Source organism: Pseudidiomarina marina (assembly GCF_044807045.1).
GTDB lineage: Bacteria > Pseudomonadota > Gammaproteobacteria > Enterobacterales > Alteromonadaceae > Pseudidiomarina > Pseudidiomarina marina.
Genome location: NZ_CP085233.1, coordinates 1670784 through 1786126, shown reverse-complemented (window position 1 = coordinate 1786126; position 115343 = coordinate 1670784). Strand labels below are relative to the sequence as shown.

102 protein-coding genes and 1 tRNA gene (2 of these 103 cut by a window edge) are annotated in these 115343 nt (G+C 46.2%); 52 read left to right on the top strand and 51 right to left on the bottom strand.

The window, feature by feature from the left end:
• The 4 genes in view from LG272_RS08420 to pspF are tightly spaced (each overlapping or abutting the next) and all read right to left on the bottom strand, a layout consistent with a single transcriptional unit that may run on beyond the window.
• A protein-coding gene (locus LG272_RS08420) for an ABC transporter permease subunit (protein WP_126758898.1) crosses the window boundary here: on the bottom strand, positions 1-475 show its 5' portion. The gene continues 425 nt to the left of window position 1, outside the view; the window shows 475 of its 900 coding nt (coding positions 1-475); the start codon lies at positions 473-475; the stop codon falls past the left edge of the window.
• Positions 465-1493 carry an ABC transporter permease gene (locus LG272_RS08415; RefSeq protein ID WP_126758897.1) on the bottom strand — a complete coding sequence of 343 codons (1029 nt, stop codon included), beginning with the start codon at positions 1491-1493 and terminating at the stop codon, positions 465-467. The genes LG272_RS08420 and LG272_RS08415 overlap by 11 nt, the downstream gene beginning before the upstream one ends.
• Complete coding sequence (locus LG272_RS08410; protein ID WP_126758896.1) at positions 1480-3102, bottom strand: ABC transporter substrate-binding protein; 1623 nt, start codon at positions 3100-3102, stop codon at positions 1480-1482. Before LG272_RS08410 ends, LG272_RS08415 begins: the two co-directional genes overlap by 14 nt.
• Positions 3102-4202, bottom strand: coding sequence for a phage shock protein operon transcriptional activator (gene pspF / locus LG272_RS08405; RefSeq protein ID WP_126758895.1), 1101 nt, complete (start codon positions 4200-4202; stop codon positions 3102-3104). Before pspF ends, LG272_RS08410 begins: the two co-directional genes overlap by 1 nt.
• Positions 4203-4416: 214 nt before the next feature.
• Here pspF and pspA point away from each other — a divergent pair, with 214 nt between their 5' ends.
• The 12 genes from pspA to LG272_RS08345 all read left to right on the top strand — a co-directional run bounded on the left by pspA (position 4417) and on the right by LG272_RS08345 (position 16965).
• Positions 4417-5094, top strand: coding sequence for a phage shock protein PspA (pspA, locus tag LG272_RS08400; RefSeq protein WP_126758894.1), 678 nt, complete (start codon positions 4417-4419; stop codon positions 5092-5094).
• Between the two features lie 82 nt (positions 5095-5176).
• Positions 5177-5413 carry an envelope stress response membrane protein PspB gene (pspB, locus tag LG272_RS08395; RefSeq protein WP_092855145.1) on the top strand — a complete coding sequence of 79 codons (237 nt, stop codon included), beginning with the start codon at positions 5177-5179 and terminating at the stop codon, positions 5411-5413.
• Positions 5410-5805, top strand: coding sequence for an envelope stress response membrane protein PspC (gene pspC / locus LG272_RS08390; protein ID WP_126758893.1), 396 nt, complete (start codon positions 5410-5412; stop codon positions 5803-5805). Before pspB ends, pspC begins: the two co-directional genes overlap by 4 nt.
• Before the next feature lie 196 nt (positions 5806-6001).
• Positions 6002-7243, top strand: coding sequence for a PLP-dependent aspartate aminotransferase family protein (locus tag LG272_RS08385; RefSeq protein ID WP_126758892.1), 1242 nt, complete (start codon positions 6002-6004; stop codon positions 7241-7243).
• Positions 7236-8039: a phenylalanine 4-monooxygenase gene (gene phhA, locus LG272_RS08380; RefSeq protein ID WP_404407933.1), complete on the top strand. Its 804-nt coding sequence runs from the start codon at positions 7236-7238 to the stop codon at positions 8037-8039. The genes LG272_RS08385 and phhA overlap by 8 nt, the downstream gene beginning before the upstream one ends.
• A 40-nt stretch (positions 8040-8079) precedes the next feature.
• Positions 8080-8424, top strand: a complete 345-nt coding sequence (locus LG272_RS08375; protein WP_126758890.1) for a 4a-hydroxytetrahydrobiopterin dehydratase — start codon at positions 8080-8082, stop codon at positions 8422-8424.
• 113 nt (positions 8425-8537) lie between these two features.
• Positions 8538-10088 (top strand): transcriptional regulator TyrR, encoded by a 1551-nt coding sequence (gene tyrR, locus LG272_RS08370; protein WP_126758889.1) that lies wholly within the window; start codon positions 8538-8540, stop codon positions 10086-10088.
• A gap of 383 nt (positions 10089-10471) precedes the next feature.
• Positions 10472-11536: a 4-hydroxyphenylpyruvate dioxygenase gene (gene hppD / locus LG272_RS08365; RefSeq protein WP_404407930.1), complete on the top strand. Its 1065-nt coding sequence runs from the start codon at positions 10472-10474 to the stop codon at positions 11534-11536.
• Positions 11529-12674, top strand: a complete 1146-nt coding sequence (locus tag LG272_RS08360) for a homogentisate 1,2-dioxygenase (RefSeq protein ID WP_404407928.1) — start codon at positions 11529-11531, stop codon at positions 12672-12674. The genes hppD and LG272_RS08360 overlap by 8 nt, the downstream gene beginning before the upstream one ends.
• A gap of 6 nt (positions 12675-12680) precedes the next feature.
• Positions 12681-13706, top strand: coding sequence for a fumarylacetoacetate hydrolase family protein (locus LG272_RS08355; protein ID WP_404407926.1), 1026 nt, complete (start codon positions 12681-12683; stop codon positions 13704-13706).
• 14 nt (positions 13707-13720) lie between these two features.
• Positions 13721-14362, top strand: coding sequence for a maleylacetoacetate isomerase (gene maiA, locus LG272_RS08350; RefSeq protein WP_404407924.1), 642 nt, complete (start codon positions 13721-13723; stop codon positions 14360-14362).
• Positions 14363-14493: 131 nt separating this feature from the next.
• Positions 14494-16965 carry a prolyl oligopeptidase family serine peptidase gene (locus LG272_RS08345; RefSeq protein WP_404407922.1) on the top strand — a complete coding sequence of 824 codons (2472 nt, stop codon included), beginning with the start codon at positions 14494-14496 and terminating at the stop codon, positions 16963-16965.
• A 92-nt stretch (positions 16966-17057) separates the two neighbouring features.
• Here the strand turns inward: LG272_RS08345 and rne are convergent, their stop codons facing one another.
• Positions 17058-20072 carry a ribonuclease E gene (rne, locus tag LG272_RS08340; protein WP_404407920.1) on the bottom strand — a complete coding sequence of 1005 codons (3015 nt, stop codon included), beginning with the start codon at positions 20070-20072 and terminating at the stop codon, positions 17058-17060.
• Positions 20073-20621: 549 nt separating this feature from the next.
• Between rne and rluC the strand changes: the two genes are divergently transcribed.
• The 16 genes from rluC to LG272_RS08260 all read left to right on the top strand — a co-directional run bounded on the left by rluC (position 20622) and on the right by LG272_RS08260 (position 32301).
• Positions 20622-21587, top strand: coding sequence for a 23S rRNA pseudouridine(955/2504/2580) synthase RluC (rluC, locus tag LG272_RS08335; protein WP_404407918.1), 966 nt, complete (start codon positions 20622-20624; stop codon positions 21585-21587).
• A complete protein-coding gene (locus LG272_RS08330; protein WP_126758881.1) occupies positions 21584-22225 on the top strand; it encodes an HAD family hydrolase in 642 nt (213 codons plus the stop codon). The genes rluC and LG272_RS08330 overlap by 4 nt, the downstream gene beginning before the upstream one ends.
• A 39-nt stretch (positions 22226-22264) precedes the next feature.
• Positions 22265-22873 (top strand): Maf family protein, encoded by a 609-nt coding sequence (locus LG272_RS08325; protein ID WP_404407916.1) that lies wholly within the window; start codon positions 22265-22267, stop codon positions 22871-22873.
• Between the two features lie 44 nt (positions 22874-22917).
• Positions 22918-23442: a 23S rRNA accumulation protein YceD gene (gene yceD / locus LG272_RS08320; RefSeq protein WP_404407914.1), complete on the top strand. Its 525-nt coding sequence runs from the start codon at positions 22918-22920 to the stop codon at positions 23440-23442.
• Between the two features lie 19 nt (positions 23443-23461).
• Entirely contained in the window at positions 23462-23632 is a 171-nt protein-coding gene (gene rpmF, locus LG272_RS08315; protein WP_034729259.1) for a 50S ribosomal protein L32, read from the top strand.
• 21 nt (positions 23633-23653) lie between these two features.
• Entirely contained in the window at positions 23654-24682 is a 1029-nt protein-coding gene (gene plsX, locus LG272_RS08310; protein WP_404407912.1) for a phosphate acyltransferase PlsX, read from the top strand.
• 8 nt (positions 24683-24690) lie between these two features.
• Positions 24691-25650, top strand: coding sequence for a beta-ketoacyl-ACP synthase III (locus LG272_RS08305; RefSeq protein ID WP_404407910.1), 960 nt, complete (start codon positions 24691-24693; stop codon positions 25648-25650).
• 13 nt (positions 25651-25663) lie between these two features.
• Positions 25664-26581, top strand: a complete 918-nt coding sequence (gene fabD, locus LG272_RS08300) for an ACP S-malonyltransferase (RefSeq protein WP_404407908.1) — start codon at positions 25664-25666, stop codon at positions 26579-26581.
• Position 26582: 1 nt separating this feature from the next.
• Positions 26583-27329, top strand: a complete 747-nt coding sequence (gene fabG, locus LG272_RS08295; protein ID WP_404407906.1) for a 3-oxoacyl-ACP reductase FabG — start codon at positions 26583-26585, stop codon at positions 27327-27329.
• Between the two features lie 151 nt (positions 27330-27480).
• Positions 27481-27720 carry an acyl carrier protein gene (gene acpP, locus LG272_RS08290; protein ID WP_126758875.1) on the top strand — a complete coding sequence of 80 codons (240 nt, stop codon included), beginning with the start codon at positions 27481-27483 and terminating at the stop codon, positions 27718-27720.
• Between the two features lie 45 nt (positions 27721-27765).
• Positions 27766-28560 carry an aminodeoxychorismate lyase gene (gene pabC, locus LG272_RS08285; protein WP_404407904.1) on the top strand — a complete coding sequence of 265 codons (795 nt, stop codon included), beginning with the start codon at positions 27766-27768 and terminating at the stop codon, positions 28558-28560.
• The gene (mltG, locus tag LG272_RS08280) at positions 28527-29546 is read left to right on the top strand and encodes an endolytic transglycosylase MltG (RefSeq protein WP_404407902.1); all 1020 of its coding nucleotides are present in this window, start codon (positions 28527-28529) and stop codon (positions 29544-29546) included. The genes pabC and mltG overlap by 34 nt, the downstream gene beginning before the upstream one ends.
• A complete protein-coding gene (tmk, locus tag LG272_RS08275) occupies positions 29546-30178 on the top strand; it encodes a dTMP kinase (RefSeq protein WP_126758872.1) in 633 nt (210 codons plus the stop codon). Before mltG ends, tmk begins: the two co-directional genes overlap by 1 nt.
• A 3-nt stretch (positions 30179-30181) precedes the next feature.
• Positions 30182-31147, top strand: coding sequence for a hypothetical protein (locus tag LG272_RS08270; RefSeq protein WP_404407899.1), 966 nt, complete (start codon positions 30182-30184; stop codon positions 31145-31147).
• The gene (locus tag LG272_RS08265) at positions 31129-31494 is read left to right on the top strand and encodes a PilZ domain-containing protein (RefSeq protein WP_126758870.1); all 366 of its coding nucleotides are present in this window, start codon (positions 31129-31131) and stop codon (positions 31492-31494) included. Before LG272_RS08270 ends, LG272_RS08265 begins: the two co-directional genes overlap by 19 nt.
• A 24-nt stretch (positions 31495-31518) precedes the next feature.
• Positions 31519-32301 (top strand): TatD family hydrolase, encoded by a 783-nt coding sequence (locus LG272_RS08260; RefSeq protein WP_404407897.1) that lies wholly within the window; start codon positions 31519-31521, stop codon positions 32299-32301.
• A gap of 208 nt (positions 32302-32509) precedes the next feature.
• Here LG272_RS08260 and LG272_RS08255 read toward each other — a convergent pair whose 3' ends face one another.
• From LG272_RS08255 to sppA, 3 genes are read right to left on the bottom strand one after another with little or no spacing between them, the layout of a single operon-like run.
• Entirely contained in the window at positions 32510-33853 is a 1344-nt protein-coding gene (locus LG272_RS08255; RefSeq protein ID WP_404407895.1) for a sodium-dependent transporter, read from the bottom strand.
• A 34-nt stretch (positions 33854-33887) separates the two neighbouring features.
• Complete coding sequence (gene ansA, locus LG272_RS08250; RefSeq protein WP_404407893.1) at positions 33888-34898, bottom strand: asparaginase; 1011 nt, start codon at positions 34896-34898, stop codon at positions 33888-33890.
• A gap of 3 nt (positions 34899-34901) precedes the next feature.
• Entirely contained in the window at positions 34902-36755 is a 1854-nt protein-coding gene (gene sppA, locus LG272_RS08245; RefSeq protein ID WP_404407891.1) for a signal peptide peptidase SppA, read from the bottom strand.
• A gap of 148 nt (positions 36756-36903) precedes the next feature.
• Here sppA and LG272_RS08240 point away from each other — a divergent pair, with 148 nt between their 5' ends.
• The gene (locus tag LG272_RS08240) at positions 36904-37455 is read left to right on the top strand and encodes a nitroreductase family protein (protein WP_126758865.1); all 552 of its coding nucleotides are present in this window, start codon (positions 36904-36906) and stop codon (positions 37453-37455) included.
• Positions 37456-37511: 56 nt separating this feature from the next.
• Here the strand turns inward: LG272_RS08240 and asnS are convergent, their stop codons facing one another.
• Entirely contained in the window at positions 37512-38912 is a 1401-nt protein-coding gene (gene asnS, locus LG272_RS08235; RefSeq protein ID WP_404407888.1) for an asparagine--tRNA ligase, read from the bottom strand.
• A gap of 83 nt (positions 38913-38995) precedes the next feature.
• Entirely contained in the window at positions 38996-40279 is a 1284-nt protein-coding gene (bioA, locus tag LG272_RS08230; RefSeq protein ID WP_404407886.1) for an adenosylmethionine--8-amino-7-oxononanoate transaminase, read from the bottom strand.
• Positions 40280-40400: 121 nt separating this feature from the next.
• Between bioA and bioB the strand changes: the two genes are divergently transcribed.
• The 4 genes from bioB to bioD are packed head-to-tail and all read left to right on the top strand — an operon-like array spanning position 40401 to position 44111.
• Positions 40401-41441 carry a biotin synthase BioB gene (bioB, locus tag LG272_RS08225; protein ID WP_126758862.1) on the top strand — a complete coding sequence of 347 codons (1041 nt, stop codon included), beginning with the start codon at positions 40401-40403 and terminating at the stop codon, positions 41439-41441.
• 17 nt (positions 41442-41458) lie between these two features.
• Entirely contained in the window at positions 41459-42592 is a 1134-nt protein-coding gene (locus tag LG272_RS08220) for an aminotransferase class I/II-fold pyridoxal phosphate-dependent enzyme (RefSeq protein ID WP_404407883.1), read from the top strand.
• Complete coding sequence (locus LG272_RS08215; protein WP_404407881.1) at positions 42589-43374, top strand: methyltransferase domain-containing protein; 786 nt, start codon at positions 42589-42591, stop codon at positions 43372-43374. The genes LG272_RS08220 and LG272_RS08215 overlap by 4 nt, the downstream gene beginning before the upstream one ends.
• Positions 43375-43376: 2 nt before the next feature.
• The gene (bioD, locus tag LG272_RS08210; protein WP_404407879.1) at positions 43377-44111 is read left to right on the top strand and encodes a dethiobiotin synthase; all 735 of its coding nucleotides are present in this window, start codon (positions 43377-43379) and stop codon (positions 44109-44111) included.
• Here the strand turns inward: bioD and pepE are convergent.
• Positions 44106-44810 carry a dipeptidase PepE gene (gene pepE, locus LG272_RS08205; protein WP_404407877.1) on the bottom strand — a complete coding sequence of 235 codons (705 nt, stop codon included), beginning with the start codon at positions 44808-44810 and terminating at the stop codon, positions 44106-44108. The genes bioD and pepE overlap by 6 nt on opposite strands.
• Before the next feature lie 150 nt (positions 44811-44960).
• On the opposite strand from pepE, the gene htpX reads away from it, so the two are divergent.
• Genes htpX through LG272_RS08190 form a run of 3 tightly spaced genes read left to right on the top strand, consistent with a single transcriptional unit; the run spans position 44961 to position 48067 of the window.
• Positions 44961-45833 carry a protease HtpX gene (htpX, locus tag LG272_RS08200; protein WP_404407875.1) on the top strand — a complete coding sequence of 291 codons (873 nt, stop codon included), beginning with the start codon at positions 44961-44963 and terminating at the stop codon, positions 45831-45833.
• A 16-nt stretch (positions 45834-45849) separates the two neighbouring features.
• The gene (locus tag LG272_RS08195) at positions 45850-47208 is read left to right on the top strand and encodes a class II 3-deoxy-7-phosphoheptulonate synthase (RefSeq protein ID WP_404407873.1); all 1359 of its coding nucleotides are present in this window, start codon (positions 45850-45852) and stop codon (positions 47206-47208) included.
• A gap of 28 nt (positions 47209-47236) precedes the next feature.
• Positions 47237-48067 (top strand): DUF1338 domain-containing protein, encoded by an 831-nt coding sequence (locus LG272_RS08190; RefSeq protein ID WP_404407871.1) that lies wholly within the window; start codon positions 47237-47239, stop codon positions 48065-48067.
• Here the strand turns inward: LG272_RS08190 and LG272_RS08185 are convergent.
• Positions 48064-48891: a pyruvate, water dikinase regulatory protein gene (locus LG272_RS08185; RefSeq protein WP_404407869.1), complete on the bottom strand. Its 828-nt coding sequence runs from the start codon at positions 48889-48891 to the stop codon at positions 48064-48066. The genes LG272_RS08190 and LG272_RS08185 overlap by 4 nt on opposite strands.
• 131 nt (positions 48892-49022) lie before the next feature.
• Here LG272_RS08185 and ppsA point away from each other — a divergent pair, with 131 nt between their 5' ends.
• Both ppsA and LG272_RS08175 read left to right on the top strand, forming a co-directional pair.
• Positions 49023-51404 (top strand): phosphoenolpyruvate synthase, encoded by a 2382-nt coding sequence (ppsA, locus tag LG272_RS08180; protein WP_404407867.1) that lies wholly within the window; start codon positions 49023-49025, stop codon positions 51402-51404.
• A gap of 29 nt (positions 51405-51433) precedes the next feature.
• A complete protein-coding gene (locus LG272_RS08175; protein WP_404407865.1) occupies positions 51434-54496 on the top strand; it encodes an FAD-binding and (Fe-S)-binding domain-containing protein in 3063 nt (1020 codons plus the stop codon).
• Here LG272_RS08175 and LG272_RS08170 read toward each other — a convergent pair.
• The gene (locus LG272_RS08170; RefSeq protein WP_404407863.1) at positions 54493-55536 is read right to left on the bottom strand and encodes a Glu/Leu/Phe/Val dehydrogenase dimerization domain-containing protein; all 1044 of its coding nucleotides are present in this window, start codon (positions 55534-55536) and stop codon (positions 54493-54495) included. The two genes, LG272_RS08175 and LG272_RS08170, sit on opposite strands and share 4 nt — an antisense overlap.
• Positions 55537-55759: 223 nt before the next feature.
• Here LG272_RS08170 and LG272_RS08165 point away from each other — a divergent pair, with 223 nt between their 5' ends.
• Entirely contained in the window at positions 55760-56182 is a 423-nt protein-coding gene (locus tag LG272_RS08165) for a DUF4826 family protein (RefSeq protein WP_404407861.1), read from the top strand.
• Here LG272_RS08165 and LG272_RS08160 read toward each other — a convergent pair.
• Genes LG272_RS08160 through LG272_RS08140 form a run of 5 tightly spaced genes read right to left on the bottom strand, consistent with a single transcriptional unit; the run spans position 56179 to position 61144 of the window.
• Positions 56179-57327: a cupin domain-containing protein gene (locus LG272_RS08160; RefSeq protein ID WP_404407859.1), complete on the bottom strand. Its 1149-nt coding sequence runs from the start codon at positions 57325-57327 to the stop codon at positions 56179-56181. The two genes, LG272_RS08165 and LG272_RS08160, sit on opposite strands and share 4 nt — an antisense overlap.
• Entirely contained in the window at positions 57324-58697 is a 1374-nt protein-coding gene (gene purB, locus LG272_RS08155; RefSeq protein ID WP_126759363.1) for an adenylosuccinate lyase, read from the bottom strand. Before purB ends, LG272_RS08160 begins: the two co-directional genes overlap by 4 nt.
• The gene (gene hflD, locus LG272_RS08150; protein WP_404407857.1) at positions 58697-59356 is read right to left on the bottom strand and encodes a high frequency lysogenization protein HflD; all 660 of its coding nucleotides are present in this window, start codon (positions 59354-59356) and stop codon (positions 58697-58699) included. Before hflD ends, purB begins: the two co-directional genes overlap by 1 nt.
• On the bottom strand, positions 59356-60477 hold the full coding sequence (gene mnmA / locus LG272_RS08145) for a tRNA 2-thiouridine(34) synthase MnmA (RefSeq protein ID WP_404409979.1): 1122 nt from the start codon (positions 60475-60477) through the stop codon (positions 59356-59358). The genes hflD and mnmA overlap by 1 nt, the downstream gene beginning before the upstream one ends.
• A 49-nt stretch (positions 60478-60526) precedes the next feature.
• Positions 60527-61144 carry a pseudouridine synthase gene (locus tag LG272_RS08140; RefSeq protein ID WP_404407855.1) on the bottom strand — a complete coding sequence of 206 codons (618 nt, stop codon included), beginning with the start codon at positions 61142-61144 and terminating at the stop codon, positions 60527-60529.
• A gap of 124 nt (positions 61145-61268) precedes the next feature.
• Here LG272_RS08140 and LG272_RS08135 point away from each other — a divergent pair, with 124 nt between their 5' ends.
• Together LG272_RS08135 and LG272_RS08130 are read left to right on the top strand one after the other, a co-directional pair.
• Positions 61269-62081, top strand: a complete 813-nt coding sequence (locus LG272_RS08135) for a hypothetical protein (protein ID WP_404407853.1) — start codon at positions 61269-61271, stop codon at positions 62079-62081.
• A 2-nt stretch (positions 62082-62083) separates the two neighbouring features.
• Positions 62084-62914: a glucosaminidase domain-containing protein gene (locus LG272_RS08130; RefSeq protein ID WP_126758845.1), complete on the top strand. Its 831-nt coding sequence runs from the start codon at positions 62084-62086 to the stop codon at positions 62912-62914.
• Here LG272_RS08130 and ttcA read toward each other — a convergent pair.
• The 10 genes from ttcA to ccoN all read right to left on the bottom strand — a co-directional run bounded on the left by ttcA (position 62889) and on the right by ccoN (position 71974).
• A complete protein-coding gene (gene ttcA, locus LG272_RS08125; RefSeq protein ID WP_404407851.1) occupies positions 62889-63839 on the bottom strand; it encodes a tRNA 2-thiocytidine(32) synthetase TtcA in 951 nt (316 codons plus the stop codon). The genes LG272_RS08130 and ttcA overlap by 26 nt on opposite strands.
• Before the next feature lie 46 nt (positions 63840-63885).
• On the bottom strand, positions 63886-64815 hold the full coding sequence (gene uspE, locus LG272_RS08120; protein WP_126758843.1) for a universal stress protein UspE: 930 nt from the start codon (positions 64813-64815) through the stop codon (positions 63886-63888).
• Between the two features lie 69 nt (positions 64816-64884).
• Positions 64885-65556: a sulfite exporter TauE/SafE family protein gene (locus LG272_RS08115; protein WP_404407849.1), complete on the bottom strand. Its 672-nt coding sequence runs from the start codon at positions 65554-65556 to the stop codon at positions 64885-64887.
• The gene (gene ccoS / locus LG272_RS08110) at positions 65534-65746 is read right to left on the bottom strand and encodes a cbb3-type cytochrome oxidase assembly protein CcoS (protein WP_126758842.1); all 213 of its coding nucleotides are present in this window, start codon (positions 65744-65746) and stop codon (positions 65534-65536) included. Before ccoS ends, LG272_RS08115 begins: the two co-directional genes overlap by 23 nt.
• Entirely contained in the window at positions 65746-68175 is a 2430-nt protein-coding gene (locus LG272_RS08105; RefSeq protein WP_404407847.1) for a heavy metal translocating P-type ATPase, read from the bottom strand. Before LG272_RS08105 ends, ccoS begins: the two co-directional genes overlap by 1 nt.
• 3 nt (positions 68176-68178) lie before the next feature.
• Positions 68179-68676 (bottom strand): FixH family protein, encoded by a 498-nt coding sequence (locus tag LG272_RS08100; protein ID WP_404407845.1) that lies wholly within the window; start codon positions 68674-68676, stop codon positions 68179-68181.
• 62 nt (positions 68677-68738) lie between these two features.
• Positions 68739-69686, bottom strand: a complete 948-nt coding sequence (ccoP, locus tag LG272_RS08095) for a cytochrome-c oxidase, cbb3-type subunit III (RefSeq protein ID WP_126758839.1) — start codon at positions 69684-69686, stop codon at positions 68739-68741.
• Positions 69679-69870, bottom strand: coding sequence for a cbb3-type cytochrome c oxidase subunit 3 (locus tag LG272_RS08090; RefSeq protein WP_126758838.1), 192 nt, complete (start codon positions 69868-69870; stop codon positions 69679-69681). The genes ccoP and LG272_RS08090 overlap by 8 nt, the downstream gene beginning before the upstream one ends.
• A 1-nt stretch (position 69871) precedes the next feature.
• Positions 69872-70492: a cytochrome-c oxidase, cbb3-type subunit II gene (gene ccoO, locus LG272_RS08085; RefSeq protein WP_404407842.1), complete on the bottom strand. Its 621-nt coding sequence runs from the start codon at positions 70490-70492 to the stop codon at positions 69872-69874.
• Between the two features lie 12 nt (positions 70493-70504).
• Positions 70505-71974, bottom strand: coding sequence for a cytochrome-c oxidase, cbb3-type subunit I (gene ccoN / locus LG272_RS08080; protein ID WP_404407840.1), 1470 nt, complete (start codon positions 71972-71974; stop codon positions 70505-70507).
• A gap of 223 nt (positions 71975-72197) precedes the next feature.
• Between ccoN and LG272_RS08075 the strand changes: the two genes are divergently transcribed.
• The 9 genes from LG272_RS08075 to fabA all read left to right on the top strand — a co-directional run bounded on the left by LG272_RS08075 (position 72198) and on the right by fabA (position 82647).
• Positions 72198-72590 (top strand): hypothetical protein, encoded by a 393-nt coding sequence (locus LG272_RS08075; protein ID WP_404407838.1) that lies wholly within the window; start codon positions 72198-72200, stop codon positions 72588-72590.
• 72 nt (positions 72591-72662) lie between these two features.
• Positions 72663-73142: an NfeD family protein gene (locus LG272_RS08070; RefSeq protein WP_126758834.1), complete on the top strand. Its 480-nt coding sequence runs from the start codon at positions 72663-72665 to the stop codon at positions 73140-73142.
• Entirely contained in the window at positions 73139-74065 is a 927-nt protein-coding gene (locus LG272_RS08065; protein ID WP_126758833.1) for a stomatin-like protein, read from the top strand. Before LG272_RS08070 ends, LG272_RS08065 begins: the two co-directional genes overlap by 4 nt.
• A gap of 143 nt (positions 74066-74208) precedes the next feature.
• On the top strand, positions 74209-75255 hold the full coding sequence (locus tag LG272_RS08060) for an efflux RND transporter periplasmic adaptor subunit (RefSeq protein ID WP_126758832.1): 1047 nt from the start codon (positions 74209-74211) through the stop codon (positions 75253-75255).
• A complete protein-coding gene (locus LG272_RS08055) occupies positions 75252-78338 on the top strand; it encodes an efflux RND transporter permease subunit (protein ID WP_404407835.1) in 3087 nt (1028 codons plus the stop codon). Before LG272_RS08060 ends, LG272_RS08055 begins: the two co-directional genes overlap by 4 nt.
• Positions 78338-78874, top strand: a complete 537-nt coding sequence (locus LG272_RS08050) for a hypothetical protein (RefSeq protein WP_404407833.1) — start codon at positions 78338-78340, stop codon at positions 78872-78874. Before LG272_RS08055 ends, LG272_RS08050 begins: the two co-directional genes overlap by 1 nt.
• 310 nt (positions 78875-79184) lie before the next feature.
• Positions 79185-80045, top strand: a complete 861-nt coding sequence (locus LG272_RS08045; RefSeq protein ID WP_404407831.1) for a TraB/GumN family protein — start codon at positions 79185-79187, stop codon at positions 80043-80045.
• A 67-nt stretch (positions 80046-80112) separates the two neighbouring features.
• Positions 80113-82026 carry an AAA family ATPase gene (locus tag LG272_RS08040; protein WP_126758828.1) on the top strand — a complete coding sequence of 638 codons (1914 nt, stop codon included), beginning with the start codon at positions 80113-80115 and terminating at the stop codon, positions 82024-82026.
• A 108-nt stretch (positions 82027-82134) separates the two neighbouring features.
• A complete protein-coding gene (gene fabA / locus LG272_RS08035; protein WP_126758827.1) occupies positions 82135-82647 on the top strand; it encodes a 3-hydroxyacyl-[acyl-carrier-protein] dehydratase FabA in 513 nt (170 codons plus the stop codon).
• 65 nt (positions 82648-82712) lie between these two features.
• On the opposite strand, the gene rmf is transcribed toward fabA, so the two are convergent.
• The 5 genes from rmf to rlmKL all read right to left on the bottom strand — a co-directional run bounded on the left by rmf (position 82713) and on the right by rlmKL (position 89144).
• Positions 82713-82886 (bottom strand): ribosome modulation factor, encoded by a 174-nt coding sequence (gene rmf / locus LG272_RS08030; RefSeq protein WP_126758826.1) that lies wholly within the window; start codon positions 82884-82886, stop codon positions 82713-82715.
• 221 nt (positions 82887-83107) lie between these two features.
• Positions 83108-84856 carry a DUF3466 family protein gene (locus tag LG272_RS08025; protein ID WP_404407828.1) on the bottom strand — a complete coding sequence of 583 codons (1749 nt, stop codon included), beginning with the start codon at positions 84854-84856 and terminating at the stop codon, positions 83108-83110.
• 7 nt (positions 84857-84863) lie between these two features.
• Positions 84864-86771, bottom strand: coding sequence for an ABC transporter ATP-binding protein (locus LG272_RS08020; RefSeq protein WP_404407826.1), 1908 nt, complete (start codon positions 86769-86771; stop codon positions 84864-84866).
• On the bottom strand, positions 86768-87004 hold the full coding sequence (locus tag LG272_RS08015) for a glutaredoxin family protein (RefSeq protein WP_126758823.1): 237 nt from the start codon (positions 87002-87004) through the stop codon (positions 86768-86770). The genes LG272_RS08020 and LG272_RS08015 overlap by 4 nt, the downstream gene beginning before the upstream one ends.
• The gene (gene rlmKL / locus LG272_RS08010) at positions 86997-89144 is read right to left on the bottom strand and encodes a bifunctional 23S rRNA (guanine(2069)-N(7))-methyltransferase RlmK/23S rRNA (guanine(2445)-N(2))-methyltransferase RlmL (RefSeq protein WP_404407823.1); all 2148 of its coding nucleotides are present in this window, start codon (positions 89142-89144) and stop codon (positions 86997-86999) included. The genes LG272_RS08015 and rlmKL overlap by 8 nt, the downstream gene beginning before the upstream one ends.
• Before the next feature lie 173 nt (positions 89145-89317).
• On the opposite strand from rlmKL, the gene LG272_RS08005 reads away from it, so the two are divergent.
• A tRNA-Met gene (locus tag LG272_RS08005) sits at positions 89318-89394 on the top strand.
• 112 nt (positions 89395-89506) lie between these two features.
• On the opposite strand, the gene LG272_RS08000 is transcribed toward LG272_RS08005, so the two are convergent.
• The 16 genes from LG272_RS08000 to LG272_RS07925 all read right to left on the bottom strand — a co-directional run bounded on the left by LG272_RS08000 (position 89507) and on the right by LG272_RS07925 (position 112240).
• The gene (locus LG272_RS08000) at positions 89507-91219 is read right to left on the bottom strand and encodes a 5'-nucleotidase C-terminal domain-containing protein (RefSeq protein WP_404407821.1); all 1713 of its coding nucleotides are present in this window, start codon (positions 91217-91219) and stop codon (positions 89507-89509) included.
• A 42-nt stretch (positions 91220-91261) separates the two neighbouring features.
• Positions 91262-91810: a cell division protein ZapC domain-containing protein gene (locus LG272_RS07995; RefSeq protein ID WP_126758820.1), complete on the bottom strand. Its 549-nt coding sequence runs from the start codon at positions 91808-91810 to the stop codon at positions 91262-91264.
• A gap of 60 nt (positions 91811-91870) precedes the next feature.
• Complete coding sequence (locus LG272_RS07990; RefSeq protein WP_404407819.1) at positions 91871-92878, bottom strand: quinone-dependent dihydroorotate dehydrogenase; 1008 nt, start codon at positions 92876-92878, stop codon at positions 91871-91873.
• A gap of 1 nt (position 92879) precedes the next feature.
• Complete coding sequence (locus LG272_RS07985) at positions 92880-97724, bottom strand: NAD-glutamate dehydrogenase (RefSeq protein ID WP_404407817.1); 4845 nt, start codon at positions 97722-97724, stop codon at positions 92880-92882.
• Positions 97725-97942: 218 nt separating this feature from the next.
• Complete coding sequence (pepN, locus tag LG272_RS07980; protein WP_404407815.1) at positions 97943-100564, bottom strand: aminopeptidase N; 2622 nt, start codon at positions 100562-100564, stop codon at positions 97943-97945.
• A 22-nt stretch (positions 100565-100586) separates the two neighbouring features.
• Positions 100587-102050, bottom strand: a complete 1464-nt coding sequence (gene nhaC, locus LG272_RS07975; RefSeq protein WP_126758816.1) for a Na+/H+ antiporter NhaC — start codon at positions 102048-102050, stop codon at positions 100587-100589.
• A gap of 22 nt (positions 102051-102072) precedes the next feature.
• Positions 102073-103458 carry a sodium-dependent transporter gene (locus LG272_RS07970; protein ID WP_404407812.1) on the bottom strand — a complete coding sequence of 462 codons (1386 nt, stop codon included), beginning with the start codon at positions 103456-103458 and terminating at the stop codon, positions 102073-102075.
• A 90-nt stretch (positions 103459-103548) separates the two neighbouring features.
• Positions 103549-105615 carry a carboxy terminal-processing peptidase gene (prc, locus tag LG272_RS07965; protein ID WP_404407810.1) on the bottom strand — a complete coding sequence of 689 codons (2067 nt, stop codon included), beginning with the start codon at positions 105613-105615 and terminating at the stop codon, positions 103549-103551.
• A 12-nt stretch (positions 105616-105627) separates the two neighbouring features.
• The gene (proQ, locus tag LG272_RS07960; RefSeq protein ID WP_126758813.1) at positions 105628-106296 is read right to left on the bottom strand and encodes an RNA chaperone ProQ; all 669 of its coding nucleotides are present in this window, start codon (positions 106294-106296) and stop codon (positions 105628-105630) included.
• Positions 106286-106579 (bottom strand): hypothetical protein, encoded by a 294-nt coding sequence (locus LG272_RS07955; protein WP_126758812.1) that lies wholly within the window; start codon positions 106577-106579, stop codon positions 106286-106288. Before LG272_RS07955 ends, proQ begins: the two co-directional genes overlap by 11 nt.
• 57 nt (positions 106580-106636) lie before the next feature.
• Positions 106637-107098, bottom strand: a complete 462-nt coding sequence (locus LG272_RS07950; protein WP_126758811.1) for a GAF domain-containing protein — start codon at positions 107096-107098, stop codon at positions 106637-106639.
• A gap of 10 nt (positions 107099-107108) precedes the next feature.
• A complete protein-coding gene (locus LG272_RS07945; RefSeq protein WP_404407807.1) occupies positions 107109-107402 on the bottom strand; it encodes a YeaC family protein in 294 nt (97 codons plus the stop codon).
• Entirely contained in the window at positions 107402-107731 is a 330-nt protein-coding gene (locus LG272_RS07940) for a hypothetical protein (RefSeq protein WP_126758809.1), read from the bottom strand. Before LG272_RS07940 ends, LG272_RS07945 begins: the two co-directional genes overlap by 1 nt.
• 128 nt (positions 107732-107859) lie before the next feature.
• Positions 107860-109542: an alanine/glycine:cation symporter family protein gene (locus LG272_RS07935; protein ID WP_404407805.1), complete on the bottom strand. Its 1683-nt coding sequence runs from the start codon at positions 109540-109542 to the stop codon at positions 107860-107862.
• 60 nt (positions 109543-109602) lie between these two features.
• Positions 109603-110733 (bottom strand): M14-type cytosolic carboxypeptidase, encoded by a 1131-nt coding sequence (locus LG272_RS07930; RefSeq protein ID WP_126758807.1) that lies wholly within the window; start codon positions 110731-110733, stop codon positions 109603-109605.
• A 61-nt stretch (positions 110734-110794) separates the two neighbouring features.
• Positions 110795-112240 (bottom strand): glyceraldehyde-3-phosphate dehydrogenase, encoded by a 1446-nt coding sequence (locus tag LG272_RS07925; RefSeq protein ID WP_126758806.1) that lies wholly within the window; start codon positions 112238-112240, stop codon positions 110795-110797.
• Positions 112241-112383: 143 nt separating this feature from the next.
• Between LG272_RS07925 and pyk the strand changes: the two genes are divergently transcribed.
• Positions 112384-113820: a pyruvate kinase gene (gene pyk / locus LG272_RS07920; protein ID WP_404407802.1), complete on the top strand. Its 1437-nt coding sequence runs from the start codon at positions 112384-112386 to the stop codon at positions 113818-113820.
• Between the two features lie 73 nt (positions 113821-113893).
• Here pyk and LG272_RS07915 read toward each other — a convergent pair whose 3' ends face one another.
• The gene (locus LG272_RS07915) at positions 113894-114751 is read right to left on the bottom strand and encodes a DUF6279 family lipoprotein (RefSeq protein WP_404407800.1); all 858 of its coding nucleotides are present in this window, start codon (positions 114749-114751) and stop codon (positions 113894-113896) included.
• Positions 114752-114763: 12 nt separating this feature from the next.
• On the bottom strand, positions 114764-115343 hold the 3' portion of the coding sequence (locus LG272_RS07910) for a LytTR family DNA-binding domain-containing protein (protein ID WP_126758803.1). 248 nt of this gene lie beyond the right edge of the window; the window shows 580 of its 828 coding nt (coding positions 249-828); its start codon lies off the right edge, out of view — the gene reads right to left on this strand; the stop codon is at positions 114764-114766.

Below are 115343 nucleotides of genomic sequence, written 5' to 3'. Positions count from 1 at the left end.
GCGCCGGACCAAGAATAGCGATAATAATAAGCGCCAGCAGCAGCGATGGAATGGATAATACAACGTCAAGCAGATGATTTAATGTGGATGATTGAACGCCGCGACTCATCCCCGCCCAAGCACCAATTGCAATACCGATAAAGGCGGCGGCTGCAGTTGCCATAAGCGGATAGCCGAGACTATATACCGCACCAGATAACACACGCGATAATAAATCACGACCCAAATCATCGGTTCCAAAGAGAAATCGTATTTCACCATCGTCATGCCAAGCGGGGGGTTGCGAAATGGCATCGCTAAACTGAGCGTCAGGGCTATAGGGCGCAATAATCGGCGACAAAATCATCGCTAATAGCATAAAACTAAATATATAAAAGGCTGCTACCGCAAATGGATTAGTATTCATGTGCAGCCACAGCGAGCGCAATGGCGATGGTTCGCGATATTGGTAGTAGATACTGCGATTATTCTGCATCGATTTCTTTCCTTACCTGCGGATATCGCCAAGCGTGTAATAAATCGACGAATAGATTCACCAATAGAATCAGCGAGGCTAGAATAAGCAATCCGGCTTGAATCACTGGAAAATCGCGTTCATAAATACTTTTCACCAGCCAACTACCGAGCCCCGGCCAGTTAAAAATCACTTCGGTGATGACAATGTTGGTCATTAACACGCTAAATTGCAGTCCGAGCTGTCGCACAACGGGCTGCATCGCATTTGGCAGTGTATGCCGAAACATGATGGTTGAATCACTCAATCCACGCGCACGCGCCGCTTTTATATAGTTTTGTTGAAGCACGTCGAGCACTGCATTGCGCATGATTCGAATCAGCATGGTAAGTGGCATCATCGCGAGAACAATGACCGGTACCCACAAATGATTTAGGGCGTCGTAAAATGCCGCTGTTTTAAACTGTGAATCACTTAACCAAATATCGATAAGAATTGAACCGGTTTGGGTTTCAATGGCATAGAGCGGATTAATTTGTCCCGAAATAGGGCTCCAGCCCAGTTTTACTGCGAATAGAAGGATAAACAACTGAGCTAACCAGAACACCGGAATTGAGTAGGCACTCAAACTAACGCCCATTACAATGCGATCCATTGGCCCGCGTTGTTGTACGGCAGCATAAACACCAAGCGGAATGCCTAATACCATTGCGAGAAACATGGCGAGTAAACCAAGCTCAATGGTGGCACCTAATAACGGCTTTATTTCTGCAAATACTGGTTGTTGGGTTACCAATGATAGACCCCAATCACCTTGCAATAAATGACGAATAAATTCGCCATATTGCGTCACGATGCCATCTTCAAAGCCACGCGCGACATAAACCTCTTGATAAGCTAGTGGGTTACTGGCGGAAATTCCCGTCATATTGGTAACGGCATTGCCTGGATACCAATAATTCAAAGAGAATATCAGTAGTGACAATAGCCACAAGGTGACGATGAGTAGGACGATACGGCGTAAGCTATAGCGGAGCATCTTTTATCCTCCGCGCATAACGAAAGTTTATGCCACCATAAGGCGGAAGCTCCACCCCTTCGACATCGTCACGATGCGCTTGAAAACGCAATGAATTTGCTATTGGAACCAGAGGCGCCTGTTGCATAACAAAATCTTCAATCGCTTGATAAAGGTGTTTGCGCTGATCCAGATCACTCTCGGCAATCGCTTCAATGAGCAGCCGATCAAACTCAGGATTACACCATTGTGCACGGTTATTGCCAGAGCGGGCCGCTGCGCAACTGAGGGTGGGTCTAAAAAAATTATCGGGATCGGCGTTATCCGCAACCCATCCAATTAAAACACTATCGTGTTCACCTTCAACCAACCGTTGTCGGAAAGTGTTCCATTCGTAACTTACGATATTCGCCTGCACACCAACTTGAGCTAAATCGGATTGAATCAGCTCTGCCATACGTTGTGCGTTTGGGTTGTAGGCTCGTTGTACGGGCATCGCCCAAATGTCCATACTAAAACCATTCGGGAATCCTGCTTCAGCCAGCAATTCGCGCGCTTTCGCTGGATCATAAGGGTAAGTTTGTTGCACTGGGCTGTATGCCCAAGAGGTTTCCGGTAACATGCCGGTTGCTAAGCGCGCGTTGCCACTATAGATAGTTTGAATAATTGCCGGGCGATTAATGGCATGTGCTAATGCCCGTCGAACAATTACATTATCGAAAGGCGGCTGTTTCGTATTAAAGGCCCAAAACGAAACATTAGGGCTAACTGAACTCCCAACTTCGATTTGTGCATCTTGGTCGAGTTGCGATAATTCGTTCACTAACGGATAGGGAATAACGTCGCATTCACCTGTTAGCAGTTTAAGCATGCGTTTATTGGCATTAGGCGTTATGACATAGACGAGTGTTTTAATCTCGGGCTGTTCGCGCCAATAATCTTTATGAGCACTGTAGCGAATGACGAAATCTTTGCGAAATAATTCAAACGCAAAAGGACCAGTGCCAACCGGTAGGCGATCGATTTGCTCCGGGTTACCCGCTGCAATAAGCTGTTGCCCGTACTCTTCCGATAGAATAACTGCAAAGTCTGTCGCTACATTCGCTAAAAACGAACTGTCAGATTGTGCGAGATGAAAATCAACGGTGTAATCGTCAATTTTTTCGACATGTTCAATCAGACGAATTAAGCCGCTCGAGCGAAAAAATGGATAACGACCGCCGTTGACCGGATAATAAGGGTGTTGTTCATTCAACCAACGCTGAAAGCTAAATAACACATCATCAGCATTAAAGGTTCGCGTTGGTGTAAACCAATCCGTATGGTGAAAGTTAACGTCTTTACGCAAATTGAATCGATAGCGCCGGCCATCGTCAAAAGATTGCCAGCCCCGAGCCAAAGCCGGTACGAACTGTTGTTGTTTCGCATCGTAATCGAGTAGCCGATCATAAAGTTGTGCTGAGGTTGCATCAACGGTGGTACCAGACGTTACTAACTGAGGATTAAATATCTCTGGATTACCTTCTGAGCAGTAGACTAAACCGTCTTGATAAACTTCACTATCAGTTTGTACCGGACCACAGGCGGCCAGCAATAAGGTGCCTGACGCTACCATCAGCTGTTTGAACATTAACCCTGTCCCTCAAGCAAAGCGTATTTTTTTAAGTAACCACGCAATTGATGATAGGTGAGTCCAAGCACTTCTGCTGTTTTCTTTTGGTTAAATTGTGCGTGTTGTAGAGCACGTTGAATGACTTCAATTTCAAATTCAGCGGTGACCTCTTTAAAATCAATACCGCCGTTGTCAAAATCAACACATACACCGACCGCTTCAGTACCACTTGGCGCTGGTGCGGGTGAGGTACGTTCGTTGGTGGCTGCGGTAGCCGCTTCCGTTTCAGCTTTTGGCTGCGAATTGCTTTCACGATGGGGCGCTGCCGCCGGTCGATAGGGACTGTTAAAGGGGTCGATAATAATCTCACTGACAGGAACATGACCATTGCCAATTCGATAAACTGAACGCTCAACAACATTCTTTAACTCACGTACGTTACCTGGCCAGTGATAATCGAGCAACGTTTTACGAGCCTGCTCGGTAAAACCGCTGAATAGCTCGTATTCTAACTCGCGCGCCATTTGAATGGCGAAGTGTTCGGCGAGTACCAAAATATCTTCACGGCGCTCCCTTAGTGGTGGCAAGGTGATGACATCAAATGCGAGACGGTCGAGTAAATCGGCGCGGAACTTGCCCGTTTCAGCTAGGGTAGGAAGATCTTCATTGGTCGCAGCAATTAAGCGAGTGTCGACGCGTACGGTTTTTGTACCACCGACGCGTTCAAACTCGCCATACTCGATGACGCGCAGAATTTTCTCCTGCACCAAAGCCGATGTATTCGCAAGCTCATCAAGAAACAAGCTACCGCCGTCAGCGCGCTCAAAGCGACCTTCGTGGCGTTTTTGAGCGCCGGTAAACGCACCAGCCTCATGACCAAATAGCTCACTTTCCAAAAGGCTTTCACTAAGCGCTGCGCAGTTTAATTTGATGTAGTTTTGTTCCCAGCGTTTCGACAAAAAATGCAAGCGGGCGGCGATTAACTCTTTACCCGTGCCGCGTTCGCCGATAATTAAAACTGGTTTATTAAGAGGGGCAATCTGAGAAACTTGCTCAAGAACGGCAAGAAAGCTGTTAGCTTGTCCGATTAAATTATCAGCTTCGCGGAAGCGACTCATGGCTAGCACCACGCTGTTATTATCGTTATTGGTGAATTTGACTAATTATTAGTGTATTTCATAAGCACAGTGCGTCAAATCATTTTTTGCTAAATCCGAAAAAAACATTGAATTTAAACGGTTTAGAGCAATTTATAAAAGTTGGCACGGTATCTGCATAATATTTCAGCGAACAATAATTAAATTTCTATTGACGCTTTATGAGGACACAAACATGGGTATCTTTACACGTTTTACAGATATCGTAAATTCAAACCTGAACGCTTTATTGGATAAGGCTGAAGATCCTGAAAAAATGGTTCGTCTTATCATCCAAGAAATGGAAGACACATTAGTTGAGGTTCGTTCAACATCAGCTCGCTTGATTGCTGAGAAGAAAGACACTGAACGTCAACTAGCGCGTTTTGAAAAAGAAGTTGCGGAGTGGGATGCGAAAGCTGAACTTGCTCTGAGTAAAGATCGCGAAGACTTAGCACGGCTTGCTCTTGTTGAGAAACAAAAAGCAACAGCTGATGCAGAAAGTTTACAAGCTGACATCACTCGCATTGACGAACACTTGAACCGGTTAGGTGAAGAAGTGGGACAACTGCAAGAGAAATTGGCTGATGCCAAAGCTCGTCAGAAAACTATTATCATGCGTCAACGCGCGGTTAGCAGCCGTTTAGAAGTTAAAAAACGCATTGATAGTGGCAAAATCGACGACGCGATGTTGCGCTTTGAGCGATTTGAATCAAAAATTGATGACTTAGAGTCGCAAGTTGAAGCTTACGATCTTGGCAAGAAGACATTGCGTGATGAATTTGCGCAATTAGAAACTGATGACAAGATTACCGACGAGCTTGAGGCTTTAAAAGCCCGCGTTAAGAAAGATAAGACTGATAAAAAAGCTTAATTAGCGGAACGTTTACCAAACCATGATAGCGGGTGTCGCGCTAGGCACCCGAACTTTTTGAACGACGAGAGATGAGAAGCACATGGATATTATAGCCCCACTCATTGGCGCACCGATTATTTTGTTTATGATTTTTGTGGCGCCAATTTGGATCATCATGCACTACCGTAGTCAGCGTAAAATTGGTCAGGGCTTAAGCCAAGACGAATTGCTGCAACTACAAGAGCTAGCGCATCAAGCGGAACGCATGCGTGATCGAATTAAAACCCTAGAGTCAATTCTTGATGCGGAGTCACCAAAATGGAGAGACCGCGTATGAACCAGGATAATTGTCAACGCAGAACACTAATGCGCGATAAAGCCAAAGGCAAAATTGCCGGGGTATGCGCAGGTATAGCTGAATATTTTAATATTGAAGTGTGGTTGGTACGTATTATTGCCGTTACAGCACTTATTTTCAGTTCAAGCTTTGTAGCCGTCATTTATATTGCGATGTGGTTCATTCTTGACGAAAAAAAGTCGAATCCAGCCGACCAGCCATCACATCATCTTGGCGTTAAAACCAAAGTCTGGCAGGCTGGTGAACCACCACAGCGAGCGTTTCGTGAGATTAACCAAGAATTCAATGAGTTAGAGCAGTCTTTACAACGCATTGAGCGGTACATCACGTCAAACGCTTATAAAATTGATCGCGAACTCGACAGACTGTAACGATACGATTTCGTTAGCAACACAGCGCACGAATACACCGTGAATACCCCGTTGTTCGGTTCTTCCGACAGCGGGGTTTTTTATGCAAGTGGCAAATTTCCGTTACAGCAAAACATGATCAACATCAAAGTTAGCTGTTGCGTTCAGATCGGCCTGAATGCAATCTGATGCGCAACAACGAGGAGATATTCTGCCAATGCGCACCAACAATAAAGATAAATCGCAATGGCAGCCAGCGACAGTGACGATTCATGGCGGTAAACGTCGTGATGAACATGGCGCATTGGTTGCACCACTGTATCAAACTGCGACGTTTTCATTCACGAACACGGCGCAAGGGTCAGCTCGTTTCGCTGGCGAAGAAGAAGGTTATATTTATAGTCGCTTGGGCAACCCAACAGTAACCGAGCTAGAAGAACGTGTTGCGGCGCTTGAAGGGTTTCCTGCTGCCGCCGCTGCCGCCACGGGGATGGGCGCGGTGTCGGCCAGTATGCTGGCATTTGTTGAGCAGGGCGATCACGTTTTAGTATCAGACGCAATTTATGGCTGTAGTTTTGCGTTGTTCTCTCATTTGTTCACGAAGTTTGGTATCGCTGTCGACTTTGTCGACATGGCGGATCTAGCGAAAACTCGTGCTGCGATACGTCCAAATACGAAATTGGTATTCCTTGAATCGCCAGTTAACCCGCATTTGAAAGTGATAGATATTCAAGCGATTGCCGATATTGCTCACGAAGTGAATGCGCGCTTGGTTGTTGATAATACGTTTATGACGCCCTTATTGCAGCAACCACGCAAGCAAGGTGCCGATCTCGTACTTCATAGTGCGACCAAATATTTGAATGGTCACGGCGACGTGGTTGCCGGTATTGTGTGTGGTAGCGAAGAAGATATTGAGCTCATTAAATTAACCACGCTGAAAGATATGGGCGCTACCATGAGCCCACACGATGCTTGGTTAATTCTGCGTGGTCTAAAGACGCTCGACGTACGTATGGAACGTCATTGTGCTAATGCGGTCAAAGTAGCTGAGTATTTGCGCGCGAAAGATCTGGTTAAAACCATGTATTTCCCAGGCTTTGCTGATCATCCGGCGCAAGCATTGATGGGTACCCAGATGCATGGCGCTGGTGCAGTGATTGCCTTTGAATTACATGGTGATATCAACACTGCGCGCCAGTTATTAGATAGCTTACAGTTAATTACAATAGCGGTAAGCTTAGGGGATGCCGAAACGTTAATTCAGCATCCAGCTTCGATGACGCACTCACCCTATACACCAGAGGCACGAGCAGCCGCAGGAATCAGTGATACGCTGATTCGAATTTCAGTTGGGCTTGAGGCCGTCGAAGATATTATTGCTGATTTGGAACAAGCGTTTGCTGCTTGTGCCAACAGCCAAATGACAACAACAGGGGAACAAGTACGCTATGGGTAAACAAAGCAACTATGTTTCACGACAGCCGGACGAAAACGGTATTATTGCGTGGAGTGATGAAGAGAATGCGGTTTGGCACGACCTTGTGGAGCGCCAACTCAAGCATATTCCAGGTAAAGCCTGCGATGAATACATGCATGGCCTAGATTTATTGAATTTGCCACATGATAGAATTCCGCAACTTCATGAAATTAATGAAGTGTTACAAGAGACAACAGGTTGGCAGGTTGCGCAAGTACCAGCATTGATTCCATTTGATGAGTTTTTCCGCTTATTGGCGAATAAACAATTCCCAGTTGCGACGTTTATTCGTACCCGCGAAGAATTTGATTACTTGCAAGAGCCCGATATCTTTCACGAGATTTTCGGACACTGTCCGTTGTTAACGAATCCAGCTTTTGCGCACTTTACCCATCAATACGGTAAATTAGGCTTGAATGCGACGCCGAAAGAACGGGTTTATTTGGCACGTCTTTATTGGTTCACCGTTGAGTTTGGTTTGTTACAAACGAAAGACGGCTTGCGTATTTATGGCGGCGGTATTTTATCGTCACCTGGTGAAACCGAATATGCTATTTCGAGTGACAAGCCAGAGCGTAAGCCGCTAGTCCCATTGGATGCATTACGGACGCCGTATCGTATCGATATCATGCAGCCAATTTACTACACCATTGAAAGTACAGATCGGTTATTTGAAATTGCCGATTTGGATATTATGGCGTTGGTACGTGAAGCGATGGAATTGGGGTTATTTGAACCGAAGTTTCCGCCAAAACCGAAAACCGACGCTGCGTAAACTTATTGTTAGACACTAATAGAAGTAAATCGAGGAACGAATGTCAGAACTAAAACAACAAACCTGCGAAGCTTGTAATGCCAATGCACCTAAAGTAAGTGACGCTGAATTGGCTGAACTGATTCGTGAGATTCCAGATTGGACACCAGTAGTTCGTGACGGAGTGATGCAACTTGAACGCGAATTCAAATTCAAGAACTTTAAACAAGCGCTAGCATTCACGAATAAAGTGGGTGAAATTGCTGAAGCTGAATTCCATCACCCAACACTGGTTACCGAGTGGGGTAAAGTGACTGTCACGTGGTGGACGCACGCTATCAATGGTCTGCATAAGAATGACTTTATCATGGCCGCACGTACAGACGCAGTTTTAAACGACCAATAAATAACGACACTTAGAACTGCTCGGACGACTTAAAAAAGCCCTTGAGGATGGTTATCCCGAGGGCTTTTTTGTGTATACTTTGCTTTACAGATAGACTAACAAAGCTGCTATTTATGCGTTTGGAAATAACCTGCGATGATCGTCTGGGTATTGCTCAGGACGTGCTACAAATATTGCGTGACCACGAAATAGATTTGCGTGGTATTGAAGTCGATCCGAAGGGCAAAATCTTCCTTAACTTTCCCGAATTGGAATTTAAAGACTTTCAGCATCTGATGCCGGAAATTCGACGCATTCCGAACGTGAAGGACGTTAAAACCATCGCGATTATGCCTTCTGAGCGCGAACATTTCGAATTTAAACTGCTACTTAGTAAGCTTCCAGATCCCATCCTATCGGTTGATAGCCGCGGCATGATCGATATTGCTAACGATGCAGCGCAACAAGTGCTGAGTGACAATCGTACTGAGCTTGTCGGGACGCTCATCGGCCAGTGGTTGAGCGGTTTTGCAGTACAGCGTTGGCTTGAGAAACAGCCGACAGAACCAACCGTTCAGCAGATAAGTGCTGGTGGCTCAAAGTACTTTGCCGATCTGCTACCCATTTGGGTTGCCGATGATGCCGGTAAGAACAGTTTTGCTGGCGCGGTGATTACCTGCAAACCACAACCCTTGGTTGAGCAATGGCAACGTGGTGGTAATCATGATGTGTTCAGGCAAATTCTGGGCGAACACACAAGCATGAAGCGCTTAATTAAAGAAGCGGCGCGTATGGCTGAATTGAACGTACCGTTGTTAATTCAAGGTGAAACTGGTGTCGGCAAAGAGTTACTTGCCCGAGCCTGTCATCAAGCGAGTCATCGTGCGGATAAGCCATTTTTAGCCATCAATTGTGCTGCTTTACCCGATAACGTCGCCGAGAGTGAATTATTTGGTCACGGCAAAGGTAGTTTAGGACCGTATACTGAAGCGAAAAAGGGGATTTTTGAACAAGCAAACGGCGGTACCGTGCTACTTGACGCTGTTGGTGAGATGTCGAATGGTTTGCAAGCCAAGTTATTGCGTTTTATCCAAGATGGACGCTTCCGTCGAATCGGTGAAGAGCAAGAGGTGACTGTCGATGTACGGATTATCTGTTCAGCGCAAGACGATCTGATTGAACGCGTTGAAGCGGGCACATTTCGTGAAGACCTATTCTATCGCCTCAATGTATTAACGCTTCAAGTGCCATCGTTGCGTGAGCGCAAATCGGACATCAGCCTGCTAACCGACCATTTTACCGTGCAAGCTTGTCAGCGCTTAGGGCGAAGTTTAGTGATGGTTACCCGCGCCGCGCGTGAGGCGTTGCAACGGTATCAATGGCCGGGTAACGTGCGTCAACTCGAAAACGTGTTGTTCCGTTCTATTTCGATGTCAGAAGGCGATACCCTCGATATCAGTGATATACATCTTCCCGGTGCAGACAGCCTGCAGGAGAATGTGGCAGTCGATCTCGAAGAGGGTAGCTTGGACGAAGCCGTAAAGAAATTTGAGGCGACGATTCTTCGACGGTTATATCCGAGTTATCCGAGTACGAGGCAGTTGGCGAAGAAGTTGGGGTTGTCGCATACGGCCGTAGCGAATAAGCTGCGCGACTACGGTATCGGCAAAACCCGCAAACGCTGAAAACCAAATACGATATTGGATATTAGATATTAGATATTGGATATTAGATATTCGAGGGGATAGACGAAGATTCGAGCCTTGGGTTTTCGGATTTTTGCTAATATCTAATATCCAATAACTAATATCGGAGTTGCTGTTGTAGCTTTTTCTTTACAGTGCTTTTGGCTTCTGTAATGAAATCATGACAGCTTAACCCCTACATGCCAGCCTTTCTTGATCTGTATCAATATGTTTACATCTTGCTGTTTTTCTGCGCAGCCACTTGATCACAGTGCTGGGCTGGCGATTCACCACGTCTGTGCGCATAGTAGTATCGATTCATTCTTTTTTGTGCGTCATTTAAACCAGAAGAGAACGCACTATTTTCGAATAACGAGGACACTATGACTGATATTAACTACAACCCATTACAAACTGACGGTTTTGAATTCGTTGAATACTCTGCGCCAGATGCAAATGGCATTGCGGCATTAAAAGATTTATTCACCAAGCTTGGTTTTACTGAAGTGGCGAAGCATAAAACGAAAGACGTTTGGTTGTACAAGCAGAACGACATTAATTTCATTGTGAACGCTGAAACCGGCGGGCAAGCTGAAGAGTTCGCGAAAGCTCACGGCCCAAGCGTTTGCGGTATGGCGTGGCGTGTTAAAGATGCAAAACATGCATTTGACCATGCTGTTGCCAATGGCGCGAAGCCGTTCCAGCGTCACACCGCCGCAGGTGAAGAAGAGTTTCCTGCAGTGTATGGTATCGGCGAGAGTGTATTGTATTTCGTTGATAAAGATATCTACACCAATGACTTTAACTTCTATGACAACTGGGAAGCGAAGATGAAAGATCACGCTGCTGGATTGTATGAAGTTGATCACTTAACTCATAACGTATTCCGCGGCAATATGGATACTTGGGCTGGTTTTTATGAGCGAATCGGAAACTTCCGCGAAATCCGTTATTTCGATATTGAAGGTAAACTGACCGGCTTGTTGAGCCGTGCGATGACTGCACCATGCGGTAAGATTCGTATTCCAATTAATGAGTCACACGATGATAAATCGCAAATTGAAGAATATTTGCGTGAATACAACGGTGAAGGCATTCAGCACATTGCTTTAACATCCGATAATATTTACAAGACCGTGCGAGATTTGCGAGCGATTGGGATGGACTTCATGCCAACACCGGACACTTACTACGCGAAAATCGATGAGCGTGTTGAAGGCCACGAAGAAAATGTCGATGAATTACGTGAATTGCAGATTTTGATAGATGGTGCGCCGATGAAAGACGGTATTTTGCTCCAAATTTTCACCAAAACCGTGATTGGCCCAGTATTCTTCGAAATTATTCAGCGCAAAGGCAACGAAGGTTTTGGTGAAGGTAACTTCAAAGCGTTGTTTGAATCCATCGAAGAAGATCAAATTCGTCGTGGAGTATTAAGCGATGCGTAAATGGATTAGCTTTCCGAAACAAGTTGGCGTGGCCTCGAAGCAGGCGCACGCTGATTTTCCGGAGCAAGCGATCTTTGAACGCGAAGTAGGGCGTAGTGGTTTTTTTGGTCCCGCAACGCACTTTCATCATCGCCATGCTCCAACGGGTTGGAGTGATTGGGAAGGCGAGTTGCGTCCGCGTAACTTCGACTTTAATAAACTCGATAACGTCGCCACCGAATCACCGTGGCAAGTGCCAATGTTGCTGCATAATGCGCAGTGTAAATTCCGTATTTGGCATTGTCATGAGCGCATGGACTTTTTGGTTCGTAATGCCGATGGCGACGAGCTGCTATTTATTCACGAAGGGCGTGGCGAGCTGTTTTGTGACTATGGTCACATCACGCTCGAGAAAGGGGATTATTTCTCGATTCCTCGCTCGACATCCTGGCGCATTGAACCTTTAGAGCCGATGCAAATTGTGATGATTGAGGCGACCAATAGTGCGTATCAGTTACCGGAAAAGGGTCTGGTTGGTAATCATGCGATTTTTGATCCTGCCTGTCTTGATACGCCAGATATCGATGAGGCGTTTAAAGCGCAATACAGCGAAGAGAGCTGGCAAGTTCAAGTGAAGCGCCATGGCAAGATATCGGTGATTACGTATCCTTTTAATCCGCTTGATGCGATTGGCTGGCACGGTGATTTGGCGCCAGTGCGGATTAACTGGCGCGATATTCGGCCATTAATGAGTCATCGTTATCATTTGCCACCGTCGGCTCATACAACATTTGTAGCTGATGGCTTTGTGGTGTGTACATTTGTACCACGGCCAATTGAATCTGATCCAGGCGCATTGAAAGTACCTTTCTATCATAACAATGATGATTACGATGAAGTGCTGTTCTACCATGAAGGTGACTTCTTCAGTCGTGATAATATCGATAAAGGTATGGTAACCTTCCATCCAGCCGGATTCACGCACGGGCCTCATCCGAAGGCATTTCAGGCAGGTTTAGAGTATCGTAAAAAGTTTACCGATGAAGTTGCGGTCATGCTCGATACTCGCCATTCACTTGAAATGGGCGATGTTTGTGCCAGCGTAGAAAACCCTGATTACGTAAATAGCTGGAAAGCCAAAGACGACAAAAAGGCATAACGATTTATGAAGTTTGCAACGTATCGAAATGGAACCCGTGACGGCCAATTAATGTTGGTCAGTCGCGATTTGAAGAAAGCAGTCGCAGTACCCGCAATTGCTGCCACTTTACAAGAAGTGTTAGATGACTGGGATGCGGTAGCGCCGCAGCTAGAGCAAGCCTATCAAGCATTAAACAACGGCGAGCTAGACGACGCTGAAGCGTTTGATGAGAGCTTGTGTGAATCGCCCTTGCCACGCGCTTATCAATGGGCCGACGGCAGTGCTTATGTGAATCATGTTGAGTTGGTGCGTAAAGCGCGTAACGCAGAAATGCCACCAAGCTTTTGGACCGATCCATTAATGTATCAAGGCGGTTCAGATGACTTTCTGGGGCCAAAAGATGCTATCGAAATGGCGGATACGTCTTGGGGTATCGATTTTGAAGGTGAAATTGCGGTCATTACTGACGATGTACCAATGGGTGTCGATGCTGCTGAAGCAGGTCAATATATCCGTTTACTGATGTTAGTGAACGATGTATCGCTGCGCGGCCTTATTCCAAATGAATTAGGCAAAGGTTTTGGTTTCTTTCAGTCAAAACCATCATCAGCATTCTCACCAGTTGCGGTAACCCCAGATGAGTTGGGTGAAAAATGGCGCGACAATAAGGTGCATTTGCCATTGTTGAGCTACTATAACGGCAAGCCTTTTGGTAAACCAAACGCTGGCGAAGACATGACCTTTGATTTCGCGCAGCTAGTCGCACATGCGGCGAAGACTCGTCATTTGGGTGCCGGTGCGATTATTGGCTCAGGCACTGTTTCGAACAAGCAAGGCACCGATCACGGTAGCGCTATTGCTGAAGGCGGCGTCGGCTATAGCTGCATTGCCGAAGTTCGGATGATTGAAACCATTCGTGACGGGCAGCCGAGCACTGGGTTTATGCAATTTGGTGACACCATCAAAATTGAAATGACAGATGCGCACGGCCACAGTATTTTTGGCAGCATTGACCAAAAAGTGGTGCAGTATTCTCCATCTGACGAATAATTGCGGAGTTGATTATGGAGCTCTACGGCTACTGGCGTTCAAGCGCCAGTTACCGAGCGCGGATTGCGCTCAACTTTAAGCAGTTAGACTATAACTATATTCCGGTACACCTCATTAAAGAGGGTGGCGAGCAACATAAGCAATCGTATCGTCAGCTGAATCCGAATGGATTAGTGCCGACGTTAGTTGATGGCAGCGTGATTTTGCATCAATCGCTGGCCATTATGGAGTATTTGGATGAGAAATATCCAACGCCGTCATTGTTGCCTGGAAATGCGCAAAAGCGCGGTGCAATTCGTGCGCTTTCGTTAGATATCGCGAGTGAATTACAACCGTTAATTAATTTGCGTGTGCAACAGTATTTGGCGCGTGAACTGGGTGCTGATGACAGTGCGAAGCAAGCCTGGTTGCAGCACTGGTTCCGGCAAAGCTTCACTGCATTTGAACGCAACTTAGAAGAGGTTTCTGGTAAGTATTGCGTCGGTGATGACTTTTCAATGGCCGATATCTGCTTAGTTCCGCAAGTGTATAGCGCTGAGCGGTTTGGTATTCCTCTTGATGAGTATCCGTTGCTGCGTGAAGTCTACGCGCGCCTGGTTGAGCTACCGTGGGTTGCCAAGGCGCATCCGAGTCAGCAGCCGGATGCGGAAAGCTAACCGCAATTACCTTGAACTTCATCGCACAAATTGAATGCCCAGCTCGTAAGTTGCTGGGCATTTTGTTTTAATGAAGCGATTATAAAAATATAGAGTTGTTCAATAAGGCTTGATTAACAAGGACCATAACAATGAAAACAAAAGTTGCAATAGCGATTGCCGCGGCTTTGATGAGTGCTTCGTGCGCAATGACCGAGGCGCCGACAGCACCACAGCAAACAACCCCGCCGACAGTATTAGCGACCGCCGAAAATAATCAGGCTATTGCTGGTCAAGAGTTGACGTTAAAGCAAATCATGTCGGATCAGGACTGGGTGGCGCGTTCGCCAACCAATGCTTATTGGATGCTTGATGGTAGCGGTGTGCTGTATCAACAAAAACGCGAAGGTTCACAACTTAGCGATTGGTATCATCAACCCCTCGATAAAGAAGCACATCAAGTTCCGTTGGATAAATTGCATAACTACGCGTACAACGATGGCATTTACAATGCGGATAAATCACTGTTGGCGTATACCTTTGAAGGTAATATTTTCGTTCGTGATTTAACCAAGAACGAAACCCGCCAATTGACTCGTGATGAAGCGCGTCAATCGCAATTGGTATTTCTCACTAACGGGCACTTGGCGTATCGTCAAGAAAATGACTTTTTCAGTGTTGACCCACGTACTGGTCTTACCCAACAAATTGCTTCTTTAGCATTGCGCGATGCACCCAAGGCGAATAGTGAACCGAAAGACTTTATTGCGCGCGAACAACAAGATCTGATTGAATTCGTTCAAGTTGAACGCAAGAACAAAGCAGATCGTTTTGCGCAACAGCAACAACTGCAAGAAAAAAATGCATCATTGGCACCGCAACCGTTTTATCTGGGTGAGGGCAAACAAATTGTAGCAACCAGTTTGTCTCCAGCTGGCGATAAACTCATTGTTGCGATTAGCGCGCCGCAAAAGTGGCGAGAAGATGGCGATATTATGCCTAATTACGTGACAGAGGACGGCCGTATTGCGGCTGAGCCAGTGCGTTCACGTGTCGCTGACGCTAAGCCAGTTGAGCATGAAATTTTAGTACTTGATTTGAGTTCAGGTGAGCAAACGAAACTGACCTACAACACCTTGCCTGGTTGGGATGAAGATGTACTCGCTGAAGTTCGCCGTGAGAATTATGCGGCCGAGGGTAAAACATATCAATCAGAGAAGAAACCACGTCCAATTACGCTGATGCAGGATTGGGGTTGGCAAAGTGGTGCGATTCGTTGGACCGATGACGGAAAGCAAGCGGCGTTGATGTTAGAGGCGTGGGATAATAAAGATCGATGGATTGCTTCGGTCGATTTTGCCGGAAAGCGTTTCGTTAACCAAGATCGCCTGCACGACGAAGCATGGATTAACTACACCCATAATGAATTCGGCTACTTACCTAATAGTGACACCTTATGGTTCCAATCGGAGGCCGATGGCTATTCACACTTGTATGTGAAACCTCTGAACGGCAAAACTAAGCAACTCACACAGGGTAAGTATGTTGTTGAAGATCCGACTGTAAGTAGCAATGGTGAATTCATTTACTTCAGTGCCAATAAGCCGCACCCAGGTAATTACGAAATTTACCGTGTGCGTACTGATAATGCTGAACTGGAACAATTGACCGCATTAGGCGGCATTAATAATTATGAATTGAGTCCACAAGAAGATCGTTTATTGATCAAGCATTCAACCGCATTGCAACCAGAGGAACTGTATGTTCAAGCTGTTGGTAGTGATTCGGCGCAACGCCTTACCAACACGGTCACCGAACAATTCATGAGTTTCGACTGGGTAGCGCCGGAAATTGTGCCTGTGCCGTCAAGCCACGTTGCGGATCCTATTTATACTCGTGTTTACTACCCGAAAGATTATGACCCGAATCGTGCCGAGAAATATCCTGCGGTCGTGTTTATTCACGGTGCCGGTTATCTACAAAACGCGCATGCGGGTTGGTCAGGCTATCAGCGTGAGTTCATGTTCCATACGTTCCTGACCCAACAAGGTTATGTTGTTCTGGATTTGGATTACCGCGGCTCAAAAGGCTATGGGCGTGATTGGCGTACGGCAATTTATCGTCAAATGGGTACGCCTGAAGTTGAAGATTTAGTTGATGTTGCGAAGTGGGCAGGAGAAAACGCCAATGTCGATACGAATCGTATGGGTACTTACGGTGGTTCTTACGGTGGTTTCTTGACCTTTATGGCCTTGTTTAAAGAGCCTGGTTTATTTAAAGCTGGCTCGGCATTACGTCCAGTAAGCGATTGGGCGCATTATAATACGGGCTATACGTCAAATATCTTGAATCTGCCAGATGATGATCCAATTGCGTACCGTCGCAGTTCGCCAATTTACTTCACTGAAGGTCTTGAAGATGCCTTGTTGATCAACTCGCCGATGGTTGATGATAATGTATTCTTCCAAGATAGTGTTCGTTTAGTGCAGCGTTTAATCGAACACGAAAAAGAAGACTTTGAGACAGCTATTTTCCCAGTAGAACCGCACGGTTTCCGTCAACCATCAAGCTGGTTGGATGAATATCGTCGGATTTTCAAATTATTCGAAGAGAACCTGAAGTAAATTCAGGTTTCCTCGAAACAGAAGTGAACGTCCATAAAAAATCCCAGCTATGACAGCTGGGATTTTTTTATCCTGCACAAAATGACCGCCTACTATTGGGTTTTGGTCATTTCTGCGTAAGTGACGGAACGTGCTTCGGTGAAACTCGCAGCGCGAGCATCTTTATTGAATGGCAAGCGTACGTCGCCAGATGCAATAGCTAGCGGTGTGAAGCTTCCGCTACGTTCTACGGCACTCGCTTTCGCCATCGGCGCTGTTGTGACGCGTCCACGAACATGTGGCTTCGTTACCGCTGCAGGTTTCGTTTCAGCTTGCTCTGCGACAGGTTTAGCAACAGGTGACTGCTCTGCTGTTTCAACTTGCTCAGCCGGTTGTTCATCAGTTTTGCTTTCTTCAACGACTGGAACGTTGGTTTCAGTTGAAACCTCTGTTTCAGTTACAACTTCTGTTGTTGCTTCAACTTTTGTGTCAACCGCTTCATTGCTTGCTGGAATATCAACCGGAGCATCTTCTACCTCGGCCGAAGTTGCTGGTACAGAAACCTCTGGCTCGGCTGAAACTTCAGTAGTTTCGGCTTGCTCGACCGGCTTCGCTTCTGCAACCTTAGCGGTAGCTTCAGACGATTGAGTTTCAACCACAGGCGTCTCTGCAACGTCTGTCTCTGCAGAATCATTTGTAGCATCTTCGCTTGACACATGGTCTTGTTCTGCTTTGCGACGTTGGCCAGCAGCACGTTGATGACGCGGTGAACGACGGCTACGATTGCGACCACGAGGTGTTGACGTGTCGCTATCGTCGGCGTTGTCGTTGGCTGCATCTGTTTGTACGTCAGTTGTTGCCGGTGCCGACTGAACCGCTTCAGACGTTACCACTTCAACTTGCGGAGCAGTGGCTGCATCCGAAGTCACCTTGGCTTCTGGTGCTGATTGCTGTTCCGCATGGGGCTGTGGCGCAGTTTCTTGTGCCGCAGTTTGAACTGCTTCAACGTCTTTTTCACTAGCTTTCTCGCCAATTACACGCACCGATTGATCAAGCTTACGACGCTGACGGCGTTGCTTCGGAACCGATTTACGCTCTTCGGTCGCTGCTGGCTCAGTACTTTTCGTTTCAGTCGTTTTGGCCGCAACATTGGTATCTTGCTCAGCGTTTTGCTTGTTACGATTTCGGCCACCACGACGACGTCCACCGCGCTCATTGCGCTGCTCTTTTTGATCGTCCTTATTCGGCTTGTTGTCGCTTGCTTTAGCCGCCTCAGGCGCTGTAGTTTCTTTGTCTTGATCGCGACCGCGGCCACGGTTATTACCGCGACGACGGTTGTTGCCGCGGTTATTACGGCGTTGATTATTGTTGTTACGACGTTGCTGATTCGACTTCTTGTTCTTATCAGACTCGCTGCTTTCGTCGCTGCTGAATAGGCCAGCTAACCACTTGCCTAAGCGTGCGAACAAACCGGGGCCTGTATCCGCTTTTGCGGCAGGCTTCGTTGGTGCAGCAGGCGCAGGTGCTGGTGCAGCCGGAGCCTGTAAACCTTTCAATGCTGGCTCTTCAAAACTAGGTTTGTCTTTGTTGAGAACAACTTCAGTGCTGGTATCTTCAGGCTTCTCAATTAACGTAAAGCTGTTAGCTTCTTCTAGCTCATCGTTACGTAAACGCTTCACATCGAAATGCGGTGTTTCAAGATGTGGGTTCGGAATCACTAAAACTGAGACATCATGACGCTTCTCAATATCGAAAATTGATTGACGTTTTTCGTTCAGTAAATAAGTTGCAACTGTAACTGGTACTTGCGCTTGAACTTGAATGGTATTGTCTTTTAGCGCTTCTTCTTCAATTAAACGCAAAATAGACAATGCCAAAGATTCAGCTGAACGAATGGTACCGTGGCCGCTACAACGCGGGCAGACATGATTTGAAGCTTCACCAAGCGATGGACGTAAACGCTGACGCGACATTTCTAACAAGCCAAAACGTGAAATTCGCGCAACTTGAATGCGCGCGCGGTCTTGCTTGAGGCTATCACGTAAACGATTTTCAACTTCACGTTGATGACGAGTAGGGGTCATATCGATAAAGTCGATAACAACCAAGCCGCCCACATCACGTAGACGCAATTGACGGGCAATTTCTTCAGCTGCTTCTAAATTCGTTTGAAACGCAGTTTCTTCAATATCGCCACCCTTGGTAGCCCGGGCCGAGTTGATATCGATTGACGTTAATGCTTCGGTTGGGTCAATAACAATGGAGCCGCCTGAAGGCAAACGAACTTCTCGTTGAAATGCTGACTCAATTTGGCTTTCAATTTGGTAATGATTAAAGAGCGGTACATCGCCTTGGTAAATTTTCACCCGATTGACGAAATCAGGGCGAATTAAGGTAACGTGATCACGAACTTGCTCGAACACCTTCTGGTTATCAATAAGCACTTCGCCAATATCACGGCGTAGGTAATCACGAATAGCGCGAAAAACGACGTTACTTTCTTGGTGAATCAAAAATGGCGCAGGGCGTGAGCTTGCTGCTTTCTCGATGGCATCCCAGTGATGTAAAAGAACATTTAAGTCCCACTCAAGTTCTTCTTGCGATTTACCAACGCCAGCGGTGCGCACAATCAAGCCCATGCTGCTTGGTAAGTTCAATGCGTCGAGTGTCGCTTTTAATTCACTGCGCTCATCACCTTCAATACGGCGTGAAATACCACCGGCACGAGGATTGTTTGGCATTAAAACTAAGTAACTGCCGGCGAGTGAGATAAAGGTCGTTAATGCCGCGCCTTTTTGGCCACGTTCTTCTTTATCAATTTGAACGATAACTTCTTGGCCTTCAGAGATAACATCTTTGATATTTGGCCGACCGGAAAACGAATAACCGTCAGGGAAGTAGGTTTTAGCAATTTCTTTTAGGGGCAGAAAGCCATGGCGTTCGGCGCCGTAATCAACAAATGCGGCTTCTAAGCTAGGTTCGATACGGGTAATTTTACCCTTATAAATATTGGCTTTTTTCTGTTCATGACCTGGGCTTTCAATATCCAGATCATATAGACGCTGGCCATCGACCAGCGCAACGCGCAATTCCTCTTGCTGCGTTGCATTAATTAACATTCTTTTCATTAGTTGTAGCTCGTTATGTCAGGCTACAACACAGTACGACAGGCGTTCGCCATCGCTATTTCGAGATTGAATTGTTTTCTATTAGGGTTACTAACTAACACCTAACATCCCCCGTTTTACTACTTGGTATAAACGTGAGACTTGCAATTTGTTACCAAGCCGAAATGCGCTTGTAAAGGCCATACTGCGTTGCAGCATTGGTTCTTCAATTTGGTTTGATTTATAAAAGGCGGTGCACTCAATCAATCTTCAAAACACAATTCGGTGAAGATGAGCCAACGATATTCCGTGCCATCAACTTCTCGATGCCGTTCTAAGTGAACCAGCTGTCGTAAGCTGAGGTGGATGAATTGGCAGTGATGCTTTCCGCTCAAACCACGCGTTAAATTTTTCTCTGTTCTTGCATCATAGCGGGCTTTTATCAGCTGCGCATGATGTACCGCTCTCTGTTAAACCGGTGCGGATTTTTCCGGTTCCTGATTATCCCACGAAAATCGTTGTAAATACAAGATGAACATTGTCAAGAGCTCATGCTAAAATCCGCGCCCTATGAGCGAACAAACAACAATTTCACAAGGTGTGCGTTTTCAAACCGTTGAATCGGGTTATCAAGATCAACGCATCGACAATTATTTACTTGCGCAGTTAAAAGGCGTACCCAAGTCTTTGGTGTACCGCATTCTGCGTAAAGGTGAGGTGCGGGTAAATAAAAAACGCGTCAAGCCGGAGTATAAGCTTCAAGTGGGCGATGTGATTCGCATTCCGCCAGTGCGCGTGGCCGAGTCGAATCCGTTACCATCGGCCAATCTAGATCAAGTGCAAGCCTTGCAACATCAAATTCTATACGAAGACGACGTATTGATGGTGATGAATAAGCCGGCTGGGTTAGCGGTTCATGGTGGTTCAGGTTTGCAGTTTGGCTTAATCGAAAGCTTGCGTGCACTGCGCCCCGATGCGAAACAAATGGAACTTGTTCATCGACTAGACCGCGAAACGAGCGGCTGTATTCTGATTGCAAAACGCCGCTCAGCGTTGCGAAGCCTACACGAGCAGTTACGCAACAAAACCATGGATAAGCAATATCTTGCTTTGGTGCGTGGGCATTGGCAAAAGCACGTGAAATTTATTGCCGCACCATTATTGAAGAATACGTTAAAGTCAGGTGAGCGCGTCGTTCGTGTCGATGCCGAGGGTAAGCCGTCAGAAACACGCTTTCGCATTGTTGAACAATTTACGCAGTGCACCTTAGTAGAGGCGTCGCCGATTACCGGACGTACACATCAAATTCGCGTGCACGCTTTGCATGCTGGGCACCCAATTGCCTGTGATCCGAAATATGGCGATAGCGAATTTGACCAAGCCATGCAGCAAGTAGGACTGAATCGCTTATTTCTGCATGCTCACAAATTGACGTTCAAACATCCGCAAACGGGTAAAGAAATTACGGTTAATGCGCCATTAGATGAAACGCTGCGACGCACATTAAAACAATTAGGTGGCCATAAATTTATATGAAGTATCCTCTGGTAATTTTTGACTGGGATGGCACCTTGATGGATTCGGTGGGGCGTATTGTCTCGTCGATGCAGCGCACGGCAGCTATCTTAAAGTTGCCTGAACCGACGGTAACAGCGGTCCGTGAAATTATCGGGATTAGCCTAGAACCGGCGATTGAAACGTTGTTTGGCCGATTGTCGGCTTCGCAATTCGAACAGTTTATGACGGTTTATCGCCAGCAATACGTACACGATGATATTACGCCATCTCCGCTATTCACTGGCGCTCGCGACACATTGGAAACGTTGCGTGAGCGAGGCTACACGTTGGCGGTAGCAACCGGTAAAGCGCGTCATGGTTTAGAACGTGTATGGGAAGAGGCTGATATTCGTCATCTGTTTCATACGTCACGCTGTGCTGATGAAACCGCATCAAAACCGAATCCCAAAATGCTATTGGATATTCTAGCCGAAACAGGATTCCGAACTGATCAAGCGGTTATGATAGGTGATTCAGTGCATGATATGCGCATGGCAGAAAATGCGCAGATGGCGCGTATAGGTGTGAGCTTTGGCGCCCATGACGCAAAGCGTCTGCAAAATCATCAGCCATTAGCTATCATTGACCAGCTGAGTGAACTGAACGACCACGTTTAAACTCAGTAATAACGAACACAAAACTTAATGAGTAACGTCATGATTGCATCGATCGTATTAGCATCGACATCGCCATTTCGTCGCGAGCTACTGAAGAAAGTGGTGAAAAACTTTGCTGTCGCAGCACCGCTTGTCGATGAAACTCCGCAGCAACAAGAAGCGCCAGAACATCTGGTTGAGCGCTTAGCTATCGCGAAAGCGAAAGCGCTCGCCGCTGACTATCCTGCGCATGTACTAATTGGCTCCGATCAAGTTGCAGTGGTTGATGGTAAGATTCTAGGCAAGCCGGGTACGAGCGAGAATGCGGTAAAACAATTGGAGATGATGCGCGGCAAAACCGTGACGTTTTTAACTGGTTTAGCTGTTTACGATAGTGCGGAGCAGCGGCTACAGTCAGCAGTTGAGCCTTTTCATGTCACCTTTCGCGATATATCCGATGCTGAAATAGCGGCCTATGTGCAGCGTGAACAACCTCTGAATTGCGCCGGTAGCTTTAAAAGTGAAGCGCTAGGTATCAGTTTATTTTCGCGTTTGCATGGCGATGATCCAAACACATTGGTTGGCTTGCCGTTAATTCGCTTACTCGCAATGTTACGCGAGTGGGGAATTAATCCGTTAGTTGACGAAAACAGCGAGCAAAGCCAATAAAACCACTTGTGTTCAGCCGTTTAATCCTTTAACATTCGCGCCCTATGCAGAAGGTTCGAGTACCGATTACGGTAGATCCGGTTAAAAGTGCCGGCAAACAATTGACTTATATCGGAATCGTTCCGGGGAAGTCGCTTGTTCGTTTACAAGAGTTGTTGGTGGAAGCCTGCCCTGATATTGATGTATCACTTAATTTTGATATCGACGAGCAGGGCATTAAACGCATTCGCGGTGAGGCACAAGTTACTGTGCAAGCAAGTTGCGAACGCTGTGGTGACCCAATGACGGTGCCGTTGCAGAGCACATTTATATATGCTCCGCTAACACGGCGGCAAACGGCCACCGATATGCCAGAGGAATACGAACCGATTGAACTGGATGAACTCGGTGAAGTTAATCTGCATGAACTTGTTGAAGATGAGCTGATATTGGCAATGCCTGTGGTGGTAAAACACGACGAGCGCGAATGTCGGGTAGATAGTAATGCAATGAAATGGGGAGTCATTGATGACTCGCCGGAAGCAAAGGATAATCCTTTTGCGGTGTTGCAAGAATTAAAGCGTAAATAAACTTAGGAGATAGCGTAAAATGGCTGTACAACAGAATCGGAAAAGTCGTTCGAAGCGCGACATGCGTCGTTCTCACGATGCACTGAGCGGCCCTACACTGTCGGTTGATTCTACCTCTGGTGAAACGCATCGTCGTCACCATGTAACAGCTGATGGTTTTTATAAAGGCCGTAAAGTAGTTAACAAGTAACCAGCATTGGAAAGTGAGGCAATGGCCACACTGACAACACTGGCACTTGATGCAATGGGGGGCGATCATGGCCCCTCAATTGTTATAGACGCCCTGCAAAGGGCGTTAGATGCATTTCCTGACGTTCATTTTTTGGTCGTCGGCGACGAAGAAGAACTCCTTCCATTACTGACTCAAGCTAAGTTAGCGACTCATTCGCGGGTGACGTTGAAGCACGCGAGTCAAACTGTGACCATGACCGATAAGCCCGGTTATTCACTGCGCGCTAAACCTGATTCATCAATGCGTGTTGCCTTAGAACTTGTTGCTGCCGAAGAAGCTGCAGCCTGTGTTAGCGCAGGTAATACCGGCGCGTTGATGACAAAAGCGTATTTCACCTTAAAAACCTTACCCGGTGTATTGCGACCCGCACTCATGTCTGCGATACCGCAACAGCAGGGCGGTTCAGCGTTTGTGCTTGATTTAGGAGCGAACCCAGTTTGCGATTCCGATACGCTATTCCAATTTGGCGTGATGGGCTCGGTTGCAGCTCAAGAAGTACTGGGCATTGCCAAACCGCGAGTCGCATTGCTGAACATGGGTGAGGAAGAAATTAAAGGAAATGATGTGGTGAAAGCCACTGCTGCCTTGCTGCAACAATCGCACCATATTAATTATATTGGTTTTATTGAAGGCGATGATTTATTCGCTGGAAAAGCAGATGTGATTGTGTGTGATGGCTTTGTCGGCAATATCGCATTGAAAAGCTGCGAAGGTTTAGCTGAACTTTTATTGAACAATATCAAAGCAAATATTCATGCCCATTGGTTAACCCGGTGGTTCGTGAAACTCTTCTATCAACGTTTACAACGCTCATGGGATTGGTTGAAGCCCGACCACTACAATGGCGCGAGTTTGATAGGATTGCGTGGAGTGGTTATAAAAAGCCATGGTGATGCTAATGCGCGCGCATTCTATAGTGCCATTGAGCAAGCCGTGGAAGAAACTCAACGCGATCTACCAACACGAATTCGTGATCGAGTAGAACAAGTTCTGTTAGAGCAGGAATAAACGTTATTATGCCATCAGTAATCGCAGGAACTGGCCATTATTTACCGGCCCAGCGCCTGACCAACACTATGCTAGAACAGCGTGTGGATACAAGCCATGACTGGATTGTTGAACGCACAGGAATTCATGAGCGCCGTATTGCCGAGCCAGCTGAAAGTGCCGTAACGATGGGCGCTGCAGCTGCACGTCAAGCGTTACAAGCGGCAGGTATTAACGCCGATGATCTCGATTTGATTATTGTGGCGACCACGTCGGGTGAGCGCGCTTTCCCGAGCGTTGCTTGCGAAATTCAAGCGGCTCTTACCGAAAATAATATTCCAGCATTTGACGTTGCAGCGGCCTGTTCAGGTTTTATCTTTGCTTTGAGTGTGGCGGATCAATACATTCGCAGTGGCATGTATGAAAAAGTATTAGTGGTCGGCTCAGATGTTTTATCGCGGTTGTGTCATCCTGACGACCGCAATACACTGGTACTATTTGGTGATGGCGCTGGTGCCGTCGTACTTGAAGCAAGTGATCGCGCCGGTATTATGTCCACGCACTTGAACAGTGCCGGCGAGTTTGCTGATCTTTTAGGCGTGAACCATTTGTCGCGTACCTCACCTGAGCAATTGGGTGAAGCCTGGATGTATATGAAAGGCAACGAGGTATTTAAAGTTGCGGTAAGTAAGCTGAGTGAATTGGTGGTTGATACCTTAGCCGCCAATAATATGCAGGCTTCAGATCTTGATTGGTTAGTGCCACATCAAGCGAATTTGCGCATTATTAAAGCAACTGCAAAGAAGCTGAAAATGCCAATGGAACAAGTGGTTACGACGTTAGAATATACTGGCAACACGTCGGCAGCTTCGGTGCCGATTGCACTCGATGTTGCCATTCGTGATGGTCGAATTCAGCGCGGTCAGAAATTATTATTAGAAGCCTTTGGCGGCGGATTCGCCTGGGGTTCAGCATTGATTGATTATTAATAAGGAAGCATTCATGCGAGCTTATGTTTTTCCGGGGCAAGGTTCACAAGCCGTTGGTATGTTAGCGGATGTCGCGACGCAGTATCCTGTCGTCGAAGAGACATTTGCCCAAGCTAGCGCGGTTCTCGGTTACGATTTGTGGAAGTTGGTGCAAGCTGGACCGGCAGAGCAACTCAACGAAACGCAGCGCACGCAACCGGCGCTGTTAGCCGCCAGTGTGGCGTTGTACCGCGTGTTAGAGCAGGCAGGTGTGCCAGCGCCAGAAATGATGGCTGGGCACAGCTTAGGGGAATATTCCGCATTGGTTTGTGCTGGTGCCTTAGCTTTTGAAGATGCGATTGTGCTAGTCGCTAAACGCGGCGAATTTATGCAAAGCGCGGTACCTGCCGGTATTGGTGCGATGGCCGCAATTATCGGCTTAGAGGATAAGTTAGTTGAACAGGCGTGTGCGGAAGTTGCCGGTGATGAAGTGGTGTCGGCGGTTAATTATAATTCGCCAGGCCAAGTGGTGATTGCCGGTCATAAAGCCGCCGTCGAACGCGCAGGAGAAGCTTGTATTAAAGCGGGGGCGAAACGTGCGCTACCGTTACCGGTGAGCGTACCATCGCATTGTTCGTTGATGCAGCCTGCTGCTGAGCAACTTGCGGTTGAGCTCGGTAAACTAACAGTGAATACCCCTCAAGTGCCGGTGGTCAACAATGTTGATGTATCTGCGCCACGTGAAGCTGATGAAATTCGTGATGCGTTAGTTCGCCAATTGTATTCGCCAGTACGCTGGACCGAGACAATCCAATATCTCGCCGAGCAGGGTGTGACTGAAATTTACGAGATTGGTCCAGGTAAAGTATTAACTGGCTTAACCAAACGCATCGATAAATCGATTCAAGGCGACGCCGTAAATACGGTCGACGCTATTGCAGCAAGGAAATAATATGACTGATTTAATGAATCTTGATGGCCAAGTGGCCTTGGTTACAGGTGCTAGCCGAGGTATTGGTAAAGCGATTGCGCAGCAACTTGCAGCCCGCGGCGTAAAAGTTGTTGGTACAGCAACTACCGAGAGTGGCGCGAAAGCGATTAGCGATTATTTAGGTGCTGATGGTGAAGGCGTTGCATTGAATGTGACCGATGAAACTAGCGTTGCGGCGGTGTTAAAATATATTGACGACACTTATGGTCAGCTCGATATTTTGGTAAATAACGCGGGTATTACCCGTGATAACTTACTGATGCGTATGAAAGACGATGAATGGGATAGTGTCATGGACACTAACTTGAAATCGGTCTACCGCTTGAGTAAAGGCGTGATGCGCGGCATGATGAAACGTCGCCAAGGCCGTATCATTAATATTTCATCGGTGGTGGGAACTACCGGAAACCCAGGGCAGACTAATTACTGTGCTGCAAAAGCTGGGTTGGCTGGTTTTACCAAAGCATTAGCAAAAGAAATTGCGGCGCGCGGTATTACCGTGAACTGCGTAGCGCCAGGTTTTATCGATACGGATATGACGAAGGCGTTGACAGACGATCAGAAACAAGCGATTTTTGCCAATATTCCGGCAGCGCGCTTAGGACAACCTGATGAAATTGCAGCTGCTGTGGTGTTTTTAGCATCGCCAGGCGCTGCGTATATTACGGGTGAGACCATTCACGTTAATGGCGGAATGGCCATGGTGTAAATGAATTCGACGGCAATTTTTGCTTCGGCAAACAAGCCAAGGGGTATGACCTGTCAAGGTTGGACCATTTTTTGCTTTATTATTGCCGTCGCATTCACTACACTAAGCCCAATTTTGAACTCATGACCTAAAATCAAGGGACATATATACAATGAGCACTATTGAAGAACGCGTTAAAAAAATCATCGTTGAACAACTAGGTGTTAAAGAAGAAGAAGTAAAACCAGAAGCTTCTTTCGAAAATGACCTAGGTGCAGATTCATTAGACATCGTAGAGTTAGTAATGGCTCTCGAAGAAGAATTTGAAACTGAAATTCCAGATGAAGAAGCTGAGAAGATCAGAACTGTTGAAGCTGCGATTGAGTATGTAAAAAGCCACTCAAACGACTAAGCAGATATAGCGAGAAGGGCGGAATGAGAATTCCGCCTTTTTTGTATGTGGCATAACGGCAAACCTATTTCCCAACCCGCACTTGATCGTGGCCTACAATTTGGCGACGGGCATTTCACTACACTCGTAATACGTCACGGTCAACCTGAATTTTGGCCCCGTCATTGGCAGCGTTTAACTGAAGCCAGTCAGCGCTTAGGAATGGCATTACCACCTCGTCACGAAATCGAACAGCTGTTTCAGCGCATTGTGCAACAACAACCTAATTGTGTAGTCAAAATAATTGTCACGCGCGGTTATAGTGAACGCGGCTATGCGCCGTCGGTCGATGGGTCAGTCAATTGGTATGTGACGACGGCTCCGTTACCGACATGGCAACAACGAGCCCTACACGTTGAACAAGCTGAATTTCAACTAGCAATTCAACCGCGGCTGGCCGGATTGAAAACACTAAATCGCCTCGAGCAGGTATTGCTGGCACAGGAGCGCACTGAACGCCAAGTTGATGACTTGATTGTGTGCGATAGTAGCCTTCACATTGTAGAGGCGATCAGTAGCAATTTATTCTGGTATGATGGCGTTAACTGGCGGATTCCGCAGTTAAAAAACGCCGGCATTGCCGGTATCATGCAAGCAGAAATTTGTGCTGCGGTGTTACCTAAAGCAATACCCACCAATGCGGTTTGGAACGATTTGATATCGGCTGACCAAGCCTTTGTGTGCAATACTGTGTTAGGGCCGCGTCCGATAGGCCAAATTGGCTCGCGTCAATTACCGCAGCAAGGATTACCAGAGGTTGTGAACACGTGGTATTTAAACGTTTTATCCAAATCTTCGTAGGCTTTACCGTTATAGCTGCTGCTGCAATTGTGGCCGGGCTAGGGTATAGCTATCAGCAACTACAGCAACCCCTTGATCTCGAGCAACCGATTTTGTTTGAAGTGAAGCGTGGTATGCATGCGCGAACTATTCTCGAGCAGCTCAATACGCAAGGTGCCGATATTCGTGTTACCCCTGTTTATGTTGCTAGTCGTTTGTTCGATATCCCACAACGTTTGCAAGCTGGTGTCTACGAAATTCATCCGAGCGATAACGTCGCGAATGTCTGGCGTAAACTACGTCAGGGTGAACAATATTTATTTCAGGTAACCTTGGTTGAGGGAAGAACATTCGCTGAATGGTTATCGATTCTTGGTCAGGCGGATCGATTGACCATTAACGACCAAGGTGCAGATCTCGCAACGGTTATCGAGCGTTTAAATGAGCGTTTAGGAACCACGCATACTTCATTTGAAGGGTTGTTATATCCCGATACCTACAAGTATACGAGCGGAACCAAAGCTATCGATATATTGGTAAAAGCTTACCAAAGAATGCAATCCGAGCTGACAGAAATTTGGGCCCAACGAAGTGGCGATTTACCCTATGAAAAGCCGTACGAGTTGCTTATTATGGCTTCTATCATTGAAAAAGAGACGGGTATTGGTGGTGAGCGTGGCAAGGTTAGCTCAGTATTTATAAATCGACTGCGCAAAGGTATGCGTTTGCAGTCAGATCCGACAACTATTTATGGGATCGAAAATTTCGATGGCAATTTAACGCGCGTACATTTACGTGAGCTGACGCCATTTAATACTTACCGCATTGATGGTTTGCCACCAACACCAATAGCGATGCCAAGTCGTGAAAGCTTAATTGCCGCGGCGCACCCTGAACAAACCGATTATTACTATTTTGTTGCTGATGGTTCTGGTGGACACGTGTTTTCAAAAACACTTGTTGAGCACAACCGTGCAGTAAATCGTTACCAAAGGAATCAAGGTTAATGCCACTGGGCAAATTTATTGTCATTGAAGGATTAGAAGGCGCCGGTAAAAGCTCAGCAATTGCCAGTGTGGTCGCCCATTTACACGCTAAAGGCATTGCAACGCAAACAGTACGCGAACCCGGTGGTACGCCATTAGCTGAAGCAATTCGAGCGTTAGTAAAGCAAGACTGGGAAGAGCGCTTAACCGCAGAGACTGAATTGTTGCTCATGTACGCGAGCCGCGCCCAGTTAGTGGAAAACGTAATTAAACCAGCATTGCAAAAGGGCATGTGGGTCATAGCTGATCGTCATGACTTATCCTCACGTGCCTATCAAGGTGGTGGAAGGCAACTCGGTGATGAGAAACTAACAACACTTCGTCAGCTCGTACTTGGCGATTTCGTACCAGATTTAACGCTACTTTTAGATGTTGATCCGAAACAGGGATTGGAGCGCGCTCGTGAGCGCGGTGAACTTGACCGTATCGAACAAGAGGATCTTGCCTTCTTCGAGCGAACACGGGAACGATACTTACAAATTGCTCAAGATGAGCCAAATATTTGTGTCGTGAATAGCAACCAAGCGATGGCCGATGTTCATCGCGACTTATTGAATCAACTTGAGCAACATTTATTTCATGAGTATGGGTAAGAAATGAGTTTACCTTGGTTACGTGAACCCTGGCGGCAATTGGTTGCTGATTATCACAATCAGCGCTTTGGTCATGCTCATTGTATTCCTGATAGAAAAGGGGTAGGTGCCGAGGCCTATACACAGACTCTGGTGAAATTTTTGCTTTGCCTACAGCCACAGAAACAAGCTTGCGGTCAATGTAAAAGTTGTTTGTTGATGGAGGCAGGTACGCATCCAGATTATTACGAAGTAGCGAGTGAGGATAATCGAGCCATCGGGGTTGATAAAATTCGTGAGCTAACGCAGCAGCTACAACAAACAGCGAGTCAGCACGGAAGCAAAGTTGCGTGGATTAAGGATGCTCATCGCATGACGATTGAAGCGGCAAATGCGCTGTTAAAGACCCTCGAGGAGCCGAGTGGAAATACCTATTTGATACTCAGCCCTGAACGCACCAGCGACTTGTTACCAACGTTGCGTAGTCGTATGCGCCTACATACCTTTCACGAGCCAAGTCAAACAGCCGTAGAAGATTGGTTAACACAGCAATTGGGGCGAACGTTATCGGAAGCTGAGCGGGTTCGTAGTCAGCAATTTCCGGGAGCTCCATTGACAGCCTTAGCGGCATTGAATGGCGAATTGGCAGATCCGGTCGACTTCGTTCAAGTTATCGCCAACGCCATGATATCCGAAACAGCGTGGCCCCAGCCCAAGAAAGATGATGTGCAACAATGGCTCGAAGCCTCATTGGCTTGGTTGCAAGAACTCATCCGTATCCGTCAGCGGGTTGCGCAACAACGATTACACTACCCGCAGCTTACTCTGGCCGCACAGGAATGGCTGCAACGAGAGCAGATATCTGTTACAACATTAAACGGTTGGCTCGCTTTATGTTATAATTTGCGCAAAATTACACGTGAACAGTCCGGCTTAAACCTACCATTATTATTACAACAACAGTGGTTACAATGGATACACAGACCGTAGCAGCTGACGCTGAAGCAGAGTTACCAAAGAAACGAATTGTGCTTGGCACTGAAGCGCAATTGCGACGTTATTACATGCCATTTATTAAAGGTGGCGGGTTGTTTCTGACAACCGATGAACCGCTGAAAATCGGGGATGCGTTTTTACTTGAAGTGCGTTTGTTTGGTGAACAAAACTCAGTATTGGTGAAATGCAAGGTTGTGTGGTTAGCGCCTTCTAAGCCTGGACGTCCGGAACAGCAGGGCGTTGGTGTGCAATTTATTGATGATAAAGCCATGTTAAAAAACATGATTGAATCAAAGTTAGCGGCTATTGGTAATACCGGTACACCGACCGCTACCATGTAATGCATCATTGAGTTTGGAGTTGTTGTGTTTGTCGATTCCCACTGTCATCTTGATAAAATTGATTTAGCAAATTTTAATGGCGATTTTGCAGCCATTGTTGAAGCTGCTCGTGCAGCTCAAGTTCAACACATGCTCTGTATTGGCGTGACGCTTGATGACTTTCCGGCAATGCGCGAGAAAGTAGCTGGCTTTTCTGACATCAGTATTACTTGTGGTGTTCATCCACTCTATGTCGCCAAGCATCCACTAGATAAAGCGCAATTGCGAGAATGGGCCGCATTGCCAGAGGTCGTTGCCATTGGTGAAACCGGCCTTGACTATTATTACGACCCAGAAAGTCGTCCCGTGCAGCAAGAAAGTTTTGCCTATCATATTGATCTTGCGAATGAATTAGACAAACCATTAATTATTCATACGCGCGATGCGCGCGACGACACCATCGCAATGCTGCGTGAAGGTAAAGCCGAGCGTTGTGGTGGTGTATTGCATTGTTTCACCGAATCACTAGAAATGGCGCAGCAAGCAATTGAACACCTTGATTTTTATATTTCCATTTCAGGAATCGCCTCGTTTCGCAACGCCACAGAATTGCGTGACGTCGTAAAAGCGTTACCGCTTGAACGCCTGTTAATTGAAACTGATAGTCCTTGGTTGGCGCCGGTACCGCATCGAGGTAAAGAAAATCAGCCAGCTTTTGTTGCTGACGTTGCGAAATGTGTCGCGGATGTGAAGGGCGTGACCTTATCTGAAGTGGCTGAAGTAACCACCCATAACTTCTATTCGTTGTTTAAACGAGTGCGAACATAAATTTGTACGTTTTTTACACAAAAAATTCGCATTTTAAAAATAACGATCTACACTAGATCTTACCCTCGACATTTATCGAGTTAGCGCACGGCTCAATCCCTTGAGCCATTCCCCTAAGCTCGGGACAACTTGGATTCGTCCCGAGCATTTTTTTGTCTATAATTTATAATTATAAAACAAAAGGTTAACTCAAATGGGTGAATGAATTTTATCCACGCCATATGACTAATAAAATCAATATTGGACAGATGAATTTGACGTACCATGGCCAAACTTTCCAGAACCAAGTTTTATCAATTTCAGGCGCGCCTTCTTGAAGAGCTTTAAGCAAAAAATGCTGGCGAAGAATCCACGTTAGTAACAAACCAAATACAAGTGCTAGCAACGGTTGCATGTATACGGTTGTAAAGGTTACTACTGCGCCAAATAGGCTGGAAAAATTATAAATAATAATGGCTGAGATAAGACCAATTGTCGCGCCAACAACCCAAACCATTTGCGCACGTGGTTGACCTGTTTCCTCAACGAGTGCATTGACCGGCGCTTCGAGCATGGAAATAGATGAAGTAATTGCAGCGATTACCATTAGTGCGAAGAAGGCGAGTCCTACCCATAATCCAGCTGATCCCATCGAATCAAACATAGCCGGCAACACGTTGAATACCAGTGTGTCGCTCGATAATAGTTGTCCAGCTTGGTCATAAATCACAACACCGAGTTCTTGCGCGGCAAACATCGCAGGCAGTATGAGTAGACCGGCTAAGAATGCGACAGATGTATCGAGTCCGGCAACCCAACCGGCGGTTTTCGGGAGGTGTTCATCTTTTGAGAGATAAGCACCATAGGTCATCATGCAGCAAACACCTAAAGAGAGCGAGAAAAATGCTTGCCCCATCGCTCGGATCACAAGGTTTGGATTCGTCACCTGCTCAAAATCAGGCGTGAGATACATTTTTAAGCCGTTAATAGCACCAGGCAGCGTTAGAATGTAAAGCGCCATGGCAATCAGCAGAACAAACAACAACGGCATAAGGCGACGCGACCAACGCTCAATGCCGTCAGTTACGCCAGAGCGCACGACATGAATGGTAAGCACAAGGAACAAGACCATCATGATTAAATTGCGCTCAACACCAAAATCGGTCAACCAAGTGGCTGCACTATGAAATCCTAGCAACTCGGCTAATGGCGCAAACATAAACGCGAGCAGCCAACCGGAAACAATGGCGTAGAAGCTTAGAATTAGCGAGAGCACAGTTAACCCAACAATACCGGTAAATGCTCCAAAGCCACGCCAAAAAGGTTTCTCGCTAAGCGCTCGTAATGCCTCGACTGGATTACGTTGGCGCATACGGCCAATAGTTAGCTCAGCAACCAGCATTGGATAGGCAAGTAGGGCAACCATCAAGAGATAGACCAATAAAAATGCACCACCGCCGTTTTGTGCAGCTTGGGTGGGGAATCCCCAAATGTTGCCAACACCAACAGCGGAGCCGGCTGCGGCAAGAATGAAACCGATACGAGATGAAAAAGCAGGAGATTTAAGAGCCATATTTTTTATTCTTGTTGTTCTGTTGTTATTCGGCTTAAGCGGTTAATTCACCACGTAAGTTAGTTTCAAGGAGATTATTTATTTCACGCTGAGACAAATTCTGCGATAACAAATAATGTAGTTTTGTAAGCGCTGCTTCAATGGTCATATCGTGGCCGCTAACAACGCCGACTTGCGCTAGTGCGTTGCCGGTTGCGTAGCCGCCCATATTGACTTTGCCCTTGAAGCACTGTGTGCAATTAAGCACGACCGTACCTTGCTTGATCGCGCGCTGCAAGCTGGCGAGAAGCTTGGGATCTTGCGGGGCGTTGCCAACGCCATAGCTTTGCATGATAAGGGCTTTTACTGGTTGCTGCAGCATGTTATCGAATATTACTGCTGAAATACCTGGATATAACGTCACGACACCGATGGCTTGTGGCGTTACGGATGTTAAGCGTAGCGGTTCGTGCCCGATGTCTTTAATGGTTCCGGCATCAACAGTTATTTGTATGCCAGCTTTGAGGAGCGGCGCAAAATTTGGCGATGCAAATGCATTAAAGCCATTGGCATCCGCCTTCGTTGCACGGTTACCACGATACAGGGTGTCGTTGAAAAACAAACCCACTTCGTGAATTGGATAGTTTGCAGCAATGTATAGGGCATTCAAAAGGTTGGTTTGACCGTCTGAGCGTAATGCTGCTAGTGGAATTTGCGAACCTGTAATGATGACCGGCTTGGCTAAATTCTCAAACATGAATGATAACGCGGAAGCCGTGTAAGCCATGGTGTCAGTACCATGTAAAATCACGAAACCATCGTAGTCATTATAATTGCTTTGGATATCTTCGGCGATGTGTTGCCAATCGGCAGGGGACATATCCGATGAATCCATTAACGGGTCATATTCGTGAATGGTGAATTCAGGCATTTCGTCCCGATAAAACTCGGGCATGCGTTTTACGCACTCGGTTAAAAAGCCAGACACAGGGATGTAACCCTGTGTCGACTTTTGCATACCAATTGTTCCGCCCGTGTAGGCGACATAAATACGTTTTTTAGTCATGAATCACTGCAGTGGACATAGTTCGCACAGTGCGTAAACACCGTTCGGGTCGTTAAATTTATCTAGTAATTTAACTTCCTGCCACACGCGTTGCAATTCCATTTCAATCGGTGAGTGATTTTTTTCGAATACCGAAGCTGGTACCCAAGTGCTGGCTTGACCGAATAAGTCACGCATGAATTTATCGCGCGCCGATAAGTCAGCTTCAATCACTTCAACATCGTATTCGACGACATCAGCTCGTTGCGCCGCGGCACGAATAGCATCATCTAGTTCACCGAGTTCATCAACGAGTCCAAATTGTTGAGCTTGATTACCTGTCCAAACGCGGCCTTGCGCAACGGCATGAACTTCGTCGTAGCTCATATCGCGGCTTTCAGCGACCATGTTGACAAAATCACGGTAAAACTTTTCAATGCTCATCTGCACAAGTTGCTTACCGCCATCATCAAGCCCGCGAGTCACATCAAGCACCGGCAAATTGGTCGTGTGATAACCGTCGTTATGGACGCCAATTTCTGCCAGTGAGTTTTCGAAAGTAAAGAACATGCCGAATACGCCAATTGACCCAGTAATGGTTTCTGGTGCAGCCCATATCTCATCGGCACTTGCAGCAATCCAATAACCACCCGATGCAGCAACACTGCTCATTGAGGCGATAACTGGCTTGCCGGCTTTTTGTAATTCGAGCACTTCTTGACGAATAACCTCTGAAGCAAAACCACTGCCACCTGGACTATCAATACGCAGCACAACGGCTTTGACTTGATCGTCCAAACGCGCCTTGCGAAGCAATTCAGCCGTACTATCACCGCCAATCATGCCTGCTTTCTGATGGCCATCGACAATGACACCACGTGCGACCACGATCGCAATGTTATCGCGTTCTTTCGTTTCTTCTTGATACGCCTGACCATTCAACGATTCTAAATAGTTATCGTGGTTGATTTGGCGCCAGCTTTTTTCATCGTCATCAAGACCGGTTAGGCTGATCATTTCCTGACGGAATTGCTCACGAGAATATAAATCTGTTACCAAACCAGTACCGACAGCCATTTGTGCAAAATCGTTCTCATAGTCAGTCACAGCGGCCAAGAAATCGTCCATGTCGCCAGATAGTACGCGAGGGTCTAGTTCGCGCAGCGCTGCGATATCTGCTATGTAAGTTTGCCAAAGCTCATCGTACAAAATCTTGTTGGCCTCACGAGCTTCGTCCGACATGTCGTTACGCGTATACGGTTCTACCGCTGACTTATAGGCACCCACTTTAAATACATGCGTGCTCACTTTTAATTTTTCGAGTAGCTCTTTGAAGTACAACCGGTATGAGCCATAACCTTCAAACATCATCATACCCAACGGGTTTAAATAAATTTTGTCGGCGTGGGCTGCAACGTAGTACTGGTCTTGGCTATAAGCGTCGGCGTAAGTGATAACTGGCTTGCCACTTTCACGAAAGGCCATGAGTGCTTCGCCAAGAACATTCATTTTATTCAACCCACCACCGGCGAAGTTGCTGAGCTTTAATTGAATGCCACTGATGCGGTCATCGTTTGCCGCTTGCTCAATGGCAGTCACTGCGTCGCGCAGCAGAACTTCGGCTGGTTTCCCGCTACCGCCTAACATTTCGTCAAAGAATGCGTCGACCGGGTCAACCCACGTTTTTTCTTCAACTAAGCGACCGTTTAATTCGAGCACCAGTACACCGTTGTCAGGCACACGAATAGGTTCTTCATCGGCTGCGAAAAGACCAATAAAGACGAGCAAAACCAAGAAAAACACAATGTTTACAATGATTTTGCGAATAACGTTAATGAGACTAAAAAGTTTTTTGAAGACTGAAGCGATCCCGCTCATATAAAACAATCCCAAATTGAGTAGTAATGCTAGGAGATTACCGCAGAAATTACTCAGAAACTAGTAAGACAATGTAACAGAGCGTGATCATTTGCTAAGCTATCGAAAACTTGGTGAGGAAGCCAAATTCTACTTTTTTGAGGATGTTATGGACGCATTGGAACTTTTAACAACGCGCTCGTCAATGCCCCGCTTAATTGAACCGGGCCCGACGAACGAACAACTTGAATTGATGCTTAAAGCTGCGGCGCGAGCGCCCGATCATATGGCGCTAATGCCGTATCATTTTATTATTTTTAGTGATGAAAAGCGTCAGCAGTTAGGCCAGATTTTCCAACGCGCGGCCGTTGCGCAAGGTCAGGCGGAAGCACAATGCGTGCAAGCAAGCCAACTACCATTACGAGCGCCGATGGTGATTACGGTAGCGATGAAATACCAACAACACGATAAAGTACCACGTGATGAGCAGCTAGCGAGTGCGGCTTGTGCGACATTATTATTGCAGCAAGCGGCATTTTCGCAGGGGCTTGGCGCTATTTGGCGGACAGGTTGGTACGCTGAATCAGGGTTGGTGAAAACCGAACTTGGATTAAGCGAAGATGATGTTATTGTCGGCTTTTTGTATGTAGGCACACCGGCGGTACCAACACCGATCAAACCCAATAAGGAGTTGACCGGTAAAGTTCAGTTCTGGCAGTGAGTTCAATAAGATAAAAAACCAGCCGAAGCTGGTTTTTTATCGGCACGCTCGTTTCGTTAAAAATCGGCAGTTTTTGGTGCACGTGGGAATGGAATGACATCACGGATGTTTCCCATACCTGTTACATAAGTCACCAAACGCTCGAAGCCAAGCCCGAAGCCGGCGTGTGGCACGGTGCCGTAACGACGTAAATCGCGGTACCAGCCATAATCTTCGGTTGGTAGACCAAGTTCATGCATACGCGCGTCAAGGCGTTCTAGACGCTCTTCGCGCGCACTACCACCGATGATTTCACCGATACCTGGTGCTAACACATCCATTGCCGCAACCGTTTTACCGTCGTCGTTCTGGCGCATGTAGAAAGCTTTAATATCTTTCGGATAGTTTTTTAGAACGACCGGCGCACCGACATGCTCTTCAGCTAAGTAGCGTTCATGCTCAGATTGCAGGTCCATGCCCCATTCAACCGGGTACTCAAATTTCTTCCCACAGTTTTGCAGAATTTCAACCGCGTCGGTGTAATCCATGTGCACGAACTTGTTGCTAACCACATGATTTAGGCGGTCAAGTACGCCTTTATCAACACGCTGTTGGAAAAATGCCATATCGTCAGCACGCTCTTGAAGAACTGCGTTGATACAGTATTTCAGCATGTCTTCGGCTAAATAGGCGATGTCATTTAAATCGGCGAATGCGACTTCAGGTTCCACCATCCAAAATTCGGCCAAGTGACGACTTGTATTCGAATTCTCGGCACGGAAAGTAGGGCCAAAGGTATAGATTTTTGACAATGCGCAGGCGTAGGTTTCGCCATTAAGTTGACCAGAAACCGTCAAAAACGCTTCTTTTCCGAAAAAGTCTTTGCTGAAATCAATACCGCCATTATCGGCGTGCGGTAGGTTCATTAAATCCAGCGTAGAAACGCGGAACATTTCACCAGCACCTTCGGCATCGGAAGCGGTAATGATCGGTGTTGCTACCCATAAATAACCGCGTTCATGGAAAAAGCGATGCAATGCTTGTGCTAAGCAGTTACGTACGCGCATGACTGCACCAGTAATATTGGTGCGCGGGCGTAGATGTGCAAATTCACGCAGGTATTCCATTGAATGCGGTTTTGGCGACATCGGATAGGTATCCGGATCTTCCACAAAGCCATACACATGAACGGCTGTGGCTTGAATCTCGTAGCTTTGACCTTTACCTGCGTTTTCAGCCACTATACCGGTGATGGCAACGCTGCATCCGGTGGTCAGTTTGAGAACCTCATTGTCATAATTATCGAGATTATTCGGTACGACCGCCTGAATAGCGTCAAAACACGAACCATCATGCACGTTGATAAATGAAATGCCTGCTTTTGAATCACGGCGGGTACGAACCCAACCGCGTACAGTTACTTCATCACCAACGGCAACTTTTCCCGATAAAACATCGACAATTGTAGCGAAGGACATGGGCCTACAAACTCCGTTAGTTAAGGTATAAGAATAAAATAGGCTGATATGTTACCTTGCTTTGCGCCAGACTCAAGCGAAAATCACACCGACGCCGCGAGTAAGCACATGGTTTGGGTGATTTTGCTGAGTTGTTCGGGACGAATAACAAACGGTGGCATCACGTAAATCAGTTTCCCAAATGGTCGAATCCATACGCCGTGCTGCACACATAAGCGTTGTGCAGCGGCGACATCCACTGCGTGATTCATCTCGATGACGCCAATGGCGCCAAAGCAGCGCACGTCGGCTACGTTCGGCAGGTGTCGTGCAGGTTCAAGTTCCGCTTGAAGCTGCGCGTTAATGTTATGAATTCGCTGCTGCCATGGGCTATCAAGCAGAACGTCAATGCTGGCACAGGCAATGGCACAGGCGAGCGGATTGCCCATAAAGGTAGGGCCATGCATAAATGCGCCCCCTGCAGGACCTCGACTGATAGTCTCGGAGATATCATCGCTACATAACACGGCTGCTTGCGTTAGATAGCCGCCGGTTAATGCTTTACCGAGGCACATAATATCTGGCGTGATGTTGGCGTACTCACAGGCAAATAACTTGCCGGTTCGACCGAACCCGGTTGCAATCTCATCCGCAATCAGTAACACATTATATTGGTCGCAGAGTTTGCGCGCGCCGCGCAGGTATTCAGGGTGATAAAAACGCATCCCCCCAGCACCTTGCACGATTGGCTCCAAAATCAAAGCGGCTAACTCGTGTTGATGCTGCTCAAGAAGTTTTTCCAGTGGGACTAAATAATCAGCGTGCCACGGTTGTTCGGGCGCGATATTCGGAATAGGGGCGAATAGCTGCTCTCTGAGGCTACCTTTAAATAAGCTATGCATGCCATTGACGGGATCACACACCGACATTGCGGCAAAGGTATCACCGTGATACCCGCCGCGAATGGTCGCCATTCTGTTCTTTTGCGGAAGATCGCGACTAAACCAGTATTGCACCGACATTTTAATCGCGACTTCAATGGAAACTGAGCCGGAGTCGGCAAGAAACACACGATTTAACCCGGCTGGTGTTAACTCTACGAGCTTTTGCGATAACCGAATTGCTGGTTCATGGGTGATACCACCAAACATCACGTGACTCATCTTTGTCATTTGTTCAGTCGCGGCTTGGTTTAGTTGCGGGTGGTTGTAACCGTGAATAGCCGCCCACCACGACGACATTCCATCAATCAATCGTGTACCGTCGCTAAGAATTAATTCGCAGCCTTCAGCCGCTTCAACCGGATACACCGGAAGTGGCTCGCTAAAGGAGGTGTAAGGGTGCCAGATGTGTTGGCGATCAAACTGCAAGTCGCTATTTGTGATCATTGATTAAATAATAACCGATTGTAATTTAAATGAGTTAAATAAAGTTGACAGTCTAGGTAAACTCCGTACCCTGTGCAATATCAAATCACTATTTTTAAACGTTGTATCCAAGGATCTAACTATGTCGGCTGTCATTCGCCATGACTGGCAACTCAATGAAATTGAGGCTCTTTTTGCGCTACCTTTTAACGATCTATTGTTTCAAGCGCAGCAAGTTCATCGCGCCAACTTCGACGCCAATGCGGTACAGGTGAGTACCTTATTGTCGATTAAAACAGGTGCATGCCCTGAAGATTGTAAATATTGCCCACAGAGTGCGCATTATCGTACCGATGTGGACAAAGAACGGTTAATGGCAGTTGAGAAAGTTCTTGAAGAAGCTCGAGCGGCAAAAGCACAAGGTGCAAGTCGGTTTTGTATGGGCGCCGCTTGGCGTAACCCCAAAGACCGTGACATGCCGTATGTAATTGAAATGGTAAAAGGCGTGAAAGAGCTTGGCTTAGAAACCTGTATGACGTTAGGTATGTTAAGCCCACAACAAGCGCAAGCTCTGAAACAAGCTGGTCTTGATTACTACAATCATAACCTAGATACCTCCCCGGAATTTTATGGCGAGATTATTTCTACTCGTACGTACGCCGATAGATTGTCGACGTTACAAAATGTGCGAGATGCGGGTATGAAAGTATGTGCTGGTGGCATTGTTGGCATGGGAGAAAGTCGTCGTGATCGCGCCGGCTTATTGGCGCAATTGGCTAATTTACCGCAGCACCCAGAGAGTGTGCCGGTAAATATGTTGGTTAAAGTGCAAGGAACACCATTTGCCGAACTGGATGATCTCGATCCGTTTGAATTTGTGCGAACTATCGCGGTAGCTCGAATTTTGATGCCGCAAAGCTTTGTGCGTTTGTCGGCCGGGCGTGAAAGCATGAATGACCAATTGCAGGCATTATGTTTTATGGCGGGCGCAAACTCGATATTTTATGGCGAACGGCTGCTGACCACTGCCAACCCTGAAACCAATCGTGATTTGGCGCTGTTTGAGCGGCTTGGATTAAAGCCATTGGCGCACGAAGACTACAGCGATGATGTTCATGAAGCGGTTATTTCTGATGCTGTCGCTGAACAGCAGCAACCTGTGCGTTATTACGAAGTCAGTTGAGTAGGCCTGTTGGGTTTATGCATATTGCGAATCAGCTTTCATCTCAACTGAATCAATTGCGTCAGCAGCATCGATATCGAACGTTGACACAACGTCAATCGAGCGAAGTGCAATTCGGAAGCAATGATTATCTCGGGCTATCCTCGCACCCGAGGGTTAAAGCCGCGTATGCCGAAGGTATTCATCAATATGGCACTAGCAGTGGGGCTTCGCCGCTGGTTAGTGGCTATCAAGCGCCGCATGCGTATTTGCGTGAACAGCTGGCGCAATGGTTGGAACGCGAAGATGCGTTGTTGTTTAGTAGTGGGTTTGCCGCAAATCAATGCGCGATGCACGTGTTGGCACCAATGTATCAACGCGTCGTGCTGGACAAACTAAGTCATGCCTCATTGATTGATGGGGTGCGACATTTCGATCATTGGAAGCGATTTCATCATAATGATGTGGCTCACGCGAAGCAGTTGTTGTTGCCAAAGGAAGCGAATTTATTAGCAACCGAGAGCGTTTTCAGTATGGATGGTGATAGGGCGCCATTAACCGAACTCGCGCAGTTGCAGGCTGACTTGTGGATTGATGATGCACACGGTATTGGTGTTTGTGGTGATGACGGTCGCAGCGTGGCAGGACAGCTTACTGCGGCCCAAGTACCATTACTAACGATTACGTTTGGCAAGGGGTTAGGCGTTATGGGGGCCGCAATTGTGGGCTCATCGCTAATTATTGATTATTTAACGAATCATGCGCGAGAATTTATTTATTCAACGGCGATGCCGGCTGCGCAAGCACTTGCCGTAAGCACTGCGATTGATGTTGTGGCAAATACGGAAGGCACAACGCTTCGCCAGCGCTTAAACGATAATATTGGTTATTTTCGTGAGTGCTGTCGACTGCATGGCTTGCCGATTGGCGATAGCCATCACGCCATTCAAACACTGATTGTTGGTGAGGATGCTAAAGCGATGGCTTGGGGGCAAGCGCTAAAGACCCATGGTATTCAATGTGGCGTGATTCGTCCGCCAACCGTGCCGCGAGGAAGCTCACGACTGCGCATGACCATTGCTGCAACGCACTCGAGAGCTCAAATTGATCATCTCGTAGCAGCTTTAGTTGCAAGTCGAGATTCACTGGATAGAGCAGAGATAACCTCGTGATTTCTGTTCACTCGCTTCAAGAGCCGTCGCATAAACAAAAGATAGCAGCGTATTTTAGTCGCGCCGCACAATCCTATCAGCATCATAATGGCTTACAACGTTGGTGTGCGGCCAAGTTACTCGATTGGTTACCTGTAACGACCGGTGTGACAGCGGACATCGGCTGTGGCCCTGCGGTAAATACAGATGCGCTGCTGGCGCGTACAAATGACTACATTGGTCTTGATATCGCTGCAGGTATGCTGAGTGAGGCGCAACGCAATTATCCTAGTAACCTATGGCTGCGAGCCGATCTTGAGCAATTACCGTTTGGCGCTGCATCTATTGATACAATTTACGCAAACCTTGCGGTGCAATGGGCTGATGATTTGGCGGCGACATTAAATCACTGGCTTCAGGCAGTACGTCCTTCGGGGTGTATCGTTGCCAGCACGGTGTTAGCGGGATCATTATTACCGCTCGCTGATTACTTTAAGCAATATACTGGCGCCGCACGGCACAACCGATTCTACACAGCCGCAACCTTACAACATATTCTCAGTTCGCTTGATGAGGTAACTGTGCAATTTGAGGTTGAGCAAGTAACGGTGCCATACCAAAGTGTGCGTGGCATGTTGTATGACCTCAAAGGCATTGGTGCCAACTACCAACCACAGCCTCAACAAGCGCTGACCAAAAAGAGTTTTAGCCAGGTTGAAACCGCTATGGAGGCTCATCGCACTAGTGACGGCGCGCTGCCATTAATGTGGACAATAGGCTTTATTAAATTAACTAAAGATTAATCATGATTGCTAATAATGGAATTAAAAGGCCGGCATATTTGTTTGTGACGGGCTCCGATACTGATGCAGGGAAAACTACCTGTGCAAGTGCGTTGCTACATGCACTGCGTGGTCAAGGGTATCGAGTTTGGCCGTTTAAACCTGTTGCAGCTGGTGCCGAGTTGGTTGATGGACAATTGCGCAATAGTGATGCGTTAAACCTGATGAACGCATGCGCTATTGAGTTAAACCATGAAAATTACTCCAAAGTGAACCCATATTGTTATGCGCCGCCAATTGCACCCCACATTGCCGCCTCGCAAGTAAAAAGCGAGCCAACCGTAAGCAACATAATCGCCAAACTTGATTCTGCAATGATTGCCGAACATGAGTCCAAGCAACATGAGTTAGTGCTGATAGAAGGCGCGGGTGGTTGGCTTGTACCACTGAACGAAAAAGAATCTCTGGCTGACGTTGCTAAACAATTACAAGCTCAGGTGTTGTTGGTTATCGGTATGAAACTTGGCTGTTTGAATCACGCTTTATTGACGGTAGAAGCGATACAACGAAGCGGTCTAAAACTAGCAGGATGGATTGCGAATCAGCCACAGAAAGCTCAAATGGCACATTACCAAGAAAATTTAGAGACTCTGAAGCGGATGATCGATGCGCCTTGTATAGGCGAAGTGCCGTTTCACTCAAACCTGGATGAAGCGACACTTGCGGAACACCTTAACCTGGCAATGCTACATTTATAACCATTGAGAACAGGCTTGCTCTGGCATTATTGGTTGTTTAATACCGCCCTTAAAAACATAACCTGGTGCATCGCCAAAGTAGTGCATTTGAGCACCGTTGATGCGCAGATAAGCACCCTCAGGAATTGCAATAATCGGCGTATTCGGCTCGATTGCCATGAACTCGCCGAGACGTTGATCGCGGGTTTCGCCATGAAAGCCTGGTGGTTGATAATCGGTATAATGAGGATTTAACTGCACAGGAACAAGATTTAATGCTTGAAACGAGGGTGGTTCAATAATCGGCATATCGTTCGTGGTGCGAATACTTAAACCGGCGATGTTTGAGCCAGCACTCCAACCAATATAGGGGATGCCTGATTTTACTGCTGCTCTAATAGGTGCAATCAGCTTATTTTCATACAGTTTGGCAAGTAACTGAAAAGTGTTTCCACCACCAACCATAATAGCTTCAGCATGTTTGATAGCAGTAACGGGATCTGTTTCCGACTCAATTCCGTATATCTCAATGCCAGCTGGAGCGAGTGCTGCGCGCACTTTCTCGGTGTAAGCGGCATGAGAGAAGCCGACGCCAGCATAGGGAATAAATAAGATGCGACGTTGGCCGCAGTGCGCAGTAATAGGTTTGATGCATGGAGCAAGGTAGTCGCTGTCGCCAGCTCTTGAACTGCTTAGTAATAGAATTTGAGCGTCAGCCATTGATTTTTCTCCTTCGTTCGGCTCGCAAAAGGTTTGGTTGTGAAAGGGTATCAAAATAGTTATCAAAAAACATTCTAAAAGCCTTGTATTTCAAGGCTAACGCCCTTATAAATCGTGGTATCCGTTGAGGTCATTGTGAGGTTTTGAGAAATGTTTCGGATTGCTCTGTTTTTAGCAACAAACTTGGCGATTTTACTCGTTTTGGGTGTGGTGATGAATCTCGTGCTCCCTGCGCTGGGAGTCGAACCGACCCAATACCAAGGATTATTTATATTTGCTGCGCTGTTTGGCTTTGGTGGCGCTTTTATTTCGTTGGCGATGTCGAAGTGGCTCGCTAAACGCTCGGTAGGTGCCCAAGTGATTAATCAACCGCGCAATGGCACTGAACAATGGCTTGTAAATACGATCGCGGCGCAAGCGCAAAAAGCCGGCATTCCAATGCCCGAGGTAGCTATCTATGATTCGCCAGAACCCAATGCATTCGCGACCGGCGCGAGTAAGAATAGCTCGTTAGTTGCGGTGAGCACTGGGTTACTACGTTCAATGAACCAAGATGAGGTTGAGGCGGTACTGGCACATGAAGTGAGTCATATTGCTAATGGTGATATGGTGACGCTGACCTTAATTCAGGGTGTTGTGAACACGTTTGTTATCTTTTTCGCTCGGGTAATTGCAGGCGTCATCGATAACGCAACGCGCAGTAACTCGCAAAATGGCCAAGGCCTCGGTGGTTTAGCGTATTTTGGTATCGTTATGGTGCTTGAATTAGTATTCGGCATTTTGGCAAGTGTTATTGTGATGTGGTTCTCACGTCAACGCGAGTTTCGAGCTGATGCTGGTTCAGCAAGTTTGGTTGGTAAGCAAAAAATGATTGCTGCGTTACGTCGTTTGCAAGGTGCACAAGAATCGACCCTCGATGGCTCGATGATGGCGTTTGGAATTCAAAGTAAGCGCAGTTTTAGTGAATTGTTTATGAGTCATCCACCACTTGCCAAACGTATTCGTGCATTAGAAAATTTATAATTATTTAAGGAATGTCATGACTAATTGGAGTGCCCGTAGCTGGCGGGATAAAGCTATTCAGCAACAACCGAATTATGCGTCGAAGACCGCGTTGCAGCAGGTTGAGCAGCAGTTGAAAACCTTCCCGCCGTTGGTGTTCGCTGAGGAAATTCGTGCGTTGCGCGGCCAGTTAGGCCGAGTTAGCCAAGGTCATGGCTTCTTGTTACAAGGCGGTGATTGTGCGGAAACTTTCAGTGACTTTACCGCACCGAAAATTCGCGACACCTTCAAAGTTATTTTGCAAATGGCGGTTGTATTGACGTTTGCCGGCTCCTGTCCAGTAACCAAAGTTGCACGTATGGCTGGTCAATACGCCAAACCGCGGTCTAGCGACCTAGAAACAGTTGACGGTGTATCGTTGCCGAGTTATCGCGGCGATATTATTAATGGTGCTGATTTTACTGCTGAAGCTCGCGAACCTGATCCGCAGCGAATGATTAATGCTTATCACCACTCGGCAGCAACTTTGAACTTGCTGCGCGCGTTTGCTCAAGGTGGTTTAGCTGATTTGCACAAGGTACACAAATGGAACATGAGTTTCGTTGAAGCAAATCCGTTGAAAGAGCAATACCTGCGGGTTGCGGAACAAATTCAGTCGGCATTGAAGTTCATGGAAGTGTTAGGTATAAATGCCGAGAGCAACGCCACTATTCATGAAACTCAGTTGTTTACTTCACACGAGGCATTGTTGCTGCCGTACGAGGAAGCGTTAACGCGTACCGATACATTAACCGGCCTGCCTTATGATTGCTCCGCGCATATGGTTTGGATTGGCGAACGAACGCGGCAGATCGATCATGCACATGTGGAATTCATGCGTGGCATTCACAACCCACTGGGGGTGAAAATTGGTCCAACAACGCATCCAGACGATGTTATTCGTTTACTTGATGTGTTGAACCCGAATAACGAAGCAGGGCGCATGACATTAATCACGCGTATGGGCGCGAATACTTTGGCTGAAGCGCTTCCTGCTATAGTGCGTCGCGTTAAAGCGGAAGGTCGCCATGTGGTTTGGTCAAGTGACCCTATGCATGGCAATACAGTTAAAGCTGAAAATGGCCTTAAGACGCGCAATTTTGATTCGATTCACCAAGAGCTACGTCAATTTTTCGCCGTGCATCAGGCGGAAGGCACGTACCCAGGCGGCGTTCATTTAGAAATGACCGGTGAGGATGTTACCGAATGTACTGGTGGCGCGTATCAAATTAGTGAGCGTGATCTGACACAGCGTTACCGCACACAATGTGATCCTCGCCTGAATGCTGATCAAGTGTTAGAATTGGCGTTTCTTGTTGCTGAGTCGCTGAAAGATGCACGGCAAGGCCGCGGTTAACTCTGACATTTTCGAGGTTTAGTTGTATATGTCACACACTGTTGAGCAGTTTTTTGACAATTTATGGAATGACTATATTAAGTTGACACCTTCGGCTGCAAAAGTACATCAAGTACTTGGCCAAGGTCGTTCAATTATTAATGATCACGTTGCTTTTCGTACCTTTAATTTAGCCCCTGTGCGGTTAGAAACACTGGCGAAGCATTTTGAAACGATGGGTTACAAAGCGTGCGGTGACTATGCTTTTGAAGCGAAAAAACTTGTAGCGAAGCATTTTGAACATAGTGATCCAACCTTACCGAAGATTTTTATTTCTGAATTGCTCGTTGAGGAGTTTTCGCCAGAGTTACAACGTATTGTGAAGTCGTTGGTTGCACAAATTGATGCTGATGAAGTGGCTAAGCCAGAGTTCTTGTACTCAGGCGCACATTGGCAAATTAGTAGCACCGATTACGAACAATTACTGGAAGAAAGCGAATACGCAGCTTGGATGGCGGCGTTTGGTTTCCGTGCAAACCACTTCACAGTCAATGTAAATGAGCTACCAGATTACGAATCACTTGAGCAAGTAAATGAAACGCTGAAACAAGCTGGTTTCCGTTTGAATACCTCTGGTGGTGAAATTAAAGGTTCGCGTGAGGTTTTTCTCGAGCAATCATCGACGATGGCCGACCACACAGCAGTGCGTTTTAGCGATATGGAAAAGGTTGTTCCAAGCTGTTTCTATGAGTTCGCTAAACGTTACGAAGTTGCTCCAAACCAATTGTATACTGGGTTTGTCGCAGCGTCGGCGGATAAAATCTTTGAAAGCACCAATGCTCGCGCTGATGCCAGCGCGGAGCAAGACGGCAGCGCTTAAAAGCGGTGCCGTTCGAGATTGGTTTCTGCAAGAATTTTCGCAGCAATCTCTTCCACAGAAAAACGGGTTGAGTCGAGAAATGGAATGGCCTCGCGGCGGTACATCTTCTCGACCTCCTGCAACTCGTATCGACACTGTTGCATTGACGCATAGCGGCTACCTTCGCGTCGTTTACTCCGAATTTCATGCAAGCGCTGCGGATCTAACGTTAATCCGTAAATTTTATGTCGAAAAGGTTTCAGCACTTTAGGTAACTGTAAATTCTCCATGTTATCGTCTTCGGTTAACGGATAGTTTGCCGCTTTGATCCCATAATGTAGCGCGAGATAAAGGCTAGTTGGGGTTTTCCCTGTACGCGAAACGCCGAGCAAAATAATGTCTGCTTCGTCATAATCGGAAACATTACTGCCATCATCATTCGCTAACGTGTAGTTCACTGCATCAATGCGAAAATCATAGTTTTCCCGGACATCGTTATTTTCTTGAATGCCGTGAGTACGGTGGGTTTTGGGCTGAGCAGCCATGTTGAGTTCTTTACTTAGTGGCGCGACAAAGTAATCAAGAAAATCATAGCAACTGCCTTTTGACGAGGTAATTACGCGTTTAATATCAATACTCACAAAGGTGTGAAAGATAATTGGGCGCTCGCCAGACTCTTGATACGCTTGATTTATCTTATTGACCGCCAGCTCTGCTTTTTCAATGGTATCGACAAACGCCAGGGTTTTATGGATGACTTTTAATGGGAACATCGACAGCATGGCTTTGCCAAATGCTTCAGCAGTTAGGGCTGTGCCATCGGAAATGTAAAAAATTGTGCGCATTTTGGCAGTAATCCTTGCAGATAAAAGTGGATAAGATGTTAACTTGTGACGCCCCAGTGTGTAAAATACATTGCCATCCGGGCAGTCAATTAAGTGACTGTGTCACGCTAAAACTCCACGAGGAACTCAACGTGCAGAATAACGTACAAGATTATGTGCTTTGGTATGATCAATTAGGGATGAATGACGTCGGCTGCGTGGGCGGTAAAAACGCATCGCTTGGCGAAATGATAAGTCATTTGGCAGGCGCTGGCGTTGATGTGCCAAACGGATTTGCAACTACGGCAGAAGCATTCAATGAGTTTCTCGAGCAAAGTGGCGTGAATGAACGAATTCATGAAATTTTGGACGATCTTGATACTGATGACGTGAAAGCTTTGGCAGAAGCCGGAAAAAAGATTCGTCAATGGGTTATCGAAACCCCTTTCCAGCCTGAACTAGATCAAGCCATTCGTGCTGCATACGAGCAGTTGAGCGGTGGTAACGATGAAGTCAGTTTTGCTGTTCGGAGTTCGGCTACCGCAGAAGATATGCCAGATGCATCATTTGCGGGCCAACAAGAAACGTTTCTAAACGTTCGCGGCATTGATGCGATCATGGAAGCGATCAAGCACGTATTCGCCTCACTGTTTAATGACCGCGCAATTTCTTATCGTGTTCACCAAGGCTATGACCACCGTGGTGTTGCGCTTTCAGCGGGCATTCAACGCATGGTACGCAGTGATATTGCAGCTTCTGGTGTTATGTTCTCAATTGATACCGAGTCAGGCTTTGATCAAGTCGTCTTCATTACTTCATCGTATGGTTTGGGTGAAATGGTAGTGCAGGGCGCAGTAAACCCTGACGAGTTTTATGTGCATAAACCAACGCTCAAAGCGAACCGTCCAGCGGTATTACGTCGTAATTTGGGTAGCAAAAAAATCCAAATGATTTATTCCGATGCAACGGACCACGGCAAGCAAACCTCAATTGTCGATATCCCTGCAGAATTGTCTGACAAGTTCTCGATAACTGACGACGAAGTTGAAGCGCTTGCTCGCCAAGCGGTGATTATCGAGCAGCATTATGGTCGTCCAATGGATATCGAATGGGCGAAAGATGGTATCGACGGCAAACTTTATATTGTTCAAGCCCGACCAGAAACCGTGCAGTCGAACAAAACGGGTCAAGCGCTTGAGCGCTACGCATTGAAAGCAAAAAGTGACGTGATGGCAGAAGGTCGTGCTATCGGTCAAAAGATTGGCGCGGGTGTTGCGCGTGTTCTCAATAATATTTCAGAGATGGACAAGGTGCAGCCGGGTGATGTTTTGGTTACGGACATGACCGATCCGGATTGGGAACCAATCATGAAGCGTGCTTCAGCGATTGTCACCAACCGTGGCGGAAGAACCTGTCACGCAGCTATTATTGCGCGCGAATTAGGTATTCCAGCGGTTGTTGGTTGTGGTGATGCGACGGATAAAATTGCCGCCGGAACGCCAGTCACCGTATCGTGTGCCGAAGGTGATACCGGTTACATCTACAAAGGTGAGTTAGAATTTGATGTGACCACGTCAGATGTTGGCGACATGCCAGCCTTACCGTTAAAAATTATGATGAACGTTGGTAACCCTGATCGCGCCTTCGATTTTGCCAGTTTGCCACACGCCGGCGTCGGTTTAGCGCGTTTGGAGTTCATTATCAATCGCATGATTGGCGTGCATCCGAAAGCGCTGTTGAACTTCGACCAACAGAGCCCTGAATTACAAAAGCAAATTCGTGGTTACATGGCAGGTTACGAAAACCCACGCGAATACTATGTTGGTAAGCTTACCGAAGGTATTGCCACCTTAGCAGCGGCGTTCTCACCCGAGCGCGTTATCGTTCGTATGTCGGATTTCAAATCGAACGAATATGCGAACTTAGTTGGCGGACGTCAGTACGAACCACATGAAGAAAACCCAATGCTCGGTTTCCGCGGTGCGTCACGTTATATTTCAGAAGAATTCCGTGATTGTTTCGCGATGGAATGTGACGCGATTAAACGCGTGCGTAATGATATGGGCCTGACCAATGTTGAGGTGATGATTCCATTCGTACGTACCCTTGAAGAAGGCCGCAAAGTCATTGAATTACTTGCAGAACAAGGCTTAGTACAGGGCGAAAATGGCTTGCGCGTTATTATGATGTGCGAATTACCATCTAACGCGCTGTTAGCTGAGCAGTTCCTTGATATTTTTGATGGCTTCTCGATTGGTTCAAACGATTTAACCCAATTAACCTTGGGCCTCGACCGCGACTCTGGCGTCATCGCACATTTATTTGACGAGCGTAACGAAGCCGTAAAAGCAATGTTAGCCATGGCGATTCAAGCCGCGAAGAAAAAAGGCAAATACGTGGGTATTTGTGGTCAAGGTCCATCGGATCATGCCGACTTTGCTGCGTGGTTGGTTGAGCAAGGCATCGATTCTGTATCGTTGAACCCTGATACGGTGGTTGAGACTTGGTTGTACCTAGCTGAGCATCACGCCTAATAGATACATGCAATAAACGAGCGCGTTTTATGTCGAATTCGGATCACGTATTACCGGTATTTACAGCCTTTGAACGGCGTGAAACGCGCGTCGAAACCATTTATCAAAACTATTTGTTAGCCCTTGAGCGGGCTGGCTTTGACGGTGATATCGACGGTTCGTATAGCGGCCGTTTAATAGCGGCAACTGACAACAGTGTGTATCAGCAGTTACCGCAAGCCGTGCTGTACCCGCGGACTACTGAGGCGGTGCAACAAGCATTCTCGCTCGCCCAACAAGATACCTTTCGTAGTATTCAGTTTTCACCGCGAGGTGGAGGCACCGGCACGAATGGCCAGTCGCTGACTGCTGGTATTGTCATCGATTTAAGCCGCTATTTTAATCAAGTACTCGAAATTGATGCGGAAGCCAGCTGGGTTCGTTGCCAAACCGGCGTCGTTAAAGATGCTTTGAACGATGCTGTGCGTTCATATGATCTGTTTTTCTCACCAGATTTATCGACCAGTAACCGTGCCACCATTGGCGGTATGATCAATACCGACGCATCCGGGCAGGGCTCATTAGTTTATGGAAAAACCAGCGACCATATTCTTGAATTAAAAGCCGTTTTGCTAAACGGTGAGTGCATCACCACGGCACCAAAGCCTTTAGCCGAGGCGGAACAGATTGCTGCCGGAGATAGTTTAGAAGCGGCAATTTATCGCCAAGCTATCGCAACTTGCGTTGGGCAGCGTGCTGCAATTGATGAAAAGTTTCCGCCATTGAATCGATTTTTAACTGGGTATGATCTGAAGCATTGTTACGATCCAGCTCGTGAACAGATTGATATTTCGCGGTTGTTAGCGGGCTCAGAAGGCACCTTAGCTTGTATTGTTGAGGCGCGCTTGAACCTGACGGCTATTCCACGGCACAAAGTACTGGTGAACGTGAAATACAGTGATTTTCATGCCGCATTACGTAACGCGCCGTTTTTAGTCAAAGCAAGAGCAACCTCGGTCGAAACCATAGACAGTAATGTTTTAGATCTAGCGCGTAACGACATTATTTGGCATCAAGTAGCAGAGCAACTTCAGGATGTGCCAGATAAACCGATGCGTGGCATCAACATGGTGGAATTTACCGCGGTAGACGACGCTGAAATCAATGACAAAGTGAATTGGCTAACGAAGACGCTCGATGAGCTAATTCAAGGGGAGCCTGAGTTAGGCCTTATTGGCTATCAGATTTGTCGCGATGCGCGAAGTATCCAAACGATTTATGCGATGCGTAAGAAAGCAGTGGGTTTACTCGGCGCAACGAAAGGGCGCCGAAAACCAGTTGCGTTTGCTGAAGATACGGCAGTTCCACCTGAGCAGTTGGCAGATTTTATCGCCGAATTTCGAACCTTACTCGATGAGCATCAGTTGCATTATGGCATGTTCGGTCATGTTGATGCCGGCGTTTTACATGTGCGCCCAGCACTGGATATGACAGACCCCGCAGATGAAGTGTTGCTGCGTAAAATAAGTGACCGAGTGGCCGCTCTAACCGCTAAATATGGTGGTTTGATGTGGGGTGAACACGGTAAAGGGTATCGCTCGGAATATGCGCCCAGCTTTTTCGGCGAAGCGTTATATCAAGAAATACAGAAAATTAAAGCTGTCTTTGACCCGGATAACCGCTTAAACCCTGGCAAAATCTGTACCCCTTGGGGATCCGATGCACAACTTGTTTCAGTCGATGCCACTAAACGTGGTTACTTTGATCGGCAAATACCGATTCATGTGCGTGATGATTATCAAGCGGCAATGAACTGCAACGGCAATGGACTCTGCTTTAACTATGCAGCCGATTCAGCGATGTGTCCGTCGTTTAAAGCAACTGGCGATCGGCGTAATTCACCCAAAGGGCGAGCGACACTTATTCGTGAATGGTTGCGTTTGAACGCCGTGCAACACTTTGATCCATCAGGATTCCCTCTGAAAACTCGTACGGAGTTCTTGAAACAAGTTCCAAGTTCAGAACAGTTTGATTTTAATCATGAAGTTAAGGCCGCCATGGATAGTTGTTTGGCCTGTAAAGCGTGTGCCAGTCAATGTCCGGTGAAAGTGGATGTGCCGAGCTTCCGAGCTAAATTCCTAGCGTGGTATTACGGTCTCTATCGTCGCCCGAGCAAAGATTATTTGGTTAAGAATGTCGAATCACTTGGCCGGGTTATGGCGAAGTGGCCACGAATGAGCAACCTCATCAGCCATAATCCGCTGAGCGCTTGGCTGACACGTCAATGGTTTGGGTATGTTGATGCACCGAAACTATCTGTTCCGTCGGCAACAATGCGTTGGAAAGCACACCAATGGCCACAGTTAGATGAAAGCCAGTTGGCGCAACTAAGCGCAGATGAGCGTCAGAAATGCGTGGTGGTAGTGCAAGATCCGTTCACGAGTTTCTACGAAGCCGATTTGCTAGAAGCTTTCGGGAAAATCGCCGCACAGTTGGGCTACAAACCCGTGCTGCTGGCATTTAAAGGAAACGGTAAAGCTCAACATGTGAAAGGCTTTTTAACTGAGTTTAGTCGTACCGTGGATACGGTGGTTAACCAGTTAAATCAAGTTGCCGCATTAACGATACCGATGGTCGGATTAGACGCCTCAACGGTGTTATGTTTGCATGATGAATATCGTGATTACACCAAACAACCACTTAATTATCGCGTTCAGCTAGTACAACAGTGGTTGTTGGATGTATTACCTGAACATGCTTCAGCATTGGCGATGCGATCACCGCAGCATTCGTTACAATTGCTGTCTCATTGCACCGAGCAAACCGCGATGCCAAAAGCAGCGAAAGAGTGGCAGCAAATTTTTAATTTCTGGCAAATTCCGTTACAGCTTGAAGCAACAGGATGTTGTGGTATGGCCGGCACGTTTGGCCACGAAATTGAGAATCAGCAGGTAAGCCGCACGCTCTACGATATGAGCTGGCGTACTAAGGTTGAAAAATCAGAAGTTATCACGTTAGCAACAGGGTTTTCTTGTCGCTCGCAAGTCAAACGAATGAGCACAAAAAAGCGGGCGTTACACCCGCTTCAATGGTTAGCTGAAAACTGCGCTTAACGCGCAGCTTTCGCTTTGGCAATCACTTCACGAGCCATTTGATCGGCAATCTCACCCGTCGGGCGCTTTTCCGCAGCCGAACGCGTAAAGATTTGATCTAAGGTGTCGTAAATATCGCGCACACGTTTGTCGGTTTCTTCACGACTCATGTTCGCCGCTTCGCTACATACGTGAATAACACCACCGGCGTTTATAACGTAATCAGGTGCGTACAAAATCCCCATATCCATCACAATTTTGTCATGGGCTGGCGTTGCTAACTGATTGTTGGCGCTACCAGCAATAATTTTCGCTTTCATTTGCTTTAGCGTTTCATCATTAATGGTTGCACCTAGTGCACACGGCGCATAGACATCGACATCAAGGCCGTAAATCTCATCTAAGCCAACAACAGTAGCATTTAGCTCGCTGGCTGCGCGCTGACAAGCTTCTTCGTTGATATCGGTGACGAACAGTTGAGCGCCTTCTTTAGCACAGTATTCAGCGAAGTCGTAACCGACTGCGCCAAGGCCTTGAACAGCTATTTTCACACCATTGAGGTTGTCGTTACCGAATTTATGCTTAGCGGCAGCTTTTAAACCTAAATAAGTGCCAAGCGCAGTATGCGGTGATGGGTCACCTGCTTTCTCAGCAGTACCAGCAACGTAGCTGGTTTCTTCAGCAACGTAGGCGATATCGCTGGTACGAATATTCACATCTTCTGCAGTGATATAACGACCACTGAGCGAGTTGACAAAACGACCATAGGCACGCATTAATTCTGGTGTTTTAATTGTTTTAGCGTCGCCGATAATAACTGCTTTACCGCCACCAAGTGGCAAGCCGGCTAGGGCGCTTTTGTAAGTCATACCGCGAGACAGACGAAGTACGTCGGTTAATGCTTCGGCCGACGATGCATAATTCCACAAGCGAGTTCCGCCTAATGATGGCCCGAGCGTGGTGTCGTGGATGGCAATGATTGCTTTTAAACCTGTTTCTTTATCATGACAAAACACGACTTGTTCGTGTTGGTCGAACTCTTTGTGTTCGAATAGAGACATTCTAGGTATTCCTCGTTCATCCCAAAAATTGCGCGAACATTATCATTTTGACGGGTATTTCGCTAGTGAATTACTGAAATAAACTGTTAACGTTTACGTCAACTGTTGCAAGCAAAGTTTACACCCAGAAAAACCATTGCGTTTGCGCTTGAAAGCGGTAGTATTACTGGGTGTTTACCGTGTATTTAACAACGAATAATAAGTAGTAAAGTGAGAATTAACTATGGCAGAACAACAACCTGAAGCAATGACCGACGAACAAGTGTCAGCTTGGGTTCGTGAGCATTTTCAGGCCGCTAATAAATATTTGGCGGAACAGGGAATTATTAGCGACCAAATTTTATCAAAAGATAGCCGTTATTTAGCACCGTATGTTGCAGTGTGGAAGTTTAATACCCAGGATAAGAAAACATTGTGGGTGATTAATGGCGATGTACCAACCGACGCTATCGGTGAAAAAGCAGCGAAAGATGCGCGCGATGCAATGCGTTATTTTGCATTACGTTGGCAAATGCAGGCTGAAGGTGTGTTACAACAGGCACAAAATGATCCTGAAAAGCAACGCTATGCGCACTATCTAGTAAATCGCGCTGAGAATCTTTATCAATTGAGTACAAGTAAAGATTTGTGGCAGCAGCAAGCTTAATCTTGCTGCGATACCACATCAATGACACCTGCGTTAATTAGGTCGCAACATAATGTTGCGGCCTTTTTGTTTGCTAAATGGTCAGCTATTTCTGCCAGCGAAACATCATTCCAAAATTCACCTAAGAAACGAGCAAAAGGCAGCAAATTTTGGTCGATAGGCCAAGCTTCGCCATTGCTATATAGCATATCGAGAGTTGGGCCCAATAGAATTCTTGCCCCAGGGGTACGAATAAGTAACGTATCGTCGGACTGTGCTAACGCCATTAATTCATCAGGCGTCATCGTTCCTTCGGGTTGCGGTAGCGGCCGTTTACTTTGCGACATCACGAGGAGTAAGGCGTGATCAAGGTCGAGCTGTTGCCAAGATTGTAATAAGAATTCACGCGCATGAGCGAGCTGCTTGGCATCAACAACGAAAGCAGAACCAAAATCATCTTGTTCAGCGTCGCGATAACGTGGCAACTTGACGTCATTAAGTTGACTCAAAGTATCGGCAACCGATGCACCAAGTTCAGCGGCGTTGGGTGCACGAAAACCGACTGAGTAATTTAGGCTCGGTTCAAGTGCAATGCCGTTATGTGGACAGCCAGCAGGAATGTATAGCATGTCACCGGGTTCAAGTACCGCATCAATGATCGGCTCAAACTCATCCGCTAATTGTTTTAAGTCGGGGTGGGGGCAATGCTCGTTGGCGTTTGCAACTCGTGCACCAACTTGCCAGTGACGTCGGCCTAAGCCTTGAATAATGAAGACATCGTATTGATCTAAATGGGGCCCGACACCGCCATTTTCAGTGGCAAAGCTAATCATCACATCGTCGATACGCCAGTCGGGTAAAAAACGGAATGGGGCTATCAGTTGTTGTACTTCTGGTATCCATTCGTTTACCGATTGTACTAACAACGTCCAACCTTCTTCACCAAATTCCTCATAAGATTCAAAAGGCCCATGTATCACGTTCCAGGTGTTGTCATGGTTTTCGATGACTCGTGAGTCGACACCTTCTTCGAGCGCTAAACCAGCAAGAATTTCCGGCTCGATTAAATCATTGAAGTGACTAAACGCACCACGAATAAGGCGCGGCTGTTGCTGCCACGCCTCGCGTAGAAATTCGCGGGGGTTTAAGTTCAAGGTTAAGCTCATGCGTCAAGCTCATCAACGAATGCGATAGCGCGGCCAATATAGGTTGCTGGCGTTAACTGTTTAAGCTCTTCTTTTGCCGCATTAGGCATGTCTAGGTTATCAATAAACGTTGCCATGGCCGCTTGGTCAACACGTTTGCCGCGCGTCAATTCTTTGAGTTTTTCGTATGGCTTTTCAATGCCATAACGACGCATAACAGTTTGTACTGGTTCAGCTAAGAGTTCCCAGTTCGAGTCGAGTTCACGTAACAAGTTATCCGCGTTTACTTCAAGCTTACTGATGCCTTTTAAAGTTGCTTGATAAGCAATTAATGCATAGGCAAAGCCGACGCCTAAGTTACGCAGCACGGTTGAATCGGTAAGGTCACGCTGCCAGCGGCTTACTGGAAGTTTTTGCGCCAAATGCGCCATGATCGCGTTGGCAAGACCCAAGTTCCCCTCTGAATTTTCAAAATCAATCGGGTTAACTTTATGCGGCATAGTTGATGAACCAACTTCACCTGCAATAGTGCGTTGTTTGAAATGATTCAGGGCAATGTAACCCCACACATCGCGGTTAAAGTCGATCACAATCGTATTGAAGCGTGCGACCGCGTCAAATAGCTCGGCAATGTAATCATGCGGCTCAATTTGCGTGGTGTAGGCGTTCCAGCTAAGGCCGAGTGAGGTTACAAATTGCTCGGATACCTGATGCCAGTTTACGTTCGGGTAGGCCGCTAAATGCGCATTATAGTTACCAACCGCACCGTTAATTTTACCGAGTAAAGGCACCGCACAAAGTTGCTCTAACTGGCGTTGGAGACGAACAAAAACGTTCGCCATCTCTTTACCCATGGTCGTCGGGGTTGCTGGCTGACCATGAGTGCGAGCCATCATTGGCACCGTTTTATGTTCAATCGCTAAAGCTTTAATGGCTGCGGTAAGTTCACGCATACTTGGTAGCATGACTTCATTAAGCGCTTCACGCAACATCAGTGCATGAGACAGGTTATTAATATCTTCTGAGGTACAAGCAAAGTGAATGAATTCGCTAATCGCATTTAGCTCATTGTGCTCGGCTACTTTCTCTTTCAAAAAGTATTCAACGGCTTTCACATCATGATTGGTGGTACGCTCGATATCTTTCACTCGCTGTGCATCTTGCTCAGAGAAATTATCGATAATACCCTGCAAGAATGCATTCGCATCATTCGATAGTGCTGGTACTTCAGCTATTTCTGCGACAGCAGCTAACTGTTGAAGCCAACGGATCTCTACCACCACGCGATTTCGGATGAGTCCATATTCGCTGAACATAGGGCGTAAGGCAGCGGCTTTGCTACCGTAGCGGCCATCAACGGGCGACAAGGCGGTTAGTGCAGAAAGATTCATCATGATAAAGGCTCCGAGTGCTCACGTAATTCGCGTAGAAGTTGCTGGGCAATGCGTACCATACGCTGTCGATTGAAAATGAAATGGCGACGTTTGCCGCCAAGTTGCCGCCACAATACGGCATTTCGCACCCCGGCTAAGAGTAGGGCACGAATAAGATGCTGGTTACTAGGTTGCTGCAAAAATTCTTGTTTGCCATTAATTTTTAATGGCTGGCCTAATGGCGAAATTAAATCGCTGTAGGTACTTCCCATACTCGCGATAATTGTATCGTTACTAAACTGAAAATCATTCTTTTGTCGCTGCATCTGCGTAATGCGCTGACTCAATTCCTGCAATGCTTTACTGGAGTTACTTAAGCGGCGCTCCAAAGCGAGAATACCGACAACATAGCGGGTGACTTCCACGTCTTTGTCGCGCGTCGCCCCAATTTGCTGCAATAAACTCTCGAGTCCAAGGCGTAGGTCACTCAAATTGGGGTACATCGCTTTGACGCTATCAGGGTTTTGATTGAGTATGCTATCCATGATGACACGACCCGCATTGACTTCGCGAATACTGCCGAATCGCGCTACTTGCTTCACCGCCGCCGCTGCTTGGGTAAGGGCAGCTAGTGCAATCACGCGTTCAAACCATTCATCGCGTTGCAAGGCCGACATCAGAGTAATACCTCATGATCCGCAAGGCGCCGTTCAATTATTCCGCCACCCAGACAAACTTCGTGTTGATAGAAGACCGCCGATTGGCCAGGCGTAACTGCTGCGACAGGCTCATCAAACTCAACTTGAACCGAGCCATTAGGCATCGGCGTCACGCGACAAGGAATATCTTGCTGGCGATAGCGTGTTTTTACGACGCAGGTAAATGGTTCTTGGGGCTGTTCACGATCGACCCAGTGCAATTGTCCTGCAATTAAACCGGTCGAGTATAGGCGAGGGTGGTTTTTGCCCTGTGCTACAACCAAAACATTTCGTGCGACATCTTTATCAACAACATACCAAGGCTCATCGCTGGCATCGGCAAGGCCACCTATATGCAGGCCTTTACGTTGCCCCAGAGTGTGATACATCAAGCCTTCGTGTTGGCCAAGTTCAACCCCGTCAACTGATTCAATTGGACCAGGTTGCGCCGGAAGATATTGCTGTAAGAAATCTTTGAATTTGCGTTCACCAATAAAGCAAATACCAGTTGAATCCTTTTTGTCGGCGGTTACCAGTCCTTGTTCTTCAGCAATGCGTCGCACCTCTGGCTTTTCAAGTTCACCAACTGGAAACAGGGTTTGAGCAACATGTGAGTGCGCCAACGTATAGAGGAAATAACTTTGGTCTTTATTGCTATCGAGACCACGCAATAGTTGAAACTTACCGTTCTGTTCGCGCCGGCGTACATAATGTCCGGTGGCGATGTAATCGGCACCTAAGGCTACTGCGGCAAACTCAAGGAAAGCCTTAAACTTAATTTCCTTGTTGCACATAATATCTGGGTTTGGCGTGCGTCCAGCACGGTACTCTTCTAAAAAGTACTCAAACACATTATCCCAATACTCTGCAGCGAAATTAACGGTGTGTAATGGAATACCTAATTTTTCGCAAACCGCCTCAGCGTCAGCTAAATCGCTGGCGGCAGCACAATATTCATCGGTATCGTCTTCTTCCCAATTTTTCATAAACAAGCCTTCAACTTGATAGCCTTGTTGCATGAGTAGGTACGCAGATACGGATGAGTCGACCCCACCTGACATTCCGACGATAACTTTTTTGTTGGCGTTTTCGCTTGGCATCACAGACATTTACTTCAATTACACTCACGGTTCATAATGGCCGCGGATTTTACCATACTGGGGGCTCTTCGCGCCACTCGCCTGGCTGTAATCCACGCAACAACCATTTACCTATGCCAGCTCGAATGAGACGAAGTGTTGGGTGACCGATAGCAGCCGTCATTCGACGTACTTGCCGATTGCGACCTTCGCTGATTTTGATACAAAGCCAGCAGTCAGGAACACTTTTGCGTTCACGTACGGGGGGATTTCGCGGCCAAAGGTTCATCGGTTCGTCCATAATGAAAGCTTCGGCAGGTAGTGTCATACCGTCATTTAATTCAACACCGTCGCGCAACTGTTGCAATGCTGATTCTGTTGGAACTCCCTCAACTTGTACCCAATACGTTTTTGTCATCTTATGCTTTGGGTGGCTAATCTTGTGTTGAAGATCACCATCGTTGGTTAGTAACAGTAACCCCTCGCTATCTTTATCTAGGCGACCAGCAGGGTAAACATCGTTAAATGGCACAAGACCCTTCAATGTTTGTTCGTCGTCGGAGCCAGAAAATTGACTTAATACGCCATACGGTTTGTTCAAGAGTACGAGTTTAGGGTTAGCTGGGCGAGGACGACTTGGTTTAGCTTTGCGCCTTGAAAATCGACGCTGCGGTTTACCCGTGTTCACAAGAACTCCTTGAATTGACAAAATTTAGAAACACATTATCCCACAAGTTCAGCGTAATGGCATTGGTAAGCGCTAAGGGCTTACCGTATAATCGCCTATGAAACACATTATGGAGAATAAACGCGTGTCAAATAACTCAAATAATACGGCACCTCAGTTAGCTGCTGGCGACTTCAGCCGAGCGTTACGTGGTGAGATCAAATTAACGATTGGTCCTTTATTACAACGTTCATGGGATATAACCCTGCGCTCACTACCATGGATGCTCGGCGTCTTTATTGGTGTGATGGTATTGAATATGGTGGTTTCTGAAATATTGATGACGCTACTACCATACGACGAGCAAGCCATGGCGAACCCGGAGAATATCGACTGGGAACAAGTAAATCTCGGCAATCTTGCGATAAGTAGTGTGCTACAAGAACTTATTTTGGCACCATTCACAGCGATGTTGGTTTTTGTTGGAATGTTGAATGCTATTGACCAAAAACCAAGCTTTGCCAAGCTACGTGGCGTATTACAGTTTGCACCTCAGCTGATGTTGGTGGCACTGTTTAAGATTGTCATTATGGCATTAGGTGTTGGAATTATCATTGGCGTCGTTTCGTTTATAAACGTTGCGCTTGCAATTGTGCTCGGTGTTCTTGCGGCAATTTATTTGCAACTGGTCATGATGTTAGCCGTACCACTTATTATTGATCGTAAACTGACCGCGTCTCGCGCTTTGATTGCATCATTTATGGTGATCAATAAAGCGATGTTACCCGTACTCGGATTGATGGTGTTGGTTGGCATTATTGTATTGATAAGTGCACTACCGTTATTACTAGGTTTGATATTTACGTTACCAATGGCATTTAACGCAATTGGTGTTGTCTATAATGCCCTTGTTGGGTGCACAGATAACAGTCAAATAAGTCACGAAGTTACGGAGTGATTATGCGATTTTTAGGCTGGATTGTTGCTGTCGTTTTGGTTGTGTTGGCAGTTTGGTTGCCAACACAACTGCACGTACAACCAGAAAGTACTAATGAACCGGAACCAACTGTTAAATTACCACAAGTTAGCACCATCACAGAGGTGCCTAATTTTAATCAAATTGCCGATGTGCGTGATAAGAAACAGGCATTTTTTGGTTTTTTAGCGCCTATTGTTCAGGCAGAAAATTCGACAATTGAACAAGAGCGTGAGCAAGTTATTCGTATTCAAGAGCATTTGCTGGCGGGCAAAAAACTGTCGAATGAGCAAACTAAAAAGTTCGCAACGATTGCTAAGCGTTACAATGTTGAAGTAGACACCAGCGATTATGAAGCGACATTAGCCGTTTTGTTGCGCCGTGTTGACGTGGTGCCTGAAGCGTTAGTACTGGTTCAAGCGGCAAATGAGTCAGGTTGGGGCACGTCACGCTTTGCCACCGAAGCGCTCAATTTCTTTGGTCAATGGTGCTTCCGCAAAGGCTGCGGCTTAGTGCCGGACTCTCGAATTGATGGTATGAATCATGAGGTGCGCAAATTCACCTCGGTGAATGCATCAGTACGAAGCTATTTGCGTAATATTAATACGCATCCTGCGTATTTTGAATTACGCCGTTTGCGCGCCGAAAAACGCGCATCAGGGGCTGATGTTCGAGCGCTCGATTTAACGCCCGGGTTACTTAGCTATTCAGAGCGGGGCGAAGAATACATACATGAATTGAACGCCATGATACGCGTTAATCGCCCAATAATTATCGATGTGCTTGAGCCTAGCTCAAATTCAGCACCCGAATAACGCCATTGCCGCCGGCTTGTTCTTGGTCGGCAGCATCATCTTCTTCATCGCGGTAATTCAAAAACTCTGTCGGCGCGCTGTGATCGAATGCTTGGTCGCCATCCGCGTTCGCTTCGCCGGTTGCTTGAATATTTTTGAAATCATAGAGTTCAGCATCGGCCAAGTGCGATGGCACAATATTTTGCAGCGCCGTAAACATGCTTTCAATGCGGCCAGGATACTGACGATCCCACTGCTTCAATAAATCTTTGATAACTTTTCGCTGCAGGTTTTCCTGTGAACCGCACAAGTTACATGGAATTATTGGAAAGTTCATATGTTCTGCATACTTGGCAATGTCTTTTTCACGTGTGTAGGCAAGAGGGCGGATCACAACGTGTTTGCCGTTATCGCTGACCAATTTAGGAGGCATCGATTTCATTTTGCCACCATAAAACATGTTGAGCATGAGCGTTTCTAACATGTCATCACGATGGTGACCAAGTGCAATTTTTGTCGCACCGAGCTCTTCCGCTACGCGGTACAGTATGCCTCGGCGCAAGCGCGAGCAGAGCGAGCATGTGGTTTTCCCTTCAGGGATTTTCTCTTTTACAATACTGTAGGTGTCTTCTTCGATAATGCGAAAATCAACGCCTTCAGCGGCTAAATATTCTGGCAAAATGTGTTCAGGGAAGCCTGGTTGCTTCTGATCTAAATTGACCGCAACAATCTCGAATTTTACCGGTGCAATACGCTGTAAAAAACGAAGTATATCAAGCAACGTATAGCTGTCTTTGCCGCCAGATAGACACACCATGATTTTGTCACCATCTTCGATCATATTGAAATCTTGGATAGCTTCGCCAACGGTGCGTCGAAGGCGTTTTTGTAACTTATTAAAGTTGTACTGTTGCTTTTTGGCTTGTGCCGTCGTTGCTGCGCTCATGAACACCTTAACTACTTAAACGTTGATTCGAGAAAAACGGGCGCGATTATAACTTAATTGGCGACACAAATCCCTCAGGTTTTACGGCCAATAAATCGCAATTAATCGATTCGATGACGTGTTCTGCAGTATTTCCCAATAACGCAGCAGAAAAGCCGGTACGGCCAATGGTGCCAAGAACGACCAATTCGGCATCGAGTTCATCAGCGAGTTCTGGAATAACTTGTTCAGGGAGGCCTTCAAGCACATGCTGTTGTTCTGGTGGAATATGATAGGGCATAGCGTGTTCAGCTAGTGCAACTTTATGATTATCTTCAATTGTTTCACGGTAATTTGTAGTATCAAATTCAGGTATTTCTGCTGCGATGGTAATAGGTGCACCGGGAAACGCATTAACTAAGTGCACTTCGCTTTGTAAGCAGTTTGCAAAATCTATCGCCGCTTCAGTTACTTGGCGATTAAGCGAACGATGATGATCATGCTCACCAGTGGTGTGGATTGCTGCAAGTATTTTTCCATGCTCAGGCCAATCGTGTTCCTTCACTAGCAACACTTTACACGGCGCTTTCCGCAATAGGTGCCAATCAGTCGGGGTAAACAACAACGCAGCTAAGCCTTCACGCTCATGCGTGGCTTTAACAATAATGTCGTAATGACCTTCCATTGCAGTTTCGATGATGGCCTCAAATGGACGATTATGCCACAGCACTTTCACGTCAAAATTGATATCGCGGGTGTTGTAGTCTTCAAGTAAGTCGTTAATCCACACTTTACGATCGTTGATGAGGCTATCACGCATTGTATTGCGCTCATCCGCGGCCAACATGGTCGTCATCTCGTAGGAAAAATCATAGATAGATATCATGAAAGTGACGTGAGCGCCGCTAATTCGAGCGAGGTGTATGGCGCGATTTAAAGCTTTTTGTTGCTGCCGATCGGCATCTAAAACGGCTAGTATTTTCTTTACGCAAGTCATAAATCACCTCAGAGGTAACCAACGAATATGACTTGAGTCTAGCTAAATTTTTGATAAACAGCCAAATGATTAAACGAGTTGCAGTTGACGTACGGCAATAATCAATGTCCACAAACCGTAAACAATCATTAATGCGCCCATCAGTTGACGAAAACCTTTGGACTTAAACAGTTGTTGTATGCTGTGGCTAAGCCAACCAAACGCAAACATAGCGGGCAGGGTGCCGAGACCAAAGGCAATCATGAATAAGCCGCCTTGCATCGCTGAACCGCTGATTGCAGCCCAACTTAATGCGCTATAAACCAGTCCACAGGGCAACCACCCCCATAACATGCCTGCACTAAATAGGCTGACGTAACTTGATTTGCGCTGTCGAAAACTTGTTGCGAACGGCTGAAGACGACGCCACAAGGGTTGGCCCAATCGTTCGAGATGACGCAAACCGAACCACCACTGCCCAAGATACAAACCAAATGCAATTAATACAAAAGCAGCAATGATACGCAGGCTAACAAGGCCTTGATCGGCGAGTCCGGCAATACTTCCAACGGCAGCCCCGATAAGAGCGCCGGCAATCGCATAGGAGGTGATTCTGCCGAGATTATAAATAAATAGTTGGGTTTTATTTACTTGACCAGCAAAGGCGCCAGCGATGCCGCCACACATCATGACGCAGTGCCCAGCGCCTGCTAAGCCCATTAGCAATGCGGCAAGCCAATCAACGTTCATTTGTATCGACATTGGCGCCCTTGCGGTGTTCTTTATCTTCTTCGGATTGCGGTTTAGTCCGTGAGTCATCGTCGAGTAATATGTTCATCCCGTGACGCTCAAGATCTTCAAATTGGTCGCTCTTAACCGCAAAAAAGAATACCGCAACCGCTATGACAACGAACAATAACGCGATGGGAATGAGTACGTATAAACTATCCATTATCGGTATAACCTCAGCGAGTTGAGTAACACGATCAAGGAGCTAAGTGACATGCCAATAGCTGCAATATACGGCGTAACGAAGCCCGCCATAGCTACCGGCAGAATACCAATATTGTAGATTAATGCCCATAGGATATTTTGTCGCAGGATTTTGCGCGCTTTTGACGTTATTTCGCTGAACTGATTGAGTGCACTAAATTGGTTTCGCAGTAATACGACATCGGCCGCAGTTCTTGCCAAATCGGCGGCATGGCCAAAAGTAATGGATACATCAGCTTGTGCTAATACAGGCCCATCATTAAGGCCGTCGCCAATCATCGCAACGGGTCCATCGATTTGAGCGCTCGTTAATTTATCCAGTTTGTCGGCAGGAAGTAAATTAGCAAAAACGTGTTTGATATTAAGCTGTTCTGCAATTTGTTCAGCTAATTCTAATCGATCACCGGTTAACATGATGACTTCAATACCGGCTGCTTGCATAGCGGCTATGGTCGCTTGGGTGTCATGACGAAGTTTATCACCGACCTGCATTTCAGCGAGGACATGTTGTGATGTCGCAAGAAATACCTGAGCGCTGGTTAATTTGGGGCTAAAAGTAGGGTGCCATTGTTGAATAAAACGTAGACTGCCAATACGAACTGGTGTTACGTGACCGTCAGTGAGCCAGTTTGCTTGAAGTCCATAACCTGCCTCATTTTGAACGTCAGCTACTGATTCACGGGCTTCGGTTAAATGCCGCAACGGTGCCGCAAGTGGATGTTCTGAGTGATTTTCTAAAGCTTGCGCCAATGCTTTCACTGTTATTTCGTCAGCATGTTCTTTATAGACATGTAATTGTTGGAGAGTGAATTCTCCGGTTGTCAACGTTCCCGTTTTATCAACGAATACAGTTTTTACATCGGGTAATATCTGCAATACATCGGCATTACGCAGTAAAATTCCACTTTTATTGAGTTTATGAATTGCTCCTGTAACAGCCGTAGGAGCTGCTAAGGCTAGCGCGCAAGGGCAGGTCGCCACCAGCACCGAGAGTGTTACCCAAAATGCTTCGGCGGGGTCAATTATGGTCCAAATCAAAAATGTCGCCGCCGCTAGCATCAAAATGCGCACTACAAATTTACTCGCCATACGCTCAGCGACGCGCGCTAGCTTTGGCTTCCGCGATAGGGCTAAGTCTTGGAGCTCGATGATACTGGCTAAAACGGTTTGTTGTTGGATTGCAGAAACCTTGATGCGAATGGCTTGATTTTGATTAATGCTGCCGGCTAAAACGGTTTCATGCTGATACTTGTTCACCAGCCGACTCTCGCCGGTTAAGATGCTTTCATTCACGCCCGCACTTTTACTCAATAGCTCACCGTCGGCGGGGATCGTTGCACCAGGTAAAACTTGAATAACATCACCGAGTTGTAGCCGATTTACCGCGACTGACTCATACTCGCCGTTAGCTATTTCACGTTGCGCAATGGCAGGCAGTAATTTTACTAAATTTGCTGCGGCGCTGACCGCTTTTTGACGCGCAAGAAGCTCAAAATAGCGGCCTACCAATAAAAAGAATGTAAACATGGCGACCGATTCAAAATACACTTCGCCTTCGTTTATGAATGTTGCATATGCACTCGCGCCGTACGCCGAAAGTAAGGCAAATGTAACCGGAACATCCATATTCGGTTGTCCCGCCTGAATACTCCGAATAGCACTGATATAAAAGGGTTGCGCGCTATAAAGCAATACCGGCGTGGCCATAAAAAGACTGATCCACCACATAAATTGTCGCAGTTCAGCATCGAGATCACTTACAACGCCAAAATAAAGGCCAATAGCAAGCATCATGACTTGCATTGTCGCTAATCCAGCCACCCCAAGCCGAGTGACAAAATAGCGACGGCGTTGTTTAAATTCTTGCTCTTGATTGGCTGCTTGAAAGGGTAATGCTCGATAGCCGAGTTCGGCGATGGCCTGTAGTATCTCACTGAGCTTCACTGCATCAGGTTGCCAGCGAATCGCCACTCGCTCGGTGGTTGCGTTTACTTGAACTTGCTGAACCCCTGCCAGTCGGCTGAGATGCTGTTCAATTAGCCAGGCACAGGCAGAACAAGTCATGCCCTCGATAGATAAATTGATACTGCGCAAGCCGTCTTCTGAGCGCGTAAATTGCTGTTGCAGCTGCTCATCGTCATAGGCCGTTAATTGCTGCAACTCCTCAGGAACAAGTGGCACTTGCAGGGGGTTGCTGGTATCGCGATATTGATAAAAATGAAGTAGATTTTGCTGAGCTATGGTTTCAGCCACGGCCTGGCAACCATAGCAGCAAACTGAATAAGTTTTGTTATGTAACGTAACAGGGTAACCACCGTCTTCAGGCAAAGGCTGAAGACAATGGAAACATAGACCTTCAGGAACATCTGGCAATGTGCTGCTGGCCATGAATTAAACGCCGTATGTTAGCGGCTTAATAGCAAGCTCTCGATAAGCTGGAAGCTGAACTTGCTGCGTTACTCGCCAGCTATCGTCAAATGGCGTTATCGTAATCGTCCATTTGCCTTCTTCATTGTCTGGAAGATTGCCTCGATAAACACCTTGCGCATCGGCTGTTAAGGTTACAGTGAAATCTTTTTCCGCAAGCGTGGTGTGATAAAAGCTAACCTTGAGCGCACTAAACTGTTCCGGAGCGCCGCTCTTATAAGTTAATGTAAACGCATTCTCCGATTGTTTAAACGTAAACTCAATGTTCAGGGCTTGTGCGGCTTGAACTTTTTCGACTTGAGCATTAATACCGCGTCCTTTCTTATAATAGTCATCCACAACCATTGGGTTATCTCCATAACCGCTTGCAATGGTTAATGTGATAATCATAGCGATAACAACAGAAAACGGGATGAGCATTAAGAACCACGGCCAAAACTGCTTATACCAAGGCTTTTCCATGCGACACAAACCTCAACTTATGTAATTTAAAGAAAAAGCCCCGCAGGAGCGGGGCTTTTCGATTAGTCCTGCGACAGTCCGTAAACGTACGAACTAATGACGTGGATTTTATCCTCTCCGAGGATATCTTTCCATGCTGGCATGACGCCGTTACGACCATTACGTAACGTTTCTTCGATAGCATCCTGTGAACCGCCATATAACCAAACGTTATCGGTTAAGTTTGGCGCGCCAAGTGCTTGGTTGCCTTTCCCATTTGGGCCATGACAAGCTGCGCAAGCTGCAAAATTTGATTCGCCAGCTTTAGCTAGTTCTGGGTCAACCTTACGACCACTTAAACTCATAACATAATGCGCAAGTTCGGTAATTTGCTGATCATTAAATTGAGTTTGAGCTGGCATAACGCCATTGCGGCCTTCCATTAGAGAATGCTTAATGGCTTCTGGGCTGCCGCCATATAGCCAGTCATCATCGGTCAGGTTAGGGAAGCCTTTACCGCCCATAGCATTTGAACCATGACACTGAGCACAGTTTTGAATGAATAGGCGTTGACCAATCTTAACCGCTTCAGGGTCTTGCGCTAATTCTTCAATCGGGCGCTCAGACAATGCAGCAAATACTGGGCCAAACTTTTCTTCTGCCTGGTCCATTTGACGATCATATTCAACAATCAAACCAGCTTCGCGAGCCGCTTCGGTTGCTTCTTTAGATTGCTCTAATGAACGAACGTCTTGGTTCGAGCTACTCCAGCCGAGTAGGCCAGTGAAGTTACCCAAACCAGGATACAGGGCTAAATACAAGAAACCCCAGACAATCGTGATCCAGAATAAAATGGTCCACCATTTCGGCATTGGGTTGTTAATTTCCACGATACCGTCAAATTCGTGGTCCATTAATTCACCTTCTTTAATGCCGGTGTAATTGGTCATATTCCAGCGTAATAGCCAGATAATAAACACCAAGAAGGCTAAAGTTAGGACAATAATCCATGCACTCCAGAAGCTACTCATTATTCTTCGACTCCTGTTTAGTACTGTCTTTGGTTACAGACGATTTTTCATCTTCGTCAAATATGGAATTGGCGGCTTCATCAAAGTTCTTTTTTTGACCTTTGCTATAGGCCCACCAAACCACACCGATAAACAGTACGAAAACTAATACGGTGTAAAAACTACGCCAAGTGATGTAATCCATCTTACTCAGCCTGCGTTAAGCCAGTTCCAAGCACTTGGAGATATGCAATCAAGGCTTCCATTTCTGTCTTGCCTTCTACTGCAGCCTTTGCACCAGCGATGTCTTCGTCAGTGTAAGGCGCTCCAAATGACCGGAATACTTCCATTTTCTTGCCGGTTAACTCGCCATCAAGCGTGTTATCAGCAAGCCACGGAAACGCTGGCATGTTAGATTCAGGAACAACATCACGCGGGTTCATCAAATGAACGTAATGCCACTCGTCACTATAACGACCACCCACACGGGCTAGATCAGGGCCCGTACGTTTTGAACCCCACAAGAAAGGACGTTCCCAGACGTGCTCGCCAGCAAGTGAGTAGTGCCCATAACGCTCGGTTTCTGAGCGGAATGGACGAATCATCTGGCTGTGACAGTTATTACAGCCTTCGCGAATATAAATATCACGGCCTTCCATCTGCAGCGCAGTATAAGGCTTTAAACCAACTACTGGTTCGTTTGTTTGTTTTTGGAACAGTAGCGGCGTAATTTCAACCAGACCGCCGATAGAGATGGCGATGGTCATGAGTACCGCCAACCAACCAACGCGCTTTTCAAGAAATGCGTGTTTAACGTTCTTGCTCATTACATCGACTCCTTAAGCTGACTGAGTTGCTGCTGCTGGAGCAGGGCTGTGCTCAGGTGCGGCATCAACATATTCCACCGTTGGCTTGCCAGCACGAATAGTGCGATAGACGTTCACCGCCATCAACACCATACCAGCGACGATAAACACGCCACCAACAAAGCGAATGAACCAGAATGGATATGATGCAACCACACTTTCAACAAAGCTGTAAGTTAAAGTACCGTCCGTCGCATTGACGGCGCGCCACATTAGACCCTGCATAACACCTGAGATCCATAGTGCAACGATGTACAAAACGACGCCTATGGTGTGCAACCAGAAGTGGATGTTTATCCAACGTACGTTATGCATTTGTGTTTGGTTCCACAAACGTGGAATTAAGTAGTACAGCGAACCGATTGTAATCATTGCTACCCAACCTAAAGCGCCAGAGTGAACGTGGCCTACAGTCCAGTCGGTGTAGTGTGACAATGCGTTAACTGATTTGATTGACATCATTGGGCCCTCGAACGTCGACATGCCGTAGAACGACAATGATACGATCAAGAAGCGCAAAATAGGGTCTGTTTTAAGCTTATGCCAAGCGCCAGACAAGGTCATGATACCGTTGATCATACCGCCCCAAGATGGAACAAATAGAATCACCGACATCACCATACCGAGCGACTGTGTCCAGTCAGGCAGAGCAGTGTAGTGCAAGTGGTGTGGACCAGCCCAAATGTATAGGGAAATAAGAGCCCAGAAGTGCACAACTGATAAACGGTAAGAGTAAACCGGACGTTCAGCTTGTTTAGGAACAAAGTAGTACATCATGCCTAAGAAGCCAGCGGTTAATAGGAAACCTACCGCATTGTGGCCATACCACCATTGAATCATCGCATCCGCAGCACCAGCATAAAGGCTATAGGATTTAGTGAATGACACTGGAATTGCCATACTATTGACGATGTGTAACACCGCAATGGTGACAATGAAGCCGCCATAGAACCAATTAGCAACGTAAATATGCGAGGTTTTCCGCTTCACCAACGTACCGAAGAAGACAATGACATAAGCCACCCAAACAAGGGCTATTAGGACATCGATTGGCCACTCGAGCTCGGCATATTCCTTAGAGCTAGTAAGACCTAGCGGAAGAGTAATAACAGCTAGGACAATAACTGTTTGCCAACCCCAAAATACGAAGCTAGCTAACTTGTTGGAGAACAGCGCTGTTTTACATGTCTTTTGAACAATGTAAAACGATGTTCCCATCAAGGCAGACGTACCAAATGCAAAAATTACTGCATTAGTATGCAATGGACGTAACCGAGAGTAGGTAAGCCATGGCGTGTCAAAGTTTAGTTCTGGCCAGATCAGCTGCGCAGCAATAAGTACGCCGACTGTCATGCCAATGATTCCCCAAATAACGGTCATAATGGCGAACTGCCGTACAACCTTTAGGTTATATTCAATCTGTTGTGGATTCGTTTGGCTCATTTTTGTATTCCGCGTTGATGCTCTGAAAGTTTAAGACAGAGTAACGTGACAAATAATAGGTTGCCTGTCCGTTCCCTTATCGGTAGTTTGACAAACGGGTGTATTTTACGAGTTTTGAACCAAGAAAAACAGGCTGAAAACAGGAAAAATAAGCGGTTTACAGGCGCTTGGCGAAATAATATACACTTTAGGCAATTCCAGTTTTGAGGTAAAAAATACCCGCATGAAAGTTAAGGTCTTTATTTTCGTGCTGTTGAGCGTTTTCTTGTTAAGTAGTTGTGAACAACAGCAACCTCCTGAACAGCATAGAACAAATGAAAAAATCTTCCATAAATTTGATCCGGATCAACCTCGGGTCGAGGAGCAGTTTGCAATTGAATTTACGGTGCCCGAGGGTCTAATTTTGGAGCAGGGTAAACTCGAGGGCGTTTCTATGTATATGGGCGTAATTCCGCTTGTCGTAGAACAACAGACAGACACCACGTGGCAGGTTAAAGTTTGGCTTGGTGCTTGTAGTGATCCACAAATGCGTTGGCAAGCTAGTGTGCCTTGGTACAATCAGGCGACCAATGTAAAAGGTTATTATCGGTTCGAATTCACCACGGAAACCAATTGAAACAATTAAAACAAGTGGTGGTTTTCAACGCATGCTATAGTTTTTATGGAACAAATTTAACAAGGTGGCTACATGTCTATCGCTTTAATATGGATTTTGGTCGGTGTGGTTTTGATCATCTCGGAGCTGTTGTTAACGAGTGTTGTTGCTGTGTTTCTAGGCATTGGCGCGATTGTTACAGGGCTATTGGTACACTGGGGATTGATTGATGATTTAGCAATTCAGTTTGCAGTTTTCGGAATTGTAAGTCTGGTCACGCTATTATTGGCTCGCGGGCGTATCAAGCGCTGGTTTACGGGCTATACAGCCGATGAAGACGAAACTCGGCCGAACTTCCAGCGTGATATTGGCGCGCGCGTGACTGTCGTCAAAGCGTTCAATCATGGTGCTGGGCGCGTCGTTTTAAATGGCGTTCAATGGGATGCGTTTTCAGAGGATGATTTACAAGTTGGTGATACGGCATGGGTAGTTGCGAATGAAGGCATTCAACTCACCGTACAAAAAGAAAGATTAACTGCAAGAAATCAGACAAAAGGAAGCGATAACTCATGAATGGTACCAATATTGAAACGGTTTTAGCGATTGGTTTTGCGATTGCTGTCGTTATTATAATTTTAAAGTCGGCGCGTATCGTGCCGCAACGCTCAAATTTTGTAATTGAACGCCTAGGGAAATATAGCCGAACACTTGATTCAGGCTTTCACATTTTAATTCCTTTTATCGATAAAGTGGCTTATCAACATACTCTAAAAGAAGAAGTCATTGATGTTGAACGTCAGGCTTGTGTAACACGCGATAACATTCAAGTTGGTATTAATGGTGTGCTGTATATTCAAGTGGTCGATGCCCACAAAGCAAGTTATGGCATCAATGATTATCGCTATGCCGCTTCGCAGTTGGCACAAACAACCATGCGCTCAGTCATTGGTCAAACTGATTTAGATAAGACGTTTGAGGAGCGCGCGCGAATTAACGAAATTGTTGTACAGGCACTTGATGAAGCAGCATCGCCATGGGGAATAAAGGTGTTGCGTTATGAAATTTCAGATATCGAATTGCCGATGAGCATCAAAGATGCGTTGGAACAGCAAATGCGTGCAGAACGTGAGCGTCGCGCCGCCATCGCAAAGTCGGAAGGCGAGCGCCAAGCAATGATCAATGTTTCCGAGGGTCATAAGCAAGAAGTCATTAACCTTTCTGAAGCAGAAAAGCAGAAACAAATCAATGAAGCAGAAGGGCGCGCGCGTGAAATTGAACTGATTGCAGAAGCCACCGCCGAAGGTCTTGGGAAAATTGCTCTTGCAATTCAACAGCCTGGTGGTCAAGACGCAGTTAGTTTGCGCGTAGCTGAACAATATGTGAAGGAATTCGGTAACTTAGCAAAAGAAACCAATACTCTAATTTTACCTGCACAGCTCGCGGATATCGGCAGCGCCGTTGCCGGCTTGACCGAAATCATCAAGAAGAAGAGCTAACCCGCTATACTTAACTTTATTTGGCACAAATAGAAATCGAGCGTAAATAGAAGGTCGTTCATCGAAGATGGACGACCTTTTATGATCAATTTTGCGAAAATCTAACTACTTAGTGTAAGCAAACTATCAGATAGGAAATATTCATGCAGTGGTTGAATCGATTAGCGGTTATCGGATGTCTCGTTGTGGGTGCAAGTGTTATTCCTTCCTCACTTGCGCAACAATGGGGTGGAGACCGTGCCGCTTGGGTGGTGATGCAACCAGTTGGATTCGAGCGTGTACAACGCAGCGTTGAAGCGGTCGGCTATGCTGAAGCTCAGCGTTCAGTAGCATTGTATCCTGCAGTTGGTGATCTCGTCTTAGAAGTTAATTTTCAGCCCGGTGAACGTGTCGAACAAGGAGATGTCTTGGTGCGACTCGATGATCGTCAACAGCAAGTTGATCTTCAGCGCGCTCGAATTGAACTTGAGGACGCCGAGCGGACCGTCCGACGATTAACCACAAGTCGTCAGCAGGGCGCCATATCGCAAAGTGAGCTTGATATCGCTGTAACTGCAAGAGATTTGTTGAAGGTAGCAGCGCGAGAAGCCGAAATAGCTTATGAAGATCGCCAAGTGCGCGCACCATTTGATGGTGTTCTAGGAATAACGGATGTTGAACCTGGCGATAGAATTACCACCCAGACTTTAATTTCAACGATTGATAAACGTGAGCAACTTTACATTGATTTTAAGGCGCCCGAAGCAGCAATGGAGTTATTACAGCGTGGCGCAGAGTTGATTGTTCGTCCTTGGGCAAGTCGAGGGCAGGCAATACCAGCAGAGATTGTCGAAGTAGACTCTCGCGTTGATTTAACAAACCGAACCATTCGCGTTCGGGCAGCTATTGATAATAGTAACGATTTATATCGTCCGGGGATGAGTTTTCGTGCAGCGCTTACCTATCAAGGTGATAGTTATGCAGTAGTACCCGAAGCAGCCTTGATGTGGAGTGCTGATGGCGCCTATGTCTGGGTAGAGAAAGACGGTAAAGCGCAGCGGGTCGATGTCAATATCGAACAGCGATTGGAAGGTCGAATACTTGTTTCTGGTGAACTTCAATTGGGTGATAACCTGATTGTTGAAGGTGTACAAAGTTTACGAGCAGGTCAATCAGTTCGTGAAGCGCCAGCTGCGGAGTCGCAGTCATGAAATTTTCGCCGATGCTAAATGATTTACCCTCACTGGCAATTCGTCGCCCGATTTTAATTATCGTTCTGAATTTATTGATTATCATCGCGGGTTACGCAGCAATTAACGGCGTTGAAGTTCGTGAATTACCGGATGTTGACCGACCCATTGTAACGGTATCAGCAAGCTTCCCTGGTGCCGCTCCGGAAACCGTTGATACTGAGGTTACCAGTATCTTAGAAGGTGCCGCTGCTCGTGTGAGTGGCGTTAAGCAAATTCGTGCATCGAGTGAAGAAGGTAGCTCGCGTATTGTGGTTGAATTTCGACCGGGTATTGACCTTGATAGCGCCGCCAATGAAATGCGTGAAACGGTTAGTCAAGTCGAACGACGATTGCCCGAAGAGGTGGAAAACGTCGCAGTAATAAAAGCCGATAACGATGCGCAATCAGTTGTATCGCTTGCCGTTTCGAGTGCTACATTAGACCTCGAAACCTTAACTGAACGTGTTGAAACCGACCTTGCTCCCAATTTTTTAAGCGTTCCAGGTGTTGCTGATGTGCGTTTAAACGGTGATCGGCAACGCGTTCTGCGAGTTATTTTAGATCCTTTATTATTAGCGAGCTTTGAGTTAACCGTAAGTGACGTCGCTGACGTTTTAAGACAGGCGCCATTTGATGTTCCGGCTGGTAGCTTAAAATCGACAGATCAGCAGCTGATTGTTCGTGCGGACGCAAGCTCTGTAACCGTTGACGATGTTGAAAACATCGTGGTGCGTGATACGACACGAATTGGTGATATCGCGACGGTATTCTTTGGGCCGGCCGATGCCAGCAGTATGGTGCGCTTAGATGGTAAGCCAGTCATTGGCCTCGGTATCATTCGGCAAGCGCGATCGAATACGATTGAAATTTCTGATGAAGTGCTTGAACTTGTTGATCGCTTGCAATTGCAGTATCCAGAATTAGATATTCAAGTCACGTCCGACGATGCGAAATTTATTCGAAGTTCGGTACAAGAGGTTTTTGTTTCCTTAGCTTTAACAATTGCTTTAGTTGTTGTAACGCTCTGGGTGTTCATCGGCTCTGGGCGTGCCACAATTATTCCAGCATTTGCAATACCGGTTGCATTAATCGGCTCGATTGCAGTGATATGGGTGCTTGGTTTCTCAATTAATATCTTGACCTTATTAGCGCTTGTACTTGCGACTGGTCTTATTGTTGATGATGCGATTGTCGTATCCGAAAATATTCAACGACGTCGAGGTCTTGGATTAGGCGCGCGAGCATCGGCAGTGGTTGGTACACGAGAAGTATTTTTTGCCGTTGTTGCGACAACCGCTGTACTTGTAGCTGTTTTTGTTCCAATTGCGTTTCTGCCGTCGACAGCAGGGCGATTATTCCGCGAATTTGGTGGGGTGCTTGCCACAGCTGTAATTATCTCATCTTTCGTAGCCTTGTCCTTAGTGCCGGCATTAACAGCCCGTCTTCCGCTGAAAGAAGCAAAAGAAACGCGGCTACAAAAAGTCGGTAGTAAGCTACGTGATATTTACGTAAAAACGCTTCATGTGGCACTCGATAAAGCGTTGCTGATATTTGTTGCTAGTACGGTTATCGCTGGCACAGCCGGTTATCTATACTTCCAAGTCGACAATGAACTCATGCCCAATGAAGACCGCGGCACCATCCGTATCTTTGCGCGTGGGCCTGATGGTGTCGGTATTGATTTTATGGATCGCCAAGCACAGAAGATGGAAGAAATTTTATTACCTTATGTGAATGGTGGAGCAGTCGACAGTATTAACACAGTCGTTGGGCAATGGGACCCCAACTTGGTGTTTATAACAGTACGTTTAACTGACTGGGAAGAACGCGATCAAAGTCAGCAAGACATCATTGATGAAATAAGCGGACCGTTAAGTGAAATTCCTGGCGCTCCAGCACGTGCGTTTGGTTCAAATAGCCTTAATTTGCGAGGCCAGGGTGGTGGTTTAGAGTTTGCCCTAACCGGCGATGAATATCCTGAAATCTTCCGCGCGGCGCAAAAATTCGCTACTCGTTTACAGGATGAAATGCCTGAGGTTGGATTCCCTCGAATTGGTTACCAGCCGACGCAGCCCCAATTGCGCGTAAATATAGATCGTAAACGAGCGGAAGAGCTCGGCGTGCCTTTAGCTGATATTTCCACAACATTACGAGCGGCTATTAACGGTTTAGATGTAACCGATTTGAACATTGGTGACCAAGCGGTGCCAATTATGTTGCAAGCCCAGCGTGATTTAGTTCGTGATCCGACAGACATCATGAACCTGTACGTCGGCTCGCAAGCGACAGGTCTTGTCCCTCTATCGAGTTTGACCACATTAACTGAGGAGGGCGTTCCAGCTGAATTAGAGCGGCGTTCTCAACGACGAGCAATCCAAGTCGATATGCAGCAACCGAGTTCGATTCCGCTCGAGCAAGTTGTTGAGCGTATGCGCGAAATTGCTGCCGAAGAATTACCCAGTGGTATTGGGTTAGTTTTACTTGGCGAAGCTGAAGCCTATGAAGAAACTGCTCGTGAGGTGGCGCTGACGTATATTTTAGCTTTTATTATTGTTTTCTTGGTATTAGCGGCACAATTTGAAAGCGTGAATTCAGCCATAGTTGTTATGGCGACGGTGCCATTTGGTATTGCTGCGGCTTTCTTTGCGCTTTACGTTACCGGCACGTCCATCAACATATTCTCACAGATTGGTTTAGTCATGCTGATAGGACTTATCGCCAAGAACTCTATTCTATTGGTGGAGTTTGCCGATCAGCTTCGCGACCAAGGCGAAAGTGTGCGTCAAGCGATTGAAAATGCAGCGGAAATTCGTCTACGCCCAATTATGATGACGTTGGTATCAACCTTGCTAGGTGCGCTGCCCTTGATTCTTTCTATTGGTGCCGGCGCTGAATCGCGTAATGCAATTGGTTGGGTTGTATTTGGCGGTCTTGCCTTTGCTGTGCTATTTACTTTGTACTTAACGCCAGTTTTATATCTTGCTATCGCTCGATTTACTAAGCCGCGTGCCGATGAAACGAATCGGTTAGAAGACGAAATGAAGCGAGCAGGGGAATTGTAATGAATCGTATCCATCAGTTTCTTATCGCCAATACGTTGCTACTTACTGCAACGTTTACGCCAATCGAAAGCCAAGCTGAAGTGATTGACAGTAGTGCTCAGGGATTCACTCTTGAATTTAAACAAACCGTGAACGCTTCTATTACTGATGTCTATAATGGCTTAACCGATGACATTGGCCAGTGGTGGCTTGATGATCATACGTGGTTCGGCGAAGGCAAAAACATGAACCTAGATGCCGCAGCTGGTGGGTGTTTTTGTGAAATATTCGGTGACTCACAAGCTCAACACATGCAAGTTGCGATGGTTATCCCAAATCAATTCATTCGATTATTAGGAGGCTTGGGGCCACTGCAAGGCGAAGGTGTCACTGGTGTTATGGAATGGCGGTTAAGTCAAATCGATGATGCCAGTACCGAGCTAACGGTTTTTTATCGTGTCGGCGGTTATACACCTAATGACTTAAGCCAATGGGCTCCTGCAGTTGAAAATGTTCTTCAACAACAAATGAGTGCAATGAAGACATTTGTAGAGTAACGACTTTTCGATTAAAAAACCTCAGATTAAACGCGTAATCTAATCCATATCCGAAATCGTTCGCTACGTGAAATCTGTATGATTTTGCGTAGCTGAACTGCCAATTTTTAAAAATACGCACGAATTAGCGCTATAAATGTAAGTCATCACATAACACCTATACACTGAATACAATACCATTTAACATAATATACATTATACGAAATCAATAATATCTCGATAGAGGTGGGTTTCGTATTCGAAATCTAAACCCTTTTCGTTATATTCTCGGCTATATTCGATAGCCACATCTAAAGCTGGAGCACGCGCGATGAACTATTCGTTTGGTTTTATATTTTTAATTGTCAGTTCATGCAGTTTTGCAAATGTGTTTTATAAGATTGAACATCAATCGCAACCGACAGCTTATTTGTTCGGAACGATGCATATGGTTTGTGATGCGGATGCCAGAATACCTCATGAAGTCACTTCAGCTTTTGCAGATGCCAATCAACTTGTTGTTGAAATAGATTTAACCGATAGCGAACAACAACGTTATTTACAGCAAAATGTGTCGCAGCAACCAGCTGACTATTTAGCGAAATATTTGACGCGAGACCAACAAATCACCCTACAAGGTATTGTGGAGAATGATTTGGGTTATCCGTATCAGCAAATTAAAAACCTCCGTCCGATCTTTATTAACGCCCTATTTCTTCAACATTTCCTGAATTGTACGTCGCAGCCTTTACTTCTTGATGAAACGCTCACGCAGCAAGCTCAGGCCAGTTCAAAAGAAATTGTTGGATTGGAAACTGTGGCCGAACAATTCGCGTTATTCGACAGCATTCCGCTGCAAGAACAAGTAGAAGCTCTGTACGAAATGGCGGCGAACCCACAACAAAATCAAGATGAATTAAAGGCGTTACAAGCGGTTTATCTCGATGATAATGGTGAAAAACTGTATGAAGTTATGCGTGGCCAAGCCGATTTTGACAACTTTGAACAGGCATTTTTAAACCAGCGTAATAAAAACTGGATAGCTGAATTACCGGACCTTATTGCTGCGAAGCCGACATTTATTGCGGTTGGCGCGGGTCATTTGGGTGGTACGAATGGGTTATTAAATTTATTACGCCAGCATGGATATAAAATCACCCCAATTCCAATTAATTTTATTCCCCCTCAATAGTGTGACAAGACATGGCGTCGGGCGCTCACAGTGGTATCATGGGCGCGATAGAAAGGAGATTACTTATATGCGCATTGTTGCCGCAGCACTACAACCAAAGATTGATGAATGGGCGAATCAGCGCCCTACGGCCACGTCACCGAGTGCACTCGTTGGCCAACAGCGGGCCTTATCGGCTCTACAACAAGCGTTAAGCATTGCCGGACGTTATGCCCATGGGTTTGTTGTAACACCCGCAGGTATGCGCACCTACGACGTTCTCAATGAAGTGGAATCGAAACAACAATGGCTCCATGCAAATAAGTTCGATTGGGTTTACGTTGCCAACCCAGAATCAGCAAATGAACCATTGTGTGTCAACTTACCGTGTGGCAAAGCGAATGATTTTTTAGTGAAATTGTGGGAGCTGTTGCAAGCTGATGTATCAGTACGAGCGCCGTTGCGTGATTTCATTCTAGAAACCTTTCCGAGCGATCGGGTTGCCAAATACATTGAGCTAATAATTGATAGAACGTTCGATGATTTGCCTGGCTCTGAATTGGCAACGGTTATTGTATCTCATGATGAAAATGAACCCTTTATGTTGTGCGATCGGGTCACTGAAGCGAGTCTCTTCGGTAGTATTCGCTTACAGAGTGTTGAAGGTACTATTTCGTCAGATTTGCATCTAATAGAAGCCGGAGCGGTTTTAAAGGCTAACGGTGGCGTACTCGCCATTGATGCAGAAGAACTGCTGATTCAACCAGGGTTGTGGCGCAAATTAAAGTATATTTTACGCACCAGCGAGTTTCATTGGCCGCAGCCAGGCGACGCAAATATTGCGGCATACTATCAACCGGAACCTATTCCGGTTCATATCAAAGTGTTATTGCTTGGTGAGCGCGATATCTACGCGCAGCTTCGTGAACTCGATCGCGATTTCGACAATTTATTTCCATATTTAGCTGATTTCTCGAGTCATTACTCACTACAAAATGCGCCATTAGCCCCCTACTTTGATTATCTCAGTTATGTTGAGCGAGAGTCTGCAGTGTTGCCTTTGGCTGCAGACGCGTATGCCGCACTATTTAAATTTGTGACGCGAATTACCGATTTTCAAACCGAACTATCACTCGACACCATTGCCATTATGCAGCTCATGCGGGAAGCCTGTGCAATTGCCCAAACTTCTGCAAGCAAAGAGATTTCGGCCAGTCATTTACAACAAGCGCTAAAACAACGTCACGATCGCGATGGTTATATTGCCGAGTTGAGTCGCCGTGCGATTCTAGAGGGACAGGTTTATATTGCTACCGAAGGCGAAGTTGTTGGACAAATTAATGGTTTGACGGTGATTACTGCTGGTGGTCACGAGTTTGGTGAGCCAACTCGTATAACTGCAACCGTTCATTATGGTGATGGCGACATTATCGATATTGATCGAAAATCCGAGCTTAGTGGCAGTATTCATACCAAGGGGGTCATGATTTTAAGTGCTTATATTGCCAACGTATTTGCCCGCAATGAAGCCATGGCACTGTCAGCAACAATCGTCTTCGAACAGTCCTATCATGAAGTTGATGGCGACAGCGCCTCACTGGCTGAGCTTTGTTGCTTATTATCAGCACTTGCAGAAGCTCCTATTCAGCAAGGTTTGGCGATTACCGGCGCGGTTGATCAATTTGGACGTGTGCAAGCCATTGGTGCAGTGAACGAAAAAATTGAAGGTTACTTTGAATTATGCCGAACCCGCGGTCTAACCGCTAAGCAAGGCGTTATTATTCCCGCTGCTAATTTGAGTCAACTCAACCTTTCTGACGAAGTGATTCAAGCAGTGGCTGATAATAAATTTCATGTTTATGCCATTGAACACGTTGGTGAAGCGCTCGAATTATTGACACAAACTGAGCAAAAACAATTATATGCGCGCATTGAACAACGCTTAAACGAGCTTCAACAAATTGAGCGTGAAGTGCCGTGGTGGCGGCGTTGGTTCAACTGAAAATACTTGTCGGACTTGTTAAGCGTACACGTGTTCGCTAATCTAGCGCCTATCTGTCTCACTCGATAGGCGTTACATTTGTGAAACGCAACACTCAACAAGGTATTTATGAAACAATCTAGCTTTACTCGTGAAGAGCTACTTGCATGCGCTCGTGGCGAAATGTTTGGTCCAGGCAACAGCCAACTCCCCGCTCCTAACATGTTAATGATGGATCGTGTTGTCGAAATTACTGAAGACGGCGGCGCGTATGGTAAGGGTTTTATTCACGCTGAGTTGGATATTACACCTGATCTTTGGTTCTTCGATTGCCATTTCATTGGTGATCCAGTGATGCCAGGTTGCTTAGGCCTCGATGCCATGTGGCAGCTTACTGGTTTCTTCCTTGCCTGTCTTGGTGGCCCTGGTCGCGGGCGTGCGCTTGGTGTTGGCGAAGTGAAATTCACTGGTCAAATTTTACCGACTGCGAAAAAAGTCAGCTATTTCATTGATATGAAGCGTGTTTTGAAACGCTCTTTGTATATGGGAATTGCAGATGGTCGTGTTGAAGTTGATGGTAAAACTATTTACACCGCGAAAGATCTTAAAGTTGGGTTGTTCACCGATACCTCAACATTTTAACGAGCATTAAATGTTAAAAAGCCCGCTCTGCGGGCTTTTTTGTAATTTTTATTTACCTTGGGGTGTTAGCGAAATAAACCGCCGCCTCGCGCTTCCATCGCATCGCGCCAACCGCCTAACCACTGGGACCGTATGTCTTGATTCTGGTAGGGACATAGTTCTTTTGAACGACCAGATACTCCGGCTTTAAAACCTTGTGCGTGCGCACGTTCTAGGCGATCGCGTTTTTGTCGTTTCATAATTCACTTCCTCGTCCAGTTTTTGTTCGTGTGACTTATTAAGAAGAGCGCCGAACATTTTCTCTGAGAGAGTTCTTTAATTTTTCATGACGCTCTATTTAATAGATAGCAATTCTGTACGGGAGTTCAAATTAAAAAAACGGCGTATTCCAGAGCGACTTTTTAAGTCGATGAAAACACGCCGTTTATTAATTATTGGCTACTTAGAATAACTTGTTTAGTTAGCTTTCAAATTTGCGTCTAAGTGTAATAAGACCGCCAATCAATAACATAGATAATATACCCCATGGGGTTGTAACCGCACCTTGGCGTACGATTTTATCCTCATCACTTGTACAGCCAGTAAATTCCCCACTCTCAGGGTTTAGTATGAGTGTTTCGGCTACCTGCTCGCTTTTTACCTCACCATTTTCATCGGTATACTCGCGTTCTTTGGTTGCAGTTACCAAAATTTGGTTTTGTTCATTCACAGAATCGGCTGACACAATAAAATAATCCGAATCGCAACCAATCGCTTCGTTAAGGTTAATCAAACCCTGATCTGGATTATTTAAATCAAAGTAATAGCCAACTCGACGCCGTGCGGAATCAATTTGCGTATCAATTTCCGCGCTACCGACGATGATTCCTTGATCATTAATGGCATTCGGATAGGTCGCCGAACCAACAAACAAGGTTGGTAAGGTTGTGAAGGTCTCATCGGTTACTGAATAAGTGAACGGAACAGCGCGACGTGTTCCTTGAATATTTTGTAGCACATAGCCAATCGCAATATCGTCATCGTTGATATCGGTTGCTGCACCCCAGAAATAATCTTCGCTTGTTGTTACGGCGCGTGTTTCACCATTCACAAATATTGCTGGCATTTTAATACGACCACCAACTGCTGGTTCATCACCATAGTAAGTCCAACTCTGACCAACAGCGATACCGTTATTATTCACCGCAAAAGCGTATGTAGACCAATGAAAGTCATCACCTTCTATACGCTCCATTAATGGTGCGTAAGTGGTCTCACTAATAACAGCGCCCTGCGCATCTAACTGCCATACAGTGGCATGCATATCGTACATAGAGCCATTAGTGGCAAGTTGTGAACCGCGGTTTGATAAATTACTCGCGGTACCACTTTGATAAGTATGCCAGGCACTCCACATGCAGGTGTACGGTGTCGTCGAAGCCGATGTGCTTGACTCTAATTCTGCACAGGTTTCAAGACGTGATTGGGCTTGCGGTGTGACAGCGACACTTTGAAAACCAACGGCAACATTGTTTTCATTAATGTCGAATAATCCAGATTCGCCACCTAATGCGGTTTGTTCTGCAGGTTCAAGCAACTGATAATTTGTCCCATCGTACCATAACGCCCGGCTCGTAAATTCTCGCTGAGCATAGTTAATAGTTACTGGATCAGGCGTTTCACCGCCCTCTTCTGCCTCTGGCTGAAACGTATGTTCGAAGCGTGTATAAGGCGCCGACGCAATTCCTACGCGAACATTATTTTGATTGAGGCCTAAAAATTGATGGTCAGCCGAGTTTTGTTGACTTGATGAAGCATTACCGGCGCTATTTAATAACGCTGGTAACGAAGTGGATTGGCCGTCATAGTCACCGGCAAAATTAACGGCAATACGCAACGTTGAAAGCGAGCCGTTAATCCGATCATCAAGTCGTTGAACGAGAGCCAAGTACTGTTCATAGGTCAATTCATCGGTAGTCGGATCAAACTCGGTTGAAATCCCTGCATCGGCTAACAACGCTTCACTAATTAAGTCGAAATCGAGTTCGGCCGCCAAAGGTATACGCATGTGTAAAGCGGCTAAGCCTTGATCATTTATCGCGACGCCGTAGGTGTTTTGAACCGAATCCGGCGTAGTAATTGGCTGAACGGTGTAGTTTTGCGCTGCAGCAGAAGCGCCAATTGAAGAGGCGATTGTTGCTACAAGTATCTGGGTTTTAAACTGTTTCATAGATGGCTTAACTGCTCTCTTGTTGTAAATTTTCTAATTCATCCCAGCGTTCTAACGCTGCCATAAGCTCATTCTCTAACTCACCTAAACGCTCTAGTACAGGCGCTGTGACGGTGTGTGGCTGATTATAAAAATCAGGATTATTTGCTTGTTGCTCTAATTGTTCTTGTTCTTGTTCAAGCGCAGCAATACGTTCCGGCAACATTTCTAATTCGCGTTGCAACTTGTAGGATAACTTTTTCTTTGGCTCAGCAGAAGCCCGAGGCTTCGAATCTGGCTTGTCTGACCGAGCTTCTATTGCTTTAGTTCCCTGCTTTTCTTTTAGATAATGATTAATTTCAGCGAAGCCACCAAAAATTTCGGTGATAACACCGTCGCCTTCGAATAAAAGCACACTGGTTGCCGTATTATCAACAAATTCTCGGTCGTGACTAACAAGAATCACCGTACCTTGATAATCAGCTACTATTTGTTCTAATAACTCTAACGTATCAATATCCAAATCATTGGTCGGTTCATCGAGAATCAGGAAGTTACTTGGCTGCAAAAATAGTCGAGCCAATAACGCCCGATTCCGCTCTCCGCCGGACAAGGCTTTCACGGGCGTGCGAGCTTGCTTGGGTGAGAATAAGAAGTCTTGTAAGTAGCTTAGGATGTGCCGTGTTTTACCGTTATAGGTGACATCTTGCTTGCCATCACCAATATTTTCGGCAACTGATAGCTCCGGATTTAATTGTGCACGATGCTGATCAAAATAAGCGACTTCAAGATTAGTTCCACGCTTTACGGAGCCTGAGTCTACCTGTTGTTGACCCAGTAATACTCGAATTAACGTACTTTTACCGCAGCCGTTTGGTCCAACTAACGCGAGCTTATCGCCACGCTGTAAGGTCAAATTAAAGTCTTTGAGGATGATCTTGCCGTCGAAACTAAGTTGTAAGTTCTCCCCTTCAAACACTAACTTACCAGAACGGTTGGCTTCTTGAACAGCAAGCTTGGCCGAACCTTGTTGCTCGCGTCGAGCTTGCCGTTCTTTTCGTAAGGCTTGAAGAGCTCTCACCCGCCCTTCATTGCGTGTACGGCGGGCTTTAATGCCTTGGCGGATCCACGCTTCTTCTTGGGCTAACTTTTTATCAAATTCAGCGTTTTGATTGGCTTCGATTTCTAAAAGCTCTTGTTTTGCTGTGAGATATTTATCGTAATTTCCTGGAAAGCTAGTCAAATTGCCGCGGTCGAGATCAATGATACGTGTGGCGAGATTACGAATAAAAGCACGATCGTGACTGATAAATAACACCGCGCCACGAAACTCTTTGACCATTGATTCAAGCCAAGTGACCATCTCAACGTCCAAATGGTTAGTTGGTTCGTCAAGCAACAACAAATCAGGATTAACAACCAAAGCCCGTGCAAGTGCTACACGCCTTAGCCAGCCGCCAGACAACGAATCCATGGTGGCATCTTCTGGAAGTTCAAGTTGGCTCAAAATACTTTCAATTCGTGATTGTAGTTGCCAGCCGTCAGCGGCCTCGATTGCAGTTTGTAGCGTTGCCATACGTTGCAAAACAGCATCATTATCAGGCTGTTCATTTAGCTCAAGTACAGCGTGATGGTATTGCTGAAGCGTTGCCCCAATATCTGCTAGGCCTTCTGCCACATAGTCATAGACCGATTGCGGGGAATTTGCAGGAGGATCTTGTGGTAAGCGAGCAACAACGGTATCACCAACAACCTGAACCTCGCCATCATCAAGTAATACTTCGCCGGCAATTACTTTTAATAATGTCGACTTACCGGCCCCATTACGACCGACAATACAAACACGTTCGCCTGATTCGATAACAAGATCCGCATGATCAAGAATCGGATCATTACCAAAGGCGAGCTGTGCTTGATGTAAACGAACTAAATTCATGTCGTTAAAAAATCCTCTAGCGGTTGCTGAAACGGCCAACGCAACTCGGCGTCATCATGAGCACGAATTAATACTGGAATTAACCAGGCATATTCTTCTTGAAGGTCTGGCTGTTCGCTTATATCAACGATATGCAACCGAATTGGCTGTTCCGGCTGTGCTTGATGCAATAGTTTTAATGCTTCATCGCAAAGTGGACAATTCGGTTTCGTTAATAAGTAAAAATCAGTCACTTTGGCGAACCTTGAATAAATGATGGATGCCCTTGTGACGTGCAAAATCTGGTGAAATCGAGCGTTGTGTTAAGTCTTCAACAACTAAATAGGCTTCCGCTAACAACTCTTCATCTAACTTAAAGCGACGTTTGTTATTTGAAAATAAAATCACGCCGTTATCTTTCAATAAACGAGCCGCTAACTTAAGTAGCATCACGTGGTCGCGCTGAATGTCGAGAACATCTTCCATGCGCTTTGAATTCGAAAATGTTGGTGGATCTAAGAAGATAACATCGTAACGTTGCTGCGGCCGCTGTTCACGTAACCACTGCATGCAGTCGGCTTGAATGAATTGGTATTGTCGACCAAATAACTTGTTTAGCGTGAAGTTGCGCTGCCCCCATGCTAAATATGTCTTTGATAAATCGACAGAAACAACTTCTTTAGCACCACCAAGCGCGGCATGAACAGATGCCGAGCACGTATATGCGAAAAGATTTAAGACCGACTTGTCCTCGCTGATTTTACCGAGCTCTCGTCGAGCCCACCGATGGTCGAGGAATAAGCCAGTATCCAAATAATCACTTAAATTCACCTCAAACTGAGCATTGTACTCGTGCACAATGCGCACTAAACCTCGAGGTTCTTGTTTTTGATACTGTTGCTTGCCGGACTGCTTCTGACGAACCTTTAACGTCATATGTTCCGCCGAAAAAGGTAGTTCTTGAGCCAATGTGTCAATCAAATACCATAAACGATCTTTGGCTACCGCCTCCGGGATGTCTTTAGGCGCCGCATACTCTTGAATCACTAAACAATCATCATAAACGTCGACAGCCGCGTTGTACTCAGGAAGGTCAGCATCATATAGGCGCCAAGCGTTAACCCCTTCTTTTGCCGACCATTTTTCTAATTTTTGCCAGTTTTTCTTAAGCCGGTTAGCTAAATCACTTGATTGCGTTTGAGTAAACTCTGGTTGCTCTTGTGTTAAGTCATATAGGGCTAAAGTGGTCTCAATTGCGCCATTAAATAGCTTATATTTTCGGTTACTACGCAATTTCATACGTTTAAGAAGGGTATCGTCACCTGCAAGTACCCCAACCTGCCAACCATGGAAATGTTCGCGCAACTGCGCGCCGAAACGACGATATAACAGCAGTGTTTCAATCTCTTCGCCTAAACGCTCGCCGTATGGCGGGTTACAGATAAGTAACGGCGTTTCACCTGCCCTTTCAGATAGCTCGCTCGGTGCGGTTACTTGCTCGGCATTCATTCGCTGCCATTCACATAAGTTTGCGATTCCGAGTCGTGTTGCGTTTTGCTCAGCAATGGCGAGCATCTTCGCGTCATTGTCATAACCAATAAACCGTGCATCAGCCTGAGCTAAAGCCGAATCGAAACGCTGTTGTGCATCAGCACGAATTTGTTGCCAGATGGTCTCGTCATGCTTAGCCCAGCGCTGGAAGCCCCACTCTGTGCGAGTTAAACCTGGAGCGCGATCAAGACGAATCATCGCGGCCTCTAGCAACAAAGTTCCCGAACCACAGAATGGGTCGAACACGAGATTCGTTTTATTCGTCATACCGCTACGCAGAACAACCGCAGCCGCGAGCGTTTCTCTTAATGGCGCGGTACCTTGTTGTTGGCGATAGCCTCGTTTGTGAAGGCTCTCACCCGCCAAATCGAGATACCAAGTTAATTTTTCTTTTTGAATGTGAGCGTTGATGCGAATATCTGGTAATTCTTTCGATACATTTGGTCGCGGCAATCCTTGCTCACGAAATCGGTCGACGATACCGTCCTTTATCAGCTGCGCGCCGAATTGAGTGTGACGAATTTCGTGATTACGCCCACTAAAATCAATAATAAAGGTTTGATCCGCTCTGAATATGTTTTCCCACTCTGTTTGCGCAACAGCTACAGGAATATCCTTCGCATTCTTAATAAAGGTTTCGCCAAGCGTTAATAGCACGCGGTTCGCAAGGCGAGTCCAGATGCAAACACGATAAGCATCAGCAAGCTCACCCTGAAACCAACAGCCGCCAGCAGTTTGCCGAACTTCAGAAACGCCAAGTTGGGTTAATTCATCAAATAAAAGAGGTTCAAGACCTTTGGCGCAATTTGCGAATAAACGAAATGAAGTTGACTGTGTGGTCATGGATGCATCTAAGTTATGTAACATGGCGCTATTATAGCGAACTCACAGCCATGTGTATTGCGTGAATTGCTGGTTTATTGGGCGGTTGAACGTGAATCGTCTATTTAATAAGCGAACGGTTCAATCAGTGCTTGCGTTTACCTAGAGCAAGCTATAACATGCGCAGCATCGGACGCGGGGTGGAGCAGTCTGGTAGCTCGTCGGGCTCATAACCCGAAGGTCGTAGGTTCAAATCCTGCCCCCGCAACCAATTTCCTGAATACCAAAAAAGATATGAGCTATTGGATATTTGATATTAGCTAAAATCAAAAACAAACCCCAACTTTCTAATATCTCCCAAACTAATATCTAATATCTAACAGCTAATATCGCTCTCGCTTTTCGATCTTCCAGTTTTGGTGGAGAGTGGCTGGATATCCCTCATCTCCCAACGAACGCAAATACTCAATCAATATATGCTGTATTTGATCAGGGCTACTATAAATAATTTGGCTACCATCTAAATCCGCAATGTCACCACCACCATTGGCACGATAGTTATTCGTCACCACCGCGTATTTTTGTTCATTTATGATCTCGGGTAAGGTTTGAACCCGCTTTCCTATTGGTTGGCTTGGGTCAATTTGGTAGTTAATTCCGCTAAATGTGTCGAATTGATAAGATGGGACGTCTGTGTTTATCCAGGACCAGTGATCCTCGGTAGTACCTAACTGCAATGCTGACGCGGCATCTTCAAACCAAGCCTTCAGCGTCGCTCCCGTCACGACGACAACATCTAAGGTATTTGGGTAGCGGTATAAATCGCCGATATCGCCGAGTGTCACCGCTCCTGCCTCAATTGAGGTGAAGTCATCTGATGCCGAAAGCGCGGCGTTAAACGGCGCGACCGCACTTAATCGAGGTAATTCTGTCCATGATTGCGCATTGGCTTGTGCGTAGCGATCAATATACCAAAGTTGTGCATCATGAATCAGCTGCATTGCCAAGGTTGGTTCAATGCGTGCCAATTGTTGGCTCAACGTTGCTTGTGAGTGCCCAATAGGCTGCTGCATAAACGCTAACGTCGCTTGGTGTGCAGGTTTTAGTTGATTAACGAGTAACTCGTCGCGCGAAGAAGTCACGCGTTCAACTTTGGCTGATTTCGATTGAACTTCCCAGCGCTTAAGTTGTTCGGAGTAATTGACGACAAAATTAATAATACCAAGGTGTTCTCCATGTACACCGGGTTGTACCGCGGGAATACCAAATACTGTGCCGTTTTTGCTATCAACTTGATCTAAGCCGTCGTAAACATCAGTTCCTGGAAATACTTCATGTTGGTGACCAAATATAATGCCATCGATACCATCTATCTGGGCAAGTTCCCACACCCCCTGCTCGCTATCACCACCTTCACTGGTATGTTTCGGCATGCCTGTATGAGCCACTAGAATGACAATGTCAGCACCGTCATTCCGAGCTGCCTTAACAGCGCGCCGTGCTGCATCATACATTGGTTCGACGCTGACATGGTTGGTTAAATGATGAGTATCCCATTGCATAATTTGTGGTGGGAGCACACCAACCAAGCCAATATTTATTGTGTTCGTCGATGACGCATTTGGAGCTGAACTGTTGGTCACAGTTTTTGGAATAATCACATAGGGCTTATGAAGCAAATGTTGCTTGGCAAAGGATGAATTTGAATGCAGGTTAGCACTTAAAATAGGAGCTGAAACGCCGGCGTAGGCACGGGATAAATATTCAAGACCGTAATTGAATTCATGGTTTCCAAGGTTAACCGCATCATATCCCATGCTATTCAGCAAGCTGGCCAAGGGTAACTGCTCCTGCATTTTGGCCGCTTCAACCATGTAATCAGTGAATGGTGAGCCTTGAATTAAATCGCCATTTTCAATCAACACACTGATATCGGCAGAAGCTCTTGCTTGCTCGATTAATACTGCGGTGTGCGCTAAACCTTTGGCTTCAGGCTGCTGCGAAAAATAATTAAAACCCGTGAAGTGGCCATGAACATCACTGGTAGCCAGTATTCGAAGTGTTATTGATTCAGCATTTACAGCGGTACTGGCCATACAACAAATCCCAGCAACTAAATAGCGATACCACATGGCTAATTAGGCTTGTCGCAATGTTTCGGTGGTTGATTTAGATTGATTAAATGCCGGTTGAAGACGATTCGGCATTACTTTAATCACATCAAACTGTCGTAGCGATTTAATATCTGAAAGCGGAAACAGTTCAGCCAATACCATACATTCAACAAACTCACCTTCAATTGAACAGACCGCGCAAAGAACATCGGCTAAACCTGAGTTTAGGCGCACTAACAAGCCAACTTCTGGCTCATGGTCGAGCGCAACTTCAGCGGTTTGAAAATACCAACTTTGTGGCATCTGCGGACGCCCATAGCGTTGATAGATGGTGTGATTAAGAGCTGCTTCAAACATAACGTTAGGCGATAAACGTTGCGAAGCTTCAAGTGCATCGTAAAAACTTTGAAAAGTCGCTGCATCTTCCATCGAAAATGCAGCATTCATAGCGTGCAGCGGCACCAATCGCGAGGCTTTGTAAGGGGCGATATGAATCAGCCCTTGTTCAAGCTCAATTTGCAATTGTTGCTGGTCTGGATCGTAGACCCATCGCCATTGCGAAGTTGCGTGCACCCTATTTCCTTTTTTATTACGTTGTTAGATAACAAATAAAATATCGAAATACGGTGTTATTTACAAGGCATTCACAACATCGCGAATTAAACGCGGACCATGATAGATAAAACCGGTATAAATTTGCACTAAGCTTGCCCCCGCTTGCAGCTTTTCCTGCGCGGCTTGAGCACTATCAATACCACCAACCGCTATGATTGGTAGCTTACCGTGAGCATGCTTCGCGATAACTTTAACGACATGTGTACTCGCATCAAAAAGAACGCGTCCGCTTAAACCACCCGCTTCATCTGCATGAGGCAATCCGGCAACGGCATCGCGACTTAATGTGGTATTGGTCGCAATCACGGCATCAATTTCGTGTTGAACAAGTGCATCGGTGATGGCGCGAATACCATCATCGGTTAAATCTGGTGCTATTTTTACCGCAATAGGGACATATTTATCATGTTGCTTCGCAAGCTGCTGTTGTTCTTCTTTTAAAGCAGCAAGAAGTTCATGCAAAGCGCTACCGTGCTGAAACTCACGCAATCCAGGCGTGTTTGGCGATGAGATATTCACGGTGATATAGCTAGCAAGCGCATAAACCTTGCGCATGCAGTGCAAATAGTCCTGTACCGCTTCGGCTTCCGGAGTGTCTTTATTTTTTCCGATGTTAATACCTAGCACACCTTGGTAACGAGCCAATTGCACTTGCTCTACAAGGTGATCGACGCCAAGGTTATTAAAGCCCATTCGATTGATGATTGCTTCTTTTTCAACAATACGGAATAAGCGAGGCTTCGGATTTCCAGGCTGCGGACGTGGTGTGACGGTGCCAACTTCAATAAAACCAAATCCCATTTGCGCAAATGCATCAATGCACTCGGCATTTTTATCCAAGCCAGCTGCTAAACCGACTGGATTTGGAAAGTTAATTCCCATCACGGTGACCGGTTTGGCATGAACACGTTGTCGCCATGCCAACGAAAGCGGCGTGTGAGCAAAGCGTTTTAGCATACCTAAGGTGAGGTCGTGTGACTGTTCAGCATCTTTACTGAACAGCCACTTGCGCATCAATCCGTACATGTTATGCGCTAACCGAAGTGCAATTGTGGTTCAACAACATCAACTCACGCAATGCAACAGAGAACTTGGCAAACTCGTGTGTCTTCGTTGTACGGAAATCAGAAAGCATCACTAACCAACGGTCTACAAACACCTTGTTGTCCGACAACCAAGACTCAACAATTTCGTCTGCATCTTTCTTCGCGTCTGCGGCTTTCAGCATGCTCATGGTTAATGAACGTTGTTGCCAATCCAATTCCTCACGAAATGCTGCGCGAGCCAGCGCTTGCCAATGGTTATCAACTGGCTGGCTGTTAATTTGATCTAAGAACCAGTGCAGTGATACGCGCGAGCCAAGTTTGAAGTAAGCTTGTGCGACGGTACTGACTTTGCGTCCAGTTTCATTGGTAATGTCAGCGATATCCAACGCTGAGAACAAGGTACTTAGTGTACCGATGTTATGTGCCAATTTCGCTGGAACCCCTTGCGCTTGCAGCTTGTCGATTTGTTTTTCGATTTGTGCACGCTCATCGTCAACCAAGTAATTCAGAACATTTTTACGCAAGTCATCAAAACTCGCTTTGTAAAAATCCAAGTGCTCTTGGATTGTCGTTAAATTCGGGTTGCGGTGACGCAAGAACCAGCGGGTAGCGCGACGAACTACGCGACGTAACTGGAACAACATATTGTTTTGAACATCGGCAGGAATCTTATTGTTTCCTGCTTCGATTTGCTCCATTAAACCACGCAAATCAAAACATTCGCGGGCAACAACATAGGCTGAGGCAACTTCAGCTTCGGTCGAGCCGGTTGCGTCAACTTTGCGATAGACAAAGTTAGGCCCCATGTCGTTCACAATATTGTTGGCTAAGCGTGTCGCAATAATCTGTGCGCGCAACGGGTGGTTTTCCATTGCTTCAGCGTACTTCTCTTGCAATGGTTTCGGGAACGCATTGATAAGCGAGCGAGCATGGAAAGGATCCGACATGATCGCATCGTCCAGCAATTGTTCTTTTAGAACCATTTTGCCGTAAGCCGTAATCACAGCAAGTTCTGGGCGAGTAAAGCCTTTACCTTGCGCTTGACGTTCTGCTAATTCATCGTCATCTGGCAAAAATTCAAGAGCACGGTTCAACTGCCCTTCACGCTCGAGGTGATGAATAAAGCGTTGTAGTTCTTTAATCTGATCTGAACCACGAATGGCCGTAACAGAAATAGACTGTGATTGACGGAAACAATCTTTAATCACGATCTGCGACACTTCATCTGTCATGTCATAGAGCAACTGATCGCGCTGTTTACGCGTTAAGTCACCGTTTGCTACTAAACCGTTCAGCAAAATCTTGATGTTTACTTCGTTATCCGAACAGTCAACACCACCCACGTTGTCGATAGCATCGGTGTTGATACGACCGCCATTGCGAGCGTATTCAATACGACCTAGTTGAGTGAAACCTAAGTTACCGCCCTCGCCGACAATTTTCGCGCGTAATTCTTTACCATTGACGCGCAAAGCATCGTTGGCGCGGTCACCCACATCGCTATCACTTTCTTTTACTGATTTAACGTAGGTACCGATACCACCATTCCATAGCAAATCGACGTTTAGCGTGAGTAACGCTTTGATCAATTCATTTGGGGTAAACGATTTCTTCTGAGTGTTAAATAGCTTTTTCATCTCAGGAGAAAGCTCAATTGCTTTCGCGCTGCGAGAGAAAATACCGCCACCTTCAGAAATCAATGATTTATCGAAATCTTCCCACGATGAACGAGGCAATTTAAACATCCGCTCACGCTCAGCGTAGGTTTTTTCAGCATTCGGATTCGGATCCACAAAAATATGCATGTGGTTGAATGCACCAATGAGACGCGTATGCTTTGACAACAGCATGCCGTTACCAAATACGTCGCCAGCCATGTCACCAATACCCACCGCGGTAAAATCAGTGGTTTGACAGTCGATACCAATTTCACGGAAATGACGCTTCACGGATTCCCAAGCACCACGTGCTGTGATCCCCATCTTCTTATGGTCATAACCAACTGAACCACCAGACGCGAAGGCATCACCCAACCAGAAGTTGTACTCGGCAGAAATGCCGTTGGCAATGTCTGAAAACGTTGCGGTACCTTTGTCGGCTGCAACAACCAAATAAGTATCGTCTTCATCATGGCGTACAACGTCTTTTGGTGGAACGATTTCACCGTTGACGATGTTGTCAGTAATATCAAGCAATGCGCGAATAAACGTGCGGTAGCACGCTTTGCCTTCTTCAAAGAACGCTTCGCGCTCTTCCGGCAAATGTTTGCAGAAGAAACCACCCTTCGCACCAACTGGCACAATCACGGTGTTTTTCACTTGTTGTGCTTTTACCAAGCCCAAAACTTCGGTGCGGAAGTCTTCGCGGCGATCTGACCAACGCAAACCACCACGCGCAACTTTACCACCACGCAAGTGCACACCTTCAACCCGAGGCGAATACACGAAAATCTCGTATTTAGGTAATGGCAACGGCATTTCTGGAATCATCTCAGGCATGAACTTCACTGAAATGTATGGTTTTTCTTGCCCTTCAGCATCACCCTGGAAGAAGTTGGTGCGCAGTGCAGCCAAAATCAATTCAACATAACGGCGAATGATACGATCGTCATCGAGGTTTGCGACGTTCTCTAATTCAGAACTGATACGCGCTTCCAACGCCTCAATTTTCTTGTTCCGGCTCTTCTCTTTCGGGTCAAATTTCGAGTAGAACAATTTAACAATTAACTTCGCAATCAACGGATATTTGCTGAACGTGCTTTCAATATAAGACTGACTGAACGTTGTACCGATTTGACGCATGTATTTAGCGAACATACGCAAGATAACAACTTGACGTCCGGTTAAACCGGCGCTTAATACCAAGCGGTTAAAGCCATCGTCTTCGTAGTGACCATCCCAAACTTGCGCAAAGGCGTTTTGGAAAACGTCACGGCTTGCTTCTAAATCTAACTTCGCGTTGCTGTGAAGCATTTGGAAATCAAGAATCCAAAATACACCGCCATCGGAGGTTTTAATTTGATACGGGCTTTCACCGATAATGCGCAAACCAAAGTTTTCCAACATTGGTAGTACATCAGATAAGTGAATCGGCTCGTCTTTATGGAATAACTTTAAACGGATCTTTTTGCTGGTTTCGTTCTCTTCACGTGAACGATAAAACAGCATGCCCAATTTATGATCGTCATCAAGTGCTTCAACTTGCGCAATATCGGCAATCGCTACCGATGGAAGCACATCTTCTTTATAGGCACGCGGAAAGGCGTTAGCGTATTTTTTGTTTAAGGCATTCGCTTTTGCTTCGCCAAATGTACTACTTAGAATGCGCTCAAAGTTATCTTCCCAAGTACGCGCCGCTTCAATAAGATTCTGTTCAAGTTCTTTCACGTCAATGTCCTGTACGTGTGCGCCAAGGCGAACGGTGTAATGCGTTCGAGCCAGCGATGATTCTGAAAAATAGGTAGTAAAATCGACTTCGCTTTCACTCGCGAAAGTACGCGCAAGAATTTGCTGTGTTTTTTGACGTAATAACGTGTTGTAACGCTCTTTCGGTACGTAAACCATGCATGAAGCAAAGCGTCCAAAAATATCGCGGCGCACGAATACGCGGGTCATGTCACGCTCTTGCATTTGCAAGACGCCAAGCCCTACTTCAAGCAAGTCATCTTCAGGCGCCTGAACAATTTCATCGCGCGGATAAGTTTCTAGAATATTTAATAGTGCTTTTGCCGCATGTGAGTTTGGCGCAAAGCCTGACGCTTCCATAACACGGCGGATCTTATCCCCTACCATTGGTACGTCGCGGGCGCTATTGTTGTAGAAGCTACTTGAGTACAAACCGATGAATCGATCTTCACCAATTACTTTGCCGTTTTTATCAAAGCGCTTTACGCCAATGTAATCACAATAAGCAGGACGATGAACACGTGACTTGGTATTTGTTTTCGTCAGTAACAAAATATTCTCGTCAAACGTCATATCTCGCGCTATTTCTGGTAGCGATGATACTAAACGGTCTTTATTAGTTGCGCTTTTACGCATTAAACCAAGGCTTGATTCAACGTTTTGACGAATGACGTAGTCGCCTTCAACCGGCTTCAAGTCGTAACGACGATAGCCCATCAAGGTGAAGTTGTCTTGCGCCAACCAAGCGAGAAAACGTTGCGCTTCTTTTAGCTGTTGCTGATCACCTGGATACTTGATGTCACTTAAGCTCTCAGCTATTTCGCTAAGACGCTCGCGCATGGGTAACCAGTCAGAAACCGATAAATTAATCTCATCCATCACCGAAGCCAGTTCTTTTTTCAATGTCGTAATGGCTTCTTTGCTGGTTTGACGGTCTACCTCAATCAAAAATACGGTGTCAACTTCGTTATCGTCATTGCGCGTACCAGCTTTCAATAACTCAACAATGTTATTATCCGCATCGCGTTTATGACTTATTGGTAAATGCAATAATAAATGTGAGGTGATTCCTAGACGTGACAGCGCCATACGAATCGAATCCACCATGAATGGACTATCGGATTGAATAATCTCGATAATGGTGTGGGCAGACTCCCAGCCATGCCTTGCTACTTCAGGATTATAAATTTTGATGAGGGCTTTCTCACCAGGAATATAATCATTGAAGCTATGCCATAAGCCCATCACCGCACCATACATGTCGCTGTCGTTGCGCAGCGAGAGATCATCCGGTGAGATATTGCGGAATAACCTCATCGCAAAATCGGAGATCAAATCGGCTCGACTGGTGGCTCGCTGCTGAATGAGATCAGCCACCTTCTGCAGTACAACGGGGATCTGGCCTTCGCCAAACGCATTCATGATGGTGTCCTTTTTACGTGATAGATATAACGAAGCGGCAACAATTACTTGGCGTAACTATCACCCAACGAAATAATTGCTATCATTGTCGGACATTTAGGTTGGTTATTCAATGCTTATTGTCATGAAAAAATCAGTGTTCAGACCACGAAATTCGGGGTCTGAACATGATTATGACGATGCTTTGCATGTTTATTACAAAAGCACTTCGGAATCGCTTAATTCGAGCCCAAACTTTGACTGATTTTTTCGTCTAAATCCGCTGCCAAATTTGGTAATTTTTGTAGCTTTTCTAGTTCAACTTTCAGCAACTGCTGGCGTTGTTGGTCAAATCGCCGCCACTGTGTCAGTGGCGTGACCAATCGCGCAGCAACCTGCGGGTTTTTGTCATTTAAATATTGAATCATTTCGCTGGTCATTTTATACCCTGCGCCGTCGATTCGATGAAACTGAGTCATATTGCGGCCAAAGGTAGCAAACAATGCATATTGACGATTGGGATTATTGCGATCGAACTTCGCATGATGTTGCAACGAATTGACTGTTTCAACAACAGAGGCGTCCGGAGTACTCGCTTGAATAGCAAACCATTTATCTAGAACCAGTGGTGTATCCAGCCACTGCTGTTCAAATGCATCGAGTAACTCTCGTTTACAAGCAAGTTTCAGGTGAACAGCTATTTGTAACGCACTCTGTTGAGCCGTCATATTGTCCGCTTGCTTAAAGTAGTTCGCTACAACCGAGCTATATTGTTCAGGTAGCTGCAATGCAAGATAGTACAACGCGGTGTGCAACCAACTGCGATTCGCAATATCATCACCTGTCAATTTATACGTCGTCACCACTCGTGTATCCCAAACATTGGCAAAGACCTTAAGGAGCTTCGCTGCAAGTTGTTGGCGCAATTCGTAGACCGCACCAAAAATCGCATCAATCGGGATTTCAGTTGGGTAATATTCAGCGATTTCCTCGACGGTTGGCGGAGTGAAAACGAGTGCCTTAAGTGCAGGATCAATATCTGCTTGAGCGAATTGCCTAAACGCTTCAGCAACCGACTCTGGAAGTATTAACGGTTGTTTTTGTTCAACCGCATCACGAATCAGTTTTACGTAAATATGCTGCGCGGCTTCCCATCGAGTAACATCTTGTTCAGCGTGAGCCAATAACACAAGACTATCCGCAAAAATCTGCTCGGCATCAAGCTTCACTGGCGCACTAAAATTCTCCATCAGAGCAACGACTGGTCGCTCAGGAATGTCTCGAATTTCAAGCGTTTGGTATTCAGATGTCAATTCGAACAACGAACTACCGGATTCGTGGTCTCGCAGATTTTTGTTGACCAATGTCAGGCGTTTACCAGATTGCGAATAAGCACTAAGTAACACCGGAATATGTACTGGCAGTTTGGATGTTTGTCCCGGCGTTGCTGGCGTCATTTGCGAGAACTTTAAAGTTAATGTTTGCGCCTGCTCATTATAATGCTGCGTAACAGTTACTGTTGGGGTGCCAGCTTGGCTATACCAGCGTTTGAATACGTCTAAATTGAACTTATTTGCGTCAGCCATTGCCGCCACGAAATCGTCACAGGTAACAGCTTGCCCGTCATGACGTTCAACGTATAGCCTCATACCTGCCTGAAAGCCTTGTTCGCCCAGCAAGGTATGCAACATTCGAATTACTTCAGCCCCTTTATTATAGACAGTGACGGTATAGAAATTATTCATTTCTACCACCTTGTCAGGGCGAATAGGATGAGCCATCGGGCTGGCATCCTCGTTGAACTGATGGGTGCGTATAATGCGAATCGCATCGATACGATTCACAGCGCGCGAGCCCAAATCAGAGCTGAATTCTTGATCACGGAAAACCGTTAACCCTTCTTTTAAACTCAACTGGAACCAATCTCGGCAAGTAATTCGATTCCCAGTCCAGTTATGGAAGTACTCATGCCCTATTACCGATTCAACGTTCAAGAAATCTTGATCGGTTGCGGTTCTCGCATCTGCAAGTACATAGCGTGAGTTGAAAACGTTAAGGCCTTTATTTTCCATGGCGCCCATATTAAAGAAATCGACCGCGACAATCATATAAATGTCAAGATCGTACTCTAATCCAAAACGTTCTTCGTCCCAGCGCATTGAATTTTTGAGCGAGGTCATTGCGAACTCGGCTTGCTTAAGATTGCCTTTGTCGACAAATAACTCAAGTCGCACTTCGCGCCCACTGCAAGTTGTGTAGTTGTCAGTAAGAACGTCAAAATCACCAGCAACTAATGCAAACAAATAAGCAGGTTTTGGATGCGGATCATGCCACGTTACCCAGTGCGTACCATCGTTATTATCACCTTGTTTAATGTTATTGCCGTTACTCAACAAATAAGGGTAACGTTGTTTATTAGCAATAATGGTAGTGGTGAATTCAGCCAACACGTCGGGACGATCTAGATAATAGGTGATGCGGCGAAACCCTTCAGCCTCACATTGCGTGCAAAAAGCCCCGCCCGACTTATATAGCCCCTCTAATGCGGTATTGGCTAACGGGTTAATCATGTTCGTTATAACGAGTTCAAATGGCGTTGCTGGCACTTGAATGATTTCAAGGTGCTTGTCGGTAATACGATAAGCGTCTGGTGAGAGCAATTCGCCGTTGAGTTCAAGCTGCTGTAAAGTTAAATGCTCACCGTGAAGACGCAATGACGGTTGCGTTTTTTGTGGCACAACCAACATTCGGTTGGTAACAATTGTGCGTTCTTCATCAAGTTGAAACGTTAAATCAATACGCTGAATAAGAAATTCCGGAGCGCGATAATCGCTCCGGAACTTTGCTGCTGATGCTGTCATAACTACCTATAAACCGATTAATTTAAGCGGTGGCTTTTGCTGGTGGCAAACGCAGAATTCGAATGCCGGTGTAGGCATAAAATAATGCCATAAGCGGTGTTATCCAGTTAAAGAATGCGAACGGTGCATAAATCCAAGGGCTAACACCCAATGCGCCCATCATGAAGGCACCACAGGTATTCCATGGAATTAATGCCGAAGTGAGTGTCGCACTATCTTCTAGTGTGCGTGATAACACACGCGGGTCAAGCCCGCGACGTTCGTATTCTTCACGGTACATGCGCCCAGGTAGAACAATCGCCATATATTGGTCAGCGGTTAATACATTAGCACCAAAACACGTGAATAACGTTGCGGCAATAAGGCTACCTAGCGACTTCACGTAACCAAGCAAACCTGCAATTAAACGCTGTAACAAGCCCAGTTTTTCCATAATAGCGCCAAAGGTCATGGCACTTAGAATCAACCAAACCGTGTTCAACATGCTAGACATCCCGCCACCACTAAGTAGGTCATCGAGGTCTGCTGAACCCGTTTCAATTGTCACACCGTCGCTCAGAGCGGTCCACACTACTTTTATGGTGCCCACCATTGAGGTATCGCCGCCAGCCAGCTTGCTAACCATTTCAGGCTGAAAAATCAGCGCCCAAACGCCGCCCAGCAATGCACCGAAAAATACCGTAGGAAGCGCTGGCTTGCGTGTTGCTGCCAAATACAGCAATACCAGCAGCGGTACTAACATCACCCAACCAATATTGAAGGTGTTACGTAGCTCCAATTGCATTCTTTCAAGTTCCAACAAGCTCACTGAGCTTTCAGCGTTAAAACCTAATAACACAAAGATAATTAGCGTAATAATGAATGCCGGACCCGCGGTGTATGCCATATAACGAATATGCGCAAATAATTCAGTGCCAGCGACGGCCGGCGCTAAGTTCGTGGTATCACTTAATGGTGACATTTTATCGCCAAAATAAGCGCCTGAAACCACCGCACCAGCTGTAATTGCCGGTGATAAGTCCATTCCAGCAGCGACGCCCATTAGCGCCACACCGATGGTCGCCGCAGTTGTCCATGAGCTACCAATGGCCAGCGAAATAATGGCACAAATCAAAGCAGTTGCCGCATAAAACCAGCTTGGGTTTAGTAGTTCCAGACCAAAGTAGATCATGCTAGGTACGGTACCAGCTAATAGCCACGTACCGATGAGAGAACCTACGGCTAGAATAATCAATAACGCGCCGAGCGCTACTGAAATCCCCTCTTTAATGCCATCCTCAATTTGTTCCCAACTTACCTTGTTATAGAAGCCTATAGCGAGCGCTACACCAGCAGCTACCCACAGCGCTATCTGATTTGGGCCATAAGAAGAATCTTCACCATAGAAATAAACCGAGAGCGCTAACATGACTATCAACGCTAAAAGCGGTATTGCTGCTTGTAATATGGTTGGAGTACGCAGCCCCACCTTTGTTGTATTTTGCATAAATATTCTCTAAACCCAGAAATTAAAACTGAATAATACCGATCAGTTGCAGAAAAATCAGAATAATTGCTATCGGTGCCAAATAGCGCACGATGAAGTGCCAAATTTTAAATGCTATTGGCTGCGTATCGAGCTCGTCTTGGCTGAAACTTGTCTTCATCACCCAACCCGCAAAAATAGCGAGCAATAAACCACCTAACGGCAGCAGGATGTTTGACGTTGTGTAATCAATCACGTCAAACCAGCTTTTCAGAGATTTTTCTTCGCTAATTTGCCAGTTTAATTGTGTCCACTCTGCACCGCTGAAACTATAGATAGTAATCTGACCTAATAGCCATAATATGAAACCGGCTCCCATAGTTGCCGTCCAACGACCTAAATTGAAACGCTCTTCCAAAAAGGCAACGGCTGATTCAATCATCGCTATGGCGGAAGTAAATGCCGCAATGACGAGCATGATGAAGAATACGGTACCCAAAGCGGTGCCACCCGGCATTTGGCTAAATGCAACAGGTAAAGTTTGGAATATAAGCCCAGGCCCAGCTTCCGGTGCTAACTGACTGCCAAAAACGATAGGGAAAATAGCCAAACCAGCAAGCAAGGCAACAAACGTATCAGCTAGCGCAACCCACAACGATGTTTGAATAATCGAGGTCGACTTGGACAAGTAAGCGCCGTACATTATTACCACGCCAGAGGCTAAGCCGAGAGAAAAGAAAGCATGCCCGAGAGCTAACATCACGCCATTAATTGATAATTCTGAAAAATCAGGCGCGAACATGAACTCAATAGCTGCACCGAAATCACCGATATACGCTGCATAGCTAGCAAGCCCAATCAGCAACAGTACCATTGCTGGCAGCATCCAGGATACCGCGCGCTCAAGTCCGTCTTTAATGCCATTACCAACAACGAATACTACGCCGACAATAATCGTCGCATGCCAAAATGTAAGTTGCGCTGACGAACTCACTAACCCGTCGAAAATATCACTAATTTCGGCGACGCTGGCACCTGCAAAGGCGCCACTTCCAGCTTCAAATACGTAAGCCAGTGCCCAACCGGCAATTACCGCATAAAAGCTTAGTACCAAAAAGCCCGTAGCCATGCCCATCCAGCCGGTAATTTGCCACGCTTTACTACGACCGGATTCTTGTGCAACTTTTCGTGCTGCATAACCTGGGCTGTGCCTGCCGCGGCGACCAATGACAATCTCGGCAATCATTATTGGTAAGCCAATACCGGCGATACAAAGCAGATAAACAAGCACAAACGCCCCACCGCCATTCTCTCCTGTAATATAAGGAAACTTCCAAATATTACCGAGACCGACGGCGGCAGCTGTTGAGGCCAGAATAAAAAGTAAACGACTCGACCAGCGATTCGCAATAGAAGGAGACTCATGCATGACTGTTGTTGTCCGTATTTTATTATCGTTATTATTTTTTATAAAAAAGCCGCATATAGCGGCTTTTAGTCACTTACTACGAGCATTAAATTAATTCATTGCCAATTTATGTGCATCAATTAAAGCAAAGCTCAAGCTCACTGTTTCTTCGAGGTAAGGATCATCAATTTCGAGATCACTTGGAATATCTTCTACCTTTTCAACCGGATCCATACCTAAGCGCTGTAATCGCGCATTAGCACGCTGAAGTTTCTTCTCTTCTTCTTGTGCCTGCTCCGCTTTTCGCTCGTCCAAGACTAAACTGATCCAAGTTTTATCTTTTTCCTCTTGGTATTTTTCAATATCTTGGAAAATAAATTTAAACTCTGGGTTCTTCGCTACTTGTGAATCCAGTTTATTCTGCCATTGCTCAAACGTTGTTGTTGGCAAGATATTTAATGGTTCGTATTTAGCCGCTGGGAGTTGATCCCACGGTAATGCATTTTCTTGGCTACTTTCGCCAAACTCTTCAGCATCAATAATGGAAGGTAGTGTCAAGTCGGGTTCAACACCGCGCATTTGAGTACTGCCACCATTAATACGGTAAAACTTAGCAATGGTAAATTGCACGCTTCCCAATGGTTCTTCATAATTATCAAAAGGATACATTTGCAATGCGCGATGATGTTGAACGGTACCTTTACCATAGGTGTTTTCACCGACAATCACCGCACGTTGATAGTCTTGCAACGCTGCCGCAAAAATCTCTGATGCTGAAGCACTGTAACGATCTACCATCACCATTAAAGGGCCATCATAATAAGTTTTACCATCACGATCGCCATTAATATCTCGACGTTTACGGCCGTCAAGAATCTGCACTACGGGACCTTTATCAATAAATAAGCCTGTTAAGGTAATGGCTTCAGACAATGAACCACCGCCATTGCCACGTAAATCAATGACAATGCCTTCAACGTCTTGCTGTAGAGCTTCCGAAATAAGATTCTCAACATTCTCAGTGAGGCCATTATAAAAACCTGGAATTTCAATTACGCCCATCTTTCTACCGGCGTACTTCCCTTCTTCAGGCGATTCAATTTCAAGTTTTGCGGCGCGGTCTTCTAATTTGACTTTATCGCGCACAATCGCAATTTCTGTTGGCGTACTACCGGCACTTTGATTTGCTTTTAATACCTGCAAGATGACTGTTGAGCCCTTCGGACCTTTGATGAGTTCAACCACTTCATCGAGACGCCAACCAATAACGTCAACAAATTCGCGGTCTTCTTCATCGCCTTGCGCAACGCCGACAATCTTATCATCAACGGCAAGCTCACCACTTTTATCAGCGGGGCCGCCTGGAACGAGGCTGCGAATAACGGTGTAGTCGTACTCGGCTTGCAGCACAGCACCTATCCCTTCGAGAGATAAGTTCATGTTTTGCTCAAAACGCTCGGCATTGCTTGGCGATAAATAACTCGTATGCGCTTCAACACTACGCGCAAAAGCGTTCATAACGGTCTGGAACACGTCTTCGCTATTTGTCTGGGTGAGGCGCTTTAATGCATTGTTGTAGCGCTTACCTAGGGTTTCGACAACTTCAGGCCACTCTTTTCCAGCAAGTGTTAAATTCAAAGCATCATATTTAACACGCTGACGCCATAACTCATCCAATTCATCGTTCGAAGTTGCCCACTCGGCATCTTCACGTTGGAAATGATACTTATCACCGGCGACGGTAAAGTCAAATGGCTGTTCTTCATCAAGTAGCGATAATGCGTAGGTGTAGCGTTCAAACCGACGATCGAGAGATTTACTATAAAGCGAGTAAGCCGCATTCAGTTTGCCGGTCAAAATCATGTCATCAAATAAATGCTTATATTCCTGTGCCTGCTCAACATCTTTGGCTAACAGAAACATTTTGCTGTAATCCAGCATCTCAAGATAACGTTCTAAAATTTGCTCCGACAACGCATTATCGAGTTCCATTTGCTTGAAATGGTCACGTGTAAAGAAGCGAGCAACGCGACCACTCGCAACAGCGTGTTGCTCTTGCGGTTTCAATTGCGGTAACTCATCTGGCGAGTGCGCGGGTGGAATCGCCCAGGCGGCGCTTGAAATAGCAGCTGCCAGCGAAACAATGAGAGCACTCTTAAACTTTACACGCTTAGTCATACTTCCCTACTCCTATTTGGTGACAAATACAGCGTTTACCTTCACTTTGACCGTCAGGCCGTTTTGAAGTTGCACATAAATGTCATCACGATCAATTTCTGTTACTTGCCCAGCAACTGGTGAGTTACCGGCTTTAACCTGAACCTGTTGACCAACCTTCAGATCAGAACCTGTTACAGCTTGCAAATCGAGCTTGGGTGCCGCTTTCGGTTTATTCGCAGCAGACTTAACGGCTGTCGGCTTTTTCCCCGGACGTTTCGCTCTTGCTTTACGAGCCTCTTGGTTGGCTGCTGCGGTTTTCGGTGCTTTAGCCGCTTGCTCTTTTCGTTTTGCTGCTGCGCGTTCAGCCGCCGCAGCTTTCGACTCAGCTAGCGTTTGCTCAGCATGTTGCTGGTGCTCTTCTTCAATAATACCTGCTTCGGCACCATCGAGATCAACACGTTTCGCACCAACTTTCACACTGCGGAGATAACGCCAGCTGTTGGTATAGTGGCGTAAAGCCGTCCGCAAACGTGTTTTGCTTACCGCATCATCATTTTCTAAACGGGTTGCTAAATCCTCAAAAATACCAATCTTCAAAGGCTGTGCATCACCTTCAAGTGAAAAACACTGCGGAAACTTTTCAGCAAGATAGGCAATTACTTCTTTGGTATTGGTAATCTTTTTAACGTCAGTCGTCATCTTCATCAAATTCCTGCTGACGTACGTCAGCTAGTTGCTCCATGATATACGCTTGCATTTCTTCGCTGTCGAGCCCAAGTAAATCGGGGTTCTCTATCCACTCGAACAGCACGCGGCGTACAACTTCTTCTAATTGGTCTATGCTGTCATCAGCTTCACTATAATCGACAATATAATGCAGCATCTCATTTATTTGATCTGCCGCTGCTTCTTCTTCGCCTTCAAAAAAGCGCATGTCGCTATAACTGACTAAATAGGCATAAATATCAAACTCACTATACATAAAGGCCTACTTCAGCACTATCTTTAGCGCCATCTTCACTACCATGCCGCTGGCAATTTAGCGCCAATTAAGTTGTTCAATAAATCGGCCTAATGCTGTTAATCCGTCAGCATCATCCTGAGTAAAACGCCCCACTAACGGGCTGTCTAAATCAAATACGCCAACCACTTCACCATCAACGATTAATGGCACAACTACCTCTGAGTTCGAGGCAGCATCACAGGCAATGTGCCCTTCGAACTCGTGAACATCAATCACCAGTTGGGTTTCGCGGGTGGTTGCTGCAGTACCGCAAACACCACGGCCAAAAGGTATGCGTAAGCAGGCCACTTTACCCTGAAATGGCCCTAACACCAAGGTGTTCGGGGCTCGAGTTAGGTAAAATCCGACCCAGTTGACGTCATTGAGAGTTTCATAAACCAAAGCGGATAAATTACTTAAGTTGGCAATTAAATCAGGCTCGCCGGCTGTAATCGCCTTGGCTTGTTCTAAAAGCATTTTATAATCAGTTGGTTGCATAGAGAGGTGCTTATATCTCGTTGGTACTACTATTAAGAGCGAAGCTGGCAATCGTATTTTTGCCTTTTAACTCAGCTTTCATATCACGTTTGCTGCGTGTGACTAACTGGCCATCGGCACCAATACGAAATGCTTCATCAGAGGGACAATAACGCGCCTGATAAGCCATCACGAGCTGGATACAATGTTCCCGTTGCTGGTCGGATAATTTAACGCCATCCGGCCACTTCCCTAACTCAACGGCTTGCAATAAGCGTTCGAAAGTATCCGGTGTAATCGAAGAAACTAAGTCGTCAAACTGCATTAACTACGACTCCTTTTTACAAAAACCAACCTAACCCGATTTACGACGAACCAAACTAGGCCGACAACCATTAACCCATAAGAAATCTTAGCAGCCCAAGTTTCAGGTAGCGGTTGCTGAATAAAATAGTAAGTGAACGCTGCAATGGCGATAAGCAATGCGAGCATTGATTGACCGACTATCTTCTCACGCTTTGCAGCCAGCATCCGTTGCAGTTCACGCTCGCGTTCATCATTAGATAAACCTGCCAGTTTGAATTCGCAGTGTGGACATTGAGTTGCTTTATCTGAAACGCGTTTTTTACATGCGGGGCAATCGATTAACGCCATGATGACCTCTTTTACTTCAACGTGAATAGGCAATATAAGGGATCTGATTTGAAATTCAAGCATCGCGCGGCTTTTAGATAGATTAAAACCCGCCGTAGCGGGTTTTAATTCGATGGCAACTGAAGCTTTTATTTCTCAATCTTTTTTGATTGTTCAGCATCAAAATCTTGCCAATATGCTTTCACGGTATCTTTCATTTCGCGTCGTAAAAGAACAATACCGAGTAAGTTAGGCAGCGTCATCAAAACAATGGCGACATAGGATAACGTCCACACTAACGTAGTATCGGCAAACGATGCGACAAAGAAACCAGCAACGTAAATAATGCGATACGGCATTACACCACGCTGGCCGAATAGATAAACAACAGCACGGTCGCCATAGTACGACCAAGCAATTGCGGTTGAGAATGCAAATAACATCAAGCTAATGGGGACAATATACTCACCCGATTCACCTAAGAAGCCCATACTAAAGGCTTTGGCTGTTAGTGCGGCCGAGTGAATCAATGAATCACCAACGATGACGATATCTTCTTTCTTTAATTGTCCGTTTTCGATGCGTAAAACACCCGTGTATGGATCTTCACCAGCCACAATAAAACGCACGTTTTCTGCAACTGAACGGGCGTGAAGCATGGTGTAACCGTTGCTAACTGGGCGACCATCACGAACTTGAATGGTACCGTTATACTTTTCAATCGTGTTTTCGTTCGTATCGTTTAAGTAATGATACAACGCTTCACGATCAGCTGCCTCAGCATCTGAGTAATGTCCAGCAACGATATCGAGGTCGGTACGAGAAAACGTATTTTCGTGCTTTTGTGACCAAACCCCCGATGACAAAATAACCAAACCCGTCAATGTACAAATGATAATGGTATCGATGAACGGCTCTAGAATCGATACCATACCTTCCGATACTGGTTCATCGGCTTTCGCTGATGCGTGCGCGATTGGCGCCGAACCTTGACCTGCTTCATTAGAGAATAAGCCACGGTTAACACCGCGGTTGAATGCGTAGGCAAACGTTGCTCCCAAGAAGCCGCCGGTTGCAGCAGAGCCAGTAAAGGCATCGGTGAAGATAGCGACAAACGATGGACCGATTTGATCGACATTGAAGAAAATGACGCTTAATGAGCCAATAATATAAAGCGCACCCATTATTGGAACAATCTTCGACGTCACTGCAGCAATACGCGTAATACCGCCAATGATAACCAGAGCCAGCAAGATAGCCAAAACACCGCCAACTAACATTGGGTCGAAGCCGAAGCTCATTTCCATACTTTGCGCGATGTTGTTAATCTGCGGCATGTTGCCGGTACCAAATGAACTGATAATGGTCGCAATGGCAAAAATTACTGCCAGCCATTTCATGTTCAAGCGGCGGTCCATGTAATACATTGGGCCACCAGCCATGGTGCCATCTTCTGTTTTTACGCGGTATTTATGTGATAGCGTAACCTCAACAAACTTGGTTGTCATACCAAGAAAAGCGGTCACCCACATCCAAAATAGCGCTGCCGGGCCACCCAAAAAGATTGCCAGTGCAACACCACCGATATTACCGGTACCCACAGTTCCCGATAATGCCGTTGATAAGGCTTGAAAGTGCGTTGTATCGCCTTCAGCGCCTTTCTTATCGAACTTCCCAGTAACAACTTTCCAGGCGTGACCGAAGAAGCGTATTTGCGGAAACCCCAAATACAGCGTAAAGAAAATACCTACACCAAGTAGGATATAAGGAAAGTATGCCGCCGAGCCGAGATAACTATCGAGTAGCAGCAAAAAGTTGTTGATGGCTTCCAAGGTGTCCCCCTTGTCAAATTATTATTGTTGTTGTCCGCTGTTTAAACTAGCTTGCCCAGATTAACTGCGCAAGCTATTTGCGATTCCATAAATGGCGCTTAAAACATCCGCACCGAATTGTTGGCTACGATTTGCTGACCAACCGAAATCAACATCAGGCAGGTTCGCATTATCTTTGAACGGCATTTCTAAAGTAAATGCTAAACAGTTAAAGCGCTCACTAACTGCGTTGCTTGCCACGGTCAGGTTCGCTTCGCCTGGCTTATCTATCTCATAACCGTATTGGGTTTGAAACTCTGGGGTGATAGATAATAGAACCTGCTTGAACTGCTCACCGAGCTGGTGGGTTTTATCGTTATAGCTCGGCACACCCTCACAACCCGCTAAAAAATTGTACGGTAATGCTTCATCGCCATGTACATCTAGATAAAAATCAACGCCAGTTTCTTGCATGGCGTTCAGCACGTAATAAACTTCAGGACTCTTCTCTAAAGATGGTTCAGCCCATTCACGGTTTAGGTTAACCCCCGCGGCATTGGTGCGCAGATGACCACGAACGCTACCATCTGGATTCATGTTTGGGACAATATAGAACACACAGGTTTCGAGCAATTTGCGCGCAGCGCCGTCTTCATCATCAAGCAACCGACTCAGAAAACCTTCCATGAACCATTCCGCCATCGATTCGCCTGGATGTTGGCGGGCTGTGATCCAGATCTTCGCTTTATGGTCCGCTGGTTCACCAACAACCAATAAATTCATATCACGGCCATCAAGCGTTGGGCCTAACAAGACATGTTCGCATTCAATCGACTGTTGTGCCCATTGAATGAGATCCATGTGGCGCTCGTACGAATATGGCGTAAAGTACGCATAATAAACGCTTTCTTGATCTGGGCTATGACGAATGACGAGCTCTTTACCGTTGTATTCAGTAGGCACTCGAAACCACGTCTCGCGGTCATAAGAAGCAAGCGCTGAATAGTCTTTCCATCCGTCAGGGTACGCTGATTTACCAGCATTAGTAATCGTCATGACGTGTTCAACACCCGGTTCGGCATACAGTTTAAAGTGAAACCACTGATAAAAATCAGATTCGTTGTCTTTACGAATGGCTAATTGAATTGCGCTTGGTTCATTTGCTTCAATAACTTCGATATTGCCGCTGTCGAACTGTGCTGTTATAAACATGAAATTCCTCGCTTCTAAAAACAGAAAAGCGCCCTACTCAGGCGCTTTTACATGAATTATCTTACTTCGGTAGGTTCAGCAATTGTTGCCCAGCCATTTGTTCAGCAACGCGAACTACCTGGCAGCTATAACCGAATTCGTTGTCATACCATACGTATAATACCGCACGATCTTCATCAACGATGGTCGCTTGTGAATCAACTACACCGGCGTAACGAGAACCAACTAAGTCGGTCGAAACAATTTCAGTTGATGCGGTGTAATCAATTTGCGCCTGCAAATCTGAATGCAATGCTTGGTCACGCAAAAATGCATTCAACTCATCTTTGCTGGTCGCTTTGTTCAAGTTCAGGTTCATAATGGCCATGGAAACATTCGGCGTTGGAACTCGAATCGCATTACCAGTTAATTTGCCTGCCAACTCGGGTAACGCTTTCGCCACAGCCTTCGCCGCACCGGTTGAGGTAAGAACCATATTCAACGGTGCAGAACGGCCACGACGCTCAGCTTTGTGGTAGTTATCAATTAAGTTTTGGTCATTGGTATACGAATGCACGGTTTCAACGTGGCCATTGCGAATACCATACGCGTCATTGACGACTTTCAATACTGGCGTAATTGCATTGGTGGTACAGCTTGCTGCACTAACGATGAGATCTTCAGGCTGAATATCCGTGTGATTAACACCATAAACAACATTCTTGATTTCGCCTTTAGCTGGCGCTGTTAACAGCACCTTCTTCACGCCTTTTGACTTCAAGTGCAAACCAAGACCAGCTTCATCTTTCCAGATACCCGTATTATCGATGATGATGGCATCGTTAATACCGTATTGCGTGTAATCAACTTGATCAGGGCCATCCGAGTAAATAACTTTTATGCTGGTGCCGTTGGCTTTAATCGCAGAATTTTCATGATCAACAGTGATTGAACCATTGAATGGGCCGTGGATTGAATCGCGACGCAACAAGCTAGCGCGCTTCTCTAGGTCGCCGTCACGACCACCACGCACAACAATGGCACGTAAGCGCATTTTGTTGTTGCTACCGTTGCGTTCAATCAGTAAGCGCGCTAACAAACGGCCGATACGTCCAAATCCGTACAAGACAACGTCTTGTGCTGGAATTTCATCTGCTTTGTCAACAATATCAACCAACTCGCGTTGCAAGTAAGCTTCAATGCTATCGCCCTTGCCCGCATCTTTGTGTAGGTAATTAAATGCAAGTTTACCAAGGTCAACACGCGCAGGCGCCAGTTTCATTTTGCTCAGCGCTTCAATAAACGGGAAGCTCTCACGCAAACGTAGCTTTACCCCCTCATGGCGACGAATTAATCGGTGCGCTTTGATAATATTAATGGTATCGACGTTTAGCAGTGAACGACCATAAACCAAGATTTCCACACCGTAATTGCGATACAAACGACCAATGATAGGCTGCATCATTTCGGCGTATTCTTGGCGTTCCTGCCAACTTGCTAGGGTCAGATCCTGTTGCTGATCACTCATGAGGTTACCTTTCTGTTACGTAAATTTGACGGTTGCGTGAAAATTGGCGGGTATTGTACTGAAATACTCCGACGAGCGCCAGAATCTCTGTAACTGACGATAAGACATGGTATAATTTTTCACAAAACAACAGGAGTAAAGATATGTTACGGCGCACCAAAATTGTCACCACACTCGGCCCTGCTACCGATGACCAAGTAGTTCTTGAAGCTCTCATTAAAGCAGGCGCGAATGTCGTTCGACTTAACTTTTCCCATGGTGTCGCCGAAGACCATGAGCGTCGAGCAAATCAAGTACGTGAAATTGCAAACCGCCTCGGTACGCATGTTGCGATTCTTGGTGATTTGCAGGGTCCTAAAATTCGTATCTCCAAATTTGAAAGTGGCGCTATTACGTTAGATGTAGGTGACGTGTTTGTTTTAGATGCGGCACTCGATAAAAATGCAGGCACTCAGCAGCGTGTCGGTATTGACTACAAAGAGCTACCACAAGATGTTAGCGAAGGCGATATTCTCCTGCTTGATGACGGCCGCGTTCGACTTCAGGTTGAAGATGTTAGCGGTTCACAAATCACCACGACGGTGACCGTGGGCGGCAAATTATCAAATAATAAAGGTATCAACCGTTTAGGCGGTGGCTTATCAGCCGCGGCATTAACCGAGAAAGATTTGCAAGATATTCAAACCGCGGCAAAAATTGGTGTTGATTATCTCGCTGTTAGCTTCCCAAGAAGTAGCGCCGATATTCACGAAGCCCGTCGTTTGCTGCGCGCTGCTGAAGGTCGTGGATTAATTTGTGCCAAAATTGAACGAGCTGAGGCCGTTGCGACAGACGCTGCGTTAGACGATATTATTCGCGCTTCAGACGCGGTGATGGTTGCGCGTGGTGACCTTGGTGTAGAAATTGGTGATGCCCAATTAGTTGGTAAACAAAAGCGTATCATTGAGCGCGCACGCCAGTGCAATAAGGTTGTGATTACAGCAACCCAAATGATGGAATCGATGATTGAAAGCCCAATGCCAACACGAGCAGAAGTGATGGACGTTGCGAACGCTGTATTGGACGGTACCGATGCCGTGATGTTGTCCGCAGAAACAGCGGCTGGCAAATATCCAGTAGCGACAGTCAAGGCAATGGCTGAAATTTGTTTGGGTGCAGAAACGCATCCAAGTGTCACGATCGATAAGCATGATCTCGATGAGACCTTTACATCAATTCAAGAAGCAACGGCGATCAGCGCCATGTACGCAGCAACGCATTTGGCTGGTGTAAAAGCTATCATCGCGTTAACAGAATCGGGCTCGACGGCGAAACTCATGTCGCGCATCAATACCATACTGCCGATTTTTTCCTTATCGCGTCACCAAGAAAGTCGAGCACGTTGTGCCTTATATCGCGGCGTGTACCCTATCGCATTTGATTCAACCAAAAGTGAGCCACACCAACTTGTGACGGATGCAGTGAATGAAATTAAATTACGTGGCCACGTGGTACCTGGTGATTTAGTTATTCTCACGCATGGCGATGTGATGGAGACCGTTGGCTCCACTAATACCTGTAAGATTATTGAAGTAAAATAATAATTAACGGTTTAAATAAAAGGCTCGCTATAAGCGAGCCTTTTTATTTACCTAGGTTTTTATTTACGTAGGCTTATTTCGTTGAGAAATCTGCAGCAAGTTCGTTCATATCGTCGATATAGCCATCGAGCTTTGATATTACACGGCGACGTTGGCGGTCAGTAAGTGACTCATACAACTGATACATAAGAGCGATGGTCAATTGTTGATTGTGTTCGATATGTTGCACCAACTCGTCGGAACGCAAGTGCTGCGGCTGATAAAACAATTCTAGCAGTTCTTGCTGAAACTGGTCCTGCTGTTGGCGGCGTTCTAATGTTTGTGCAAATTCTTCGAGCCAACGTTCGTTGTAATCTAGCCAAAGCTCTCGGGTATCAAACCGTTCAACCACCCAGCCGTTAATTAAGCGCTCTTGTAATTTAGTCGTCTGCCCTAACCAGTTTCTCGCGTTTTTCTCTGCACGGCGGCGTACTTGCTTTACTCGTTCCGATCGCTCTACATCTGATAATTCTTCGCGTTCTTCTCGCTGCTTTTCACGTAAATTAGCTAGTAATTCAGATACTTGTTGATCGCTTAGCTGTGGTAATAAATCAAGGGCATAGGGTTCAATACCTTGCAACATACGTTGCCAAACAATCAGCAATTCTTCGTATAGAGCAACAAGATCCGCTTCGGTTAAGGTCTCAGTAGCGATCTTTTCACGGAGTTGCTGGAGTTGCTTGGAGTAATATGGCAATTCTGAGGTTGCATGCCACTGATGAAGCGTTGTTATTGCTTGATCAACAGATTGCTCTTGCTGGTTACTAAACGATACATAATCATTCAATTTCCATTCAATTAATGTATCAGCAAAACGATAGCCGAGTTGCGTTGAGCAAGCGCTGAGCAGAAGTGTTAAAACAACAACGACTACAATGCTTGCTCTCGGCATATGCTTACTCCATCAGGAATTGAGGATGAGTTTCTTAATTCTATCTTTGTAACTGCGGCTAACTTTTAATTCTTTACCATTACGAAGAACCAAATGGTACTCTCCGTTCTGCCGGCTACATAGCTTTTCAACATGTTCCATATTCACAATGGCCGAGCGATGGATTCGCTGAAACCGCTGCGGATTTAATTCTTCTTCTAACTCTTTCATCGTGCGTCGCAAAATGTGCGTTTCATTACAAGCATGAATACACATGTAGTCACCTGCAGCATCAACCCATTCAATTGAATTGATCGCAACGCGGGTAATTTCGCCGCTTTCTTTTATCGCAATGTGTTCTGGGTAACGCGCTACACCAACATCTTCACCACTTGCTAAGCGCTTTAGAATAGCCTCGCAATCTTCACCCGTAGCATCTGCTAATAAGTTTAAGATACGATCTTGCTGTACTTTTTGTTCACGCGCGGCGAGACTTTTTTCAATACGTTGAATACTTTGCGCCAAGCGTTCGTGATCAACTGGCTTCAACAAATAATCAATGGCGCGCACTTCAAAGGCTTTTATGGCGTATTGGTCATAAGCTGTAACAAAC

Excerpts from the sequence above, each read along its gene's own strand:
- LG272_RS08055 (WP_404407835.1), top strand. The coding sequence starts at position 75,252 with ATGAAATTTTCGCCGATGCTAAATGATTTACCCTCACTGGCAATTCGT.
- phhA (WP_404407933.1), top strand. The coding sequence starts at position 7,236 with ATGGGTAAACAAAGCAACTATGTTTCACGACAGCCGGACGAAAACGGT.
- acpP (WP_126758875.1), top strand. The coding sequence starts at position 27,481 with ATGAGCACTATTGAAGAACGCGTTAAAAAAATCATCGTTGAACAACTA.
- LG272_RS08090 (WP_126758838.1), bottom strand. The coding sequence starts at position 69,870 with ATGGATTACATCACTTGGCGTAGTTTTTACACCGTATTAGTTTTCGTA.
- pspF (WP_126758895.1), bottom strand. The coding sequence starts at position 4,202 with ATGAGTCGCTTCCGCGAAGCTGATAATTTAATCGGACAAGCTAACAGC.
- plsX (WP_404407912.1), top strand. The coding sequence starts at position 23,654 with ATGGCCACACTGACAACACTGGCACTTGATGCAATGGGGGGCGATCAT.
- ccoS (WP_126758842.1), bottom strand. The coding sequence starts at position 65,746 with ATGGATAGTTTATACGTACTCATTCCCATCGCGTTATTGTTCGTTGTC.
- LG272_RS07945 (WP_404407807.1), bottom strand. The coding sequence starts at position 107,402 with ATGCAGTTTGACGACTTAGTTTCTTCGATTACACCGGATACTTTCGAA.
- rpmF (WP_034729259.1), top strand. The coding sequence starts at position 23,462 with ATGGCTGTACAACAGAATCGGAAAAGTCGTTCGAAGCGCGACATGCGT.
- sppA (WP_404407891.1), bottom strand. The coding sequence starts at position 36,755 with ATGAGCGGGATCGCTTCAGTCTTCAAAAAACTTTTTAGTCTCATTAAC.
- fabG (WP_404407906.1), top strand. The coding sequence starts at position 26,583 with ATGACTGATTTAATGAATCTTGATGGCCAAGTGGCCTTGGTTACAGGT.
- LG272_RS08000 (WP_404407821.1), bottom strand. The coding sequence starts at position 91,219 with ATGGCCAGTACCGCTGTAAATGCTGAATCAATAACACTTCGAATACTG.
- LG272_RS08020 (WP_404407826.1), bottom strand. The coding sequence starts at position 86,771 with ATGAATTTAGTTCGTTTACATCAAGCACAGCTCGCCTTTGGTAATGAT.
- hflD (WP_404407857.1), bottom strand. The coding sequence starts at position 59,356 with ATGTCGGCCTTGCAACGCGATGAATGGTTTGAACGCGTGATTGCACTA.
- bioD (WP_404407879.1), top strand. The coding sequence starts at position 43,377 with ATGATTGCTAATAATGGAATTAAAAGGCCGGCATATTTGTTTGTGACG.
- htpX (WP_404407875.1), top strand. The coding sequence starts at position 44,961 with ATGTTTCGGATTGCTCTGTTTTTAGCAACAAACTTGGCGATTTTACTC.
- rne (WP_404407920.1), bottom strand. The coding sequence starts at position 20,072 with ATGAAAAGAATGTTAATTAATGCAACGCAGCAAGAGGAATTGCGCGTT.
- ccoN (WP_404407840.1), bottom strand. The coding sequence starts at position 71,974 with ATGAGCCAAACGAATCCACAACAGATTGAATATAACCTAAAGGTTGTA.
- pepE (WP_404407877.1), bottom strand. The coding sequence starts at position 44,810 with ATGGCTGACGCTCAAATTCTATTACTAAGCAGTTCAAGAGCTGGCGAC.
- LG272_RS07990 (WP_404407819.1), bottom strand. The coding sequence starts at position 92,878 with ATGTACGGATTGATGCGCAAGTGGCTGTTCAGTAAAGATGCTGAACAG.
- LG272_RS08185 (WP_404407869.1), bottom strand. The coding sequence starts at position 48,891 with ATGCGCACAATTTTTTACATTTCCGATGGCACAGCCCTAACTGCTGAA.
- LG272_RS08025 (WP_404407828.1), bottom strand. The coding sequence starts at position 84,856 with ATGAAACAGTTTAAAACCCAGATACTTGTAGCAACAATCGCCTCTTCA.
- LG272_RS07915 (WP_404407800.1), bottom strand. The coding sequence starts at position 114,751 with ATGCCGAGAGCAAGCATTGTAGTCGTTGTTGTTTTAACACTTCTGCTC.
- LG272_RS08385 (WP_126758892.1), top strand. The coding sequence starts at position 6,002 with ATGCGCACCAACAATAAAGATAAATCGCAATGGCAGCCAGCGACAGTG.
- LG272_RS08115 (WP_404407849.1), bottom strand. The coding sequence starts at position 65,556 with ATGTCGATACAAATGAACGTTGATTGGCTTGCCGCATTGCTAATGGGC.
- LG272_RS08255 (WP_404407895.1), bottom strand. The coding sequence starts at position 33,853 with ATGGCTCTTAAATCTCCTGCTTTTTCATCTCGTATCGGTTTCATTCTT.
- LG272_RS08175 (WP_404407865.1), top strand. The coding sequence starts at position 51,434 with ATGTCGAATTCGGATCACGTATTACCGGTATTTACAGCCTTTGAACGG.
- LG272_RS08410 (WP_126758896.1), bottom strand. The coding sequence starts at position 3,102 with ATGTTCAAACAGCTGATGGTAGCGTCAGGCACCTTATTGCTGGCCGCC.
- LG272_RS08105 (WP_404407847.1), bottom strand. The coding sequence starts at position 68,175 with ATGGCCAGCAGCACATTGCCAGATGTTCCTGAAGGTCTATGTTTCCAT.
- LG272_RS08050 (WP_404407833.1), top strand. The coding sequence starts at position 78,338 with ATGAATCGTATCCATCAGTTTCTTATCGCCAATACGTTGCTACTTACT.
- pepN (WP_404407815.1), bottom strand. The coding sequence starts at position 100,564 with ATGACAGCATCAGCAGCAAAGTTCCGGAGCGATTATCGCGCTCCGGAA.
- LG272_RS08075 (WP_404407838.1), top strand. The coding sequence starts at position 72,198 with ATGAAAGTTAAGGTCTTTATTTTCGTGCTGTTGAGCGTTTTCTTGTTA.
- LG272_RS08270 (WP_404407899.1), top strand. The coding sequence starts at position 30,182 with ATGAGTTTACCTTGGTTACGTGAACCCTGGCGGCAATTGGTTGCTGAT.
- rluC (WP_404407918.1), top strand. The coding sequence starts at position 20,622 with ATGAGCGAACAAACAACAATTTCACAAGGTGTGCGTTTTCAAACCGTT.
- LG272_RS08070 (WP_126758834.1), top strand. The coding sequence starts at position 72,663 with ATGTCTATCGCTTTAATATGGATTTTGGTCGGTGTGGTTTTGATCATC.
- ttcA (WP_404407851.1), bottom strand. The coding sequence starts at position 63,839 with ATGAGCGCAGCAACGACGGCACAAGCCAAAAAGCAACAGTACAACTTT.
- bioB (WP_126758862.1), top strand. The coding sequence starts at position 40,401 with ATGTCGGCTGTCATTCGCCATGACTGGCAACTCAATGAAATTGAGGCT.
- nhaC (WP_126758816.1), bottom strand. The coding sequence starts at position 102,050 with ATGCAAAATACAACAAAGGTGGGGCTGCGTACTCCAACCATATTACAA.
- LG272_RS08130 (WP_126758845.1), top strand. The coding sequence starts at position 62,084 with ATGCGATTTTTAGGCTGGATTGTTGCTGTCGTTTTGGTTGTGTTGGCA.
- LG272_RS08040 (WP_126758828.1), top strand. The coding sequence starts at position 80,113 with ATGCGCATTGTTGCCGCAGCACTACAACCAAAGATTGATGAATGGGCG.
- LG272_RS08195 (WP_404407873.1), top strand. The coding sequence starts at position 45,850 with ATGACTAATTGGAGTGCCCGTAGCTGGCGGGATAAAGCTATTCAGCAA.
- LG272_RS08045 (WP_404407831.1), top strand. The coding sequence starts at position 79,185 with ATGAACTATTCGTTTGGTTTTATATTTTTAATTGTCAGTTCATGCAGT.
- fabA (WP_126758827.1), top strand. The coding sequence starts at position 82,135 with ATGAAACAATCTAGCTTTACTCGTGAAGAGCTACTTGCATGCGCTCGT.
- tmk (WP_126758872.1), top strand. The coding sequence starts at position 29,546 with ATGCCACTGGGCAAATTTATTGTCATTGAAGGATTAGAAGGCGCCGGT.
- purB (WP_126759363.1), bottom strand. The coding sequence starts at position 58,697 with ATGAATCTTTCTGCACTAACCGCCTTGTCGCCCGTTGATGGCCGCTAC.
- pyk (WP_404407802.1), top strand. The coding sequence starts at position 112,384 with ATGTTACGGCGCACCAAAATTGTCACCACACTCGGCCCTGCTACCGAT.
- LG272_RS07985 (WP_404407817.1), bottom strand. The coding sequence starts at position 97,724 with ATGAATGCGTTTGGCGAAGGCCAGATCCCCGTTGTACTGCAGAAGGTG.
- LG272_RS08100 (WP_404407845.1), bottom strand. The coding sequence starts at position 68,676 with ATGGAAAAGCCTTGGTATAAGCAGTTTTGGCCGTGGTTCTTAATGCTC.
- LG272_RS08345 (WP_404407922.1), top strand. The coding sequence starts at position 14,494 with ATGAAAACAAAAGTTGCAATAGCGATTGCCGCGGCTTTGATGAGTGCT.
- LG272_RS08355 (WP_404407926.1), top strand. The coding sequence starts at position 12,681 with ATGAAGTTTGCAACGTATCGAAATGGAACCCGTGACGGCCAATTAATG.
- LG272_RS08360 (WP_404407928.1), top strand. The coding sequence starts at position 11,529 with ATGCGTAAATGGATTAGCTTTCCGAAACAAGTTGGCGTGGCCTCGAAG.
- LG272_RS07925 (WP_126758806.1), bottom strand. The coding sequence starts at position 112,240 with ATGAGTGATCAGCAACAGGATCTGACCCTAGCAAGTTGGCAGGAACGC.
- pspC (WP_126758893.1), top strand. The coding sequence starts at position 5,410 with ATGAACCAGGATAATTGTCAACGCAGAACACTAATGCGCGATAAAGCC.
- yceD (WP_404407914.1), top strand. The coding sequence starts at position 22,918 with ATGCAGAAGGTTCGAGTACCGATTACGGTAGATCCGGTTAAAAGTGCC.
- prc (WP_404407810.1), bottom strand. The coding sequence starts at position 105,615 with ATGACTAAGCGTGTAAAGTTTAAGAGTGCTCTCATTGTTTCGCTGGCA.
- LG272_RS08160 (WP_404407859.1), bottom strand. The coding sequence starts at position 57,327 with ATGAGCTTAACCTTGAACTTAAACCCCCGCGAATTTCTACGCGAGGCG.
- LG272_RS08165 (WP_404407861.1), top strand. The coding sequence starts at position 55,760 with ATGGCAGAACAACAACCTGAAGCAATGACCGACGAACAAGTGTCAGCT.
- rlmKL (WP_404407823.1), bottom strand. The coding sequence starts at position 89,144 with ATGACCACACAGTCAACTTCATTTCGTTTATTCGCAAATTGCGCCAAA.
- LG272_RS08190 (WP_404407871.1), top strand. The coding sequence starts at position 47,237 with ATGTCACACACTGTTGAGCAGTTTTTTGACAATTTATGGAATGACTAT.
- ccoO (WP_404407842.1), bottom strand. The coding sequence starts at position 70,492 with ATGAGCAAGAACGTTAAACACGCATTTCTTGAAAAGCGCGTTGGTTGG.
- LG272_RS07940 (WP_126758809.1), bottom strand. The coding sequence starts at position 107,731 with ATGGCGTTAATCGATTGCCCCGCATGTAAAAAACGCGTTTCAGATAAA.
- ccoP (WP_126758839.1), bottom strand. The coding sequence starts at position 69,686 with ATGAGTAGCTTCTGGAGTGCATGGATTATTGTCCTAACTTTAGCCTTC.
- asnS (WP_404407888.1), bottom strand. The coding sequence starts at position 38,912 with ATGTCCTTCGCTACAATTGTCGATGTTTTATCGGGAAAAGTTGCCGTT.
- bioA (WP_404407886.1), bottom strand. The coding sequence starts at position 40,279 with ATGATCACAAATAGCGACTTGCAGTTTGATCGCCAACACATCTGGCAC.
- LG272_RS08330 (WP_126758881.1), top strand. The coding sequence starts at position 21,584 with ATGAAGTATCCTCTGGTAATTTTTGACTGGGATGGCACCTTGATGGAT.
- pspB (WP_092855145.1), top strand. The coding sequence starts at position 5,177 with ATGGATATTATAGCCCCACTCATTGGCGCACCGATTATTTTGTTTATG.
- LG272_RS08220 (WP_404407883.1), top strand. The coding sequence starts at position 41,459 with ATGCATATTGCGAATCAGCTTTCATCTCAACTGAATCAATTGCGTCAG.
- rmf (WP_126758826.1), bottom strand. The coding sequence starts at position 82,886 with ATGAAACGACAAAAACGCGATCGCCTAGAACGTGCGCACGCACAAGGT.
- LG272_RS08415 (WP_126758897.1), bottom strand. The coding sequence starts at position 1,493 with ATGCTCCGCTATAGCTTACGCCGTATCGTCCTACTCATCGTCACCTTG.
- pabC (WP_404407904.1), top strand. The coding sequence starts at position 27,766 with ATGTGGCATAACGGCAAACCTATTTCCCAACCCGCACTTGATCGTGGC.
- LG272_RS08375 (WP_126758890.1), top strand. The coding sequence starts at position 8,080 with ATGTCAGAACTAAAACAACAAACCTGCGAAGCTTGTAATGCCAATGCA.
- tyrR (WP_126758889.1), top strand. The coding sequence starts at position 8,538 with ATGCGTTTGGAAATAACCTGCGATGATCGTCTGGGTATTGCTCAGGAC.
- LG272_RS07970 (WP_404407812.1), bottom strand. The coding sequence starts at position 103,458 with ATGCATGAGTCTCCTTCTATTGCGAATCGCTGGTCGAGTCGTTTACTT.
- maiA (WP_404407924.1), top strand. The coding sequence starts at position 13,721 with ATGGAGCTCTACGGCTACTGGCGTTCAAGCGCCAGTTACCGAGCGCGG.
- LG272_RS07930 (WP_126758807.1), bottom strand. The coding sequence starts at position 110,733 with ATGTTTATAACAGCACAGTTCGACAGCGGCAATATCGAAGTTATTGAA.
- hppD (WP_404407930.1), top strand. The coding sequence starts at position 10,472 with ATGACTGATATTAACTACAACCCATTACAAACTGACGGTTTTGAATTC.
- LG272_RS08325 (WP_404407916.1), top strand. The coding sequence starts at position 22,265 with ATGATTGCATCGATCGTATTAGCATCGACATCGCCATTTCGTCGCGAG.
- LG272_RS08170 (WP_404407863.1), bottom strand. The coding sequence starts at position 55,536 with ATGTCTCTATTCGAACACAAAGAGTTCGACCAACACGAACAAGTCGTG.
- pspA (WP_126758894.1), top strand. The coding sequence starts at position 4,417 with ATGGGTATCTTTACACGTTTTACAGATATCGTAAATTCAAACCTGAAC.
- LG272_RS08305 (WP_404407910.1), top strand. The coding sequence starts at position 24,691 with ATGCCATCAGTAATCGCAGGAACTGGCCATTATTTACCGGCCCAGCGC.
- LG272_RS08265 (WP_126758870.1), top strand. The coding sequence starts at position 31,129 with ATGGATACACAGACCGTAGCAGCTGACGCTGAAGCAGAGTTACCAAAG.
- LG272_RS08060 (WP_126758832.1), top strand. The coding sequence starts at position 74,209 with ATGCAGTGGTTGAATCGATTAGCGGTTATCGGATGTCTCGTTGTGGGT.
- mnmA (WP_404409979.1), bottom strand. The coding sequence starts at position 60,477 with ATGCCAAGCGAAAACGCCAACAAAAAAGTTATCGTCGGAATGTCAGGT.
- LG272_RS07955 (WP_126758812.1), bottom strand. The coding sequence starts at position 106,579 with ATGTATAGTGAGTTTGATATTTATGCCTATTTAGTCAGTTATAGCGAC.
- proQ (WP_126758813.1), bottom strand. The coding sequence starts at position 106,296 with ATGACGACTGACGTTAAAAAGATTACCAATACCAAAGAAGTAATTGCC.
- fabD (WP_404407908.1), top strand. The coding sequence starts at position 25,664 with ATGCGAGCTTATGTTTTTCCGGGGCAAGGTTCACAAGCCGTTGGTATG.
- uspE (WP_126758843.1), bottom strand. The coding sequence starts at position 64,815 with ATGACTTGCGTAAAGAAAATACTAGCCGTTTTAGATGCCGATCGGCAG.
- LG272_RS08240 (WP_126758865.1), top strand. The coding sequence starts at position 36,904 with ATGGACGCATTGGAACTTTTAACAACGCGCTCGTCAATGCCCCGCTTA.
- LG272_RS07950 (WP_126758811.1), bottom strand. The coding sequence starts at position 107,098 with ATGCAACCAACTGATTATAAAATGCTTTTAGAACAAGCCAAGGCGATT.
- ansA (WP_404407893.1), bottom strand. The coding sequence starts at position 34,898 with ATGACTAAAAAACGTATTTATGTCGCCTACACGGGCGGAACAATTGGT.
- LG272_RS08065 (WP_126758833.1), top strand. The coding sequence starts at position 73,139 with ATGAATGGTACCAATATTGAAACGGTTTTAGCGATTGGTTTTGCGATT.